The sequence below is a fragment of the Virgisporangium aliadipatigenens genome, from assembly GCF_016863615.1.
GTDB lineage: Bacteria > Actinomycetota > Actinomycetes > Mycobacteriales > Micromonosporaceae > Virgisporangium > Virgisporangium aliadipatigenens.
Map to the genome: position 1 here is coordinate 226,815 of NZ_BOPF01000009.1, position 103,017 is coordinate 329,831.

The window sequence follows — 103,017 nt, forward strand, 5'->3', positions numbered from 1 at the left end:
TCGACGCGGCCGCGACCCTGCACCGCAAGGCGATCGTCCTGCACCACGAGTCGGGTTCGCCCTACGGCCACGCCACCGCGCTGGACAATCTCGCCGCGGTGTTCCTGGACGGCGGCCGGCCGGACGAGGCGATGGAACACTTCCGGGCCGCGCTCGCGCTGCACCGCCGCGCCGGCGACCGCGGCCGCGTCGCCGCCTGCCTACGCGGCATCGCCGAGGCGCACTGCCGGGCCGGCCGTGCGCGTTCGGCGGTGCGGCCGGCACGGGAGGCGCTCGCCCTCACGACGGTCATCGGCGACCGGCGGGCCCAGGCTCAGTCGCTCGTCACCCTCGCCACGGTCGAACAGGAGCTCGGGCTGCGCGCCACGGCGGCGGACCGGTTCCTCGACGCGCTGCGGCTGGCCGGCGACACCGACTGCCGCCACGTGCAGGCCCGCGCCCTCATCGGGGTGTCCCGCGCGCGGGTCGACCTCGGGCGCCCCGCCGACGCCGACGGCCCGCTGCGCGAGGCGCTGCGCCTGGTCCGGGCGAACGGCTACCGCGTGCTGGAGGCGGAGGCGCTGGCCGTCCGCGCCCGGATCAACGCCGCCCGGACCTGACAGGGCTCCTGCGGATCGTCACACGGCCAGGTGGTACCTGAACCACCCCGGGCCCATCGCCATACCCGTGCCGAACCCACCGCTGCCGTTGCCGGCCCAGGAGTACAGCACCCATCCGGTGGTCTGCTTGTTCGCGCCCACGAGGTCGCCGTTGCCGTCGCCGGTGAAGTCACCCATCCCGGAGATGCTGCGTGGGTTGTGATAGGCGTCCCAGCCGGTACCGATCCCGATCCGGGAAGAGAAGGCGCCGTTGCCGAAGCCGAACCAGATACTCAGCTGTCTGCTGGACTCACCGATCGCGACGAGGTCCGCGTTTCCGTCGCTGTTGAGATCGCCCGCGCCGGTGAGGGTCATCTTGTACGGCCCCCATCCCTCGCCCACGCGAACGCCGTTGTTGAAACCGCCGCCGCCGTTGCCGTACCAGAGCCACAGGGCATCGTTGTCGTTCTTGTTGACGCCCACGAGGTCGCCGTTGCCGTCGTTGTTGAGGTCGCCGGCGGCGTAGATGGCGCCGTGGTCAAAGCCGACCAGGTCCCGGTAGGTGAACGGCTCCCATCCGCAGCCCAGCTGGGTCTTGAGGCCGAAGCCGCCCGCCCCGTTGCCAAACCAGCGGAAGAGACAGTAGCCGTTGCTGCCCACGCCGATGGCCACGAGGTCGCCGTTGCCGTCGCGGTTGAGATCCCCGACCGCGCTCAGCGAGGTCCAGTGGTCCTGCCAACCGCAGCCGACCCGCACACCGCCGCCGAGTCCACCGCTGCCGTTGCCGTACCAGCGATAGAGGCAGTAATCCTCATCGTTGATGGCGACCAGGTCGCTGATGCCGTCCCGGTTGTAGTCGTTGCGTTTGTCGCTGAGCGCCGCTTGGGCGGGTGCCGCCACGGTGGCGGTCAGGCCGGCCGCGAGTAGTGCCACGACAGACTCCACGGCGTTTCCCGCGCGCGAGCGGCTGGAGGCCTGGCGGAGCGCCGTCGACGCGTCCCTGATTCCGACCGAGGTGGGCAGCCCGCGCCCGGCGGCGTTCAACGCCCGGCTGAGCGCCATGCCGTTGGGCGCGCTGCAGATCGCGTCCCTGGCATACTCGTCGCTGGTCTCGCGCCGGTCGCCGAGGATGATCCGGCGGTGCGACCCCGAGTACTACCAGGTCGGCCTCATCCGCTCCGGCCGACACGGCATCGATCAGGATCACGCGAGCGCGGTACTCCGACCGGGCAACCTCGTCGTCTACGACAGTTCCCGGCCCTTCGAAGCGGTCAGCACCGGCAACGTCTCGCCGTCCGAGAGCGTCGTGCTGCACCTCCCCCAGCGTCTCCTACCGCTGCCCGCCCGGCAGGTCCACCGCTGCTGCGCCCGGCCGATCCCGGCAGCCGGCGGCATCGGCCAACTGCTCGCACAGTTCCTGGGCACCGTCGCCGACAACCACGACCGCTACACCGCGCGGGACGCCATACGCCTCGGGAACATCGCCGTCGACCTGATCACCGCCGTCCTCGCCCACCATCTCGAGATCGACCGCCCGCCGCTGCACTCGCCGACCCACACCTACTACCTGCGCATCGTCTCCTACATCGAACGACATCTGCTCCGGCCGGACCTCAACCCGGCCGTCATCGCCGCGGCGCACGGGATCTCGCTGCGCTATCTGCATCGGATCTTTCAGCAGCATCACCACACGAGTGTCGGAGCCGACATCCGCACGCGGCGTCTGGAGCGGGCCCGGCGCGAGCTGATCGATCCGTGCCTCGGCCACCTCTCCGTCGCGGCCATCGCCGCGCGCTCGGGGTTCGACCGTCCGGCCGACTTCACCCGCGCGTTCCGCAGACACGTCGGCATGTCGCCGCGGGACTACCGCACCCGGGCGTGAGCTCTCTCAAGAGCCGGCCGTGCCGGGCTCAGGTAGCGGTTCGGTGTTGCGGCTGCTGAGGCCGTCGAGGGAGATGCGCAGCAGGCGGCGCCACCGACCCGGGTGGCTGTCGGCGGTGGTCAGGACGGCCTGGCTCAGCGAGCCACTGAGCAGGAACAGGTCCTCGGTGGTGACACCGGGGCGCAGAACGCCGGCGTCCACGCAGCGGGTGCGTACCTGGTCGATGAGGGAGTAGCAGCGCTGGACGCAGTACTCGCTGGGGCCGCCGGTGGTGGCGTAGCTCTCGACGACGGCGCGGTTGTCGGCCTGGTTGTCGAGCAGCTGCTCGAAGAAGCCGGTAAGTGCCTGCCAGGGGTCCTCGGTCGCCACGGCCTGTTGGTGGGCGTCGGTCAGCCAGGCGTTGAACTGCTGTTCGAGCACGGTGGTGAGCAGCTCGTCCTTGGTGGGGAAGTGGCGGTAGAGGGTGCCCATGCCGACGCCGCTGCGACGGGCGATCTCCCGCACGTCCACGCTACCGCCGCACTCGGCGAAGACCTGACCGGCCGCCTCGATGATCGCGGCCCGGTTGCGCTCGGCATCGGCCCAGCGGCCGCGCCTGGGTGCGGGAGCGGCGTGGTCGGCGAGCGTCACGACGTCCAGCGTACGGCGTGACCCAGATTCGGAGCAGGCGCTCCGCTGTGACCCGGAAAACAGGAGCAGGCGCTCCGCTTAATGCTAGCTTCAACCGGAGCATCTGTTCCGGTTTTCTCGGGCCGGAGGCCTCGGTCCCACCCCGACTCGACTTCGGCACCACCGGCGGACGACTGCGTCCGCGAGATGAGGAGAACCTTCCATGGCAACACTCGGCATCATCGGCGCCGGCACCATCGGCACCAGAATCGCCAAGCAGGCAATCGCCGCGGGGCTCGACGTCATCCTGGCCAACTCCCGCGGTCCGGAAACGCTTACCGAAAAAGTGGCGCAACTCGGCGCCCGGGCCCGTGCCGCGACCCCCGAGCAAGCCGCCCGAGCCGGTGACTGGGTGGTGGTGAGCATTCTCCCGCTCGCCGCATACCAGCAGCTCCCCGCGACTGAACTGGCGGGCAAGGTGGTGCTCGACACCGGCAACTACTACGCGACACGCGACGGCCACATCCCCGCCCTCGACGCCGGTGAGATCACCACCAGCGAATTCGTCCAACAGCAGCTGGCCGGCGCCCATCTCGTCAAGGCCTTCAACAACGTCAGCGAACACCACATCTCCGCGTTGGCGCGTCCCGCCGGTGCGGCTGACCGCACCGCCCTACCCGTCGCCGCCAACGACCCGCAGGCCAAGGCCGGCGCCGCCGAGCTGATCAGCCGGCTCGGATTCGACGCCGTCGACGCGGGCTCCCTGGCCGACAGCTGGCGCTTCGAACCCGAGACCGACCCCTACGTCCTGCCGTACTGCGCAGACCCCGACGCGATGTGGGCCGCATGGGTACAGCTCGTAGCAGCCCTGCGCTCCGGCACCGCCCCGCAGCCGCCCGCCGCCGACCCGGGTGCCGTCCCACTACCCGCGGACCGGCTGCGCACCCTGCTCGCAGGCACGTCCCGCAAGCTCACCGACGACCGCTTGATCGCCTGACCGAACGGCCGTTGCGGCCGGCCGCACTGGCGGGATCCTTGCGGGTAATGGCATCGTCGCCACATGAGTCATCGGGTCGTGGTCCTGGTCCTGGACGGCGCGAAGCCGCTCGACGTCGGCATCCCGGCGCAGGTGTTCGCCAGCCGGCCGACGATGCCGTACCGGGTGCGGGTCTGTGGCGCCGCCGCCGGCCTCGTCACCGGCGGCGACGGGTTGTCGTACCACGTCGCCGAGGGCCTGGCGGCGTTCGAGGACGCCGACACCATCTTCATCCCCGGCTACCGCGAACCGGTCACCACCGCGCCGCCGGCCGCCGTCGTCGCCGCGCTGCGGGCCGCGCACCGGCGGGGCACCCGGCTCGCCGCCATCTCCACCGGCGCGTTCGCGCTCGCCGCGACGGGGCTGCTCGACGGGCGGCGGGCCACCACCCACTGGCACTACACGCGTGCGCTCGCCGAGCGGCACCCGAGCGTCGACGTCGACGAGAACGTGCTCTTCGTCGACGAGGGAAGCGTGCTCACCTCGGCCGGGGCGGCGTCCGGTATCGACCTGTGCCTGCACCTGGTGCGCCGCGACCACGGGGTGGGCCTGTCGAACATCGTGGCGCGGCGCCTGGTCGCCGCGCCGTACCGCAGCGGCGGCCAGGCCCAGTACGTTCCGCGCAGCATCCCGGAGCCGCTCGGCGACCTGTTCGCCGACACGCGGGAGTGGGCCCTGGCGCGCCTCGGCGAACCGCTCACCCTCGAGGCGCTCGCCCGCAACGCCCGGGTGTCGGCGCGCACGTTCTCCCGGCGGTTCGTCGAGGACACCGGGTACACGCCGATGCAGTGGGTCCTGCGCGCCCGCGTCGACCTGGCCAGGGAGCTGCTCGAGCGCACCGAGCTGGGGGTCGAGCAGATCGCCGACCGGGTCGGGCTGGGCACCGCCGCCAACCTGCGCCTGCACTTCCAGCGCATCCTCGGAACGTCGCCGACGGAGTACCGCCACACGTTCTCCTCATGACGTTCCCACAAATGATCTTGTTGGCGAGAACCTTGCGCACGATGGCGGTCGCGCCACTGTCCGGGCGGTGACCGGCCACGGACGATGGCGGCATGACCCGCATCGCCGTCAACGGTTTCGGACGCATCGGACGCAACACCCTGCGAGCCCTGCTGCATCGCGACAGCAAGCTCGACGTGGTGGCGATCAACGACCTCGCGGCCCCGGAAGCCCTGGCACACCTGCTGAAGTACGACAGCGCGCTCGGCCGCCTCGGCCGCCCGGTCGCGGTCGACGGTGCCGACCTCGTGGTCGACGGCCGCCGCATCCGGATCCTGACCGAACGCGACCCGGCCGACCTGCCGTGGGCCGACCTCGGCGTCGACGTCGTGCTGGAGGCCACCGGCCGCTTCACCGCCGCCAAGGCCGCCCGCGCCCACCTGGACGCCGGCGCCCGCCGCGTGCTGGTCAGCGCGCCCTCCGACGGCGCCGACGTGACGCTCGCCTTCGGGGTCAACACCGACGCCTACGACCCGAACCGCCACCGGATCGTCTCCAGCGCCTCCTGCACCACGAACGCCCTGGCCCCGCTGGCATCGGTCCTCGACGACCTGACCGTGATCGAACACGGCTTCATGACCACGATCCACGCGTACACCCAGGAACAGAACCTGCACGACGGCCCGCACCGCGACCTGCGCCGGGCCCGCGCCGCCGCGGTGAACATCGCACCCACCACCACCGGCGCCGCCAAGGCGATCGGCAAGGTCCTCCCCCGCCTCGACGGCAGGCTCTCCGGCGACTCGATCCGGGTGCCGGTGCCGGTCGGCTCGCTGGTCGAACTCAACACCACCGTGACCCGCCCGGTGACCCGCGACGAGGTGCTCGCCGCCTACCGCGCCGCGGCCGACGGCGCGTTGCACGGCATCCTGGAGTACGCCGACGAACCGCTCGTCTCCGGCGACATCACCGGCAACCCGGCCTCGGCCGTCTTCGACTCCCTGCTCACCCGCGTCGACGGCCGGCACGTGAAGGTGGTCGCCTGGTACGACAACGAGTGGGGCTTCGCCAACCGCGTCATCGACACCCTCGAACACCTCGCCGTGTGACGCCCGGCGTCACTCCGCGGCCGGTCCCCGCGTGACGGCCTCGAAGGATCTGCGGCTCACATGCGGGCCCGGAGCACGTCGACCTCGCAGCCCGGCGCGAACGGGTCGAAGCCGCTTTCGACCAGCCAGCGGATCGCCGACAGGCTGCGCAACGACCACCAGCCGCGGATCACGTCGAGGTCGACGTCGCCTCCGTAGCCGGCGGCGACGTCGTCGAGGCGTTCCTCGTGTCCGAGGGTCAGGATGGCGAGGTCGAACATCGCGTCGCCGCGCGCCGCCTCGGACCAGTCGATCACGCCGGTGATCTCGTCATCATCGACGAACACGTGGGTGAGCTGCAGATCGCCGTGCACGAACACCGGCCGCCACGGCCGTAGCGCGGCCTCGGCGATCTCGCGGTTGCGCCGGACCAGGTCGGCCGGGAGAACGTCGTTGGCGAGCAGCCACTCGCATTCGGCGTCCAGCCGCGCGGCGTGCTCGTCGAGGCTGCGGCCGGGCCACGGCGGCAGCGGCGCGTCGTGCAGCTTCCGGACGGCGGAGCCCGCCGCGGTCCACGCCGCCGACGAGGCCGTCGAGGGCTCGCCGAGGCGGCCGAGTGCCGTGCCCGGGACGGCGGCGATCGCGAGCACGGGCGGCTTGCGCCACAGCACCGCCGGCGTCGGAACGGGCACCATGCCCATCGCCGCGACCTCGACGTCGATGCGCGCCTGATCGGTGTCGACCTTCAGGAACACGTCGCCGACGCGCAGGGTCGCCCGCTCGGAATGGGCGACGACGACCTCGATCCCCGACACGCCGGCCATCATCGGTCGGTGATCACCGACCCCGCAACGGGTTATCACGAAGGGGCCGCCGCCGGCGGTGCGGGCACGGTGAACGCCCTGGATCGCCGGGTGCGACGAAGCGGGCGGCGAAGACGGCGAACAGCGTGAGGGTGGCCCGGTCGTAGGCGGTCCGGTAGGCGACGAACGAGGCGACCGCGACGCCGATCAGTCCGGAGATCGCCGGCATGACCGGCTCCCGGCGGATCAGGCGAAGCGCGCACAGCGCCACGGCGACGCCGACGGCGCACCAGATCGCACCCCACAGGCCGAACAGCCCGTTCGCCAGGGCGAAGACGACGATCGGCAGGTAGGTGTGGGGCCAGGCCGGTCGGCCCGCCCATCCGTTCCAGCAGCGACGTCGCCGCCCGCTGCGGCCGGGTGGGATCAAGGTTCTCGGTCTGCACGGGAAATCCTTCTTGTCGGGGAACTCAGGCGCGGTAGGGGGCGGGATCGCAGAACGGCTCGTGGCTGCTGGCGCGGACGGCCGGGCAGAGGGCGGCGACGACGTCGTCGACCCCGAACCGGCGCGCCTCGGCGAGAACGGCGACGCTGATCTGCTCGGTGACCACGCGCACCGCCGCGGTGGCGGCCGCCGCCGTCATGCGCACCGTCACCTCGGTCGTCGGCCGGTTCACCCGCCGGGCGATGATCGGCGCGAAGGCGTCCTCGGCCGTCGCGCACACCATCAGCCAGGTCGCGCGCAGCGCCGGTTCGTCCTCGGTCATGCGGATGATCCGCATCGCCTGCAGGTCGTCGGCGACCGCTTGCGCGGCGGCCGGGTGGGTGGTCAGTTCGCCGGTCAGGAAGTCCTCGAGTGAGGCTTCGAGCGGCCACCGTCGCAGCAGCGTCATGAAGCGCAGGGCGCAGGAGGCGAGCAGCGGCTCGACGGCGCCCTCCTTCGAGCGGAAGTAGCGCCAGATCGTCCGGGTGGACAGCCCCGCCGCGGCGGCGAGGTCGTCCCCGCTGGTGGCCGCCATCCCCCGCTGACAGAACAGGGCGGCGGCGTGGCGGGAGACCGCGAGCCGCCTGTCGTGGTCCACCACCGTCACCCTCCTGTCACTTGATGCCATCGCAAAGAGTCCCACCGGGCGCCCGACACGACAAGCCCGCGCCGGAAGTTGCCGAATATCCCCAGCAAATCGCGTTGGACGGATTGTTGACCGATGATCGTCGTTGACAGTGCTGTCACTTAGTGACACGGTCGTGATGACTACGGATGACACGACAGGTTGGAGAACCACCATGAACCGGCCCCTCCCCCAGCGGATGTACCTGCTCGGCTGCGCCGTCGACGGCGACCGACCCGTCATCGCCGCGGCCCGCTTCCGCGGCGAACTGATGCGCGCGGCCGCCCTGGCCGAACTGTCCCTGCGCGGCCTCGTCACCTACCGGCGCGGCAAGGCGGCCGGCGTCCCGGGCACGTCCGTCGACGACCCGTTCCTCGCGTCGGTGCTGCGGTACGCCCCCGCCGACAGGCCGCGGCGCTGGGTGAGCCTCATCTCGCACGACGCGCACACGGCGGAGGCGTTCGTGCGCGGTCAACTCGCCGAAGCCGGTGCCGTCTCGGTGGACCCGCGCAATCCGCTCCAGGGCGCGGAGGTGCTCGTGCGCGATCGCGAGGCGGTGCGCGGACTCAGGAACGAGGTGCGCGACGCCGTCATCGGCGGGCGGGACGTCGCCGAGCTTCCCGTCGACCGGCTGCTGACGGCCGTCCTGGCCGCCGAGGCCGAGGTCGACACCGTTCTGACGCTGTCCGAACGCTGGACGCACCGCAAGCGGCTGAAAAGCCTTGCCGCGCACGTCGAGCCCGTCGCCCCGGGACTGACCATCGCGCTGCGCACCGCCAACGCCACCGCCCGCTCCTACAACGGCGGCTGGTCGTAACGGCCGGCTCAGGCCAGGAACGCCCGCCGCGGCCGCGGATCGCAGATGGGCTCGGCGGTACTGGCCCGGATGGCCTTGCCGAGCAGGCGCACCACGTCCTCGACCGTGTACGTCCGCACACCGGTGACCGCCGTGACGGCGACCTCCTCGTGCACCACCCGGGCGGCGGCCATGGCGGTCGCGGCGCTCAGGGAGACCCGAAACTCGTCGACGGGCAGGTCCAGGCGCCGCGCGACGACCGGGACGAACGCCTGCTCGGCCTGGCCGCACACCATCAACCACGACGCCCGCAGCGCCGGCTCGTCGCGCACCAGCGAGATGAGGCCCATCGACAGGGCGTCGTCGGCGAGGTCCTGCGGCGTCGGCGGGACCTCGGCGAAGTCCTCGAGCAGGAAGTCCTCGAACGTCGCGTGCAGCGGCCACCGGCGCAGCGGGGCGATGAACCGGTACGCCGACGCGGCAAGCATCGGCTCGACACAGCTTTCCTTGGACCGGAAGTAGCGCCACACGGTCCGGGTGGAGACGCCGGCCGCCGCGGCGATGTCGTCGCCGCTGGTGGCCGACACCCCGCGAGCGAGGAAGAGCGTCACGGCGTGCCGCGAGACCGCCATCCGCGCGTCGGCCAACCGGTCACCGGCACCGTCGAGCGGACGGCTCCGCGCCTTCTTGGCGCCCGCACCGTCCCCGGAAGACTTCACCATCGAAAAGCGTAGTCACTTAGTGACACCACGGCAAATCGACCCTGAGCGTTCTGAGGGTCGACCCCCGAGCGCGACCGGGGGTGCGGTCCGATCTTGAGAAGGAGGCCATCCGCTTCCCACGATGTGACGCTGTTCTACACAAGCGCATCGTTGTCATCACACGTGGGGTGTCGGAATGGGGCTGAGTCGCCGGAAGTTCCTGACCGGAGCGGCGTTCACCGCCGCCGGCGCGGTCGGTGGCGCGCTCGGTGTCCCCCTGGCGCGCAAGGCGCTCGCGTTGGACAAGCCGGCGCTGGGCGGCGGGTACGCCTCGGCCGCCGACGTCCTGACCGCCGCGCGCAGCCCCAGCACCACCATCACGTACTTCGTGAAGACGCAGGAGCCGGTGGTGGCGTTCACGTTCGACGACGGTCCCGGCCCACGCTGGACGCCGATGGTGCTCGACGCGCTCGACGAGTGGCAGGTGCCGGCGACGTTCTTCATGGTCGGGCGGAACCTGGCCACCCACGCCCGCCTGGTGCGCGGACGGCTGGACCGCCACGAGGTCGGCAACCACACGTGGTCGCACGCCGATCTCGCCACCCTCGATCGCAAGCGGGTGACCGAGGAACTCGAGCGCGGGCACGACACCATCGAGCGGATCACCGGCCGCGCCCCCACGCTGCTGCGCCCGCCGTACGGGCACCTCGGCGGTTCGACCGTCCTCGCGGCCGACTCGATGAACTACCACATCGTGCTCTGGTCGCATCAGATGCGCGAACGCAACTTCCGCCGCGACCCGCAGGCCCAGGCGCGCGACATCATCGACAGCGTGACCCCCGGTTCGATCGTGCTGGCGCACGACATCGGAGCCGCCCGCCGGCTGGTGGCGCTGCGCCAACTCGGGAACATGTTCGCCGGCCTGAAAGCGCGCGGATTCCGCTTCGCGACGGTGTCCGAACTGATGACGCTCGGCGGCGCCGGCAGCACAACCCCGTGAGTGCGCCTACCCGGCAACCTCGCCGTCGCGCACCAGTGCCCGCAGGGACACCTTGGAGAACTTGCCCGTCGCCGTCTTCGGAATCTCGTCCAGGATCAGGATCTTCTCCGGGATCCACCAGGACGCGACCCGTCCGGCGAGGTGCGCCCGCAGGTCGTTCTCGTCCAGCGGCCGATCGGCGACCGGCACCACGAAGGCGAGGGGCCGTTCGCCCCAGCGCTCGTCGTCGATCGCGATGACGGCGGCCTCGTGCACCGCGGGGTGCGCCATGATCTCGTTCTCCAGCAGGACGGAGGAGATCCATTCGCCGCCGGACTTCACCATGTCCTTCGTGCGGTCGATGATCTCCAGGTAGCGGTGCCGGTCGAGCGCACCCACGTCGCCGGTGCGCAGCCAGCCGTCGGCGGTGAACGACGACGGCGACGGGTCGGCACCGAAGTAGGCCGCGGCGATGGTCGGGCCGTACGCCTGGAGTTCGCCCGGGGTGCCGTCCGGCTCGACCGGCGCGCCCGCCTCGTCGACGATCCTGATCTCGGTGAGCGGCAGCGGCGGCCCGGGCTTGCGCAGCACCTCCCGTCGCGCGTCGGCGTCGAGGCCCTCGTGCGCGCTCGACAGCCGGGCGCAGGTGACGACCGGGCTCGTCTCGGTCATGCCCCAGGCGTTCGTCAACGGGATGCCGGTGCCGTCCTGCCACGCCTTGGACAGCGAGTCGGGCAGCGCGCCGCCGCCGGAGACCACCATCCGCAGGCTGCTCAGATCCACCGTTCCCAGCAGGGGCAGCAGGCTGCGCCAGACGGTGGCCACCGCCCCGGAGAACGTGACCCGGTGCCGGGACAGCTGAGCGGCCAGCGCCTCCGGGGACATCGCCGGGCCGGGCAGCACCAGATCGGCGCCGGCCAGCATGGCGGCGTACGGCAGCCCCCAGGCGTTGACGTGGAACATCGGCACGATCGGCAGCACCACGTCGCGTTCGCTGATGGCGAAGTTGTCGACCCCGAGCAGCATCAACGCGTGCAGCACGATCGAACGGTGGCTGTAGAGCACGCCCTTCGGCCGGCCCGTCGTGCCGGAGGTGTAGCAGAGGCTGGCCGCGTCGCTCTCGTCCACCGCGGTCGGGGACGCCGGTGCGCGCACGCCCGCGAGCAGTTCCTCGTAGTCGGCGATGCGCGGGTCGGCCGGCAGTTCCGCCGCGCCGCCGTCGTCCATCACCACGACCCGCCGCACGGTGGGCAGCCGGTCGACGAGCGGCCACACCCGCGGCATCAGCGAACGGTCCACGAACAGCACGTCGTCCGCGGCGTCGGCGACGATGTAGGTGAGCTCGTCGTCGAAGAGCCGGTGGTTGAGGGTGTGCAGGATCCGGCCGCCGCTCGGCACGGCGAGGTACAGCTCCACGTGGCGTTGGGAGTTCCAGCCGAAGGTGCCGACCCGGGCCTGGTGCGGCACGTGGAGCGCGTCGAGCACCGCCGCGAGCCGGCGCGCGCGGGTCACCACGTCGGCCCACGTCGCGACGTTCTCCCCGGTGGCCGTGGCGGTGATGACGCGCTTGTGCGCGAAGAGCTGTTCCACCCGCCGCATGAGGGTCGCCACGTCCAGCGGAGCGTGTTGCATCAGGCCGCGCATTCTTCTCCTCGATGTGCCGCCGGACCCGGTTCGGCCCTTCCCATGGGCGCGCTTCGATGAACTGTAGGGTTCGGCACTTGCCCGAAAGAGGGAGGTTCTTCATGACGTTCGGGCCGTCGAAGTGTGCGAAACATCCACCACGGGGCCGACGGAACGCTGATCCGAGTCGTGGCGCCGTTCCGAAGCGGGTGGTCGACGCCATCCCGCTGGCGTGGCCGGACGACCGGCGAGGCGCGAGCGGTCGATCGCGTCTCGCCGGTTCCGCCGCGGCCGGGGTTCGTATGGTGGGGTCATGGATCATGTGGAGGCCGGCGGGTTGTCCGTCGCCTATCTTCAGGACGGGCCGTCGAACGGCTGGCCGGTCGTCCTGTCGCACGGCTTCCCCTACGACGTCCACGCCTACGACGAGGTCGTGCCGGCGCTGACGGCGCACGGCGCCCGGGTGATCCGGCCGTACCTGCGGGGCTTCGGCCCCACGCGTTTCCGTTCCGCGGACACCGTGCGCAGCGGGCAGCAGGCCGCGCTCGGATCGGATCTCATCGCACTGGTCGACGCCCTGCGGCTCGACCGGCCGATCGTGGCCGGCTACGACTGGGGCGGCCTGGCGTCCTGCGTAGCGGCCGCACTGTGGCCGCAGCGGGTCTCCGGCCTGGTGTCGCTGGCCGGTTACGACATCATCGACATCGAGCGGCAACGGCACGCGTTCGACCCGCTCGTCGAGCACACCGTGTGGTACCAGCACCTCTTCCAGACCGAACGCGGCCGCGAAGGCCTTGCCGCGCACCGCCGGGACCTGTGCCGGATGCTGTGGCGGCAATGGTCCCCACGCTGGGCCTTCGACGAGGCGACCTTCGCCCGGACCGCCGTTTCGTTCGACAACCCAGACTTCGTCGACGTCGTCGTCCACGCCTACCGGCACGCGCTCGGCCAGGTCGCCGGCGATCCGGCCTACGAGGAACTCGAAACCCGCCTCGCCGCCCGCCCGAGAATCACCGTGCCGGCCGTGACGTTGGACGGCGCCACCGACACGCTGAAGCCGGGTGGCACCGCCGATCACGCGCCCATGTTCGTCGCCGGGCATGAGTACCGGCTGGTCGACGCCGGCCACAACCTCCCGCAGGAGGCACCCGCGGCGTTCGCCGACGCCGTGCTGACCGTGCGGGAACGGCGTGCGGGCTGAGAACCCCGCTCCGGGCTGCGCCGGTGCGGTGTGGTTCGCTCGCCGGGTGGAGCTTCTGTTGACGTCGAGCGGCCTGGGCAACGACGCCCTGCGGGATGCGCTGCGGGAGATGGTGGGCAAGCCGTTCGGGTCGGCGAACGTCGTGTACGTGCCGACGGCCTCCCTCGCCGAGCCCGGCGACCACGGCTGGTTCCTCGCCGACCTGAACCGGGTGCACGGCCTCGGCTGGCGGGAGTTCGACGTCCTGGAGCTGAACGGCCTGCCGCAGCGGCTGGTGCTCGACCGGCTGCGCCACGCCGACGTCATCTACGTCGGGGGCGGCAGCCACTATCACCTCGCGCGCAGCATCACCGGCAACGATCTGGCCGCCGGCTTCCTGGACGCGTTGCGGGGCCGGGTCTATGTCGGGTTCAGCGCCGGGTCGATGATGTTCAGCCGCAACCTCACGGAACGCTCCGCCGATGTCATCGGCGACACCGCGGATCTGCGTGTGCTCGGCGCGACGACCGTGCAGCCGCCGTTCGGCCTCTTCGACTGGTATCTGAAGCCGCACCTGTACTCGCCGGATTTCCCGGAGCGCGATGACGCCTGGGCCGATCGCATCGTCGAACGGGCCGACTTCCCGATCTACTTCATCGACGACGAGACGGCCGTGCGCGTCCGGGGCGACGAGGTGGACGTCGTCTCCGAGGGCCGGTGGCGGTTCCACCCGTGACGCGCGGGCCGGCGTTTGCGTTCGACGGCCACGTCGTGTGGCTCACGCCGGAGCAGGGCGGACGATCCTCGGGACCGCCGGCGACACCGGCCGGCGAGCGGTACGCGGCTACCGCGTTCGTCCCGCCGTGGACGGCCGAGACCGGGCTCGCCTCGTTCGTAATGCGGGTGTCCGATCCGTCGGGCTGGACGTCCGCGGCCGAGGGCGCCTGGTTGGTGCGGCGCGACGAGAATTTCTCGCCGTGGTGGCGGGCAGGCTGACCGAGGGGCCGAGAGTGGTCGCCTACTTGGGAATCTTCGTCGGCGTCTCCGGACCTGCCGTACGACACCGATCGGCCAGGAACTGGGCACGATTCCCCAGCGCGGTGCGACCGCCAGGCCGATGTCGCCCGGCCGGTGTTCTCGGGCGCCACCGACCGCCGGCTCGTCCGGGCCGCTCGCACGGCCCGGACGGATCCCGGTCACGTCAGGTCGAACCGGTCGAGTCCCATCACCTTGGCCCAGGCCGCGACGAAGTCGTCGACGAACTTCTCCCCGGCGTCGTCGGCGGCGTACACCTCGGCGATGGCGCGCAGTTCCGAGTTGGAACCGAAGACGAGGTCGGCCCGGCTGCCGACCCAGCGGAGAGCACCGGTGGCCGCATCGCGCCCCTCGAACAGGTTGGCGTCCGGCGTCGTCGGCGCCCACACCGTGTTCAGGTCGAGCAGATTGACGAAGAAGTCGTTGGTAAGCGTGCCCGGCTCCGCCGTGAACACACCCACCGTGGACTGCCCCTGGTTGGCTCCCAGCACCCGCAGGCCACCCACCAGGACGGTCATCTCCGGCGCGCTGAGCGTGAGCAGATTGGCGCGGTCGACCAGCATGAACTCGGCAGGCAGCCGCTGGCCCTTGCCCACATAGTTGCGAAAACCGTCGACGGACGGCTCAAGCGCGGCGAAGGACTCCACGTCGGTCTGCTCCGCCGTGGCGTCGACCCGGCCGGGCGTGAACGGCACCTGCACGGCGTGCCCGGCCGCCTTCGCCGCCGCCTCGACTGCGGCGGCACCGCCCAGGACGATCAGGTCGGCGAGCGAGACCTGCGTGCCGCCAGCGGCGGAGGTGTTGAAACGCTCCCGGATCCCGTCCAGCGTGTGCAGCACCCGAGCCAGCTGATCGGGATCGTTGATCTCCCAGCCGTTCTGCGGTTCGAGCCGGATACGTGCGCCGTTCGCGCCACCACGCTTGTCACTGCCGCGGAACGTCGAAGCCGCCGCCCAAGCTGTGGAGACCAACTCGGACACCGTCAGGCCCGACTCCAGCACCTGCGCCTTGAGCGCGGCGACGTCGTCGTGGTCGACCGGATTGTGGGTGGCCTCGGGCAGCGGGTCCTGCCACAGCAGCACCTCGGAGGGCACTTCGGGGCCGTGGTACCGGGCGATCGGGCCCATGTCGCGGTGGGTCAGCTTGAACCAGGCCCGGGCGAACGCGTCGGCGAACCCGGCCGGGTCTGCGTGGAAGCGCCGCGCGATCGGTTCGTAGACCGGGTCGAACCGCAGTGCCAGATCGGTGGTGAGCATCGTCGGCGCATGTGTCTTGGTCGCGTCGTGCGCGTCCGGGACGGTACCGGCGCCCGCGCCGCCCACCGGCTTCCACTGCTGCGCACCGGCAGGGCTGCGCGACAGTTCCCACTCGTAGCCGAACAGGATGTCGAAGAAGCTGCCGTCCCACCGGGTCGGCGTGTGGGTCCAGGCGCCTTCCAGCCCGCTGGTGATCGTGTCAACGCCTTTGCCGGTGCCGAAGCCGTTGCGCCAGCCCAGCCCCTGCTCCTGCAGCGGCGCACCCTCCGGCTCGGGCCCGACGTGGTCGGAGGCACCCGCTCCGTGGGTCTTGCCGAATGTGTGCCCGCCCGCGATCAACGCGACTGTTTCCTCGTCGTTCATCGCCATGCGGCGGAACGTCTCGCGAATGTCGCGGGCCGCCGCGATCGGGTCCGGATTGCCGTTCGGCCCCTCCGGGTTGACGTAGATGAGCCCCATCTGTACGGCTGCCAGCGGGTTCTCCAGTTCACGCTGACCGCTGTACCGCTCGTCGCCGAGCCAGGTCGTCTCCGGACCCCAATAGACGTCCTCGTCGGGCTCCCACACGTCCTCACGTCCACCGGCGAACCCGAAGGTCGTGAAGCCCATCGACTCCAGTGCGACGTTGCCGGCGAGCACCATCAGGTCGGCCCACGACAGTGCCCGGCCGTATTTCTTCTTCACCGGCCACAGCAGGCGGCGGGCCTTGTCCAGGTTCGCGTTGTCCGGCCAGCTGTTCAGCGGAGCGAAGCGCTGCTGGCCGGAACCTGCGCCGCCGCGACCGTCGCTGATCCGGTAGGTACCCGCACTGTGCCACGCCATCCGGATCATGAACGGACCGTAGTGGCCGTAGTCGGCCGGCCACAGGTCCCGCGACGTGGTCAACACCTCGGCGATGTCCCGCTTGACCGCGGTCAGGTCCAGGGTGTCGAACGCGGCGGCATAGTCGAACGAGGCGCCCAGCGGGTTGCCCACCGCAGGATTCTTCGCCAGGATTTTCAAGTTGAGGCGGTTGGGCCACCAGCCCCTATTGCCGCCGCCCTGAGTCGGATGCGGAGCCCGGCCGTGCGCGACCGGACATTTCGATGCACTGCCCTCCTGCGAGTCGTGCACGATCGCATCGTGATTCTCGGCCATCGAGGTCACCCCATTGTCGTTCATCGATTTCCTTACGAGTCGGGCCGAAGCTCAGGACTACGCGGTCGCCGAGTCGGCGAGGCTCACGCGTGACGGTTCGACGTCGGATATCCCGCCGGCCACCGCGGACGGGGAACGTTCGGCCGGGTTCAGCGCGAGAAAGACGGCACCCGCCAGGGCGCCCGCGAGAATCTCGGCGAGCAGGTGCACCCAGATGACCGACCATGAGATCAGGCCCATGGCGGCGGCGCCGATCGCGACGGCCGGGTTGAACGCCCCTCCCGAGATGCCGCCCACGGTTACCGCACCCGCCAGGACGGTTCCGCCGATCGCGAGACCGTAGAAGGAATTGTCGGGATGGCTACGACTGGTGGCGACGTTGAGCACGACATAGGCCAACGCGAAGGTGAACAGCGCCTCCGCGGCGAACGCGACGGCGAACTCGCGGCCGGTGAAGGTGAGCGCTTCAGGTTTCGCCCCCCTCAGGACCAGCCGAGCGGTGCCGGCGGCCACCACCCCACCGAGTACCTGCACGACCACGTACCCGGCCGCAGTGCCGGGGCTGACCGCGCCGCGCACGAGGGCCGCCACGGTCACCGCCGGGTTGAAGTGCGCACCGGAAACGTGCCCACCCGCGTACACCATCGCCATCAGAACGACACCGATGGCGATCGGTGCCAATGCATTGGCACTGGTCACCGTGATCCCGATGGTGAAGATCAGAAAGAACGTACCGACGAACTCGGCTGCATATCTGCGCATCTTTTCCTCCCGGTCCAGCGGCCAGCCGCATTTGACGCGGCACGGCCTTTACACGACGAGCAATGGCGCCGGCGCGGAGAACGTTACAGAAATCGACTCGCATAGTTCTTACGAACCGATAATGGAAGTCTTACGTCGATCGCGACAGCGACAGTCCCGGGTCGACAGACCGGCATCCACCAGGCACCCTTATCCATTCCTTGCGACCTCGGCCTCGTAGCCCACCAGATACACAGCGGTGGACTCGCACTGCTGTACAGCCTTGCGGCCAAGCAGCCCGCGGCCGAGCATCTGGTCGATCAGACGCCCGCACTGCCCGCCGGCCGCGAGCCGCCCGGTTCCGCCTGTCCGCCGCTCGGAAGCTACCTCGGACGTAAGGCGAAGAAGCAGATCGCTCGGACCACCGGCCTCGCCGGATCCGGCTGAGACCGATCGGCAATCGGGCCGGGACCCCGGCTCGGCGGGATCCGCCACGATCGCCGTTCGCGACCGGTCTACCGTGGGTGGCATGCGTGCCCGTGACGTGGCGATGCCGTTGGTGTGCCACCGGGTGAGCGCGGCGTGCAACAGACCGTCGGCGACCTCAGGCATCTGCAGGTCGGCGTCGGCCGCCCGGGCACCGAGCCGGGCCGCCCGGGCGAGGCGACGTTCCCCCGGGGAAGATGCCAGACGTCGGCGGAGGCGGCGGCGAGCCAGGACCGGTCAGACACCGACGTCGCGGCGGTCGAACAGCACCACGCCGGCGGCGGTCGTGACCTGATCGCATTCGCCATGTAGGTGGCGATCAGCGCCGCGCGATCGTGCGGGCCGCCAGCGTGCCCGCGCACTCAGCTCCGCAGCGCCCTGGAACTGGCTGTCGAAGCCGGCGTAGGTCGAGGTGAACACGGCGACGCCGGCCGCCCAGCGGAGCACCGAACGGCGGTCGTCCCGCCACGTCTTACGCACCAGCGCGGGCACCATCGCCGGCTCCTTCCGAGTGGTAGTAGAACGACAGGAACGTGTCCTCCAGGTCCGGCTCGCTCGCCAGCAGGTCCACCGCGTCGTGGCGGGCCGCCGCCTTCACCAACGGATCCAGGCGGCCGTTCACGGTGCAGGTCAGCACCGGCCCCGACACCAGCACGTCACTCACACCGGGCAGCGCCGCGAACTCGGCGGCCTCGACCGGGTCACCGAAGTGGATCTCGACGGTGCGGATCGCGCGCTTGCCGAGCGACTCGACCCGCTCGACCGCGACCAGCCGCCCGTCGCGCACGATCGCCACCCGGTCGGCGACGTGCTGCCCCTCCGCCAGCACGTGCGAGGACATGAACACCGTCTGCCCGGCCGCCCGCGCGTCCCGCACCAGCCCCAGGAACTCCTGCTGCATCAACGGATCCAGCCCACTCGTCGGTTCGTCCAGCACCAGCAGATCCGGCTCGTGCATGAACGCCTGCACCAGCCCAACCTTCTGCTTGTTGCCCTTGCTCATCGAGCATCGGCGAAGAACCGCAACAGGTCCGCAGCCCTGTCCCGGCCCGGAAACGCCAACTCACCCGGCAGATAGCCGACCCGCCGGTGCAGGACCGCCTTGTCCCGCCGGGGATCCAGGCCGAAGACCGTGGCCCGGCCACGCGTCGGGCGCAGGAAATCCGACAGCAGCCGGATCGTGGTGGTCTTGCCCGACCGAATGGGGCATCTTCGGCCTCGCCCGCATCCTGCTCGTCGTCCGCAGACGCACCCCGCTGCGCCTGATCGGCTTCCTCGCGGAGGCTCACCAGCGCGGCGTCCTGTGTCAGGCCGGCGGCTTCTAGCGGTTCCGCCACAACCGACTCCAGGACCAACTCGCGCGGCCGGCGGCCGACGCACGCCAAGACGGCGTCGCACGATGATCCTGCTGGTTCACCGGCCACCTGCGTGACGGTGCCATCCGGCAGCTGACCGGCTGGTCTGTTTCGAGAACGTGGGCGAGCTTCCAATCGCCGGGCCAGAACTGCAACGGGTAGGCCGGCCAAGCGGTCAACACCCCAGGCATAGCGGCACCGCACCTACCGTTGACCTGGCCGGCCAGGGTAGCCGCCCAGTCGTACCCGTCCTCACCGGGCGACCGAGCGCACCATCGGCGGCAGATGAGGGCGCGAAGATTTCATGCATCCCGCTCGCGGCGCGCGGATGGACCAACATAGACACTTCGGTACCGTCCGGAACGAGCCGAGTAACGCCCGTTTGCGATCATGGTTGCGCTCTACCATTCCGACCGACGGGAGACCCCAGTGGAAGATGTGAGTTCGCCGGTCGATCCGATCGAGAATCGCCCAGCCGCTCACGATGTCGCCGGCTGCATTCCCTGTGACGCACTGGCGGGCCGGGCACCGCTGCCCGGCGGCCGGATCCACCAGACGCCGCACTGGACGATCATGCACGTCTTCGGCTCCTTCGGCCTCGGAGCGCTGGCGGTCGTTCCCCTGCGGCACGTCGTTCATGTCGCCGACCTCAGCCAGGAAGAGGTCTCTGAACTCGGTGCCGTACTGCGAGAGACCGCCGACGTCGTCACGGAGTTGACGGATCCGGTGCAGGTCTACACGTGCCAGTGGTCGCACCACGGTGGCCGGGCCGCGCACATCCATTTCATCCTTCAGCCCATCCGCCAAAGCGATATGAACGCACATCCCGGCAAGCTCGGGCCGATGCTGCAGACGGCGCTGGCGGAAGCGGGGAACAAGCCCGACCACGACGCGGTCGAGGCATTCGCCGAACGTGCACGCACGCTATACGCCGCCCGCCGCGTGTAGCGCAGAGCCGCCGGCCGCGCGGTCCAGGGCTGCGATGGTGACATATCGGCTGCGTCTACCGGCATACCGCCGACTCGCCGGCCGCCGCTGGTGTCGGCTGGAGCCAGCCGAAATTCGGTCATGCGCCCCGCATCGCGCTCTACTGCTCCTAGCCTGCACTTATTTCCTTGGCTGCAGACATTGAGTGGCTGGACGGGTGGATGACACGGATCACCCCGGGGCGTTGTCGATGCTTCGCGCTCCGGCCACCGATGCTGAGCAGCCTTCGACGCAGATCGTCGCTCGCCCGCACGAACATCACCCTAGCCGCAGTACTGCGGCGGGATCGTCAGGTCGAACCGGCGGCACAGGGCCAGCACGTCGGCGCGGTCACCGGCATCGCCCGCGTAGGCATCGCGAAATCTGACGGCCCACTCCGCGTCGACGCAGTCCACGATCCGGTCCCCGATCGTGCCTCGTCCGGTCAGCGAGGCCGCCGGATAGGCGTTGCCGGCTTCCGGCGGTCCGAGCACGCCGTTGCCGTTCCTGTCGAGGACGATGACGTGCAGGTCCACCACGGGGCCCGCCGGTCGCCGCATCAGGAAGTTCCACGCGGTGGCGCTCTGCTCCCGCACCGCCACGAAGCCGTGCTCCGACAGGGCGGCCAGGAAGGGTTCCAGATGCCGGGCCTCGATCGCGATGTCGAGGTCGCCGTGCTCGCGGGTCTGCGTGCCGAGGAGCGCGTCGACTCCCCAGCCTCCGTCGATCCACAGCCGCGCACCGGCCCGATCCGCCAGGCGCAGCACGGAGAGCACGTCGTCCAGTGTGGTGCGCGCTCCGGGCGGGGTGCTGCTGGGCATCCGGAAAGTATGCGCCACCGGAGGCCCGCCTACGGCCGGAAGTACTCCGACATCAGGCGGCTCACCCAGGCCGGCTGTCGGACGTTCCGCGGCAGGAACTCCGCCATCACCGGCTTGCGGTCGACGACCGGGGTACCCGACACCGCGTCGAGGCCACGCACCGTCAGTTCGCGGCCACGGACGGATTCGATGGCGCAGCAGGTCACCGCGATCCGGTTCGGCCGGCGGGGGCCACGGCCGGCGAAGACGCCGACGGGAGGAAGGTCGGGTCGGCCGCGGGAGGGGCGGGGCACGCGGAAGTCGTCGCCCTCGGCGAACCGGTCGAGCACGAACAGGACCTCCACGTGGGAGAAGTCCGCCAAGCCCTGGAGGCACGCGGCGCCGAAGCGTTCGGCGACGGTGACGGTGCTGCGCACGGATCCCCAGTTGTCCGTGTGCTGCACGTCGGTCCGGTCGTTGTGGACGGTGCCGATCGGCGTGATCCCGAAGCTGAGCATGGTGCGTTTCCCCGTTCGAACGAGTGATGGTCAGCCGACGAAAAGCAGGACGGCGACCGCGAGCATGGCCGCGGCGGTGGCCCCGTGGATGCCGAAGACGGCCCGCTTGGGGCCGTTGCTGCGCCACACGACCAGCGCGTCGCCGACCGGAATGCCGGCAGCCGCCACGACGAACCAGCCGATCAGGTGCGGTGTCCCGCCGGCGAGCACGACGAACGTGAAGACTCCGGCGGCGATGTCGCGCACGGCCTTGACGCTCAGCCAGGCCCGGAACGTGGGGTCGCCGGTCGGCGTGTCGGGAATGCCGAAGCCGGCGGCGGCGCGGGGGGTCCGGAAGGCGTTGAGGCCGAGGAAGACGCCGAATGCGCCGATGATCCCGGTGAGCACGTAGGCGACGTCGATGAGCATGGGGTCCCTCCCCTGGTCCGACAGAAATCTAGCAGCGCTAGAACTTATAGCGACGTTAGAGTAGCGACGAAAGAATGTCTAGCACTGCTAGGATCGGCTCATGTCCGCCACCAGGGAGCGCCGCGAACGCGAACGCGCCCAGCGCCATCAGATGATCATCACGGCCGCCCGCGAACTCGCCGAGGCCGAAGGCTGGGAGGCGGTGACGACCCGCCGGCTGGCCGAACGGGTCGAGTACAGCCAGCCCGTGCTGTACAGCCACTTCAACGGCAAGGACGCCATCGTCGGCGCCGTCGCCCTGGACGGGTTCGTGGAGATGGCCGGCGATCTGGGTCGCGCCCGGCGCTCGGCCCCCGAACCGGCCCGGGCCCTGCGCGCTGTCTGCGCCGCCTACCTGCGCTTCGCCACCGAGCGTCCCGCGCTCTACCAGGCCATGTTCATCCTGCCGACCAACCTGAAGTTCGCGAGCGTCGATACGCCGGCGCCGCTGCGCGCCTGCTTCGACGAGTTCGTCAACTGTCTGCGGCCGGACAACGAACGGCGCGAACTGTTCGCCGAGGTCATCTGGAGCGCACTGCACGGCATCGCCGTCCTGTCGGAGAGCGGCCGCATCCCGCCGGCCGGGCAGGAGGAGCGGATCGACCTCCTCGTCGCCGGGGTCGCCGCCGGCGGGTAGCTATCGCGAGCCGGCGGCGTCGAGCCGCGCCGCGACGGGTGTGAGGTCGGCGATCAGTCGCGCGCGGTCGTTGGGGCCGAGGCTCGCGTACGGCGCCGCGGCGAGATCGTCGGTGATCGACTCGATCCGCGCCTTGGTCCGCCGGCCCGCGGCGCTGAGCCCGCCGGAGCCGTCGACGAGCCCCCGGCCGCGCATCCCGGCCACCACCGCGGCCAGCCGGTCCGCGGGCAGATGGTGGATCCGGCCGAACGTCTCCGGCGGCACACCCTCCCACAATGCGTGCAGCACGTGCGACTCCGTCCCGCCGATGCCGGCGGCGACCAGTGCGGCGACATGGCCGTCCCCGCGGTGTTCGCGCAGCAGGGTGGCCGCGTGCCAGAGCCGGGCGACGGGCTCCCGCGGAACGGGCAGCGCGCGCAGCGCGGCGTACAGCGGCCGGCCCCGCGTCGAGGCGCTGGTCGCCGCCTCGGTCGCCAGGTCGGCGGCACGGGCGAGGGCGGGGGCGTCGACGAGTTCGCCGAGAATACGCCGCAGGGCCGCGACACTGCCCCGCTCGCGGGCGGCGAGCGCCTCCGCCGGGGTGGTCAGGTCCCAGACGCGGGGGATGTGGCGGGCCACCTCGCCGGCGGCGAAGTTGTAGAAGATCGCGTCGACCGTCCCGGCCGGGACGCGGCCCAGCGGCGCGGCCCGGCCGGCGAAGTAGGCGTCCCACGTGTTGCGCAGGCCGAGCGCCCGCAGCGCGTCCTCCGGCTCGTCGGCGAAGTAGGTAACCAGGTGGATCGGCTCCACGAGACGGTGCAGGCGGCGGGCGGTGTCGCCGGTGACGGCGGGGTCGCGGACCAGGGATCGCATCCGAATCATCTCCTGTGATCGCGGGACGGCTCACCCGCTCCACGAACGGCTCAGCCGCGATCCGACAACGTCCGCCGAAAATCTTCGCCGATGGAGATCGTGGTGTCGCCGCCGAGGGCCCTGCCCAGCGCGGTCAGCCGGGGGTCGGCGACGGCCGGGTTGGCCACCAGGCAGCGGGTCACGAGGTCCGTCCAGAGCCGGCGGGTGGACGCCGCGTCCGAGCGGCGGGCGAACAGCGGCGAGCGGGGGCGCTTGTGCCACGGCAGGTCCGGGTCGGTGAGCACGGCGTTCAGCTCGTCGAGCAGGACGGCGGCCAACGCGGTGGCGGCCGGGGTCTCCGCCCGCAGCAGCAGGATCGCCAGGGTCAGGAACATCGGCGCGGACGGCTCGTCGCGCCAGTCGCCCGGCAGGTTCAGCCGGCACCAGGCCAGGAACGGCACGGCGGCGGCGCGGGCCGGCTCCCCCAGTTCCCACGCGGAATCCACCAGCGGCCCGAGGGAGTCGACCGGATCGTCCCCGGCGGTCACCGCTCTGACCAGGAACACGCAGGCGAACAGCCGGCCCAGGTGGCCGCGCCGATCGGTCGGCCTCCCCCATCGGGTGAGGGCCAGCACCTCGCCGGGGTGCCACGCGAGCCGGTCGGGCAGCCAGGGGCTGTGCACCAGATCGTCCAGGGCCCGGCGGTGCTCGGGCACATCGACGCCGTAGTCGGCCGCGGCGATCTCCTCCAGCGCGGCGGGGTCCAGTCGCGGGGCCACCCAGCGGTGCAGCGCGCGTTCGTCCGGTGCCAGGGATGCGAACAGGTCACGCGCGGAACCGGCCATCGCCCGATGATGCGACATCGCCGGAGTCCCGGCCCAGCGGATTTGCGCCGGGTCATCGACCCGTTGCATGCGGTGCGATGCGCCCGACGCCGTTGGCGCGCCGCCGCACGCCTCCCGGGCTAGGGTGACCGCAGACCCCCGCCGCCGACGACGAGGACTGCGATGACCGGCACCGACGACGACGTCACTCTCGACGCGGCGCTGGATCCGCTGGTCGTCGCGCTGGACATCGGTTCGACCGCGAGCCGCGGCGGTGTCCACGACGCGTCCGGGCGGCCGGTGCACGGCCTGCACCACAAGGTGCCGCACGCGTTCACGGTCGCGCCCGACGGCACCTCGACCATCGACCCCGAGCGGGTGACCACGGAGGTTGAGGAGATCCTCGACGCGGTGGCCGGCGACCCGCGCCTGGGGACCCGGATCGGCGGCGTCGCGATGGACACCTTCGCCGCGTCGCTGATCGCCGTCGACCCGGCCGGGCGCGCGCTCACGCCGTGCCTCACCTACGCCGACTCCCGCAGCGCCGCCGCCGTCACCGAGCTGCGGGAGGCGCTCGACGAACGCGCGCTGCAGCAACGCACCGGCACCCGCCTGCACACCAGCTACCACGCCCCGCGCCTGCACTGGCTCGCGACCGCGCAGCCGCGCGTCGTCTCCGCGGCCGCGGCCTGGTGGTCCCTGGGCGAGTTCATCCTGGACCGGCTGATCGGACAGCCGCTCGCCGGCACCTCCACCGCCGCGTGGACGGGCCTGCTGAACCGGCGCACCGGCGGGTACGACGCCGAGCTGCTCGCCGCCGCCGGCATCGCCGCCGAGCAGCTCTCCCCGCCGCGTGACCCGACCGAGCCGGTGCACGCCGCGGCCCCGACACGATGGCCGGCCCTGGCGCGCGCCGCGTGGTTCCCGGTCATCACCGACGGCTTCGCCAGCAACCTCGGTTCCGGGGCGAACGACGCCACCGTCCTCACCGCGGCCACCGCCACCAGCGGCGCGCTGCGGGTGTTGCTCGACGGCCCGGCCGATCCGTTGCCGTTCGGCCTGTGGAACTACCGCGTCGACGCGCGCCGCACCCTGCTCGGCGGGGCGATCAACGATGTCGGCCGCGCCGTCAGCTGGGCGGAGAACACGCTGCGCCTGAGCCCGACGCTCGCGGAGGTCCTCGCCGCGCCGCCGAGCGACGCCGCCCCGCTCGTCCTTCCTTACTTCACCGGGGAACGCGCACCGGGCTGGGTCGGCGGCGCACGCGCCACGCTCGGCGGCGTGTCGGCCGCCACCGATGCCGACACGATGTTCCGCGGGATCGTCGAGGGCGTCGCCATGACCTACGCCCGCGTCGCCGACGAACTGCACCCCGCCGCCCCGCAGGTCGTCGAGGTCGCGGCGGCCGGCCGGGTCAGCAACGACCACCCGGAGTGGCTGGGCGTCCTCGCCGACGTGCTCGGCCGGCCCGTCACGCACGTGACCCGACGGCGCGCGACCCAACGCGGCACGGCCCTGCTCGCGCTGGACGTGCTGGCCCCGGACGTCCCGCGCGCGGCCCGTTCCACCGGGCGGACGTACGAGCCCCGCGACGCGCACGTCGCGCACTACGCGGGGCGGCGCGCCCGGTTCGCCGAGGTGTACGACGCGCTCGTGCGCCGCTGAGGCGGAAGGCTGAGACACGGATCCGACGGGCGTCGGAGGACCCGCTCGTGGGCCGGGCCGCGTAGCGGGACGACGAGCCGGCCCCACCTCGGCTTCCGGCGGCGGCCTCGGCTCTTGGCGGCGGCCCCGGCTTTGGCGGCGGCCTCAGCGGAAGGCGGCGATGTGGCGGGCGACCCAGTCGGCGAACGGGCGCGCGTCGCGGCCGAGGACCCGGCGGACGTCCGGCCTGACCCGCACCTCCTCCGGGGTCGGCGAGCCGAGGATGTCCAGGGTGTCGTCGGCGAGTTCCGCCGGCATGGCCCGGGTCATACCGGCCCTCGCCTCCTCCCGTGTGAGTTCCTGGAACCGGACGGGCTCGCCCAGCGCGTCGGCGATCGCCCGGGTCTGCCCGCGGGGCGTGATCACCTCCGGGCCGGTCAGTTCGTACACGCCGGCGGTGTGCCGGTCCTCCAGCAGGCAGGCCGCCGCGACGTCGGCGATGTCGGCCGGATCCACGATCGGCACCCCCACGTCGCCGAACGGCGCGGCCACGACCCGTTGCGCGCGAACGGATCCGGCCCACCAGAGGGCGTTGGAGGCGAAGCCACCCGGCCGCAGGATCGCCCACTCCAGACCTGATTCGCGCAACGCGTCCTCGACCGCGCGTACCACCACGCGAGTCGTGCCGTGCGGCCTGGTCACCACGCCCAGCGTCGACAGCAGGACGACGCGCCGGACCCCGCTGGACGCGGCCTGCGCGATGAGGTCGCCCGGGCGCGCTCCGGCGGCGTGCAGGTCCCCGGAGAGCAGCAGGAACAACGCCTTCGCTCCGGTCAGCACGGGTGCGAGTCCGGCCGGTTCGGTCAGGTCGGCCGCCACGTGCCGAACGCCGTCCGGCACCGCCGCGGCGTGCCGCGACACCGCCGTCACCCGTTCGCCGGCACCGGCCAGTGCCCGCGTCAGCGGCCGGCCCACGTTGCCGGTCGCCCCGGTTACCACGATCATGTTCAGCTCCTCGCTCGATGTGCGCTGTGGCCACGACGCTAGGAGCGGTACTTACTTTTGGTAAGTACATACCTTTCGGTAAGCTCATGACGTGACCGAAGGCGCGCAGTTCACGAACGCTCCGGACAGCCGGCGGCATGAGGTGTTTCACACCGACTGCGTGGCCCGCGACGTGGTCGACCACGTGACGAGCAAGTGGGGCGTCTGGGTCCTGATCGCCTTGCGCCGCAACGACCTGCGCTTCTACGAACTGCGCGAGAGCATCCAGGGCGTCAGCGAGAAGATGCTCGCCCAGACCCTGCGCGCACTGGTCGAGGACGGACTGCTCCGGCGCGAGGTCGAGCCGACGACACCGCCGCAGGTGACGTATTCGCTGACCGAGTTCGGTCAGGACGTCGCGGAGCCGCTGACCGACCTGTTCGACCGGATAACCCGGCGGCTGTCGACGGCCGGGACGCGATAGCGGGCCGTTGTCGCCTCCGCCTACGATCTACGGATGTCGACGTCCGAGCCGGTGACCCGGTCCTCGCTGCGCAACGTCAAGCCGATCGTGGCGCCGATCCCGATGCTCGCGTTGCCGGAACGGGTGTTCTCCGACGACGAGTGGCGGCGGATCCGGCGCGGCTACGCGTCCCGGGACATGGACGAGCGGTGGGACGTCTTCGTCGAGGAACAGACGGTCTTCGTGCACCGCAGCTGGACCGGCTTCGAGATATTCGCCGCCACGATGGTGCCCGCGCAACCGCACGGTTGGCGGATCGGCACCGCGGTCGTCGAGTCCGAACTGGAACGCCACCGGCGCACCTCGCACGAATACGACCGGGTCGTGCTCGAACTCGTCCTCGTCATGATCGTGCTCGGACAGCCCGCGCCCGCACTGCTGAACGAACTCGACGAACTGTCCAGGAGGGCCTCGGGACGGGACCTTCCGCCCGAGCTCGTCCGGCACAGCGTCGTCGGACTGCGCACCGCGACCGACTGAACGTCAGTGCTCGAGTGCGGTCGAGCCGGTCCAACTGGCGAGCAGGTCGAGTGCCCGGCGTTCGGGTGAGTCGGGCTCGGGCGAGTAGACGCCGATCCGGAGCCCGGGGTCAGCGGGCAGATCGAGGGCCTCGAAGGGCAGGGCCAGGTCCCCGACGAGCGGGTGACGGAGTCGCTTCACGTCGGAGCGGTGGAACTTCACGTCGTGCCTGGCCCACCGCCGGGCGAACTCGTCGCTCCTCGTGGAGAGCTCGCCGATCAGGTCCGTCAGGCTCTTGTCCTGCGGCGAGCGGCCGGTCTCGGTGCGGAGAAAGGCGACCGAGTCGTTCGCGGCCTTCTCCCACTCGGGCCAGAAATCGGCGGAACCCGGATCGAGGAACAGGAACCGCGCGGTGTTGACCGGACTACGCTGCGCGAACAGCGGGGAATCGTAGACCGGGGCGTACAGCGCCCGGCCGAGCGCGTTGGCGGCGAGGATGTCGAACCGCCCGTTGCGGATGTAGGCCGGCAGGCCGGTCATCGCGTCGAGCATCCGCCGAACCACCGGTCGGATCCGCCCGGTCGCGGCGGATGGCCGACGCTCGGACGCGGTGGCCGCGCGGGCCAGGTCGTAGAGGTAGGCCCGCTCGGCGTCGTCGAGCCGAAGCGCGTGGGACAGGGAGTCCAGCACCGAATCCGAGGCGCCACGCAGGTTTCCGCGCTCGAGGCGGATGTAGTAGTCGACGCTCATCCCGGCCAGCAGCGCCACCTCCTCCCGGCGCAACCCGGCCACCCGCCGATTGACCCCGAAGACCGGCAGCCCCGCCTGCTGGGGCGTCATACGGGCGCGACGGGTACTGAGGAACTCCCGCACCTCGTTCGCCCGCTCATGCCTCCGGCTGCCGGTCACGTCACCACCGTAGGTCGCGCGGCGGTGCGCCGGGAGGTACTGCCGTTACCCGGAAGAGCGGCAACTCCCAGCCCCGCGCGACGCGGGATTCCATGGCAGGGACACGGCCCGCACGACCGACGAGAAAGGCGGCAAGTGATGGTCAACCCATTCACCACGCACGCGGAACTGTTCGATCTGAGCGGAAAGCGCGCGCTCGTCACCGGTGGCACCAGGGGCATCGGGATGATGATCACGCGTGGCCTTCTCCAGGCGGGCGTGCGCGTGGTCATCAGTTCCCGCGACGCGGAGGCATGCGCTCGGGCACAGGAACAGCTGTCGACGTTCGGTGAGGTGCGGGCCGTCCCCGCCGACCTGTCCCGCCACGACGAGTGTCGACGACTGTCCGGCCTCGTCACCGCCGACTCCGAGCGCCTCGACATTCTGGTCAACAACGCGGGCGCCGTATGGGACGAGCCGCTGGAGACGTTCCCGGACGCGGCCTGGGACACGGTCGTCGACCTGAACCTGAAGTCGCCGTTCTGGCTGGTCCAGGAGCTGCTGCCGGCACTTCGCAGGGCCGGCACCGCCGACGATCCCGCGCGGGTCATCAACATCGGCAGCATCGCCGCAATCCACATCCCGCAGCGGCCGAACTACTCGTACTCCAGCAGCAAGGCCGCACTGCATCAGCTCACCAGGGTCCTCGCCAAGGAACTGGGCCCGCAGCACGTCACCGTCAACGCCGTGGCGCCCGGACCGTTCCGGTCGACGATGACGGCGGAGATCCTCGATCGGGTCGGCGAGAAGGTCGCAGCGTCGGCCCCATTGCGCCGGATCGGCCGCGACGACGACATGGCGGGTGTCGTCGTGTTCCTCGCCAGCCGGGCGGGCGCATACCTGACGGGGGCCGTGATCCCTGTCGACGGCGGCATCGCCACCACCGCGTAGGCCGCGTCGGGTTCTACAGCTGGGGCACCACCCGCAGGACCGCGCCGGTCGTGGGGTCGAGGAGCACGAGCAGGCCGCCGCCGCGGGCGTAGGCCGGGTCGGAGAGCAGGACCTCGACTCCCGCGGCGGAGCGGGTGATCCGCGCGTCGGCGAGCGTGCCCTTGCCGCGTGCGGCGGCGGTGGTGCGCGCGATGGCGATCAGCTCTTCGTCCGTCATGCGCTTCGGTCTACCCCGTCCGCTGCAGCGTCGCCGCGCTGATGGCGGTGTTGGCTCCGCCGAAGTCGTCGGTGATCGCGATCGTGACCGTCAGGCTCTGCCCGGGCTTCGATGCGCGATAGTCGAACGTGTACATCCAGTGGTACGACGATGCCCGCGGTGAGGTGTCGACGTAGGGCGTGCCCTGGTCGTCGCTGAGCGCCGCCGTGGTTCTGATCGCGCCGTTCCAATTTCCTATGTACAACCGCAGCCGGCGCCCGGTCTGGTCCGCCGGCACCTGAATTCGAAAGCCGTTGCCGGCGCCCGCGTTGTAGAGCACGGTCCGGGCACCCTCGACGGCCCGGGGGTTCGTGCCGTCGGTCCACGCGAAGGTGCTCCACGCATCTCGCACGTACAGCCGGAACGGCAGCTTCGACTGGTCGAACGATCCGGTCGGCGTGAGTGCACCGATCAGCGCCGTACCGCCCTGCCGGCGGATGACACAGCGACCGTCGCGCGGGCAGTCCTGGCGAGCCGGATGTCCGATGAATTCCGCGCCGCCGCCGTCACTGGCCAGGTAGCCCCAGTGGACCCAGTCCTCGGTGCCGTCGGCCGTGAGGTTCACGGTCCTGGGGGCGATCTCCACCTTGCCGGCCAGATTGCCGGGACTCGAGGGCCCCTGCCCCGGCACGACACTCGCGGATCCGCGGCCGCTGCCGGAGGGCACCGCCGCACCGGAACGCGGCGAGCGGTCGGAGTCGTCCGAACCGTGCGAACTTTGCGTAAAGACCGTAACGGCAACGACGACCCCGACGACGACCACGACCGAGGAAATCAACGGATGCGCGTTGACGAAACTCGGGAAGAATCCCAACCCCAGGTATTTCCTCTTGTCCTCCGGGGAGTTGATTCGATTGCGATCACCGGTGACGCTGTATGCGTCTCGGCCGCCCACGGCCACCGTCGAGTCCGGCGCCGCATTCACATTGTGTTGCAGATTCCGGTCACCGACCTGCACTCCGGTGCCGTCCTCGAACGTTATCGCGTACTTGCCGGCCTGCGTTCCCGCCGGATCCGTCAACGCCAGGAGTCGTCGCGCGGCGAACAGGATCCCTTCGTCCCGGTCGGCGCCGCACTCCGCGAGACCCGCGGCGAGGCGATCCGCCCACACCCAAGGCTCATCGGCCGACCGCGCGTCCAGCTGCGCCTGTACCGGACCACCCGGCAACCGTTCGTGCAGGAGGTTCTTGAATTCCGTGCGCAATCCGTCGACGGCCGCCCTTGCCGCCTGCGACGACTCGGGCATCACCCGCGCCGTCAACGCCGCAATGATCACTTCATCGCCGGTCATCACGCACCTCGCACAGATCCACGATCACCAACGGCGAACGCTCGCCATTCTTGCAATTCCGTACGACTCCGCGGCCCCGAAAAAGGCATCCGATCATCCTTAATCCGGTCACCCGATCGGCCATCCATTTCCATTCATGCGCGGCGCGACGGATGCCGGCCCGAGAAATGTGTACGGGTACACACGGCGGCAGCTTTGATAGGGGTAGGGACTGCCTTACCCCCGCGGGGGGCGCCAGCCGGGTTCTGGTGCGGTGCACGATCTTCGATCCTGATGCGGTCCGTCCGATCGCAGAAGGAGCGTCATGTCCCGCAGATCCAGGCTGATCTCCGCCACCGTCGTGGCCGGTGTCGCCGGCGCGCTGTTGGCGGTGACCGGCACCTCGTACGCGGATACCGCACCGACCCCCGGTGCGGCCGGTCTCGGCGACCGGTTGTACCCGTCGCTCGGCAACGGCGGGTACGACGTGCGCGACTACGACCTGAGGCTGGTGCACCGCACGAAGGATCCGAAGCAGACCGTCGCCGGCGACGTCACCATCGTGGCCGAGGCGACGCAGAACCTGTCCCGGTTCAACCTCGACTTCGCCGGGGGCGACGTCGGTGCGGTCTCGGTGAACGGCCGTCCGGCGCGGTTCACGCGGGAGGGCAGTGAACTCATCGTCACGCCGTGGCGCTTCCTGCCGGCCGGGCGCCGGTTCACCGTGACGGTCAGCGGCTTCACCGCCACACCGGCCCCGCCGGCCGACGACTCGATGATGGGCTTCCTCGCCACCCCGGACGGCACGGTGCTGGCCGGGCAGCCCGCGGCGTCGCAGCTGCTGTTCCCGAACAACAATCATCCGCGGGACAAGGCGACGTACACCGTCACGTTGACCGTGCCGCAGGGGTGGACGGGTACGGCCAGCGGTGTCCCGCGCGGTACGCGGACCGCGAACGGGTTCGTCAGTGCGACGTATCGGCAGGCGCAGCCGATGGCGAGCGAACTCCTGCAGGTCGCCGTCGGCGACTTCGTGGTGCACAGCCGGCCGCCGGTCGGGCGCACCGCCGTCCGGGACGTGGTGCCGCGCCGGCTCGCCGCCGAACTGCTGCCCCGCCTCGAGCAGGAACGCGCGCAGCTGGTGTGGATGGAGGGCAAGGTGGGCGCGTACCCGTTCGACAACTACGGCTCTCTGGTCGTGGAGGCCGAACTCGGCGGCGCGTTGGAGACGCAGACCCTCTCGCTCTACGACACCGGGCTCTTCGCGTTGCCCGACGCCTACGGAGCCGCCGCGATCATGACGCACGAGCTGGCGCACCACTGGTTCGGCGACAGCGTCTCGCCCTGGGCGTGGACCGACATCTGGCTGAACGAGGGCCACGCGCACTTCTACGAACTGATGCACGAGGAGGAGGCCGGCACGTTCGACAAGTACGGCGGCATGCCCGACCGGCAGGCCTACTTCAAGGCGGTCTACACGATGGGCAACCGCTTCCGCGCCGAGCACGGCCCGGTCGGCGCGCCGAAGGACTCGACGTCGTTCTTCCACGTCTTCAACCCGAACGTCTACCAGGGTGGCGCACTGGTCCTCTACGCCCTGCAGGAGAAGATCGGCGCCGCGACGTTCGAGCGGTTGGAACGGAGCTGGCTGTCGGCGTTCCGCGGGAAGTCGGCCTCGTCGCAGGACTTCATCGCCCTCGCGTCGCGGGTGGCCGGCGAGGACCTGGGGCCGTTCCTGACCGGGTGGCTGTACGGCACGACGATCCCGCCGATGCCGGGTCACCCCGACTGGACGGCCACCTGACCGCGCACGCCGGTGACGGCGACCGTTCCGGAGGCGGTCGCCTCGAGGTCGATGTCCGTCGGCACCTCGATGTCGTAGGCCACTTCGCACTTCACCGATATGTGGAACCCGCGGGGCGGCGCACACTCGGCGTTCAGCGTCAGGACCGAGCCGTCGAGGCGTTCGTCGAGCCACGGCTTCGTCAGCGCCCAGGCGAGGCGGTGGTGCGCGACGACCTCCGCACCGCCGCCGCGCACCGTCACCGGCCCGGCGGGGTTGTGCACGATCACGCGGCGCACGCCGGGATGTCTGGTGGTGCCGCTGCTGTCCTGTCCGGTCATCGCCGTCGCGGCCGTGACGGCGCCGATCAGCAGCACCAGCACCGTGAAGAGGGAGCCGCCGACCCGCCACCTCACGCGCGTCCGCCGTTCTCCAGGTAGTGCAGGACGGCGAGCACGCGGCGGTGGTCGGTGTCGGCCGGCACCAGGCCGAGCTTCGCGAAGATGCTGTTGACGTGCTTCTCCACCGAGTGGGCGCCGATGGCCAGGGCCGACGCGATCGCCGAGTTCGAACGCCCCTCCGCCATGGCGGCCAGCACCTCGGTCTCCCGCGGGGTCAGCCGGCGCATCGGACTCGTGCGGCGGCGGGCCAGCAGCTGGGCCACCACCTCCGGGTCCAGCGCCGTCCCGCCGGCGGCCACCCGACGCACCGCCTCGACGAACTCGTCGACGTCGGCCACCCGGTCCTTCAGCAGATAGCCGAGGCCGCCGGTGTACGCGACGAGCAGGTCGGCGGCGTACCGTTCCTCCACGTACTGGGACAGCAGCAGCACAGCGGTCTCCGGCCGGCGCCGCTTGAGCAGCCCGGCCGCCCGCACGCCCTCGTCGGTGAACGTCGGCGGCATCCGCACGTCCACCAGGGCGAGGTCGGGCTGAAGTCGTTCGACCGCATGCAGTAAGGCGTCGGGGTCGGCGACCGCGGCGACCACCTCGATACCGCGGCTGGCGAGCACCTGGGTCAGTCCGGCCCGCAGCAGCACCGAGTCCTCGGCGATCACGACCCGCACGGCAACTCCACCTCCACCAGCGTCGGTCCGCCCGTCGGGCTCTCGATCCGCAACGCGCCGTCGACCGAACCGACCCGTTGCGCCAGCCCGCGCAGGCCGCCGCCGGGCCGGTCGGCCGCTCCCCCGACGCCGTCGTCGATGACGGTCAGGCGCAGCCGGTCCGCGTCCCGGACGACGGCCACCTCGACCCGCTCGGCGCGGGCGTGGCGGGCGACGTTGGTCAGCGCCTCGGAGACCACGAAGTACGCGATCGCCTCGATCACCGGCGGGCAGCGCCGCGCCACGTCGACGCGCAGCTGCACCGGTTGCGGCGCACCGGCGACCAGACCGGACAGGGCGGCGTCCAGGCCCCGGTCGTTCAGCACGGCCGGGTGCAGGCCGCGGACGAAGTCGCGCAGTTCCGCCAGGGTCGCCTTGGCCTGCCGGTGGGCCTGTTCGACCAGGTCGCGGGCCGGCCCGTCGGGCACCTCGGTGCGCAGCAGGCCGAGCGTCATCGCCAGCGAGACGAGCCGCTGCTGGGTGCCGTCGTGCAGGTCGCGTTCGATGCGGCGGCGTTCCCCGTCGGCGGCGGCGACGGCCTCCGTGCGGGCCCGGGTCAGTTCGCGCAGGCGCGCGTTCAGGGCCTCGGTGGCGTTCGGGCCGAGCAGGCGCCGGGCCAGCAGCGCGTCCAGGCGCACCAGCCACCGCACCGCGACGGCCGCCACCACCAGCAGCCCCACCCCGGAGACCGCGAACACCGGCCGCTGCCCCGCGGCGAACAGCAGCCCCAGCCCGGTCGACGCGCTGCCCACCACGACGGCGAACGCGGCCGCCCCGAACGGCACCGCCAGCAGGTGGAACGCCGCCTGCCGGCGCAGCGCCGCGGCACCGCCGACCTCGGGGATGGCGACGTTCAGCAGCGCGGCGAAGCGTTGACGCTGCGCGGCGGTGCGCCTGGCGAGCACCCCGCGCAGCGGCCCGGCCGACACCGGAACGACCACCAGCGGCGGCAGCAGCAGCGCCACGCCGAGCAGCGCCACGGGCAGCCCGGTCACCACGTGAACGGTGGCCGTCCAGAGGCCGCGCCGGCGAGCGGGCTCGTCCTCGATCATGGGTCCCCACGGTAGCCACTGGCAACTACGTGCCAGCGAACCCTGTCGACGGCTTCCCGCCTGTCCAATTGCCGTGCACCGACCCCGGTGTACGCCAATGGAGGAGGCAGGCGATGAACGCCGCGAAAACCGAGTTTCTCGACGATCTCGAAAACGAGTTCGGCGGGGCCGACGAGCCGACCGCGTCGCAGACCCCCCGCCCGGGTCGGCGACGCAAGCGCCTGGTGGTGACCGGCCTGGCAGCCGCGCTGATCGGCGGGCTGTTCGCGCTGAACCCGACGCCCGCCACCGCGGCCGACGCCTGCGTGAAGCCGAACTTCGTCCGGTCGACCCACTACAAGTTCTGCTCGCTGTACGCGTCGACCAAGCACGAGTACCGCCGCACGGAGACGAAGTCCAGCGGCGGGCACGTCATGACCTGCCACCACTTCTGGTCCAGCTACCGCAGCCCGTGCTCCTCCGGCGACTTCGCGACGAAGGCGTGCCGAGCGGCTTGAGATCTCGCGGCGCCCCGGTCCACCCGGGCCGGGGCCCCGCCTACGGCTGGAGGATCCGTGTCATCGCCGTTCCTGCGCAACGTCTACGAACCCATACCCGCGGCCGGCTCCCTGGACCTAGCGCCGCTGCCGGCCCCGTGGCCGGTGACGGTCGCCGTCGTGGCCCGCGACGAGGAGCGCGCCATCGGCCGCTGTCTCGACAGTGTGCTGGCCGCGCCGGTCGACGCCGTGCTGGTGCTGGACACCGGTTCGACCGACCGGACGCTTGCCGTCGTCGCCGAGCGGAGCGACCCGCGGCTCGAGGTGGTGAGCCGCCGGTGGGAGAACTCGTTCGCGGCGGCCCGCAACGCGGCCATGAAACGCGCCCGGACCGGCTGGATCATGTTCGTCGACGCCGACGAGTGGCTCGCCCCGGGCACCGCCGAACTGCTGCGCCCCTGCCTCAGCGGCTTCGAGACGGACCCCGACATCGGGCTGGCCGCATTGGCGCCGAACATCATCGACGCCGACAGCGGCGTGCAGTACCGCGACATCGCCCGCATCATGCCGACCTGGTCGCTGCGCTGGCACGGCGCGGTGCACGAGTATCCCCACGTGCCGGGGCTGGACGTCGTTCCCGGCCTGCTGGGCGTCGAACTGGGGCTGCTGCACGACGGCTACCGGCCGCAGATCGCCAAGGCGAAGGGCAAACGCGAACGCAACACGGTGTTGGCCGCCCGCGCCCGGCACGACGAGCCGGAGAACCCGCGCTGGATCTTCTTCGCCCTGCGGGACGGTATGTGGGACATGGACAGCGCCGCCATCGTCGAACTGTGCACCGCGCTCACCGGCGCCGACCGGCGCGGCCGCGGCGACCGGCACTCGCCCGAGTCGTACCACCGCCGGGCGCTCGCCCACGCCTGCACCCGGCTGGCCCAGCTCGGCGACTGGATCCAGGTGTTCGAGTACTGCCGGCGGCTCGACCGGATGAGCCCGCCGGCGAGCCCCGACACCGTCTACTTCCGGGGCCTGCACGAACTGTTCCACGGCGCCGGCGCCACCCCGGCCGCGCTGCTGGCCGCCACCCGGGCGCGCAAGGACGCGGACACGGTCGCCCGCAGCGGCCTCGACCCGCAGGGCCGCCACCTCGACGCGCTGATCGGCGCGTACCTGCACGAACTGAAGGGACGCGACGCGGCGAACGCCTACCTGAGCATGTGCCACGAGTGGACCGACCCGTTCTTCGACGGCTCGCGGCGGCGTGGACGGTCGGCCCGGGACCGTCGGGTGAGCGCCTGACGCGGCGGTCCCGGGCGAAGTGATGGCCTCAGCGAGGAGGACCGGGCGGCTGCTCGGCGAGGAGTTCGAGGAGGCCCTCGGGCGGGTTGTCGCCGAAGAGGCTCTCCATCAGCTCCTCGTCCCGCGGCACCTCGGCCGTGCGCGGGAACATCGCCCGTTCGTAATCGGCGAGCGCGGACTCGACGTCGCCGGGCCGGGCGGCGATGGCCCGGGCCAGTTCGGCGCCGTCGAGCATGGCCAGGTTGGCGCCCTCGCCGTTCGGGGGGACCAGGTGTGCGGCGTCGCCGACCAGGGTCACGCCCGGCACCCGTTCCCAGCGGTGGCCGAGCGGCAGCCCGTAGTGCGGGCGCAGCGTCGTTCCGCTGTCGGTGTCGGTGATCAGCGCGGTCAGTTCCGGCGCCCAGCCGTCGAACTCCCGCGCGATCCGGGAAGCGGCGGCCGGATCGGTGAAGTCGACGGCGTCGAACCATTCCAGCGGGCGGGTCAGGGAGATGTACGCGTGCAGGGTGTCGCCGCGTTCGCGGTGGGCGAAGATGCCCTTGCCGTCGCCGGGCGCCATCATCGAGCCGTCGCCGACCGCCCGCGCCGCCGCCCGGTGGCGGGTGTCGGCGTCGTACAGGTACGTCTCGACGTATGCCTCGCCGGCGTACTCGGGGACGGCGTCGGACAGCAGCGGGCGCACCCGCGACCAGGCCCCGTCCGCGCCGACCAGCAGGTTCGTCTCCACCGTGCCGCCGTCGGCGAAGCGCACCTCGTGCCGTCCGCCGCCGAGGCCGCGCACGCCGGCGACCCGGCGCCCCCACCGGACGGTGCCCGCCGGGAGCGCGTCGAGCAGGAGCCCGCGCAGGTCGGCGCGTTGCACCTCGGGACGCCCGCCGGTGCCGTCGTCGCGCTTGTCGAAGACGACCGTGCCGTCCGGGGTGAGAAACCGCATGGCCTGCCGGCCCTGCAGGACGATTCGGTCGAACGCCGTCAGCAGGCCGGCCGCCTCGAGCGCGAGCTGCCCGTTGTAGTCGTGGATGTCGAGCAGGCCGCCCTGGGCGCGCGCCGTCGGTGACGCGTCGGCCTCGTAGACGGCGGCGGTGATGCCGTGCAGGTGCAGCACCCGGGCGAGAACCAGCCCGCCGAGGCCGGCACCGATGATCGTGACCGCGGGTTCCATGATGTTCTCCCTCACGCCCGGGACTTCCGGATGGCCGCGCCCACGAGGATGAACCCGATCAGGAACGGATAGATGATGCCGCGTTCGCACAGCCCGATGAGGACGCCGGCGCCGGAGGCGAGCACCGTCCCGAAGGCCACCAGCGAGAGCAGCCCGGCGATCCCGAACGCCACCAGGACCCGGCCCAACCCCGGCGAGATGCCGAGCTGCCGGTGCGCCCGGCCGAGCAGCATCGACAGCACGTTGCCCGCGACGAACCCGGCCATGGCGCCCAGCCCGTGATAGTCGGCCGTGCCGTCGTCCCCCGATCCCGGGAACGCCGCCACCAGAGCCATGCCGACCGCCAGCACCGACCCGGCCGCGATCAGCGCCGCGCGGCGCCGACCCGGCAGGCCGCGCAGCAGGGCGACGCCGACCAGCGCGGCGAACCCCGACAGGAAGAAGCCGCTGTTCATCACCCACGCGAGCGGCGAGTACATGTACTGCCCGAACGCGGTGAGCGGGCCGTGCACCCCGAGATTGCTGATGAAGTGGTGCGTGTAGCTGTAGGGCGGATCGCTCCACGCCGCCGCGGCGATGAACTCCGCGGTGAAGTAGACGCCGCCGCTGGCGATGAGCGCCGCCGCGGCCGCGCGTCGCTGTCGAATGTCGTTCATGGTTCCCTCCTGGTGGTCCGGCCCGCGAAGACTGGCCCGGGGCGCTCCCACGGCACTCCCACGGCGCTGTCACCGGCCGGCCGTCGATTTGGGCCGCGCGGCGGCGACGCGCGAAGATCGGGCGATGCGGGGGAACGATCGGCTGCGCGTCACGCTGCTCGACGCGTTCCGGGTGACCCGCGGCGAGGTCGTGCTGACCGTTCCCGGGGCGCGGCTGCGGGGGCTGCTGGTGCGCCTGGCGCTCGCCGGTGGCCACGCCGTCGAGCCGGCCGTGCTGATCGGCGCGATCTGGGCGGAGGAGCCGCCGTCCGCTCCCGCCGCCGCGCTGCAGAACCTGGTCTCCCGGCTGCGGCGGGCCCTCGACCCGGCCGGCGCCGCCCGGGACACCGTCGCGCAGGACGCGGCCGGGTACCGGTTGGCCGTGCAGCCGTCGGATGTCGACGCGGTGCGCTTCGAGCGGTGCGCGGCCGCCGGGCGGGAGCGGCTACGGGCGGGTGATCCGGAGGCGGCCCGTGCGGCGCTTGCCGAGGCCGTGGCCCTGTGGGGCGAACATCCGGGCGCCGAACCCGCGCTCGTCGCCGCCGTGGCGCCGGCGGTCGCCACCCGGTTGGCGCGGGTGTCGTTCGAGACGGTCGCCGACCTGGCCGACGCGGAGCTGGCGCTGGGGCTGGCCGAGGCGGCCGCCGGCCGGCTGGGTGTCCTGCTGGGCGCCGAACCGGGCCACGAGCGGGCGGCCGCGCTGCTGATGGACGCGTTCGCGGCGCAGGGGCGCCAGGCCGAGGCGCTGGCCGTCTACGAACGGGTCCGCGAGCGGCTGGCCGACACCCTGGGCGCCGACCCGGGCACCGCGCTGCGGGAACGGCACCTGCGCCTGCTGCGCGGCGCCGCGACGGCGGCTCCGGTCGGCGAGCATCGGCCGCGCTCCGCCGGTTCCCCCGAAAATCTGCCGGCACCGGTGACCAGCTTCGTCGGCCGCGACGACGACCTCGACCGGGTCGGGGTCCTGCTCGCCTCCGGACGCCTGGTCACCGTGCTCGGCCCGGGCGGCGCCGGGAAGACCCGGCTCGCGTTGGAGGCGGCGCGCCGCTACGGCCGCGACTATCCCGACGGCGCCCGGCTGATCGACCTCGCGGCGGTGGCCGAACCGACGAAGATCGCCGCGGCGGTGCACGCCGGCATCGGGCCCCGGGCCGGCCGGCTGCTCGACGCCCGCCCGCACGGCCCCGACGACGAACTGGACGGCCTCGCCGGCGAGCTGCGCGGCCGGGAGATCCTGCTGCTGCTCGACAACTGCGAGCACCTGATCCACGGCGTCGCGCACCTGGCTTCGGCGCTGCTGTCCCGCTGCCCCCGCCTGCGGGTCATCGCCACCAGCCGGGAACCCCTCGCGGTCGACGGCGAGGCGCTGGTGCCGCTGGCCCCGCTCGCGCTGCCCGATCCGGACGACACCGTCGAGCGGGCCCGCGCGGCGGCGGCGGTGCGGCTGTTCACCGAACGGGCGACGGCCGTGCGGCCCGGGTTCGCCGTCGACGGGAGCACGCTCGCCGACGTCGTGCGGGTGGTGCGCGGCCTCGACGGGCTGCCGCTCGCCCTCGAACTGGCCGCCGCCCGGCTGCGCACGCTGGCCCTGCCGGATCTGGCCGACGGGCTCTCCGACCGGTTCCGGCTGCTGAACGCCGGCAACCGCACCGCACCGCCCCGGCACCGGACGCTGCGCGCGGTGATCGCCTGGAGCTGGGAGCTGCTCGACGCGCACGAGCGCACCGTCGCCGAACGGATCTCCGTCCTGCCGGGCGGCGTCACGCGCGCCTCGGCCGCCGCCGTGTGCGCCGGCACCGGCGTGCCCGCCGAGGAGATCCCGAACCTGCTCGCCGCGCTGGTCGACCGTTCGCTGCTGCAGCTGGGCCCGGGCGCCGGCCGCTACCGCATGCTGGAGACCATCCGCGAGTACGGCACCGAACGGCTGCGCGCCGCCGGCGACCTCGACCCGGTCCGCGACCTGGCTGCGGCGTACTTCGCCGGGCTCGTGGCCGAACACGACCCGCTGCTGCGCGGGCCCGGTCAGCGCGCCGCCGTGCGGGTCGTCGCCGCCGAGTACGACAACACGCTCGCCGCCCTGCGGCACCGCTGCGCCACCCACGACGCGACCGGCGCGATCGCGCTCACCCTGGCCCTCACCTGGTACTGGCAGATGTCGGGCCGGCACGCCGACGCCGTGCACTGGCTGGGCGAGGCGCTGGCGGTGCCCGGCGGCGGGCCGACGCCCGAACGCGACTGCGCCCGCGCCGCCCTCCTGCTGCACCGGGCCGACGTCCTGTCCGGGATCACCGCCGGCGAGGCCGAGCGGGACCGCGCGCAGATGCGCGAACTCGCCGACCGGCTCATCGCCCACCCGGACCTGCCCGGTCACCATCGCGTGATCGGCCCGATCCTGCTCTTCCTGCGCGACGAGCAGGACCCGCTCGAGAACTTCCGACGCCTGGCCGACGGCGACGACGGCTGGACGGCCGGGCTGGCCCACCTGTTCCTGGCCGAGATCGCCGAGAACACGGGTGCGCTCGACCGGATGCTCGGGCACGTGGAGACCGCCCTGGAACGCTTCGGGCGGTCCGGCGACGATTGGGCCCGCGCCGCCGTGCTGTCGATGCGGGCGCGGGTGCGCCGCTACGACGATCTCGACGGGGCGCTCGCCGACCTCGACGAGGCCCGCGCCCTGGCCGGGGAGTTCGGGGCGCTCAGCCTCGGCGACGAGTTCCACGGCGATCTGCTCCGGCTCGACCTGCGGCTGCGGCGCGGCGACCTGGACCGGGCGACCGAGGTCCTCGCCACCGCCCGGGAGCGCGCGCGGCGGGCGTCCTCGACGGAGATGCGGGTGCTGGTCGCGGCGTGGGAGGCAACGCTGCGGCTGCGGCTCGGCGAACCGGACCGGGCGCGCGCCCTGCTCGACGACGCCGAACGGGACGCGCTGCGCACCGACCACGCCCGGGCCGTGGTCGACAGCGCGCGGGTCGCGCTCCGCCTGGCCCTGGGCGATCCGCCCGGTGCGCAGCGGGCGCTGCGCGCGGCGTACGGGTCCGCGGCGGCGACCCGCGAACTGCCGATCCTGGCGCCGGTCGCGGTGCACGCCGCCGCACTCGCCGACACCCTGGGGCGGCCCGACGAGTCGGCCGCGCTGCTCGGGGTCGCCGCGCGGCTGCGGGGTGCGCACGACCGCACCGACCCGCAGGTCCGCGAACTCACCCGGCGGGGCCGGGCCGCGCTGGGCGAGGAGGGGTTCGCCGCGTCCTACGCGCGGGGCCGGGAGGCGGACGGGGAAACGGCGCGCGCCCGGCTGCGTGCCGTACTGTTCGCCCCGTGAGCCTGACGTTCGCCGTTCGCGGGTCGGACTCGCCGTGGGTCGACTGCGTGTGGACCTGCACGAGCGAGCGCGTCACCGAGATGACCTCCGTCGCCACGGCCAGCTGGGGGCTGGTGTTCTGGACGCGTGCCGGCGAGGCGTTCGCGGCCGTCTCCGGCCCCGAGACCGCGACCGGTACCGCGCCGGTGCCGGAGGGCGCCACGTTCGTCGGCATCGAGTTCGCCGTCGGCACCTCCCTGCGCAACCTCCCGGCGTCGGCGCTCGTCGACGCCGGGGCCGCGCTGTCGGACACCACCCGCCGCGGCTTCCGCCTCGACGGTTCGCGCTGGGAGACCCCCGGTGCCGACGACGCCGAGGCCCTGGTCGGCCGCCTGGTCCGCGCCGGGACGGTCGGGCGTGACCCGCTGGTCACCGAGGTGCTGCGCGGTCACCGTCCGCCGGTGTCGGATCGGACGGTCGAACGGCGGTTCCGGGCGGCGACGGGCCTGACCCACGGCGCCGTGCGGCAGATCGAGCGCGCCCGCACGGCCGCCACCCGCCTCGCGCTCGGCGACCCGGTGGCCGACGCCGTCGCCGCGTTCGGCTACTTCGACGAGCCGCACCTGGCCCGGGCGCTGCGCCGCTACGTGGGACGGACCGCGGGCCAGCTCCGCGACGGCAGCGGCGGCGCGCTAGCCCTCTCCCTCGATCAGCGCACCACCTCGTAGATCACCTTCAGCACGCCGTTCTTGTACGCCTCGGACTCCCGCAGGCGCAGCCGCTGCCCGTCCCGATCGGCCGTGCTGAACAGCCTCTTGCCCGCACCGAGCAGCACCGGGAACACGAGCAGGTGGTACCGGTCGATGAGGCCGGCGTCGGAGAGCCGGCGGGCCGTCTCCGCGCTGCCGTGGATGAAGATCGCCCCGCCCGCGGTCTCCTTGAGCGCGGCGACCTCCGCGCTCGAACGCAGGATCGTGGTCGGCCCCCACCCGTCGACCAGCGCGTCGTCGGGCAGCGTGCTCGACAGCACGTACTTCGGCAGTTCCTTGTAGGCGGCGTGATCCTCGGAGTCCCGCCACACCGGCGCGAACGCCTCGTAGCTGCGACGCCCGAACAGCAACGCCGTCGTGTCGGCCAGTTCCTCGCCCTTGAGCGCGAACGCCTCGGGCAGGAAGTCGTGCGCCACCCAACCGCCGCTGCGGTGCTCCTCCCCCGGCCCACCGCCCGGCGAGTCCACCACGCCGTCCACCGACATGAACCCGGTGTAGACCAGTTCGCGCATCGTCCCGTCTCTCCTCACGATCGAACGCCTCAGGCAACGCCCGTCAGGTTAGGGACCGCCGGCGGCCGCTGTCTTGGACAGAACCGACGCTCAGCCCTCTGCGTCACCGGGTCCCGAGGGCCTCGAGGGCTTCGCGCTGGCCGCGCGCGGCGAGCCGGTCGGCGCGTTCGTTCTCCACGTGGCCGGCGTGGCCCTTGACCCAGTGCCAGACCACCTCGTCGTGCCGGGCGACGGCGGCTTCGAGTTCGCGCCACAGGTCGGCGTTCTTGACCGGCTGGCCGTCCTTGGTGCGCCAGCCGTTGCGCTTCCAGTTCGCCATCCAGGACATGATGCCGTTGCGCACGTACGTGCTGTCGGTGTGCAGGTCGACGACGGAGGGGCGGGTCAGTGCGCCCAGTGCCCGGATCGGCGCGGTGAGTTCCATCCGGTTGTTGGTCGTCGGCGTCGCCTCGCCGCCGCACAGCTCCCGCTCGGCGGCGCCGTAGCGCAGCAGCGCACCCCAGCCGCCCGGCCCCGGGTTGCCGCGGCACGCGCCGTCGGTCCAGATCTGTACCCGCACCGTGCCCGTCATCGGGACAACCTACCGTGATCACCCGTTCGGGGTCCCGGGCCGGTCGAGGGCCCCCAGGTGTACGCGGATGGCGGCGATGGTGGTCTCCTCGTCGTCGGTGCGGTGCAGGCCGAGGCCGGTGAGCACGTCCAGCGCGACGCGCCAGTGTTCACGGGCGCGCACCGGCTGGTCGAGGGAGTGATAGGCGTGCGCGAGCCCGTCGTGGGCACGGGCCTGATCGGCGGGCTGGCCGAGCTCGCCGGCCAGGGCGAGGGCGCGGCGGTGGTGGGCGATCGCCCCATCGGAGTCGCCGGCGGCGTGGCGCAGCCGGCCCAGGCCCTGGCGCGCCTCGAACTCGAAGTTGCGGTCGTCGTTGCGGCGGGCCAGCGCGAGCAGCTGCCGGTAGTGCGCGGCGGCCTGCTCCTGCCGGCCCTGACGGCCGTAGATGTGACCGAGGCCGGTCAGCGCGGTCAGCTCGCCGACCTGGTTGCCGGTGACGCGGGCGGCCGGCAGCGCCTGCTGGAAGTAGGTGGCTGCCTCGGCGTGCCGGCCCTGCACCCGGTGGATCTGGCCGAGGCCGTTGAGCGCGTCCAGCTCGCCGGGGCGGTTGCCGGTCGCGCGGGCGATCCGCAACGCCCGGCCGAAGTGGTCGGCGGCCTCCGCGTAGCGGCCCTGCACCCAGTGCACCCGGGCGAGGCCGTTCAGCGCGTCCAGCTCGCCGGGCCGATCGCCGATCGCGCGGGCGATCTCCAGGGCCTGCCGGCAGTGGTCGCCGGCCTCGTCGTAGCGGCCCTGCCGCCGGTAGATCTGGCCGAGGCCGTTCAGCGCGGCCAGTTCCGCGGCGCGGTGTCCGGTCTCCCGGCCGGTCCGCAACGCCCGGCCGAAGTGGTCGGCGGCCTCCGCGTAGCGGCCCTGCTGACGGTAAATGTGGCCGAGGCCGTTCAGCGCGGCCAGTTCGTCGGCGGGCCGGCCGGTGCCGCGGGCCGCGGTCAGGGCCTGGTGGTGCAGGGTCTCGGCGTCCCGGTACCGGCCCCGGGTGCGCAGGTGCCGGTGCAGGATCGCCGACAGGTGCAGGACGTGCTCCGGCCGGTCGTGCGCGTGGGCGTACGTGGCGGCCGCGAGCAGGTTGGGCAGTTCGGCGTCGAGCCACTCCCACGCCGCCGCCGGCGTGGTCAGCCGCGAACCGGGCGGGTCGGCGGGAGGCAGCCGCGGGCGGTACTCCCGTTCGGACGGGTAGGCGACGTCCATCGCCAGCAGCGCCGTGTGCCGGTAGTGGTCAAGCAGCCGGGTCAACGCGGCGTCCGCCGCCGGTGGGGCCGGCCCGTCGGCCGCGGTGTGCGCGGCGTGCGCGCGGGTCAGGTCGTGGAACCGGTATCGGCCGGGAACGGGCTCCTGGAGCAGGTGCGCCTCCAGGAGGCGGTCGAGCGTGCGCCCCGCGTCGGCCACGGTGGACCCGAGCAGCGCGGCGACGGCGTGCGGGTCGATGTCGACGCCGGGGTGCAGGCCCAGCAGGCGGTAGGCGTGCCGCTGCGGCGGGGCCAGGTGCCGGTAGGAGAGGTCGAGCGCGGCGGTGACGCTGCGCTGCCCGGCCTCCAGTTCGCCGAGCCGGTGCTGCCGGTCGCGCAGCCGGGCCACCAGGTGGGAGACGTCCCAGGTGCGGTGCGAACGCAGCCGGGCCGCGGCGATGCGGATCGCCAACGGCAGCCGGCCGCACAGCTCCACCAGTTCGGCCAGCAGCTCGGAGGGCTCGTCGGCGAGCCGGTCCGTGCCGACGCTCCGGGTGAACAGCGCGACCCCGTCTGACGTGGGCAGGGTGTCCAGGGAGAGCGTGCCGGTCCGGTCGAGGCCGGCCAGCCGGTGCCGGCTGGTGATCAGGACCAGGCAGCCGGGCGCGCCGGGCAGCAGCGGCGCCACCTGCGCCTCGGTGGCGGCGTTGTCCAGCAGCACGAGCATCCGCCGATCCGCGAGCCGGGTGCGGTATAGCCCGGCGCGTTCCGCCACGCCGGACGGGATCTGTGTCCCGGGAACGCCCAACGCGCGCAGCAGCTGGTCGAGCGCCTCGCCCGGCTCGCGCGGCGCGGTCCCCGGCGTGTGGCCGTGCAGGTCGATGAAGAGCTGGCCGTCCGGATACCGGCCGGCGAGGCGGTGTCCCGCGTGCACGGCGAGCGCCGACTTGCCCACGCCGGCCATCCCGTCGATGGCGCTGATCACCACCGTGGACGCGTCGTGCAGCCGCTCCAGCTCGGCGAGTTCGCGGGTACGGCCGGTGAACATCTGCGGCGGCGCCGGCAGCTGTCTCGGCACCCGCCCGTCGGGCCGCCGCGCGGTGTCCGGCCCGGCCTCCGGTCGGCTGTCGCCGCGCAGGATCGCCTGGTGCGCCCGTTGCAGCTCGGGGCCGGGGTCGGTGCCCAGCTGGTCGACCAGCCGCTGGCGGACGGCCGCGTAGTGCTCCAGCGCCTCGGCTCCCCGGCCGGCGGCGTGCAGTGCCCGCATCGTCGCCGCCGCCAGCGGTTCGACCAAGGGATGATCGACCGCCACGTCGCGCAACCGGCCGACGACGGCCTCGTGGTTACCCAGCCGCGTCTCCGCCCTTGCCCACGCGATCACGGCGTCCACCCGGTGCTGACGCCAGGTCTCTCGCAACCGGGCGAACCACGGGCCGGGAAGGTCCGCCACGGGCGCGCCCCGCCACAGCTCCAGCGCCTCGCGCAGCAGCTCCGCGCGGCGGCCGTCGTCGTGGCCGCGATCGCGGGCCCGCTCCACCAGGCGATGGAAGCGGTGCAGGTCCACCCGGTCGCGGTCGATGTCGAACACGTACCCGCCGGGACGCCGGTCCAGCCGCAGCGCGACGCCGTCGGCCTCGGCGACGCGGGCCAGCAGCCGCCGGATCCGCATGATGTGCGCATAGAGGGCGTTGCGCGCCTCGGCCGGCGGCGGGTCGTCCCAGACGCGTGCCACCAGCGTGTCGACCGCCACCGGGCGACCGGCGTCCACCACCAATGCGGCGAACACCGCCCGTTGCTTGGGCGGACCGAGGTCCAGCGGCCCGTCCTTCGACCGCAGCTGCACCGCCCCGAGTAGCCGAACCTCCGCCATGCCTCCCCCGTGACCGCAGTGGCGTCGATATCAATCGGTATCGGTGGATCGTACGCAGGCGCGGCGATAAGACGGTCGTAAGGTCGCCAACCAGACGGCGCCTCCAGAGTCGAGCACAGCTTTTCCACCACTCCAGGAGGTACCGGTGAAGTTCACAGCAGCAGCGGGTAGGGCCCGACGGGTCGCGGCCGGCCTCGGGCTCGCCGTAGCGCTCGTGTCGGCGATGCTGGTCGGCGTTCCGGCCGCACACGCCGCGCCGAGCGAGCCCACCCGCGCGACGGACAGCGGCGCCGCCGCCGACCGCGCGGCGCGGGTCCAGAAGGCCTACCGCATCCAGCCGGACGGCTCGGCCCAGGAGGTCTCGCCCACGACCGATTTCAGCGCGGCCGCCACGCCGTACGCGCTGATCCTCTACCCGGCCTACGAGTCGGACTGCTTCGCACGGGAGATGTGTATTTGGACCGGTGACTACTACTCCGGCTACGGCGTGTTCATGGGCGGCGACTACGCCTGGTGCCAGGGCTGGCGGTTCGAGAACACCGTGTTCCAGGACCACACCTGGTCGATCTGGAACCGGGTGACCGGAGGACCCTCCTCCATCTGGAACAGGTTCTCCGACGGCTCGTACCGCTACACGAAGTACGGGCTGCTGCAGAGCGGCTACAAGCACGCCACACGGTTCAGCCTCATCATGGACGCCTGGGCGTTCGATCCCGCCAACAACTGCACGAGTCTCAACCTGGCGCACATCTGATCCACGGCACACCGTGTGCGGTCGCCCCACCGGGCGGCCGCACACGCGCTACCGTCGTCGCACCCACCGCCGGCTACAGGAGACCACGATGCGACCCGACGGCTACGACGCCTTCGCCGAGGAGTACTCGAACGAGAACGAGTCGAGCCTCCTCAACGCCCACTACGAGCGGCCGGCGATGATCGATCTCGCCGGGGACGTCAACGGGCGCCGGATCCTGGACGCCGGCTGCGGCTCCGGTCCCCTGTTCGCGGCGCTGCGCGCCAAGGGCGCCGTCATGGCCGGCTTCGACGCCAGCCCCGCGATGGTCGAACTGGCCCGGCGACGGCTCGGCGCGGACGCGGACCTGCGGGTGGCGGACCTCAGCGGGCCGCTGCCCTACGCCGACGACACGTTCGACGACGCCGTCGCCTCCCTCGTGCTGCACTACCTGCGCGACTGGACCGCACCCCTGGCCGAACTGCGTCGCGTCCTCAAGCCGGGCGGCCGCCTCATCCTGTCGGTGAACCACCCGACGGTCTACAAGGTGTTCAACCCGGACGCGGACTACTTCGCCGTCGCGCAACACTCGGACGAGCTCACGTTGAACGGCCGGAACATCGTGTTGACGTACTGGCACCGGCCGTTGCACGCCATGACCGACGCGTTCGCCGAGGCGGGTTTCCGCATCGCCGTCGTCAGCGAGCCGCCGTTCTCCCCGGACACTCCCCGCGACCTGCTGCCGGAACACCTGCACGGCCGGACGGCGTTCCTGTCGTTCCTGTTCTTCGTCCTCACCGCCGACCTGTAGCGGCGGTCGGGCCGCCGGGCGATGTCGTGCCCGGCGGCCCCGACCGTTGCGTCAGATCGCCACCAGGCCGGCATCGACCTCCATCACCGTGCCCGTGACGTTGCGCGCATCATCCGAAGCCAGGTAGATCACCGCCGCGGAGGTGTCGTCGCGCATGATGAGGGGGTTCGGCAACGCCGTGGCGAAGGCCGAGCGCTCCTTCTCGCTGAGTCCCTGGAACAGCGGCTGGAGGTGGGTCGCGATGCCGGTGTTGGCGACCGCGCCGGGGCTGACCGTGTTGACCCGGATCCGGTGAACGCCCCATTCGATGGCCAACGCCCGGGTGAGCCCGACGACCGCGTGCTTGGACGCGATGTACGCCGAGAGCAGCGATCCGCCGACCAGGCCCGAGACCGAACTGATCGTCACGACGGAGCCGCCCCCGGCCGCCACCAGGTGCGGCATTGCCGCGAGGAGGGTGTTACGCACACCGACGACGTTGACCCCCAGGTTTGCCTCCCACTCCTGGATGCTGTGCTCCTCGAACCGGCTGGCGGTGATCACCCCCGCGTTCGCCACCACCACGTCGAGCCGGCCGAACGCGGTGACACCCTCCTGCACGGCCGAGGTCAGGGCGTTGAGGTCGCGGACGTCCACCTTCGACGTGATGATGCTCCGGCCCCGGTCGCGGACCATCTTCTCGGTGAGCGCGAGGTCCTCCTCCGACGCCATCGGGTATTCGATCCCGGCGACCGGGCCGCAGATGTCGACCGCGATGATGTCGGCGCCCTCCTCGGCCATCCGAATGGCGTGATTACGCCCCTGGCCGCGGCCGGCCCCGGTGACCAGGACGACCTTGCGCGCCAGCCGGCCGCCACCCTTTTCGGCACTGGTGATTTCCTGAGCGGTGGTCATGCCGTTCTCCTGTCTCAACGTCTGATCTGAATACGTCGAACCGCTTTCCACGATCGCAACTATTTGTCGTGCGAGGTGGCACGCAGACAAACGTAACGACCCTTTGCAACGCCAAAAGGGGCGACAGGATGTACTCCCCACGCCCTGACACGGCATTTATCGAGGAAACGACGACTGCCCATTATTTCGCACACTAGGAGAACCGCGAGTAATTCCCGCCGACCATTGTTACGGTGACCACAGTGGTGCTCCAATAGGGTCCATGGGCCGTCCGCTGAACCAGCTCGTCACCTTCTCCGTCAAGCCCGAAAGACGGGCCGATTTCCTCGCGGCGCTGGCCGACGTGTTGGCGCACGCCCGCCGGGAGCCCGCCAATACCTACCTGCACACCACCGAGTCCGCCGAGGAACCCGGCCGATTCGTGTTCTTCGAGAAGTGGCGGGATCGCGACGAATTCGTGAACGTCATCCAGCAGCGGCCCTACTTCCGCCGCTATGTGGCGACCACGCAATCGATGCTCGTCGGCCGGCCGGTCACCACCGTCCTGCACCGGGTCCCGGAGCCGGGACTTCCCTGGTCCGGGCACCCGAATCCGTGCGTACTCGGCTGTTGAGGCGTACCCGCCATCGGGCATAATCGACCCGACATGCGCGCGGTCATTTACGAGTCGGCACGGCTCGACATCTGCTACGACAGCCTGCACGGCCTGTCGGTCGGCGACGCATTGGGCGCGCAGTTCTTCATGGTCGGACGTTCGGTGCCGGAGCTGGTCGCCGGCCGCCCGCCGGTGGGCCCGTGGGAGTGGACCGACGACACGCACATGGCGTGCACGGTCGTGACCGAGCTGCGCGATCATCGCGAGATCGGGCGGGACCGGTTGGCGGCGCTGTTCGCGCGGCGGTACGAGCCGAGCCGCGGCTACGGAGCCGGCGCGGCGGCGATCCTGCACGAGATCCGCGCCGGTGTGCCGTGGCGGCAGGCGGCCGCTGCGGCGTTCGCGGGGCAGGGATCGTGCGGCAACGGCGCCGCGATGCGGGTCGCCCCGCTGGGCGCCTACCACGCCGGCCGACCGGCACAGGCCGCGCGACAGGCGATCGCGTCGGCCGAGGTGACCCACTCCCACCCGGAGGGCATCGCCGGCGCGGTCCTGGTCGCCGTCCTCGCCGCGCACGCCGCGGCGGCCCGGCTCGACGGTTCGCGGCCGACACCGGAGGAGCTGTTCGCACGGCTCGATCCCTACCCGGCCGGCGAACAGTTGCAGCGCGGCATGCGGCGGGCGCGTCGGCTCCTGGCCGCGCGGACCACCGCGGCGGAGGCCGCTTACGAGTTGGGCAACGGCTCCCGGGTCACCGCGCAGGACACCGTGCCGTTCGCCCTCTGGGTGGCGGCCCGCCACCTGGCGGACTACCCGGCCGCGATCACCGCCTGCGTCGAGGCCGGCGGCGACATCGACACCACCGCCGCCATCGCCGGCGGCGTCGTCGCCGCGTACACCGCGATCGGCGAGCGCCCCGGTGTCACCGGCGTGCCGCGCGCCTGGCTCGACTCCCGCGAACCGCTGCCGTCCTGGTCGGCCCGCATACCCTGACCTTTACAGAACGGAAATACGCGGTACGGTCGCTGCCGTGTTAGAGGGTCTCGACGCGATCGACTGGACCACGCTGCACGGCGCGTACGGCCCGGCGGGCGAGGTTCCCGAACTGATCCGCGCGCTCGCCGACCGGGACGCCGAGACCGCCGCGAAGGCGCGTGGGCGGCTGGAAGGCTGGATCATCCACCAGGGCACCACCTACTCGGCGAGTGCGCCGGCGGTGCCGTTCGTGGCGGCGCTGCTGTGCGACGGCGCGACGCACCACCGGGGCGGTCTCGCCCGGATGCTCGGCGAACTGGCCGCGTTCAACAACCAGCGCACGAAGCACGTCGCCGCCGTGCGGGCCGCCGTCGAGGCCGAGGTCGACCGGTTGACGCCGCTGCTGGAGGAGGCCGACGCGGAGGTGCGCGACGGGGTGGCGTTCGCGCTGTCGCAGTGCCCGAAGAGCAAGCGCCGGACGCTGCCGCGCCTGCGCGCCCGGTTCGCCGTCGAGCCGGAGCCGCAGCTGCGGGCGCGCCTGCTGGCCGCCGTGCAGTGGCTGGACAGGAAGACGCCGCTGGTCGCCGAGTCGCTCGGGGCGGACCGGCACCCGGCCGTTCGCGCGGCGGCGGCGCTGATCCTGGCGCGTTCTGACCAGCCGTGGAACGAGCCGGCGACGTTGGCCGTCCGGGAGGCCTGGGACGGCGGCGAACCGCTTTCGAGCTGCTGGTGGTGGGGTTGGCGGTCGAGCCCGTTGCAGGAGCTCATCGCCGGGCTTGGCGACAAGGGCGCCGACGGTGCGGCCGTTCTCGGCATGCTGCTGGCCTCCTCGGCCGACCCCGTGCGCGAACAGGCCGCCGCCGCGACGGTTCTCCTCGTCCGGGCCGAACGGCGGGCGCGCGAACCGCTCGTGCCGATGCTGACGCGGGCGCTCGCCGACGGTTCGGCGCAGGTTCGCCGCGACGCGGCGCGCGCACTGTCCGAGGCCGGCGCGGCCGCCCGTCCGGCCGCCGACGCGCTCGCTCAGGAGGCCGTGCTGGCCCCGGCGGGGCTCGGTGCACTGGTGCGGTTCGACGATCCGCGCTGGCCGGCCCTTGCCGCGGCCCGCCTCAGGACCGGCGCCGACGTCGAACGCACTCTGGAGGCGCTGTACGAGGCGCACATCCCGTTCGACCGCGAAGTCATGGACGCGATCACCGCGACCGATCCGCAAACCTGGCACCGGTGGGGCATCTATCTCCTCGCCTCCTGGGGCGCGGACGCGGCGCCGGCCGTCCCGCAGCTGCGGGACCTGCTGGACACCAACCTGGGCGCCTGGGCGCTCGACGCGCTCACGGCGATCGGCCCGGCGGCGTCGGAGATCCTGCCGCGGTTGCGTGCCGCGCTCGACGGGCCACCGGTCGTCAAGGAGTACGGCAACCGGCGCGTCCCGCACGTCGCCGAACGGATCGCCGTCCTGCGCATCGGCGGCGATCCCGCACCGGCGCTCGACGCGGCGCGGGCCGCGCTCGCCGTGCTGCGCGGCCGCCCGACCGGCGGCTTCTACGACCTGCCGCACGACGGCGCCGTCGCGCTCCTCGACGCGCTCGGCGAGCACGGTCGGGAGCTGCTGCCCGAGGTGCGCGGGCTGGTCGCCCTGCGCGCCGACCTGATCGGCCCGGCCCGCGCCCTGTGGCGGTGGACGGCGGATCCGGAGGAGGTGCTGCCGACCGTGCGGACCGTCCTGGATCTCGCGGGAACGCAGTTCCGCCAGCGCACCCCGCAGTACCCGGGACTGCCGGCCATCGCTCTCGCGGTCGAACTGGGCGACGCGTCGCTCGCGCCGCTGCTGCGCCCGTTCCTGGCCGATCCGACGTCCCGCACGCGGGTGCCCGCCGCGCGCGGCATCTGGCGGCTGACCGGCGACGTCGACGGGCTGGTCGCGCCGCTGCTCAGGGAGGTCACCGGCCGGCCGCCCGGGCCACGCTGGCGCGAGGCGCTCGACCTGCTGGCCGAGATCGGTCCGCCGGCCGCCGCCGCGCGGGACGAACTGCACGCCGCGGCCGCCCATCCGCGGTGCCCGTTCGTGGACGAGTTCGACTATCGGGACGACCGCTGGCTCGGGCATCGCGACGACACCTACCTGGCCGGCGTGCGCGCCGCGATCGCGGCCCTGGGGTGAGCCGGCGCGGGAGCCTGGACACGAACGCAGACCGTACCCGTCGGGTAGCTTGCGAAAGGACCCGAGGAGGAGACGCGTGGGCGCTGGTGGCTTTTCGCCGAAACGGCTGGTCCGGCTGCGGGAGTTCCTCCAGCGGCAGGTCGACTCCGGCTTCGTCCCGGGCGTGACGGCCGTTCTCGCCCGCCACGGCGACACGTATGCGGAGACCATCGGCACGCTCGCGTTCGAGGGCGCGGGAGCGCAGCGGCACATGGCGGGCGACACGATCTGCCGCATGGGTTCGATGAGCAAGCCCATCGTCGCCGCCTGCGCGATGACGCTGATCGAGGACTGCACGCTGCGCCTGGACGAGCCGGTCGACGCCCTTCTTCCGGAGCTGGCGGACATGAGCGTGCTCGTCGACCCCGACGGGCCGCTGGACCGGACCGTTCCCGCGAATCGCCCGATCACCGTCCGGGACCTCCTGGACGGCACGCTCGGCACCGGCATGGTCCCGGCCGAGCCGGGCACGGTCCCGATCGCCGACGCGCTGGCCACCGTGCGCCGCACGACGCCGGACGAGTGGCTGCGCCGGCTCGGCGCCCTCCCCCTCGTCCACCAGCCGGGCGAACGCTGGATGTACGACACCGCCGCCGACCTCACGGGCGTGCTCATCGCCCGGGCCACCGGGACGTCCGTCGAGGTCGCCCTGCGCGAGCGGATCTGCGCGCCGCTCGGCATGCGGGACACCACCTTCAGCGTGAACGCCGAGAGCCTCGGCCGGCTCGCGACGGCCTACGACCGCGACACCACCGCCACGGGCGAACCGGTCGTGGAGGACGCCCCCGACGGGCGGTACAGCGGGCCGCCGGCGTTCGAGTCGGGCGGCGGCGGGCTCGTCTCCACCGCCGAGGACTACCTCACCTTCGCCCAGGCGTTGCTCGCCGGCGGCACCTACCGCGGCGAACGGGTGCTCTCCCGGCCGGCGGTGGCGCTGATGACCAGCGACCAGCTGACCGCCGAGCAGCGGGCGGTCTCCGGGTTCTGGCCCGGCTACTTCGACGCCCTGGGCTGGGGCTACGGCATGTCGGTGCGCACCCGCCGCACGCACCTCGGCCCCTCGGTCGGCAGCTACGGATGGAACGGCTTCTACGGCACCATCTGGTGGAACGATCCCGTCGAGGACCTGACGGCGCTGCTCGTCATGCAGCGGGCGCACGCCAGCGACCCGAGGCTGCCGCTGACGCAGGACTTCTGGACCCTGGTCTACCAGTCGATCGCCGACTGATCGCCGGTTCGCCGGATGCGTTCCAGCGCGTCGGCGGCGGGACCGTCACCGGCGCGGTAGGCGATGATCACCTGCCCGTGGGTGCCGGCCACCTGCAACACGTGCCGCCGCAACGCGAACACCCCGGCCACCGGATGCCGGAACAGCTTCGTCTCGTCGCGGGTCGGCCGCACGTCGTGCCGCGCCCACAGTTCCCGGAACGTCGGGCTCTCCCGCACCAGCGCCTCGACCAGTTCGCGCAGCGACGGTTCGTCGAGGGCGGCGGCCCGCAGCGCGCCGACCGTGTGCGCCGCCACCGCCGGCCAGTCCACGTACCACTCGCGGGCCCGCGGGTCGAGGAAGACGTCGCGGACCAGGTTGCGGCCGGGGGCATGTGCCGGCACGAGTCTGCGCGCCAGTTCATTGCTCGCGAGAACGTCGAAGTGCCGCCCGCGCGCGTACGCCGGCACGTCCCAGGCGTCGAGCAGTTCCTGGAGCCCGTCGGCCGGCACCTCGGGCGTCCCCGGGGCCGGCTGCGGATCGGCGAGGCGGCGCAGGTGCGCGGCCCCGTCGTCGTCCAGCCGCAACGCCCGGGCCAACGCGCCCAGCACCTGCGGCGACGGGTGGCGGTCGCGGCCCTGTTCCAGGCGCACGAGGTACTGCTCGCTGACGCCGGCCAGCGCGGCGAGTTCCGCCCGGCGCAGGCCGCTGACCCGGCGGCGCGCCGTGCCGGGCAGCCCGACCGCCTCGGGAGTGACCCGGGCGCGGCGCGCCTTCAGGTACTCGCCCAGCCGGTTGTCCTCGCGCACGTCGGGTCTCCCTGTTCCGCCGATGGTGACCGTGCGAGGGTACTGGCTACGGTGCCGCGGCCGGCCGACGATCGACGCCGTGAAGATCTGGTTCATCACGGGAACATCGCGCGGGCTCGGCCGCGTCTGGGCCGAATCCGCGCTGGCACGCGGTGACCGCGTCGTGGCCACCGCACGCACCGCGCCACGGGACCTCGTCGAGACCTACGGGGACGCCGTGCTGCCGCTGGCGCTCGACGTCACCGACCGCGCGGCGGTCCGATCCGCGGTGGCCCGCGCGCACGCCCACTTCGGCCGCCTCGACGTCGTGCTCAACAACGCGGGCTACGGACTGTTCGGCGCCGTCGAGGAGATCGGCGAGCACGAGGCCCGCGCCCAACTGGATACCAACCTGCTCGGTCCGCTATGGGTCACGCAGGCCGCACTCCCGTTCCTCCGCGACCAGGGGAACGGGCACCTCGTGCAGGTGTCGAGCGTCGGCGGACTCGTCGGGCTGCCGCTGCTCGGGCTGTACAACGCGAGCAAGTGGGGCCTGGAGGGGTTCTCCGAGGCGCTGTCGAAGGAGGTGGCGCCGCACGGCATCCGGGTGACGCTGGTCGAGCCCGGCCCGTTCGGCACCGACTGGAGCGGCTCCTCCGCCGTCACCGCGGCGCCGCTGCCGGCCTACGACGGGTTCCGCGCGGCGCGGCGGGCCGCATCGACCGCACGCCGCCCGGTCGACCCCGCGCACACCGCCGCGGCGATGCTCACACTGGTCGACGCCGCAGAACCGCCGCTGCGGATGTTCCTCGGGACATACCCGTATCCGCTGGCCGAGCAGGCGTACGCCGAACGCCTCGACACCTGGCGGCGGTGGCGCACCGTCGCGGCCACCGCCGACCCGTGAGGCGGAACGGACCCATCAGTCGCCGCCTCCGCCACCACCTCCACCGTCTCCGCCGCCGTCGCTGCCACCGTCGTTCGACGAGGCCGCGTCGAGGGCGTCCGCGATCGCGGACCAGATGCTGCGGGAACGCTTGGTACGCCGGCGCCTACGGAAGATACCCATGCGGCGATGGTGAGCGGACCCGCCCGCGACGCGCTCGTGCGGCCCGCCGTTCTTGAGGTTTTCTGTAGGCGACGGCCGTCTCCCGGCGTTCTGTCGCACCGGTGGTCTAGCCTGCGGTGCGTAATCGAGGGATCTGGGGAGATTGATGCCGAAGTTCGTGCTGCCCGACGAGGAGTCCTGGGTCGTTCCGGAGCCGTGGCGCAAGGGGATCCATCCGCGCCGGGGTGGTCATCCGGTGCCCTGGGAGGCCGCGCCCGACCCGGCCGCCGTCGTGCGGGACTGGCTCAGCTCCGACAGGATCCACCGGCGGACGGCGAAGACGACGCAGGAGCGCGCCGTCACCTACGACGCGCGGCTGCTGGCCGAGGGCGAGCGCTATCTCGACGCGCTGCGCGCCGATGCGCCGCTGCCGGAGGACATCACCCCGGTGGCGGCGGCGGTGGGCTGCACGCTCGCGCCGATGTCGTACTACCACGGCGACGACGTGGCGGCCCGGTCCACTGTGGACGTCTGGATCGCGCGGTTCGGGATCGAGTTCGCGGTCCGGGTGATCGGCGAGGCCGCCGGACTGGTCGGCACGCCGGAGTTCTGGGTGGACGACCCGAGCAAGGGCAAGACCTACGGGGACATGTGGCGCGGCAACGACGCCGAACGGGTCGCCGCGGTCGCCCGCGCCCTGCGCGCCCGATTGTCCACAGTGGACGACGACAGCTATGCGCGCGCGTGCGCGGTTCTCGGCGGGTATCGCGGCACGGAGCGGCAGCGGCTCGTCGCCTCCTATCTGGTGCCGACGCAGTCGGCGTGGGTCGACGAGGACTGTGCGGCGGTGGTCGGATGGCTCGCGCAGCGGCCGGGCCGCAGCGTCGAAGGGGCATTCGCCCCGCTGCTGCTGTGCTCCGCGAGCAGCGTCACGCACCTGGAGCAGCTGCGCGGCGTGTCGGCCGGGCAGCACGGCGGCGACACGCTCGGCACCGTCCTCGACGGGGTGGGGCCGGCGGCGGTGCCGGTCCTGATGGACAGGTCGTACCTGGAGACGTTCCGGGCGTGCACGGACTCCGTCACGTACCGGGATCCGGTGGAGATCGGCGACCCGCTGGTGAAGCTGTTCGGGCAGACGCCGACGGACGAGGCGTTCCGGCTGCTGTGCCGGTACACGCTCGGGGTGGAGCGGACCCGGGTCGGCGTCCTGCTGAAATCCGGTGCCGTGCAGCGGTATCCGGTGCGGGCGCTGCGGCTGCTGGCCGGGCTGGCGCAGGAGCCGCCGACGGAGTACGTGCGGTGGAAGGACCTGCCGCCCCGGGTGGCCAACGAGAACGAGCCGGCGATCTACGCGGACCTGTTCGGGGCGCTGCTGCTGAGCGAGCCGCGGCTGCTCCCGGCCGTCGCGGCGGCGCTGCCCGACGACGTGCGCGCCCGCGCCGAGGCGGTCGTCGCCTCCGGCGGTGCGGGCGTCGGAGCCGGCTGGGCCGCGCTGCTGGACCGGCACGAACGCGCGCGCTACAACCGCTCCCTCGACGCCGCCGACGACGAGAAGCGGGCGATCGGGGCGCTGGCGGCGATACCGACCGACGAGGCGTTCGGGATGCTGGTGGACCGGGTCGACGTGAAGTACGTCCGGCCGGTGCTGTTGACGGTCGCGAAGAAGAATCCGCTGCGGGCGCTGCGGGTGTTGGCCGGGCGCGCGACCGATCCGGCCGGGACGGCGGCGGAGCTGCTGCGCAACCACGTGCTCGCGCACCCGGCGGTGGCGGCGCAGGCGCTGCCCGAGCTCGACGCCGAGGCGCGCGGGCGGGTCGCGGCGATCCTCGGCGTGCAGGCCCTCACCGACGGCACACCGGGCAGCGACAGCACGACAGCCGGTGTGCCGAGCGCCGGCGATGCGGTGGACGGGGTGCAGCGGGTCACGCCGGCCGTGCTGGACGGGCCGCTGCGCGGGGCCGCCGGCCGGGCGGTGCGCGTTCCCGAGCTGCCGGAGTGGGCCGTCGTGCTGTCGCTGCCTCCGGTGCGGCTGCGCGACGGCAGCGGCGTGCTCTCCCGCGCCGCCGCCGAACGGCTCTGCGCCCTGCTCACCCTGTCGAAGATCGGTGAACCGCACCCGTCGGTCGCCGACGTGCGCGCGTCGTGCGAGCCGGCCGATCTGGCGGCGTTCGGGTGGGGGCTGTTGGAGCAGTGGCGGGTGGCCGGGTACCCGTCGCGCAGCGGCCTGGCGTTGCAGGCCGTCGCGGCGCTCGGCGACGACGGTTCGGCGAGCGATCTGGCCGCGCTCTTCCCGTCGTGGGCCAAGGGGAGCAGCATGCGGGTGCGCACCGGCATGACGGCGCTCGCCGCGATCGGCACCGACGTCGCGCTGACCCAGCTCAACCGGCTGGGGCGTGCGGCGCGGACGGCGGGCTTCCGGCGCATGGCGCGCGAGTGCCTGGCGCGGGTGGCCGAGGCGCGCGGGCTGTCGCCGGTGCGGCTCGCCGATCGGATCGTGCCCGGCCTCGGGCTGGACGCGCGCGGCCGGATCGGGTTCGACTACGGGCCGCGGGCGTTCACCGTCGAGCTGGACGAGCATCTCGCGCCGATCGTCGTCGACGGCAAGGGCAAGCGCCTGGCCCGCATGCCGAGGCCCGCGGCGGCCGACGACCCGGCCCTCGCGCCGGCCGCGTACGAGCGGTTCGCCGAGCTGAAGAAGGAGCTCAAAACCGTTGCGGCCGAACGCATCCGCGCGCTGGAGGAGGCGATGGTCGACGGCCGGCGGTGGGACGTCGCGGAGTTCCGGCGGCTGCTGGTGGAGCATCCGCTCATGTGGCAGCTGACCCGACGGCTGCTGTGGGGCACGTTCGACGGCGACACCCTCACCGCGGCGTTCCGGGTCGCCGAGGACCGCAGCCTCGCGGACGTGGACGACAAGGCGTTCGCCCTGGCGGACGACGCGCGGGTCGGGGTGGTGCACCCGTGGCAGCTCGGCGACGCTCGCGCGCAGTGGTCGACCGTGTTCGAGGACTACGAGGTGATCCAGCCGTTCGCCCAGCTGGGAAGGGAGCTGCACGGACCCGCCGCCGACACGACCGAGCTGGCGGAGTACGTCGACGCGCGGGTCCAGATCGGGCGCGTCTACGCGCTGGCCGCCAAGGGGTGGGACCTGGACGAGGAGCACGACACCCTGCTGCGCGAGTGGACGGCCGACGGGCGGACGGTCGAGGTGCGACTGGCCGGCGGATACCACCCGTTCTCCGGCGAGCGGACCACCCGGCTGCGGGGGGTGCGGGTCGTGGTCGCGCGCTCGACCACGCCGGCGTCGTTCCGCGACCTGCACCCGATCGCCTACTCGGAGACGATGCGCGACATCGAGTCACTTCGCGGCTAGCGCGTGCGGGCCGCGCGGATGCGGGTCACCCGGCCGGTGGCCCTTCTTCGCGGCCTGCACCAGCTCGTACACGTGCGCTCGTCGGGCAGGTCGACGCGCACGTCCTCCAGCACGACGGTCGGCCGGGCGGAGACGGCAGCTCGGTGTACCTGATGGCCGAGGGTCGCCGCCGGCCCGGGTCACGACGCGGTTGACGCTCGTGGTGTTGATGTTCTCGAGCGTGTTGGCCGCGACCTTCTTGCCGGCGAGGTCGGCGGCGTTCTTGATCGGGCTGTCCGCAGGCCCCGATGCGCAGGGCCGCAAACGCCAGCGTGATTGTCGACAATTGTGAAGCCAATCTTGACCACGATTCTTCGGGGCGTAGACAGTGGGGACACAGCAGTACGCAGTGAGGAGACTCGATGACCCACTACGTGGTGCGCAGCGTCGACCGTGCCGCACCCGAGACCGTCGCCGCGCTCCGCGACGCGGGCGTCGCCACGGCGCACGAGGCCGCCGGCCGCACCGGACTGCTCGGGCCGGGGATCCAGGCCCGCCAGACGGGCGTCGCCGTCGCGGGTTCGGCGATCACCGTGTCGTGCCATCCCGGCGACAACCTGATGATCCACGCGGCCGTCGAGGTGTGCGCACCCGGCGACGTCCTCGTCGTGACGACCACGTCCCCGTCGACCGACGGGATGTTCGGGGAGCTGCTGGCCACCTCGCTCGTCGCGCGCGGGGTCGTCGGGACCGTCATCGACGCGGGCGTGCGCGACCTCGCCGGCCTGCGCGCCATGGGCTTCCCGGTGTGGTCGCGGGCCGTGCACGCGCAGGGCACCGTCAAGGCCAGTCCCGGTTCGGTCAACGTGCCGGTGGTCGCCGCCGGGCAGCTGGTCAACCCCGGGGACATCGTGATCGCCGACGACGACGGCGTCATCGCACTGCCGGCCGCTTCCGGGCCCGCCGTGGCCGCCGCCTGCGCCGAGCGCCTCGCCAACGAGGCCGGCAAGCGAGCCCGCCTGGCGAGCGGCGAGCTCGGCGTGGACATGTACGGGCTGCGGCCGTTGCTGGACAAGCTCGGCGTCGTGTACGTGGACCGCCTGCCATGCCCATGATCGACACTGCCGGGATCCGCTGCATGCAGCTGCGCGGCGGCAGCTCCAAGGGCGCGTACTTCCTCGCCGCCGACCTGCCCGCCGATCCGGCCGAGCGCGACGACCTGCTGCTGCGCGTGCTCGGTTCGCCGGACCCGCGGCAGATCGACGGGATCGGCGGCGGGCACCCGCTCACCAGCAAGGTCGCCGTCGTCTCGCCCTCGCCGGACGGGCAGGCCGACGTCGACTACCTCTTCCTGCAGGTGGTGCCCGACCGGGCCGTCGTCACCGACGCGCAGACCTGTGGGAACCTGCTCGCCGGGGTGGGGCCGTTCGCCGTCGAGCGGGGGCTGGTGAGCGCCACCGACGGCACGACCGCCGTGCGCATCCGTCTGGTGAACCCCTCCGTGAGCTACGCGACGGCCGACGTTCCCACGCCCGGCGGCCGGGTGCGGTACGACGGCGACACGCTCATGGCCGGCACGCCGTTTCCCGCGGCGGCCATCCCGATCGCGTTTTTCGGCAACGGTTCCCCGCTCTTCCCGACCGGCCGACTGGTCGACGCGTTCGCCGGGGCGCGGGTGTCCTGTGTGGACGGTGGCCTGCCGGTGGTGCTGGTGCGCGCCGCCGACCTCGGGATCGCCGGCGACGAGGAGCCCACCGCCCTGGAGGCGAACGACGCCGTGCGCATCAGCGTCGAGGCGATCCGGCGGGCGGCCGGAGCCGCGATGGGGCTGGGCGACGTCGCCGGCAAGACCGTGCCGAAGGTGTCCATCGTCTCCGCACCCCGTCGGGACGGCACGGTCACCACGAGGACCTTCATCCCGCATCGGGTACACACGGCGATCGGCGTCCTGGGTGCGGTGTCGGTCGCCGCCGGCATTTCCGTGCCGGGCACCGTCGCCGCGCTTGTCGACGTTCCACCGGGGACCGTCCACATCGAACATCCCACCGGGACCCTCGCCGTCGACATCGACCTCGACGGTACCGGGGTCGACACCCGGCTGAGCCGCTCCGCCGTGGTCCGCACCGCCCGCAAGCTCTTCGACGGCCTCGTCTGGCCGCGCACCGGAAAGGCCACCGAGTGACCCTCACCCAGGACCCCGAACGCCGCCGGGACATCGCCCACGTCGGCCGCACCTATCTGCGAGCGGCGGGCCCGGAGGCGTTGCGGCGCCTGGTCGAGGCGACCGGGGCGTCCACTGTGGACGAAGAGGCGCACCTGTGCACCGACCCGGACGGCCACGAACTGGGCCGCTACCGGGACGTCGAGCGGTACGTGGCCGACGACCACGTCAACTACCTGACGGCGGACGTGCCGCGCACCTCGGACTACCTGCGCGACACGCTCGCGGGAGGAGATCCTGCGCGCCGCCGACGTCTGCCTCGACGCCGGTGTGCACATCGAGACGGGGCCGCACAAGCACGCGATCAGCTGGACCCGCGAGGAACGCGCCAAGGGACAGGCGTGGGGGCTCAGGACGATCGAGTCCTTCCACACCCAAGGAACCCGGTGGTGGAGTAAATGATCATCGACTGCCACGGCCACTACACGACCGCGCCGCCCGCCCACACCGAGTGGCGCACGGATCAGACGCGGCCCTACCCGACGATCCCCGACGACGCGTTGCGCGAGTCGATCGAGCCGAACCAGCTGCGCATCATGGACGAGCGCGGCATCGACGCGACGATCTTCTCGCCCCGCGCCTCCGCGATGGGCCACCACGTCGGCGACGAGCGCACCGGCCTCGCCTGGACCCGCGCGTCGAACGACCTCGTCGCCCGCGTCGTCGGGCTGTACCCGACGCGGTTCGCGGCCGTGTGCGCGCTGCCCCAGTCGCCGGGCGTCCCGATCGGGAACTCCGTCCCCGAGCTGCGCCGCTGCGTCGAGGAACTCGGCTTCGTCGGCCTCAACCTCAACCCGGACCCGAGCGGCGGCCACTGGACGTCTCCTCCGCTGACCGACCCCGCCTGGTATCCGCTCTACGAGGCGATGGTCGACCTCGACGTGCCGGCCATGGTGCACGTCTCCGCCGTCACCAACCCGAACTTCCACGCCACCGGTTCGCACTACCTGAACGCGGACACGACGGCGTTCATGCAGTTCGTGCAGTCCGACCTGTTCACCCGCTTCCCGTCGCTGCGCTTCGTCATCCCGCACGGCGGCGGGGCGGTGCCGTACCACTGGGGGCGCTTCCGCGGACTGGCCGACATGCTCGGCCGGCCGCCGCTGGAGGCCCTGCTGGGCAACGTCTTCCTCGACACCTGCGTGTACCACCAGCCCGGGATCGACCTGCTGTTCCACGTCGTCCCCGTGGCGAACATCCTCTTCGGGTCGGAGACGCTGGGCGCGGTGCGCGGCGTCGACCCGCGGACGGGTCACCACTTCGACGACACCCGCCGCTACGTCGAGGCCCTCTCCCTGACGGACGCGCAACGCGCACTGGTCTTCGAGGGCAACGCCCGCCGGGTCTACCCGAGGTTGGCGGACCGTCCACTGTGTACAGGCCCGCCGCCCTCGTCCTGACGCTCGCCCGCACCGGCGTCGGCGCGGCCGCCCGTTCGGGGTGGCGCACCGCGGCGGCGGTGTCGGGGTTACGACGTTCGACGTGCTGACGCCGCTGACGGCGTGGGCCGCACGTGCGCGGGGGTGCCAGCATCGTTCGCATGGGCTGGGTCATCGCACTGTTCGTCCTGACGGCCGCCGGACTGGCCGCCGTCGCCGAGTCGCAGCGGCGCCTGTACCGCCGCGTGGATCGGCTGCAACACACCCTCGACGCGGTCATCGAGGTTCAGGACCGGCTGCGGGAATGGACCGAGGACCGCGTCGACGCCGTCGACGAGCGCGCCGCCGAGGAGCACTCCGCGCTGGCGCAGCTCGTCGCGGAGAGCCGCCGGGTGGCCTCGGTCGTCGACCGGCAGCACCGGCGGATCGTCGGGCTGCACCGCGCGGTCGGCGCGCTCCGCCCGGTCACCGCCGTGCGCACGCAGGAGTTCTACTCGTGAACGCCTACACGGACACGGCGTTCACCGTGCGGGTGGATCTCGTCTGGCTGCCGCACGCCACGGCCGGCCCGGAGGCGGGATGGCTGCTGCTGCGGCGGGTCGTCACGCCGAGCCGTTCGGGCGACGGGAGTGCGGTGCTGGCCGACGCGCGGGCCTGCACGGAGTTCTGGATCTCCGAACTGATCGACGAGGAGGTGCTCGCCGACCCTCCCCCGCTCGCCCCGGTGTCGTCCTGGCCGGCGCTGCTGCGCGGCGAGTACGTCGACTTCGTGGAGAGCCCGGTACCGCTGTACCTGATGCGCCGCGCCGAACTCGACCTGGCGTCGACGCCGCGGCCGCTCCTGGAGGCCGGGCTGGCCGTGCGCGTCACCGACGGGCAGGCGCGGGTCGTGGCGGCCCGGGTCGGGCTGGTCGCCGGCGATCCGCTGACGCACCACGTGCGGGAGACGTTCTGCGAACGGCTCGGGCTCGCGCGGCGGGACACGGCCGACGCGCCGCCGCCGCTCGACGAGTCGCGCTGGGCCGCCGACCTGGCCGGGCAACTGCGGCTCGTCGGCACCCGCGGCGTGCAGATCGGCGACCACAACGTGCAGGTCAACCGCTTCGTCGCCGACGCGCCGAACGTGCACCTCGACTTCACCCGGGTACTCGAGCGCCACGACGTCCGGGACGCGCTGCGGCAGCTGCAGGCCGCGCCCGGCGACTACACCCGCCGCCGCGAACTCGTCCGCGCGCTGGCCGGGCACGGGTGGTTCTTCCGGGCCGAGCCGGTGACGCTGCGGATCGGGCCGGACGGGTCGTTCCTGCGGCTGCTGGCCGATCTTCTCCTGTTCGACGTGCGCGGGCTGCGGGTGGGCAGCCACGGCCGGCAGGTCAACCGGTTCGTCTCGGTGGTCACCGACACGCCCGGGGCGGCCGAGCTTCTCCGGGGGAACGACCGGCTCGCGCGGCTGCTCACCGAGTGCGTCTGCCCGTCACCGGGTTCGCACCTCAACGTGGCGGACCTGAGTTCGGAGGCGCTGCGGGCGTTCCACGGACTGACGCCCGAGTGGCGCGACGGCCGCACCCGCAACCTGAACGAACGCCCCGGCACGACCCGGGTCTTCCGCTTCGTCGACGGGTTGATGGTCGGCGAGCACAACCGCCAGGAGGTCAGCCACGAGGTGCGGGCACACGCGCTGTCGGTCTTCGCCCCGCGCACCCCACCGCCGCCCGCCCACCAGAAGCGCCGCACCGAACGCCAGGTCGAACGCGAACCCGAGGCGCAGCACGTCGTGCAACAGGAGCGCCTGCACTACTGACCGCCGGCCCGACAGCGGCGCCGCAGGCCCTACGGCGTCGGCCGCATTCCGGCGAGCAGGGCGTCGAGGACGCGCTCGACGTACTCGTGCGACAGTGGCTCCTGCGTGATGAGGAACCTGAAGTACAGCGGGCCGGACAGGATGTCCATCGCGACGTCGAGGTCGAGGTCGGCCGACAGCTGCCCCTGCTGCTGGGCCCTTCTGAGCCGGGCGACGGTCTTGTCCGCCTGGGGGCGGATGAAGCGTTCGTTGAGCGCGGCGGCGACCGCCGGATTGTGCTGGGCCTCGCCCACCAGCGCCCGGTAGAGCGGTCCCAGCGGCGGCCTGCCCAGGAGGTCGACGGCCGCACAGATCTGGCGGCGCAGGTCGGCCACGATGTCGCCGGTGTCGGGGTAGTCCAGTCCGGGCTCGCTCGGCGTGAGCACCGCGTCGAGGAACAGGGCGCCCTTGGACGGCCATCGACGGTAGATCGTGTGCTTGCCGACGCCGGTCCGCGCCGCGACACCCTCGATGCTGAGCTTGGCGTATCCGACTTCCTGCGCCAGTTCCACGGTGGTCCGCAAGATCGCCTGGGTCCGGTCGGCGGCTCTGGAGGGTGAGGCGTCGTCGCTCATGCCGCCACTCTAACGGCACGGCACGTGCCGTTGACAACATCCCGCCACCCTGACCACACTGGGCGCCTCCAGAACGGCACGGCACGTGCCGTTCCGGTTCGCCGATCGAGAGGAAGCACCATGTCCGAACCGCTGAGCCGCTTCGACGTCCGGCGCTGGCAGCAGCGCTTCGATGAACTGCGCGCCGAACACCACGTCCCCGGTGCGAGCCTGGCCGTGGCGCTCGACTCGCAGATTTACGAGTTGGCCAGCGGAGTGCTGCACCGGGGCACCGGCGTGGCGGTGACACCCGACTCGGTGTTCCTGTCCGGCTCGATCGCCAAGGTCTACACGGCCACGCTCGTCATGCGGCTGGCCGACGAGGGGAAGCTGGACCTGAACGCGCCGGTCGTGAGCGTGTTGCCGGAGTTCGCCACCCCGGACCCCGAGGCCACCGGGACGATCACCATCCGCCAACTGCTGTCCCACACCGGCGGCGTGACGAACGACTTCAACTACGACGGCGGCCGGGGCGACGACTGCCTCGCCCGGTACGTCGAGGCCGCCCGGCGGGTGGCACTGGACTGCCCGCCCGGCACGGCCATCTCGTACGGCGGCCTCGGCTACGTCGTACTGGGCCGCGTCATCGAACGGATCACCGGCCTGACCTGGGATCAGGCACTGAAGCAGCTGCTGTTCGAGCCGCTCGGCCTGGAACGTTCGATGACGCTGCCGGAGGAGGCCCTGCGCTTCCGCGTCGCGATGAGCCATCTCGGCGAGCCCGGCAGCTATCCGGACCCGGCCCCCTCCTGGGACCCGATGCCGCGCGCCGTCGGCCCGGCCGGCCGGATCATCACCTCGGCCGGCGACATGGCCCGCTTCGCCCGCCTGCACCTCGACGGTGGCCTCGCGCCCGACGGCACCCGTCTCCTTTCCGCCGGCGCCGTCGCCGCCATGGGGCACCGCGAGGTCGACGTGCCCGACAAGTGGACGGTCAGCGCCGACGGGTGGGGGCTGGGTTGGACGCTCTACGACTGGGACGGCCACCCGGGCTACGGCCACGACGGCGCCGCCATCGGCCAGTACGCCTACCTGCGCGTCGTCCCGCACGCCGACGCCGCCCTGGTCCTGATGACCAACGGCGGCGCGGCCCGCCTGCTGTACGCCGACCTGTTTCGCGAACTGCTCGCCGAACTCGCCGGCGTCACGATGCCCGCACCGTTCGCCCCCGCGCCCGTGCCGCCCGCGATCGACCTCACGCCGCTGCTCGGCACGTACCGGCGCGAGGGCGTCGTCATCACCGTCTCCCGCAACGACGACGGCTCGCCGCACATGCGATACGAGTTCGTCGATGACATGAGCGAGCTGTCGCCGCCCCTGGAGCTGGACCTGGAACCGGTGACCGGGACGGCGTTCGCCGCCTCCGGCGCGGGTCCGTCGTTCAGCGAGGACTACATGCCGGTGGTCTTCTCGACCCTCGCCGACGGCAGACGGGTCTGCTACGTGGGGATGCGCGCCACCCCCAAGATCTCCTGACGGCGTTCCCCGGGAAAGACGCCCGCCACCACGCGAGGGACGCACGTGGTGGCGGGCGGGTCCGGGAAGACTAGAAGGCCGCGGTGATCCGGGTGAACTCCAGATCCCCCTGGGAGATGCCGCTGCAGTTGGAGGCGACCCCGCCACCCGGGCACGGACGGTCCCGGTTGACCGACCAGAACGCCAGGCGGGCGAGCCCGCGCGCCTTCGCCCAGTCCTTGATGGCCGTCCAGGTCTGCGGCGTGGTCAGCTCCTGCTGGTCGGAGAGACCGTTCATGCCGGAGATGCCCATGTGCCCGTAGGCCGTCGCGTCGGACCAGCCGAACGCCGACTTGAGCGCGTTCTTCAGGCCCTCGGAGGCGTTGACGGTGTCGTTGTAGATGTTCGAGCCGCCGAAGTCGAACGGCATGATGGTGAACACGTCGATGTTGGCCTGGAGCGCGGCCGCCCGCTGGATGAGCCGGTTGCCGTAGTAGTTCGGGCCCGTGGTGCTGGTGCCGAAGGTGACGATCGTCTGGATGCCCGGGTTGTTCTGCTTGACGATCTTGAGCGCGTTGAGGATGCGGTCCTGCACGACCTCGTTCTCGAACTCGTCGGAGTTCTCGATGTCGATGTCGATCGCCTTGAGCCCGTAGGCGTTGATCACCTTCTGGTAGGCACCGGCGAGGGCGTTGGCGTCGGCGCAGTTCGGGCCGAGCTTGTTGCCCGACCAGCCGCCGAACGACGGCACGATGTCACCGCCGGCCGCGCGGACCTGCTGGATGGCCGTCTGGTCGACGCCACCGGTCAGCGGGCGGGCACCGTCCCACGCCGGGTTGCAACCGCCGCTGGAGAGCACGAACGCCATCGTGAACCACTTGACACCGGTGGACGCCATGACGCTCGCCGGATTCTGCGGATCGCCCCAGCCCAGATACAGGTACGGCGCGCCGCGCCCGCCGGTCGGCTGCGGGCAGCCGAGCGTGGTGCCGGTGGCGGTGGTGCTGCGCGGGGACTCGCCGCTGCCGTTGTACGCGGCCACCGTGTAGGTGTGCGTCTGGCAGGTGCCCAGGCCGGAGATGGTGGCGCTGGTGCCGGTGACCGTGGCGCGCACCTGGTTGTCCTCGTAGACGCGGTAGCCGGTGACGGTGCCGCTGCTGGCGCCCCAGGTCAGCGTGATCGCCGAACTGGTGGTGCCGCTGACCGAGGGGTTGCCCGGCGTGCCGGGCGCGCCCGGGTTGGTGGAGCCGCCGGTGCACGGATTGTTGTTGAGCGTGCAGTTCGACGGACTGCCGGAGCCCGCGCCGATGAACCCGAACGAGGCGCTGGCGCCCGGTGCGAGCGCGCCCTGCCAGGACGGCGCGGTGAACGTGTACCGGTTGCCGGACTGCGTGCGCACCGCGTCCCAGTGGCTGCTGATCGTGGTGCCGGCCGGCAGGTCGAACGAGACCGACCAGGTCAGCGCCGTCGAGCCGCCGTTGGTGACGGTGGCGCGGGCCTCGAACCCGGTGCTCCACTCGGAGGTCTTGACGATCGTGGCGGTGGGCGAGGCGGCGAGCGCGGGCGTGTCCGTCACGAGCACACCGGCGAGGCCGAGGAGAGATGCGGCGGCGACGGCGATGAACCGGCGCCGGAGAGCAGGAGGAGCCATGACGTTCTCCCATGGGCAGGGCAGCCGTCATCCGCTCCCGGGCGGCGTGGGAGGGCGTCGCGCGGGGCAGGGACGACGGATGGGGACCGCGCGGTCCGGCCGGACCGCGCGATTCACCATATTCGATGAAGGTCGTGCGGTCTAGACCGGTCTATCCGCGCCTTGTCCCCGGCACCGTTCGCGCCTTCGTCGCAAGTGGTGGGGACATCCGCAGGCTATGACGCGCGAATAAGCTGCGGATGTCCCCGATACTTCAGCGGCGGCAGGCGTCTCCCAGTTCGACCGACTGGCCTCGGGAGACCACGACCTGGCGCGCCGCGACCACGGCGCCGCCGCGATCACGGCAGGTCATCGTCCAGCTCTCGGTGACCCCCGGCGTCGACGGCGTCGGCCCGCCGAACGTCACCCCGCCGCGCCAGTCGTCGAACGGCGCGCCCGCCACCCGCGCCCGGTTGGCGATCACCGCCCGGTAGGTGCCCGGCGCCGGGTGGATCATCGTGATCACGCCGACCCGCGTGCCGTCCGCGATCGCCACGTTGACGATCTCGCCGTTCGGGTCGAAGAGGTACAGGTTCCACTCGGTCCTGGTGTCGCCCCACTCGATGCGGATCTCGGCCCGGTCGTTGTCCGCCTCGGGAAGGCCCTGCACCGTGAAGGAGAACTCCTCGTGCGGCCCCTCGATCGGATGCCCGTCGTTGAGTCCCGGATCCCCGGGCGGGTTGGCGAACGGGATCGCCGTCTGCGCGGGAGCCGTCGCGGGGCGGCCGTAGCGGCCGGCCACCACCGGTCGGGTGGACGGGTTCAGGGCCCAGCTGAAGCGGCCGTTCGGCGCCAGTGTGCTGGTCAGCGTCTCCGGGAACGTCCGCACCGCCCCGTTCGTGCCGTCCGGCTGCAGCACCGGCGACGTCGACGTCTGGAACGACTTGCGCACCTGCAGCGTGTGCCCGGGCGGCGCCGAACCGGTGAGCGTGGCGTGGTGCGCGCTGTCGGCGGTCGATTCCAGCATGGCGAAGTACGCCTCGCGGTTGCCGCCCTTGCCCGCACCGGCCGCCGGCGCGCGACCGAGGTACTCGGCCACCACACCGTCCACAAAGGACGGATGGAACTCCGTTCCGCCGATCTCGAACGTGTACCCGAGCCCGCCGGTCACCCAGTACGACCAGTCCTCGGTGGTGCCCGTCGTGTCGTACAGCTCCCAGCCGTAGATGCTGTCGTAGCCGTTGTGCGCGGAAAGCTTGCCGCCCAACGATTTCAGCAGCGGTTCGTCGACGGGCATGCCGTTGCCGTGCACGCCCGGCGGGCGCAGGATCTGGTTGCCGTAGGTGTGGTTGGTCAGCAGATTGGTGACGGCGCGGCCGGCGATCAGTTCGCGCACGGCCTGCGACTCCGGCTCCGAGAAGGGCGCCGGACCCCGGTACGCCTCGCGCAGCGGGTCGAGGTCGGCGCCGGAGCCGCCCCAGAAGGAGCCGTAGTTGCGGTTGAGGTCGACGCCGCGGTCGGGCCCGTCGGGGTTGAGCGCGCACGGGCCGGCGCCGCCGTTCGGGGCGCAGTTCTTGCGCTTCATCTCGTTCGCCGCGCGCAGCGGGTCGCCGGCGGGCGGCTCCGGCTTCTCCTTGTCGGTGGGGTGCACCGGCGGCACGAAACCGTTGTCGCTGCCCGCTTCCCGCGAGACCGCGAAGCCGTCGGGGTTGACGACCGGCACGACGATGCTGCGGGTGGCGCCGAGCAGGCGGGTGGTGCGCGGGTCGCGCCCGTAGCCGCCGAGCAGGTCGTGGGCCCACTCCATGACGTGTTCGCCGGCCGGCCACTCGCGCGCGTGGTGCAGGCCGAGGTTCAGGAAGATCGGTTTGCCGTCGCGGACGTTCCCCGGGTCCGTGGTGATCTCCAGGCCGCCGATGTCCCTTCCTTCGACGGAACGTCTACTGAGCGTGAAAGTCCGCGCCAATGTGGGATACCGGCGCGCCAGTTCCTTGAGTTCGTAGTCGTAGTCGGCGAGGCGCCGGTACGAGGTGCGCCCGCTCGGCAGGTCCGAACGCGGGTTGTCGGCCGCGTAGCGCGCGTCGGCGGCGCGCACCTCCCGCACCCGCGCACCGACGTCCGGGATCTTCACGGTGTGCGTGAAGCCCGCGGCCTTCAGCCTCTCCGCGTCGGCCTTTCCGTGCAGGACGACGTCCACGGTGGAGCCCGTGGCCGCCTCGGTCAGGTCCAGGTCGAGCGCGCCGAGCCGGCCCTTCGCCGCCCGGTCCGGCGTGTCCACGGCGACCAGTTGGCTCGGCTCCTCGCGACCGTCCTCAGTGGACACGGGCACGAACGACACCGCGACGCTGACCGTCTCCGCCGCCCCGCCGTACCGGCAGCCCTGCACCCACAACTTCTGGCCGGCGGTGACGTAGCCGTCGGCGAGTTCGTTGCTGCGCAGGCCGGCCGAGGCGGCCACGGCGCGCCCACCCGAACGGTCGAAGACCGCCAGGTCCCAGTCGGCGTCCCGGCCACCCACCGGGTTCAGCCGTACCCGCACCAGCCCCGCGCCCGGCGCGGTCACCTCGAAGCCGGCCGCTCCGGGCTTGCCGTTCAGCGCCGCCTCGTGACACTTGCGCGGTGCGGCCGTCGCCGCCCGGATGCTGCGCGTCTCGTCCGCCGACGCCGCCGGCAGGTGGAACGCCAGAGCGGCGGCCACCGTCGCCGCCGCCCCGCCGGCGAACAGAGTTCGTCGAAATCTCATGATCGGCGAAGCTAGGCACAGGATGTTAGAAAACGGTGAGGACGCCCCGAAAACCGGTGATACCAAACCCAGAACGTGCGCACGTCAATGCGGCTGTCGACGCTCTTCCCATTCCGCGAGCACCGCGTGGATGTCCACTGTGGACGAGGACGTCGGCGGGGCGGCCGGCGTGCGCGAGAAACGCGGTGCCGCGGACGGCTGGGTGATCCCGTCGACCTCGGCGAAAACGTTACGCGCCACCAGATGCGGATGCCGCGGCGCCTCGGCGAGACTCAACACCGGCGCGACACACGCGTCCGTGTCCGCGAAATGAGCGGCCCACTCGTCCCGGGTCCGGGTGGCGAACGCGGCGGCGATGGCGGCACGATGCGCCGGCCAGACCGCGGCGTCGTACTGGCCGCCCTCCAATCGAAGGCCCAGCCCGTGCAGGAGGGCGGCGTAGAACTGCGGTTCCAGGGCCCCGACCGCCACATGCTTCCCGTCGGCGCAGCGGTACGTGTCGTAGAACGGCGCACCGCCGTCGAGCACGTTGCCCTGCCGCCGATCCCGCCACATCCCGTTGCCGAACATCCCGTAGAACATCGTCGCCAGCGACGCGGCCCCGTCGACCATCGCGGCGTCGACGATCTGTCCCCGGCCGCTGCGCTGGCGTTCGACGAGCGCGGAGAGGATGCCGAACAGCAGGTACATCGCGCCGCCACCGAAGTCGGCGACCAGGTTGACCGCCTGCATCGGCTTGTCCGCCGTGCCGCTCAGGTGCAGCGCACCGGTGATGGCCGCGTACGTGATGTCGTGGCCGGCGGTGTGCGCCAGCGGCCCCTCCTGGCCCCAGCCTGTCATCCGCGCGTAGACGAGGCGCGGATTGCGTTCGCAGCACACGTCGGGACCGATGCCGAGGCGTTCGGTGACGCCGGGACGCATTCCCTCGACGAGCACGTCGGCCCGCTCGACCAGGCGCAGCAACGTCTCCCGGTCGCCCGGGTCCTTCAGGTCGAGGGTGGCGCACGGCCGGCCGCGGTGCAGCGACCCGGTGACGTCGGCGCCCCCGCCGGGCCGGTCGATCCGCACGACGTCCGCACCGAGCTCCGCCAACAGCATCCCGGCGAACGGCACGGGCCCGATCGCGCTCAACTCCACGACCCGGACACCGGCGAGGGGCCCACCGGTCATGCCGTGTATTCCTTGAGTTGTGCGACGGTGCGCACGTTGCTCTCGTGGGAGGCGTGCAGCGGCACGGCGTTGAGCGTGGTGACGCCGGCCGCCTCGTACGCGGCGAGGCGTTCCTTGATGTGGCCGGGGGCCCCGATCAGCGTCACGCCGTGCACCAACTCCTCCGGAACGGCCGCCGCCGCCTCGGCCTTCCTGCCGCTCAGGTACAGATCCTGGACGGTGCGCGCGGCGTCGGCGAAGCCGTAGCGCACGGCGAGGTCGTTGTAGAAGTTCCGCCCGCGGGCGCCCATCCCGCCGACGTACAACGCGATGTGCCCGCGCGCCGTCTGCAGCGCGGCCTCCCGCTCGGCGGCGTCCTCGGTGATACACACGAACGTGTCGGCCATGACCTGCAACGGTCCCAGCTCGGCGGAGCGCTTCGCCTTCCCGGCGGCCAGCGCCTCGCCGAACGCCGCACCGGCCTGCTCGGGCCAGAAGAACACCGGCTCCCAGCCGTCGAACAGCTCGGCGGCCAACGCCACGTTCTTCGGCCCCAGCGCGGCGAGCACCACCGGGATGTCGGCCCGCACCGGATGGTTGATCATGCGCAGCGGCTTGCCGAGGCCCGTGCCGCCGTGCTCCGCCGACAGCGGCAGGTGAAAATGCTTGCCCGCAAAAGTAAGCGGCTCCCGCCGCCACACCTTGCGCACGATCTCGACGACCTCGCGGCTGCGGCCCACCGGCGCCTCGTACGGCACCCCGTGGAACCCCTCGATCACCTGCGGCCCGGAGGCGCCCAGCCCGAGCACGAACCGCCCCTCGGAGACGAAGTCGAGCCCGGCCGCGGTCATCGCCAGCAGCGCCGGTGTGCGCGAGTAGACGTTCAGGATGCCGGAGGCGATCTGGACCCGGGAGGTCTTCGCGGCGAGGTATCCGAGCTGGCTCACCGCGTCGAACGTGTACGCCTCCGCCACCAGCACCAGGTCCAGGCCGGCGGCCTCGTACTCCTTGAGGTGTTCGACCGTCTCGACGAACCCGCTGCTGTAGCTGAGCGGCATTCCCAGCCTCATCGCGCGGCCATCCGGATGGCGCCGTCGAGCCGGATGGTCTCGCCGTTGAGCATCGGGTTGGCGACGATCTGGGTCGCCAGCAGCGCGTACTCCTCGGGCGTACCGAGCCGCGCCGGATGCGGCACCTGTGCCCCGAGCGACGCCTTCGCCTCCTCGGGCAGCGCCTCCAGCATCGGCGTGGCGAACAGCCCCGGCGCGATGGTCACCACGCGGATGCGGTGCGCGGCGAGTTCGCGGGCCACGGGCAGGGTCAGCCCGACGACGCCACCCTTGGAGGCCGAGTACGCCGCCTGCCCGATCTGCCCCTCGTAGGCGGCGACGGAGGCGGTGTTGACGATGACGCCGCGTTCCTCGCCGTCGAGCGGCGTCGCCTCGATCATCCGCGCCGCGGCGAGGCGGATCACGTTGAACGTCCCGATGAGGTTGACCTCGACGACCTTCTTGAACAGCGCGAACGGGAACGGCGTGCCGTCCTTCTTCACGACCCGCGCGGCGTTGCCGATGCCGGCGCAGTTGACGACCACGCTCAGTGGCCCCCGCTGCGACGCGGTGTCGACGGCGGCCTGCACCTGCTCCTCGTCGGTCACGTCGGTCGGGACGAACGTCGCCCGGTCGCCCAGTTCGGCGACGACGTCCTTGCCCTGCGACGACGGCAGGTCCACGACGACCACGGACGCGCCACCGGCCAGGAAGCGGCGGGCGGTCGCCAGTCCCAGGCCGGACGCACCGCCGGTGACGAGGGCGACCTTGTCGGTGATGTCCACGCGTTCTCCAGTCCTCTTTGACGGCTCTCCCGGAAACCCTACCGCCGAGTAATCTTCTCCGGTGACCGTCCCACCCGCGCGCCTCGTGGCCGGGGTCGGCCGGACCGAGTCCGGTCGCCGCTGGCTCGCCGACCTGCCCGCCCTGGTCGCACGGGTCGGCCTCGAGCTGGGGACGCCGTTCGAGGCGGGGGCGTGCAGCTATGCGGCACCGGCCGTGCTCGCCGACGGGACGCCGGTGGTCGTCAAGATCACGTGGCCGCACCGGGAGATGGTCGGGGAGGCGGCCGCGCTGCGGCACTGGGCCGGGCGCGGGGCCGTCCGGCTCATCGCGCACGACCCGGTCGACCATGTGCTGATCCTGGAGCGGTGCGACCCGGGCATTCCGGTCACCGACCTGCGCACCGGGTGCGCCGTGCTGCGCCGGCTGCGGGAGACGCCGCCGCCGAGCGCGGGCTTCGAGGATCTTCGCACCGTCGCGTCCGAGTGGGCGGACCTTCTCGTCGAACGTCACGAGCGCCTGCGCCCCGACTACGACCCGGGCGTCGTCGCCGAGGGAGCGCGGCTGTTGCGTGCGTTGAGCAGTTCGACCGAGCGGGTGTTGCTGCACGGCGACCTGAACCCGGGCAACATCCTGGCGCACGACGGCGGCTGGGTGGCGATCGACCCGAAGCCGATGCTCGGCGACCCCGCCTACGACCCGTGGCCGCTGATCGACCAGCTCCCGACGCCCGCGCTGCCGGAACGCCTGCGCATCGCGGCCGACGCGCTCGACCTCGACGCCGCGCGGATCGCCCGCTGGGGCGCGGCCCGCGCGGTCGAGGAGGCGCTCTGGCACGCCGCCCACGGCACCCCGGAGGACGGCGCGACCCTCATCGCGGCCGCCCGCCGCCTACTGAACTTCGCCGCCTGACCCCCGCTCGTTGGCGGAATGCTACGCGTGCCACGTAACCACGGCCGGAATTACGTGGCACGCGTAGCATTCCCGGCCAGCCGGGTGAGGAGCGCCGCGCGGATCAGTGGGCGGGAGGCGAAGACGAGCAGGAACATCGCCTCGCGCGCGAGGCGGGAGGCCACGCTGTCGGCCAGGGCGGCGCGGCTCCCCGCGTGGACCATCAGGGCGGCCGCGGCGCGCAGGGCCAGTTCGGAGGCGGCGGCGCGGGCCGCGGGCACGCCCGGCCCGTCGGCCGACAACAGGTCCGCCGCCACGCTCTCCACCTCGCGGTCGAACGTCTCAGCGCCCATCAGCCGCCCGCACCGATCGGCGACGCCCAGGGCGAGGAAGCCGTTCAGCGCGGAGCCGGTGGCCTCCTCGCGCGCCCAGTCCACATAGGACACCGTGCCGGTGAGCCGCTCCGCCGGCACCCGCACCCCGTCGAACACCACCTCGACCGTGTTGCTCGCCGGCACGGCCAGCAGATCCAGGGGCGTGACCGGCAGGCCGTCGGTGTCGACGAGCAGGAAGTGCACCGTCCCGTCGTCGGCGAGCGCACCCACGTACAGCACGTCGACGAACCCCCACCCGGTCACCCACGGCACCCGCCCGTCGAGCGCGAATCCCGCCGGGACGGCCCGCACCCGCAACGGCGCCACGCCCGGCCGCAGCCCGGCGAGCGCGATGCCGGCACGGCGTTCGCCGCGGGTGAGCGGCCCGTACCAGCGCTCCCGCAGCACGGGGTCATCGGCGACGGCGCGCACCGCGCTGTGATGCTGGAGCCACACGAACGCCGTCGTCAGGCACCCGCCCGCCAGCGCCCGCAGGACGGCCGCCAGGCCCGGCAGGTCGAGCACACCGGCCGCGCCGTAGAAGCCTTCGCGCGCCAGCAGGTCGAAGTGCTCCGGCGCGGGTCCGGCCGGAAACAGCACGTCGTCGGCGATGGCGGCGGCCCGCGACAGGAGATCCACCGGGTAAGGCTATTCCGGCCCCCGCACCGAACGCAGCAGCACGTCGGAGACGTCGGTGACGCGCACATGCTCGGCGGCCCGGCCCTCCTGCTTGCGCGTGGCCACCCCGTCGGTGAGCATCACGATGCAGTACGGGCAGGCGGCGGTGACGAGTTCGGCGCCGGTGCCGAGCGCCTCGTCGGTGCGGGTCTCGTTGATGCGGGTGCCGATCGTCTCCTCCATCCACATGCGCGCCCCGCCGGCCCCGCAGCAGAACGACGTCTTCCGGTTGCGCGGCATCTCGGTGAACGTCAGTCCCGGCACCGCGCCCAGCAACTCCCGCGGCGGGGCGAAGACGCGATTGTGCCGGCCGAGATAGCACGGGTCGTGGTACGTCACGGCGGTGTCGACGGGATGCGTGGGCGTCAGCCGCCCCTGACCGACCAGTGTGGACAGCAGCTGCGTGTGGTGCAGCACCTCGTAGACGCCGCCGAGTTGCGGGTACTCGTTGGACAGCGCGTTGAAGCAGTGCGCGCAGGTCACCACGACGCGCTTCGCGCCGACGCCGTTGAGCGTCTCGACGTTCTGCTTGGCGAGCTCCTGGAAGAGGAACTCCTGACCGAGCCGGCGGGCGGCGTCACCCGTGCACGTCTCCGCCCCGCCGAGCACCATGAACTCCACGCCTGCGGTGTGCAGGAGTTCGGCGACGGCACGGGTGGTGCGCTTGGCGTTGTCGTCCAGCGAACCGGCGCACCCGACCCACAGCAGATACTCCACGTCCTCGGGAAGCGTGTCGCCGTCGAGCACGCGCACCTCGAACGGCAGGCCCTTCATCCACTCCAGCCGCGCGCCCGCGCCACGGCCCCACGGGTCGCCGGCGCGTTCGAGGTTGCGCAGCAGCGTGTGCGCCTCGCTCGGGAACGCCGACTCGATGAGCACCTGGTACCGGCGCATGTCCACGATGTGGTCGACGTGTTCGATGTCGACCGGGCACTGCTCGACGCAGGCGCCGCAGGTGACGCAGGACCACAGCACGTCCGGGTCGATGACGCCACCGTCCGCTGTGGACCCCACGAGCGGCCGTTCGGCCTCGGCCTTGGCGGCCGCGGGGGCGTTGTCGGGGTCGAGCAGGTAAGGCGACTTGGCGAGCGCGTGGTCGCGCAGTTGCATGACGAGAAGCTTGGGGCTCAACGGTTTCTGCGTGTTCCAGGCGGGGCACTGCGACTGGCAGCGGCCGCACTCCGTGCAGGTGGCGAAGTCGAGCATCCCCTTCCAGGTGAAGTCCTCGATCGCGCCGCGCCCGATCTTGTCGTCCTCCCCCGGGTCCTCGAAGTCCACCGCCTTCCCGCCGCTGTGGACCGGCAGGAGCGCCCCGAGTCCCCGCGGCCTTCGCGACAGCCCCACGTTGAACGGCGCCAGGAAGATGTGCAGGTGCTTGGAGTGCACCACGATGACGAGAAAACCCAACACCACGCCCAGCGAGGCGAGAATGCCCACCGTCTCCAGGACGTCGTTGGCGGTGCGCCCCAACGGTTCCAGCGCACGGGCGACGAGTTCCGAGGCGAAGGCGCCGCGCTCGAAGGGGAAGACGCCGGTGTTGATCTGGGCGCCGCGGTAGAGCAGCAGCGTCCACATCACGTTGAAGATCATGAACAGGACGAGCCAGGCGGCGCCGGTGTGCGAACCGAAGAAGCGCGACCGCCGCCCCTCCCGTCCGGGGTCGTGCCGCAGCCGGATCAGGCCGAACGTGATCAGTCCACAGAGGACGGCCACGATGAACAGGTCCTCCAGGAAGCCGAGCCACGCCGAGCGGCCGATCAGCGGGATCGCGAAGTCACGGGCGAAGAGTGCCCCGTAGCCCTCGACGATGGTGGCCCCGAGGATCAGGAACCCCCAGAAGACCGCGAAGTGCGCGATCCCCGGCACGCTCCACTTGAGCAGCTTCGCCTGCCCGAGAACCTCCGTGGCGAGCGCGGCGGCCCGCCTCGGCAGGTTTTCGGTGCGGCCCGGTTCGACCGGCTGGCCGGCCCGCCCGATCCGGTACAGCGCCCACACCCGCCGGCCGGCGAGCGCGAACGCCACCGCCGTCATCGCCAGCCCGAGCACCAGTCGCAGGATCACCTAAACCTCCGTATGCGGTCTCGACTTGCGCCGTCTCACCTCGGCGAGGAGTTCCGGTACGACGTCGCGCAGGTCGCCCACCACGCCCAGGTCGGCGATGGTGAAGATGGGCGCCGCGGGATCGCGGTCCACGGCGACGATGGCCCCCGCGTCGGGCACCGCCGCGCGGTGGCGCACCGAGCCGGAGATGCCGAGCGCGAGGTACAGGTCGGGATGGATGACGCAGCCGGTCTGGTCGATCTGCGCGTGGCGCGGGCACCAGCCCAGTTCGGTGGCGGTGTGCGAACCGCCGAGCGCCCCGCCCAGTTCGTCGGCCAGCTCCCCGACGAGGTCGAACAGGTCCTGCGAGCCCACGCCGCGCCCGCCGGCCACGACGACGGCCGCGGTGGCGAGGTCCGGCCGTTGACCCGGCGCCACGGCGGTGCGCTCGACCAGCCGCACCGCGCGGGCGTGCGGCGGCAGGTCGAGCGCGAACGGCCGCGCCCGCGCCGTCACCGGGGCCGGCACCAGCGGCACGGCCTCCGTCCGCACCGTGCACACCGGCACCCCCCGAACGACCGTCGACTCCACCCGGTGCGTTCCCCCGGGCGGAGACTGCGTGGCGACGAGGCCGGAATCGTCCGGGCGCACGTCGATCGCGTCGCTGATCAGTCCGGCGTCGAGCCGGATGGCGACGCGCGCGGCGATCTCGTGCCCGGCGTGGTCGGCGGGCAGCAGGATCGCGGCCGGCGGGGTCCGCACGGCGAGCGCGACGAGCGCCTCCACGCACGCGGCCGTCGGATGCTCCTCGACGCCCGGCCCCCACAGGGTGCGCACGATCGGCGCCCCGTACCGCCCCAGCACCGACAGGGTGTCGTCGCCGGCCGGCCCGCACAGCACCACCTCCGGCGTCCCGAACCGCCGCGCCAGCGTCAGCAGCGCCCGCGTCGACCGGCTCACGACGCCGTCGGTCAGCTCGGCGAGCACCAGCACCGGATCCAGCTCCCGCATCAGCTGCCCCCTACAGAAATTGGCGTTCGGCCAGGAAATCGGCGAGGCGCGCGGCGACGTCCGACGGCTCGCCCGCGAGCACCCGGCGCGGGCGGGGCTGGACGGTCACCGCCCGCACCCGGGTCGCGGCGCCGGCGAGGCCGACCCGGGCGCCGTTCATGCCGATGTCGGCGAGGCTCCAGGTGCGCACCGGCTTCTCCCGCGCCGACACGGTGGCGCCGAACCGCGGATAGCGCGGCGCGCCGCAGCACTCGCGCACCGACACGACGGCCGGCAGGTCGGCGGCGAGGGTCTCGCGCACGGCGCCGTCGCCGCGCCGCACCTCGAGGCGGTGCTCGTGCAGCGTCACGGTGTCGGCGTGGCAGAGGGCGGGCACGTCGAGGAGTTCGGCGACCATGGCGGGCACGGCGGACATGCCGGAGTCGCTCGTCCCGGCCCCGCACAGCACGAGGTCGAACTCGACGCGGCGCAGCACGGCGGCCAGGACGCGGGCCGTGGACAGGGCGTCGCTGCCGGACAGCCGCGCGTCGCAGACGTGGATGCCGTTGTCGGCCCCGAGGACCATTGCCCGCCGCAGCGCCTCCTCGGCCGCCGGTGGACCCATCGTGACGGCGGTGATCTCCATATCGCGACGCCACGGCGCTATTCGCAGCGCCTGATCGACGGCGCATTCATCGGCGCCATTGAGACGGAAGCGCTTTCCGGTCCGTTCAAGATTCGATTCCGGCGTGAACGAGATATCGCACGCCGCGCGCGGAACCTGCTTGACCAGCACAACGATCTTCACACGCGTCGGCCTCCCGGTCCGGAATGAACCTTGCGGTGCCCGCGAGTGTAAGCACGAGAAATGCAGATCGAATAGAGCCGATCGGGGTTGAGAATGCGATCTCAGAGCCAGCCTTGTTCGCGCGCCGTGCCGATCGCGGCGGAACGATCATTTACCGCCAGCTTCGCCATGATCGAAGTGAGGTGATTGCGAACCGTTCCGGGCGACAATCGCACCCGCCGCGCGATCGCGTGCACCGGCGTGTCCGGGTCGGCGGCGCGCAGCACGTCGAGTTCGCGGGCGGTCAGCGGGCACTCCGGCAGGCTCAACGCGTCCGCCGCCAACGCCGGGTCGACGTAACGCCCACCGGCGTGCACCCGGCGGATCACGTCGGCGAGCGCACCACCCGGCGACCCCTTGGGCAGGAACCCCTTCGCGCCGGCGGCCAGGGCGCGGGGCAGTTGCGCCGGACGGCCGTGCCCGGTCAGGATCACCACGGCGCAGGAGGGCAGGGCGCGGCTCAGTTCGGCGGTGACGGCGAGCCCGTCGAGCGTGGACATCTGCAGATCCACCACGGCCACGTCGGGCCGGTGCGCCAGGGCGGCCCGCACGGCGTCCCGGCCGTCGGCCGCCTGCGCCACCACCTCGAGGTCGGGCTCCAGGCCCAGCAGTGCCGCGAGCGCCACCCGGATCAGTTCCTCGTCGTCGGCGAGCAGGACCCGGATCACGGGTCGAGGGTATGCCAGCCGCGAACTGTCGCAGCCCACCGGTACGGTGCGCGCATGGGTCTGTACGACACCCGTTGCGCGGTCACCGGGATCAGCCTGTTCACCGCCGACGCCGTGATGGTGGGGCTGGCGCGCGCCGGTGCCGGGTACCGCCCGATCACGCTCGGGGTCGCCGGCGCTTACAACGGCTACGGCGTGCTCGAGGAGATCACCGAGGACCGCAACACCGCGCTCCTCATGGCCTACTTCGACGCGCGGGCGGCCGACGGGCGGCTGGTGTGCGACCGCGACTACGGCCGGCGGTTCGGTGTCCCGCCGCGCGACATCGAGAGCCTGTTCGGCTACTTCGAGCGAAACTTCTGCGACGCGCCCGACGATCGGCCGGCGTTGGCTTTGGACGGGCGTTCCGTCGTCTACTGCATGATCTCCAAGCTGGTCTGGGACGGGGTGGCCGCGGCGCACGCGCCCGAGCGGGGCACGGTGGAGAGCCGGTTCGCGGAGCTGTTCGGCGACTCACCGATCGCCGCGGAGATCTACCGGCCGGCGCTGCACGAGGTCGCCGACGGGGTGCGCGACCTGTACGCGATGGACGCGTTCCTGCGCGCGCACGGGATCGCGTGGTCGACGCCGGACCCGGAGGTGCACGGGATGGTCTACCCGGACGAGGAGACGCGGGAGTTCGTGCGGGAGGCCAGATCCCGCTTCGCCGGGGAGCCGGCGGTCCTCGACGCGCTCGACCGCTACGACGCCCAGCAGGCCGCGCTCCACGAGGACGACTAATAACGCTCAGCGCCCCGCGCTCACCTGCCAGCAGGCGGCGGTGTAGCGGACCTCCGCCCCGTGCACGTACGGGGCGAACGCGTCGCGCAGCACCTCGACCACCCGCGCCCGGGTCGGCTCGTCCACCTCCCGCAGGGCCGCGCCGACCGGCCCCATCCGGCTGACGTAGCCCTCCAGTTCGCTCACCGGCATCGTGCAGGGCACGTCGACCGGCCGCACGTCGGCCTCGGTCCAGCCGCTCTCCGCCAGGATGCGGCGCACCCGGTCCGGGTCGGCGAGGCCGAACTGCCCCGGCGCGTCCGGCCGGCGCTCGGGCAGGCCGGGCAGCAGCGGCGCGGCGGCCCGCTCGGCCGTCGTCATGAACGGGTTCTCGTCGATCCCGCGCCACGCGACGAAGCGGAGCGCGGCGCCGTCCCCGGCCGCCCGGCGCAGGTTGGCGAAGGCGCGCACCGGGTCGTCGAAGAACATGACGCCGAAGCGGGAGACGATCACGTCGAAGCCGCCCGCCTCGAACGGGTGCCGCTGCGCGTCGGCGACGACGAAGCTCGCCGGCACACCCGCGCGTTCGGCCCGGCTGCGGGCGGCGGCGACCATCTGCTCGGCGACGTCGACGCCGAGGGCGTGCCCCGACGCGTCGAGCCGGCGCGCGATCGCCACCGTCGTGGCGCCGGTGCCGCAGCCCACGTCCAGCACACGGCTCCCGGACCCGCTGGGGACCGCATCCAGGATCAGCTCGTCGAACGGCGCGAGCAGGCCGTCCAGCAGCTCCTGCGCGTCGACCCAGGCGGTGCCGGCGTGGCCGTTCCACCGTGTCGCCTGCGTGCCGTCCATCGTCGCCTCCCGGGCTTGCCGTTGCCGTGCCGAGCTGACACCGTTTCACTTCAAGCCGACTTGAGGTCAACGATATGACGGATCTGGACATCGCCGAGGTGGCCCGGCGCACCGGCGTTCCGCCCTCGACGCTGCGCTACTACGAGGAGCGCGGGCTGATCGCCTCGACCGGCCGGCGCGGGCTGCGTCGGCAGTTCGATCCGGGGGTGCTGGAGCGGTTGGGCCTGATCGCGTTGGGCCGCTCGGCCGGGTTCTCGATCGCGGAGATGACGCGGATGTTCACGCCGCTGGGGCGGCCGGAGATCGACCGGCGGGTGCTCGCCGCCAGGGCGGACGAGATCGACCGGACGATCCGTGAACTGACCGCCGTCCGGGACTCGCTCCGGCACGCCGCCGAGTGTCCCGCGCCGAGCCACCTGGAGTGCCCCACGTTCCGGCGGCTGGTCCGCACAGCCGCGGCCGGCGCGTCACGCGCGGCGCCCCGGCCGGCCCTCCCGCGCCGTCGGCGTGCGGCGGAGGCCGGATGAGGGTGCCACGATCGGTCCCGCCGTGCGGTCGGTGAGCAGCCGGCTGCTGGGCCTGCTCGACGCGTTCTCCGACGGGCACCGGCGGCTGTCGCTGACCGAGATCAGCCGGCGGACCGGGACGCCGATGGGCACCGCGCACCGCCTCGTCGGCGAACTGGTCGCCTGGGGCGCGCTCGAACGCGACGACAGCGGCCGCTACCAGATCGGCCTGCGGCTGTGGGAGGTCGCCGCGCTCGCCCCGCGCGGATTGGGCCTGCGCGAGGCGGCGATGCCGTTCATGGAGGACCTGTACGAGGCCACCCACCAGCACGTGCAGCTCGCCGTCCTGGACGGGCTCGAGGTCGTCTACATCGAACGGATCTCCGGCCGGGACGCCGTGGCGGTGCACAGCCGGGTCGGTGGCCGCTGGCCGGCGCACGCCACCGGCGTCGGCCTCGTGCTGCTGGCGCACGCCGCACCGGAGGCGCAGGAGCGGTACCTCGCGGGCCCGCTCGCGACGTTCACCCGGATGACCATCGCCGACGCGGGCCGGCTGCGCCGCGTCCTCGCCGAGGTCCGGCGGACCGGCGTGGCGATCAGCGACCGGCAGGTGACGATGGACGCCCTCTCCGTCGCCGCGCCGGTCCGCGACCGGGCGGGCGCGGTGGTCGCGGCGCTCTCCGTCGTGGTCGGGGTCGACGGACCCGCCGCGGCCGCCCTGGTCCCCGCGGTGGTGACCGCGGCGCGCGGCATCTCCCGGTCGATCTTCCGTCATCCGGAACGCCCGTAGCGCGGCCGACCCGCGCTCGCGCACCGTCTGCGCATGATGAGCACCGGCTTCATCCGGGACCAGTGGTACGTCGCCGCACACGCGCACGAGGTCGGCGAGGACCTGCTCGCGCGGACCGTGCTCGGCGAACCGATCGTCCTCTACCGCACCGCCGACGGCACTCCCGTGGGGCTCGCCGACCGGTGCGTGCACCGCCGCTTCCCGCTGTCGCTGAGTCAGCGGGTCGACGACCGGATCGTCTGCGGCTACCACGGCTTCACCTACGACCGCACCGGCGCGTGCGTCGCGGTGCCCGGCCAGCGGCGGATCCCGCGCACCGCGCGGGTCCCCGCCTACCCCGTGGTGGAACGGGACTCGCTGGTCTGGGTGTGGATCGGCGAACCCGACCGGGCCGACCCGGCGGCGATCCCCCGCGCCCCCTGGCTGGACGCACCCGGCTGGACGACCGTGCGCGGGCTGGAACCGTTGGCCGCCCGCTACGGCCTGCTGGTCGACAACCTGCTGGACCTGTCCCACGAGACGTACCTGCACGCCGGCTACATCGGCACGCCGGAGGTCGCCGAGACGCCGATCACCACCGAGGTCGACGACGACGCGCGGGTCGTGCACGTGCGGCGGCGGATGAAGGACGTGGCGTGCCCGCCGTTCTACGCCCGTTCGACCGGCATCACCGGCCGGATCGACCGCTGGCAGGACATCGAGTTCCACCCGCCGTGCCTGTATCTGCTGCACGCGCGGATCGCCCCGACCGGCGTCGAACCGGCACCGGACGGCACCGATCCGCACGCGTTCCACGCCGAGATCGTCTACGCCATCACGCCGGAGACGCAGACGAGCACGCACGACTTCTGGCTGGTGGCCCGCGACTTCGCCACCGACGACGCCGAGGTGTCGCGGTTCCTGGCCGAGAGCAACCGCACGGTGGTGCTCCAGGACGTCGCGGCCCTGAACGCGCTGGAGCGGGTGATCGCCGCCGAGCCACCGGGCTTCCAGGAGCTGAGCATCAACATCGACACCGGCGGTCTCGCGGCGCGGCGGCTGCTCAACGCGATGGCCTCGGAGGCCTCGGGCGCCGGGCCTTTGCCTGACGGCCGGTCCGGATGACCGGCACCGCCGCGCGCCCCCGGGCGGAGCACACGGTGTACCGGGTCTCCTGGACGCCGGGCTCGGACCGGCTCGCCGGCCGCTGCCACTGCGGGGCCGAGTGCACCGGCGAGGACCCCGTCGCCGTCTGGGAATGGCTGCTGGCCCACCCGGACCACCCGGACGGGGCCGACCCGCGATGAACGTGCCGGAGTTCGACGCCGTCGTCGTCGCGCGGCGGCCGGCCGCCGAAGGCGTGGTGGCGCTGGATCTCGCCCGCCCCGACGGCGGTCCGCTGCCGCCGTGGGAGCCCGGTGCCCACGTCGACCTGGTGCTGCGGCCGGAACTCGTGCGCCAGTACTCGCTCTGCGGGGATCCGGCCGACGCGCGCACGTGGCGGATCGCGGTGCTGCGGGAGCCGGCCGGGCGGGGCGGCTCCGCACACGTCCACGACGCCCTGCCCGAGAACGCCCGCGTGCGGCTGCGCGGGCCGCGCAACCGGTTCCCGCTGGTGGCGGCGGAGCGGTACCTGTTCGTCGCCGGTGGCATCGGCATCACGCCGATCCTGCCGATGCTCGCCGCGGCCGACGCGTCCGGGGCCGACTGGCGGCTGGTCTACGGCGGCCGCACGCGCCGGAGCATGGCGTTCCTGGACGGGCTGGCGCACTACGGCGAACGCGTCCACGTGCGGCCGCAGGACGAGTACGGGCTGCTCGACCTCGACGGCCTGTTCGACCGGCTGCCGCCGCGGACGCGGGTGTACTGCTGCGGGCCGGAGCCGTTGCTGGCGGCGGTCGAGCAGCGGGTGCCGCCGCAGGCGCTGCACGTCGAGCGGTTCAGCGGCGGGAGCACCGATGCCGCCGACGCGGCGTTCGAGGTGGTGCTGGGCGCCGCCGGCCGAACGGTCACCGTGCCGCCGGGCACCTCGATCCTGCGGGCGATCGAGGACGCCGGCGTGAGTGTGCTCTCCTCCTGCCGCGAGGGGACGTGCGGCACCTGCGAGACCGGTGTGCTGGAGGGCGTTCCGGAGCATCGGGACAGCGTTCTCACCGCGGCCGAGCGCGCCGCGAACGACGTCATGATGATCTGCGTGTCCCGGTGCCGCGGCAGCCGGCTCGTCCTGGAGCTGTGACGGCGGCCGGCAAGAAATTCCGGCCGCGTGTCGATTACGGCGGCTCCGGTTCGACCTCTGGGTGAAGGCCGGCACGGAGCCGGCCCCCACACCAGCCGGAGGGCATCATGACCACCACCCTGCACCAGCCCCGCATCGCCGCCACCGGCACCGCCGCGCTCGCGCTGACCGGGGTCGCCGCGGCGGCCGTCGCCAGCGTCGCCACCATGGCCGTCGCCGCCGCCGGACACGCCGCGGGGGTCAGTCTCGACGTCGGCGGCGCACCCATCCCGGTCTCCGGGTTCGGTGTGCTGACGAGCGTCTTCTCCCTGGTCGGCCTCGTCCTCGCGGTCGTGCTGCGGCGTACCGCCGGTGACCCGCGGCGGGCCTTCGTGCGCACGACGGTGGCGCTGACGGTGCTGTCGCTGGTGCCGGACGTGATCGTCGACGCCACGCCGGACACCAAGGGCCTGCTGATGCTGACCCACGTGGTGGCCGCCGCCGTCGTGATCCCCGCGGTGGCCCGCCGCCTGCACCGCTGACCTTCGACGCGGATCAGTCCTCCGTGCAGCACGAGCGCCGCGCCGCCGCGACGTAGTCGGGGTCGTGCCACCAGTACCGGTCCTCGCTCTCATGCCGGGGAACGGGCGGCAGCACGGCGTTCGTGGTGGCGGCGGCCTCGGCCGGTCGGGCGAACGGGCTCAGCAGTTCCTCGACGGTGTGCGCGACGCCGTTCACCATGACCCGCTGGACGTTCGCCGCCTGCGCGATGTCGGCCAGCGGGTCGCCGCCGAGGAACGTCAGGTCGGCGCGGTAGCCGCGGGCGATCCGTCCGATCGGCTCGCCGAGCACCTCACCGGGGGTCCGGGTGGCGGTGGTCAGCGCCTCCAGCGGCGTGATGCCGTTCGCCGCCATGCCCCGCAGGTTGAGATGCGTGGCGATCGCGGTGGGCACGATCGGCGCGTCGGTGCCGGTGACGACCCGGCCGCCGCCCCGGATGAGGCGCGCCAGGTGGGCGACCTGCTGGGCCAGCGATCGCCGGTTGGCGGTCTGGTCGGTGGAGCGGAACTGCGCCACCGTCGCCTGGAGCGCGGCGAACTCCCACGCCGGGTAGAGCGTGCGCACGCGGGGGTCGACGGCGAGGCTGTCGTCCGTGGCGAGCAACGTCAACGACACGAACAGCGTCGGCGTCAGGGCCGCACCGCTGGCGAGGAAGACCTCCGCGACGTCCGGGTGCACGTCGCCCAGCGCGGTGACGGTGCGGGAGTACCCGAACCGGCTGGTCGCACCGACGTGTTCCTGACCGTCGCCGCCGAAGGCCAGCGCCGGATAGTGGTAGTGCGACGTGGCCGGAACGCCGTGCCGGTGCGCCCACGCGATCACCTGCCGCTGCCGGTCGGCGGGCAGCCGCACGTACGACTTCATCAGGTCGTAGTCGAGCGCGCCGGCCCGTTCCAGTTCCAGGCGCAGCTGCGCGTCGTCGTACGTCGGGCGCATGAAGTTGTAGTAGACCCGCGGGCCGTCGATCGCCTCACCGGTGCCGTAGTAGCGCGGCCCGACGCGGACCCCGGCCCGGATCGATTCCCGCTCCTCCACCATGTGGTACGCCGGGCTGCCCGGTGAACGCGTCGTGGTGATGCCGAACGCCAGCCAGAGCCTTCCCTGACGGGATCCGTAGGCGTAGCCCTGCATCTCGCGGTGGTGGTGCATGTCCACGAGGCCGGGGATGACGACCGCCCCGGTCGCGTCGACGCGCGTGCCGTCCCGGCCGGGGCGGTGCGGCTCGACGGCCGTGATGCGGTCGCCGTCCACGACGATGTCGACGTTCTCGACGACGCGCGACGCGCTGCCGTCCCACATCCGGCCGGCGTGGATCACCTGACGCCCACGGGGTTCGGCACGCGTCCAGGTAAGCCCCATCGGCACCGTTCTCGGCGCACCGCCGGCGGCGGGGACCAGCCGGAGCCGGCCGTTGTTGAGGTACAGCAGCGTCGTGGAGTCCCCGCTCCAGCTGGGCGCGTCGGTGACCTCGTCGGTGACCCGCCGCGGTTCGCCGGTGAACGTTCCGGACGGGTCGACGTCGGCCACCCAGAGCACGCTCGCGACGACGAACGCCAGCTTCGTGCCGTCCGGGGACCAGACCGGGCCGTCGTCCCCGCGCGTCTGGAGCGAGCGGTCGGGCAGCGGGTCGATGTAGCGGGCCGCGCCGGTGCGCCGGTCGACCAGCAGGATCTTGCTCAACCCCTCGCGGAACCGCGCCGAGTACGGCCGGATCGCGGCGAGCGCGATGGTGTTGCCGTCCGGCGACCAGGTGGGCCGGCCCGGTTCGAACGTGGCCGGGTGGACCTGCTGGACCGCGCCGGAGGCCACCTCGACCGTGTACAGCGCGCCCGTCTGGTCGAGGAACGCCAGGTGCGTGCCGTCGGGTGACCAGCTGCCGGAGACGGCGGCCCGGTCGGGCAGGTCGGTGAGCTGTCGATCGGTGCCGGTGGCGAGGTCCCGCAGCCAGATGTCGAGCGTGCCGCCCCGGTCGGTCGAGTACGACAGATACCGGCCGTCCGGCGACCAGGCCGGGTCGCACTTCCACCAGGGATCGCGGGTGAGCGGCACCGGCGGGCGGCCGATCGTCATCGTCCAGATGTCGTTGAGCGCGCGGAACGCCACCTGCCGGCCGTCCGGCGACAGCACCGGGCTGCCGATGCCCTTGACCGGCCGCGCACCGGCGACGGCCCGGTCCCGCGCGGTGCGGGTGTAGCGCGGCGTGGCGAGGGCCAGCGCGGCGGTGAACCCGATCTCCCCCGTGCGGCCGCCGCCGATGGTGCCGCGCCGGATCCGGCCGTCGGCGGTGTAGACGAACGATCCGTCCGTTCCCCAGGAAACCCGGAACGGGAAGACCTCCTCGCCGGCGATCTCGACCACCTCGACCCCGGCGGCGTCGATCCGGCACAGCTCGCTGCGCGGAGCCGCGACGCGGGTGTAGAGCAGGCCGGCGCCGTCCGGGGTCCACGCGGGCGAGCGCACGGTCCGGCCGGCGACGGCGGGGACCACCGTCCGGCGTGCGCCGGAGGCCACCGACACCACGTCGATGCGGCTGTTGCCGACGACGAAGGCGATCTCGGCGCCGTCGGGCGACCATGCCGGCTCGAACGACTCCTCCGCGGTGGCGACGAGGGTGGTGACCGCACCGGAGGCAAGGTCCAGCACGTCGATGCCGTAGTGCCCGGTTCGGTCGGTCGAGTAGGCGATCCGGCCGCCGTCCGGAGAGAAGCGCGGCTCCCGCTGGTCGAACGGGCCCTCGGTGAGCTTGCGCGCTCCCGTGCCGTCGGTCCGGATCAGCCACACGTTGAACACCGCGTCGCGGTAGGACTGGAACACGAGCGTGCGCCCGTCCGGTGCCCAGTCCGGCTGGGCGACGTCGAACAGGTCGTCGGTCAGCCGGCGCGCCTCGCCGCCGGCCGCCGGCACCACCCAGAGCACCCCGACCAGATCCATCGCGACGGCGGTGCCGTCCGGCGAGAGCCGGGCCGCGAGATTGACCCCGGTGTGAACGTGGATCCGGCGCTGCGACGGGGCGGCCGGCGCTGCGGCCTCGGCGGCGTCGCCGGTGCTCAGCACCCCCGCCACCGTCGTCCCGGCCGCGCCGGAGATGAACGTTCTTCTGCTGATGCCGGTCATCGGCCCCCGTCTCTCCCCATTTGGGTGTGTTTATATTTATAGTCCTCACTCGCTGGTGATGGGAACGCGGCACGGCGGCGCTACGCACTCCGACCATGAGGACGTCCCGCCCGAGGGGGCCGGTGGATCCGGCCGGGCACGTCGCGCAGGCGCCCGCCGCTGCCGCCGTACCGGCTCGCGACGATCTCGGCGACGATGCTGACCGCCGTCTCCTCCGGGGTGCGCGCGCCGAGATCCAGCCCGATCGGCGAGGCGAGGCGCTCCAGTTCGGCCCCGGTCAGGCCGTGCTCGCGCAGCCGGGCCAGCCGATCGTCGTGGGTGTGTCGGGAACCCATCGCGCCGACGTACGCCAGCGGCATCCGTAACGCCTCCGCCAGCACCGGCACGTCGAACCTCGGATCGTGTGTCAGCACGCACACGACGGTGCGCCCGTCCAGCCGCCCGGCCCCGGCCTCGGCACGCAGGTACCGGTGCGGCCAGTCGACCACCACGTCGTGGGCCTGCGGGAAGCGGCGTGCGGTGGCGAAGACCGGCCGCGCGTCGCACACCGTGACGCGGTAGCCGAGGACGGCACCGACCCGGGCCAGCGCGGCGGCGAAGTCGACCGCCCCGAACACGATCATCCGGGGCGGTGGCGCGTACGCGGCGACGAAGGCGCCGGTTTGCGCGATCCCGCTGTCGCCGGTGCGCAGGCGTTCCCGGGCGTCGGCCGCGGCGGCGGCGTCGAGCCGGCCCGAACCCAGGGTGCCGGCGGTGCGGTCGGCCCACACGACGAGCCGTCGCCCCGGCGGGTCCCCGTCGAGTGCGGTGGCCACCGCCACCGGCGTCCCCGCGCGGATGTCCCGGGCGACGTCACCCAGCTCCGGGAACGTCGTGCGGTCCACCCGTTCGACGAAGACGTCCAGGGATCCGCCGCAGGTGAGCAGGTCGTCGAAGTCCTCGAGGCCCTGCCGCACCGGTACGCCGGTCGCCTGTACACGGGTGGCCAGTTCGTACACGGTCGCCTCGACGCATCCGGCGGAGACGCTGCCGGTCGCCGAACCGTCCGGGCCGACCAGCATCGTGGCGCCGGCCGGCCGGGGAGCCGAACGCCACGTGCGCACCACCGTCGCCATGCCGACCGGTTCACCGGCCTCCCACCAGCGGACCAACTCGTCGAGCACGTCACGCACGGCCGGCCCGTTCCAGCACCTCCAGCACGGTGCCGACGAGCAGCGGCACCTTGTACCCGGTCATCGGCAACGGCCGCGCGCCGTCGGCGGCCCGCCGCGCAGCCGCCTCGAACAGGGCACCGGTGGGCGGGTTGCCGAGCAGCGCCGCCTCCACCGCCGGCAGCCGCAACGGGATCGGGGCCACTCCGCCGACGGCCACTCCGGCCGCTGCCACCGTTCCGTCGAGAACGACAAGGCGCGCGACGGCCTCGACCAGCGGCCACTCGGCGTAGGTGCGGCTGATCGCCCGGTGGTAGGCGGCCCGCTCGCCCGCAACGGCCGGGGGAAGCCGCACGGCGGTGAGCAGTTCGCCGTCGGCGAGCCGATGGTCGCGGGAGCCGTCGGAGCCGTCGCCGAACACCTCCGCGACCGGCAGGACGCGCCGGTCGGTGACGACCTCGGCGGCGTAGGCGAGCAGGGCCGCCCCGAGCGTCGAGGGATGCGGCGCCACGCACGGACCCAGGTCGAACGCGACGTGGAAGCGATGGTTGCCGGCACGGGCCGGGCAGGTGTCCCCGCCGCTCTTCAGGCACGGCGTGTGCGGGTTGCGGTAGTACCAGCACCGGTTGTGCTGCAACAGGTTGCCGCCGATCGTGCCGATCCGGCGGATCTGCGGCGTGGCGAGCGCACCCGCCGACAGGGCCAGCCCGGGATAGCCGGACCGGATCGCCTCGTCGGCCGCCAGCACCGCCATCGGCGTCGCCGCGCCGATCTCCCACCCGCCGTCGGCGGTGGCCGTGATCCGTCGAAGCTCGGGACGGGCGCCGACGTCGCGCACCGGCCCGCGGCTGATCCCGCTGCGCCGGCGCTCGCTCAGATCGGTGCCCCCGGCACGAAACTCGCTCATCGAATATCTCCGCGGGCGACGGCCTCGACGATCGCGTCGGGCCGGATGGGCAACCGGTACGGGCGCTGCCCGGTCGCGTGGTGCACGGCGTTGGCGATCGCGGCGGCCACCGGCATGGTGGCGATCTCACCGAGCCCCACCCCGCCGCCGGGCACGTGTTCGAACCCGTCCTCGTCGAAGTGCAGCGTGATCCGCGGCGTGTCCGCGATCCCCGGGATCCGGTAGTCCTCCAGCCCGGCGGTCAGCACCCGCCCGGTGTGCGGGTCGAGTTCGCGCTGCTCGTACAGCGCGTAGCCGATGCCCTGGATCACCGCGCCGTGCGCCTGCGCGGCCGCCAGTTCGGGCGCGGCGAGCCGCCCGACCGCGATGCCGCAGTACATCGCCGGCACCCGCACGTGCCCGAGCCGGGTGTCCACCTCGACCTCGGCCAGGTACACCGATCCGGTGTAGCCCCGCCCGGTGCGCAGCCGGGACGTGGCCCGCAGGAAGACCGACATGCCCGCGCCCAGTGCGCCGGCGCCGTCGAACGGCCGGCGGGCCGAGCGGCCGAGCGCCGCGTCGTCGTCGGGTCGGCGCGCGGTCACCGTCGTCTCCTGCGCCGCGCGCAGCGCGTCCGGCCACGCCAGGACGCCGCCGGCGTGGCGGACCCCGGCGTCGTCGGGTCGCGCGCCGGGTAGTCGCGTCGCCTCGGCGATCGCCGCCTTCAGCCGCCGCGCGGCCCGCAGCGTCGCCGGCACGAGCGTCGCCGTGGTGCGACTTCCGCCGGAGATCGGGCCGCGGGGCAGTGCCGAGTCGCCGATCCGGACCTCTACCGCATCCGGGGGAACGTCGAACGCGCCCGCAACGGTGCGGGCGAGCACCGTTCGGCTGCCGGTGCCCATGTCCTGCACCGCGCTGGCGACCCGCAGCCGGCCGCCGGGGAGCACGGCAAGCTCCACCTCGCAGTCGGTCTGGTGCCAGTAGAACCAGTTGGCGGCCGCGACGCCGACGCCCCGCCGGTACCGGCCGGTGCGGGTGTGCGCGCCGCGTTCCCGCCAGGCCGGCAGCTCCGCCGCCCAGGTGTACAGCCGCTGCCGCAACGGGTCCGGGTCCCACCGGCGGCGCAGTGCGATCGGGTCGGTGTCCAGGCGCAGCGCGGCCTCGTCGACGGCCTGTTCCAGGGCGAAGCAGGTCAGCGGGCCGCCCGGGCCGCGGAACGGGGTGCCCGGCGGCGTGTTGGTGACGACGTCGTAGTCGGCGAGATCCTTCGCCGGCGCCGGATAGATGAGCCGGGCCAACGACGCGACGGTCGAACCGACCGCGACCCCGGAGTCCGCGACCGCCGTCATCGACAGCGCCGCGAGGCTGCCGTCCGCGGCGGCCAGCAGCCCCACGGTCAGTTCGGCGGCGGGCCGGTGGCCGGCGACGCTCAGCTCCTCCAGCCGGTCCAGGGCGACCCGCACCGGCGCACCGGCGGCGCGGGACAGCTCGACCGCGGCGACGATCTCGTGCGACAGCGCCAGCTTCGCGCCGAACCCGCCGCCCACGTGCTCGGCGAGCACCCGCACGGCCTCGGGGCGCAGCCTGTAGCGGCGGGCCAGTTCGTGCGCGACGTGGGCGACCGCCTGCGTGGACGCGTGCACCGTCAGCCCGTCCGCGGTCCAGTCGGCGACCGCGACGTGCGGCTCGAACGCCGTGTGCACCTGCGCGGCCGTGTGGAACGTCCCCTCGACCAGCAGCGGGTCCCCGGCCTCGCGGGCAGCGGCGAGGAGCCGCCGGGCGGTCTTCGCCGACTCGGAGAACTGCCCCACGGGACCGCGCAGGTTGGGCGCCTTCCACGGGGTCGGCACCAGCACGCCCTCGGCCGCGTTGGGAGTGCGCCGCTTGCCGGTGTACACCGGGGCCGGGTCGGGCCGCAGCGCCGCCGACGCGCTGACGCTGGCCGGCAGCGGCTCGTACCGCACGACGACGGCGGCGGCACCGGCCTCCGCGGCGTGCCGGTCCACCGCCGCGATCGCGACGAGCGGCTCCCCCACGTAGCGGACCTCCGGGTCGCGCGCGTCCAGCAGGCGCACCACGGCGCGCACGCCCGGGGTCCGTTCGGCCGCGGCGGTGTCGATGTCGCCGACCCGCGCGTGGGCGTGCGCGGAGCGCAGAACGACACCCTCCAGCTGCCCGGGCAGCCGGACGTCGAGCGTGTAGCGGGCCCGTCCGGTCACCTTCTCGGCGGCCTCCACCCGGGGCGGTGCGGCGGCGTGCGCGTTGTCGTGCTCGCCGGCGCAGGCGGCCGCGACGGCGTCGAAGATCTCGACGTAGGCGCCGCACCGGCACAGGTGGCCGGCGAGCGCGGCGGCGATCTCCTCGCGTTCCGGCCGGGCGGTGCCGTGGCGGGCGCGCCAGTCGTCGTGGAAGGCGGCCGCCTCGACCACGAAGCCCGGCGTGCAGAACCCGCACTGCAACGCGCCGTGCGCGACGAAGGCCCGGGCGACCGGATGTTCGGGGTCGATGCCCTCGACCGTGGTGACGGTGTGCCCGTCGAGGGCGTCGGTCGGCAGCAGGCAGCTCACCACGGGTTGCCCGTCGAGCAGCACCGTGCAGGCGCCGCAGACCCCGGCGCCGCAGACGAGCTTGGTGCCGGTCAATCCGAGGCGTTCGCGGAGGGTGTCCACCGAGGTGTCGGGCAGGGGGCCGGGGAGGGCGTGCTGGGTTCCGTTGATCTCGACCTTGACCATTGAGCCTTCTCACTCTCGGTCCGGCAGGATGCGAATGAATGTTCATTCACACCGGGGCGCGTGTCAAGGGCGCTCGCCCGACAATGGCCTTACGGGCAGCGCAGCAGGTCCCAGACCGCGTTCTCGGACAGGGCCAGCCGCTCCTCGTCGAGGCCGGATCCCCGCATCGACGCGCACATGCCGATGAACGCCCCGTACGCCAGCGACATCAGCACCGTCGGATCCCCGGGCCGGATCTCCCCCCGGGCCTGACCGGCGCTGATCAACTCCCCGGCCGCCGCGTAGATCCGCTCGGTGAGCGCGGCGTTCTCCGCGTCGAGGTAGCTCTGGTGCTGCTGCAGTTCGAGGAACGCGAACGCGTCCGGATGTTCGACCGCGAAGGCCACCATCCCGCGCCACATCCGCCCGAACCGCGCCCGGATCGGCTCGTCCGCGACGTCGGCCGCCACCGAATCGATCACATGGGCGCCGAGCCTGGTCTTCCACCGCCGGTACACGGCGTTGCCCAGCGCCTCCTTGCTGGGAAAGTGGCGGTAGATGGAGCCCACCGCCACCCCGGCCCGCTCCGCCAGGGGAGCCATCGCCGTGCCGCCGTAGGTGTACTCGGTGAACACCACGAGCGCGGCGGACATGATCGCCTCGCGCACCTCCCGCGGCTGGGTCACCCGCCACCTCCCGGTTCCATGGCCCGAACGTTACCGGGCGCCGCCGGTACGACCGCTTCGACGGTGAACACCCCGCCGGCGCGCGCGTACGAGAACCTGCCGCCCGCGTCGGCCAGGCGGTCGGCGAGCCCGCGCAGCCCCGAACTCAGCGGATCCGGCCGCGGGTCGGACGCCCCGTCGTTGCCGACCGTCAGGCGCACCTCCGTCGGCGACGCGCGCACCTCGATCGCGCAGCGGGTCGCGCGGCTGTGCCGGAGCAGGTTCGTGGTCGCCTCGCGCAGCACCGCCGCCAGCAGCGGCCCCGCCTGCTCCGGAACGTCCGCGCCGCCGGTCACCTCGCAGCGCACGCCGCTGGACTCCAGCACCTGCCGGATCGCGGCCAACTGCGCGGCAAGGTCCACCCGCCGGTAGCCGCGCACCACGTCGCGCAGGTCGGCGAGCGCGTCGGCCGCGAGGGCCCGCACCTCGCCGGCCTCCGTCCGGGCCCGCTGCGGGTCCAGGGGCGCGAGGCGTTCGGCCAGCTCGGCCTTGAGCGCGATCACCGACAGGCGGTGCCCCAGATGGTCGTGAACGTCCCGCGCCAGGCGCAGCCGTTCCTCGGCGGCCGCCAGCCGGGACTGCGCCGCCCGCCCCTCCTCCGCCTGCACCAGCAGGTCCCAGAACCACACCTGCAGCCCGTTCACGGCGGCGACGCCCAGCCCGAAGCCGCCCGTGATGACCACCGTGTGCCACCAGACGTCCGGCGCGACCGGCACCGCCACCGCGACGACGCCGGCCACCAGGGCCCACCCCCACCACCGCGGAACGAGCACCGGGATCACGCCGACCAGGCACGCCGCCAGCCACGACCAGCTCGGCCACGCGCCGCCGAGCGGAGCGACCAGCGGGAGCGACGCGACCGATGCCACGGCGAGCGCGAGCACCGGCCGGCGTCGCCGCGCCCAGGGCGTGACGAGCGCGTGCAGGACGTACCCCTGCGCCACGCAGAACATCGCGATGCCGAGCGCGCCCAGGATCCGCCGCGCGCCGTCCGGTTCCCGGGCGAGGCCGATCGCCGGCATCAGCAGCGCGGCCGTGCCGTTGACGGCGAGCACGCCGAACGTCACGAGCCGGACCCGGCGCAGGCGAGGTTGCATGCGCCGAGCGTAGGTGCGACGGCGTCACGGCCGACCCGGGAAAAGTTCACGGGTGCGCGGGTGTGCCGCGCCCGCAGGCTGGCCGGCATGTGGAAGAAGCTGCGGCACCGCTGGCCGAGCGCGCTGGCGTTGGTGCTGACCGTCGACAATCTCGTGGCACCCCGGCCGCTGGCGCCGTGGACGTTGCTGGTGCTGGCGTTCGCGTACCTGAGCATCGGGGTGGTCCGGGGCACGCTGCGCCCGGGCAGGGTGCTCGCCGCCCAGCTCGGCGGCGCGGGTGTCTACTTGGGACTGATCGCCCTCGCGTCGGCCCTTTCGGGGACGGCGTCCGCGTTCGTGGTCGGGGCGGGCTGGTTCGCGCACGCCGGCTGGGACCTGTGGCACCACCGGCGCAACCTGGTGGTGTGGCGGGAGTTCGCCGAGTGGTGCGCCGTCGTCGACGCCGTCATCGGCGTCTCGGTGCTGATGTGGGCCGTCGCGGCGCTGTGACGGAGTGGCCGTCATGCGCATTCGTCGTGCCGACGTCGCCGACTCGGCCGGGATCGCCGCGGTGCACGTCGCCTCGTCGCCGGCCGCCTATGCGGCGCACGGCTGGCTGCCGGACGGGGGTCAGGCGGGACACGACGCGCGACGTCCCGCGGACCGTCGTGCGGTACCGGCCGACGCTCGCACCTCAGTGACCCCGGAACGCCTCCTCCAGCCACCACGAGCCGCGCCGCGCGTCGACCTTCGCGTCCACCACGAACACGCCCCGCGGCGCGGCGAGCCACTCCCGCACGGCGTCGAGGTCGCCGGCGGAGCGCACCGTCGCGCCGCGGCAGCCGTGGCCCCGCGCGATCTCCGCGAGATCCGCGTCCGGCAGCGTCACGGTGTCGAGCGGGTGCCCGCCCGGCCCGAAGTGGTGCACCTCGGCGCCGTACGCGGCGTCGTCGTAGACGACCACGAGCAGCGGCCCGCCGAGCCGCGCGGCCGTCGCCAGTTCGGCCGAGGACATCAGGAAACCGCCGTCGCCGAGCGCCGCCACCGTCAGGCGGTCGGGACGCGCCAGCGCCGCGCCGAGTGCGCTCGACAGACCCAGACCGATCGATTGGAACGCCTGCGTGAAGCAGAAACCCGCCGCGTCCGGCACGTCGAGGAACATCGCCGGGTAGCCCATGAAGTTGCCGGAGTCCACGACGACGGTGCGTTCGGCGGGCAGCAGGTCGTCGAGGAGCACGCTGAGCGTGCGCGGGTCGATCCGGCCGGGCGGCGGATCGTCCACATAGGACACCGTGCGCCACCTGCCGCCGGCGGCGATCCGCTCGCGCAGCGCGCCCGTGCGCCATCCCGGCCGCACGTCGGGACCGAGCCCCACCGCGCACGCGTCGGCCACCGCCACCACGTCGCCGGTGACGGGCACGTCGACCGGCCGGTTGACGACGAGCGCACCGGGTTCCAGGTCGACCTGGGCCACGATCGCCGCCGGGCCGATCAGGGCGCCGTGGCGGGTGGTCCACATGTTCAGGGTGCTGCCCCAGGCGACGACGAGGTCGGAGCCGGCGATCAGTTCGGCGGCCAGCGGGGTGGCGAAGCCGCCGGAGACGTCGAGATACCAGGGGTCGCCGGCGAACAGGCCCTTCGCGGCGGCCGACACGGCGAGCAGCGCACCGGTGCGGGATGCCAGTCGGGTCAATGCCTCCCGCGCCTCGATCGGCCTGCGGGCCGCGCCCCGCCCGGCGATGAACACCGGCCTGCGCGCCGCCCGCAGCGCCGCCACGAGAGCCGCCACGTCGGGCGCCGGCTCCGGGTCGGCCGGCACCGGCGCCACGGGAGAGAACGCCACCTCCCGCGCCTGAACGTCCAGCGGCAGCCCCAGCACGACGGTCCGGCCGGCACCGCGCGTGGCGGTGTCCCACACGCCCGCGACGCACTCGGCGACGTTCTCCGGATGGATCCGATGGAAGACCGCGCCGACGGCGGCCGCGAGGGCCGGGAGGTCGATGTGGAAGTTGGACCGGGGGTTGGGCGCCTCGGCCGCGAGCACGACGAGCGGCGAACGGCTCTTTGCGGCCTCGGCGATGCCGGTCAGCGCGTTGGTCACGCCCGGCCCCTGGTGCAGCGACAGCACCGCCGGACGGCCCGACACCCGCGCGAACGCGTCCGCCATGACGGCCGCGCCGCCCTCGTGCACCGCCGGCACGAACCGCGCACCGGCGGCCACGAGGGCGTTGGTCACGTGGAAGTTGCCGCTGCCGACCAGCCCGAACACGTGATCGGCACCGCAGTCGACCAGGGTCCGCGCGACAGCCTCCGAGACGCGCATCTAAGGAAGCAACCTATCGTTCGACGAGGGCCAGCACCCGGCACGGGCTGCCGGAGCCGCGCACGATCGGCAGCGGCCCGGCGACGACGACCGCGCCGGTGGCCGGCAGCGCGCCGACGTTCTGCAACTGGGTCAGCCCGTACTTGTCGTTGCCGAGCAGGAACGAGTGGCACGGGAACGGCGGGTCGAACGAGTGCGCCGCGCCGGCGTCGGTGCCCACGGTCTCCACGCCCACCCCGAGGATCGGCGTCTCCTCCGCCAGCCATTTGGCGCACTCGACGGAGATGCCCGGCGTGCGGCCGGCGTTGGCGTACTCCGCGGCGTCGTGGCCACGAGCGTCCCAACCCGTCCGGTACAGCAGCCACCCGCCCTCCGGCAGCGGCCCGTGCGCGTCCTGCCAGGCCCGCACGTGGGAGACCTCCAGCAGGAAGTCCGGATCGGCGGCGGCCTCGGCGGAGAGGTCGAGCACGGCGGCCGGCCCGATCAGGCGCGCCGGCGGCACCCGCGCCACGTCGTGCCCGTCCCGGCCGGTGACCCAGTGCACGGGCGCGTCGAAGTGCGTGCCGGTGTGCTCGCCGGTGCGGATGTTGTTCCAGTACCACGCCGGCCCGCGCTCGTCGTAGCGGCTGATCTCCTCCAGCCCGAACGTCCACGTCTGCCCGAACGGCTCCGGCAGCGTGAGGATCGGCGTGTCCGCCGAGAGCGGGGCGGTCAGGTCGACCACCTCGACCGCCCCCGAACGCAACGCGCCCACCAACTCCGACAGCACACCCATGCCGACCTCCCGTCGCACCTCGGATGAGGCGCAGGCTACGCCTCCGGCCGCCCGGTGGTGTCCCGAAGCGCCGAGAGCACCGCCGTCAGCTGGGCGATGATCCCCGAAAGGCTGGTCTGGTCGACCCCGCCCAGGTTGACGGTGCGCACCTCGGTCGGCTTCGGCAGGTGCCGCACCAGTTCCGGTAGCTTCTCGACGAACTGCGCCTGCACGTTCGCGTCCGACTGGGTGTTGTCGATCTCGACGCGCAGCCGGGCCCGTTCCAACTGGAGGACTTGCTGCTCGTGCTCGGCCGCCGTCTCGGCCCGCGCGTGGGCGAGGTCGGCCTGCTGGCGCAGTGCGCGCAACGCCTCCGCGGCCTCCAGGCGCAGGCGTTCGACCTCGTGCTCCTGGGCCTGCCGGGTGCGGCGCAGGGCCAGCTCGTGCAACGCCGTCTCGGTGGACAGGTCGGCGAGCGTGCGCGTGTCCTCCTGGTCCCGGGCCGCGCGCCGCACCTTCTCGGCCGTGTCCCGGTCGAAACCGGCGGCGTCGTTGCGGTGGCGCAGCTCGCCGAGTTCGCGTTCGTCGGCCATGCGGCGGGTCTCGCGGGCGCGCGCCGCCACCATCTCGCGTTCGGAGATGGCGTCGCCCGCCGCCAGTTCGGCCAGGCGGGCGACGCGCTCCTGCTCGGCGCGGTAGGGCTTCTGCAGGTTCTCCCACAGGCGCGACGAACTGACCACGGCCTCCTTGATCTGCACCGTCACGATGCGCAGGCCCAGCCCGTTGTCCCGGTCGCCCTCGCCCTCGGCGACGGCGCGCAGCCGGGCGGTCAGCTCCTCGATGATGGGCTGCTTGTCGCTGAGCACCTCGTGCACGCTCATCGTGGCGACCTTGTCCTTGATGGCCGCCTCGGCCTGCTCCTTCAGTTGGAGGTTCACCAGGCGCATCGGGTCGTCCGGGTCGCCGAAGTCGAGGCGCCGGTAGGCGGTCGCGAAGTCCTCGATGCGCCACTGCACGTAGGCCTGCACGACGACGCCCTGCAGTTCGCGGCAGATCGAGAACGCGCTGATCAGAATGGTCTGCATCGCGCCCGGCACCACGAGGAACGCGTCCGTCTGCGGCCGGTAGCGGAACGAGGTGCCGAGTCCCACGTGCAGCGGCTCGGCCTTGCCGCGACGGGTGTGCACGACGAACGCGTTCGGCGGGACCAGCACGGTCTTCCAGCACCAGAAGCCGGTGACGCGTACCTCGACGCCGTTCTGCTTGGCGGGTGCGGCCTCCGCGGCGGCCACCGCTGCCCGGCCGCGCGGTGCCTGCGGGGCGGGGGCGGGCGCCGCGCGCTTGGTGCGCAGGTTCTGCTCGAGCACCTGCTGCTCGGCGACGACGCGGTCGAGATAGTCGTTACGGCTCTGGTTGGACGCCATCGGCACACCCCTGGGATCGGCCACAGTGGACAGTGGGTTCACCGTCCACTGTGGCGATCACGTCAAGCGGGTTGCGTCCAGACCGCGATCGGGCTCCAGGAGGCGCCGGCGTCGCCGGTGCGCACGAGGTCGTGCGTGACGACGCAGTCGCGCTTGTCCGCCTTGCAGCTGCCGCGCGCGGTGAGCGCCCAGCCGTGGCGGCCGCCGCCGGCGAAGGTCGCGGCGCGCACCCCCTCGGGCAGGCCGCGCGGCCACACGTCGGCCGCGCCGCGGTACGCGTGCCCGCCGGCGGTGTCGAAGACCATCGGGCCGGTGTCGGTGCGCGCGACCGGCACGGTGACCCCGGGGCCGGTGCGGGCGTTCAGCGGGATGCGGGTCGGGGTGTCCCAGGTGCGGCCGTCGTCGGCGGTCGTGAGCAGCTGCACCTCCGAGCGGGTGCCGTCGGTGACGGTCACCGGCAGCGTGCCGTCGACCGGCGGGCTCACGGCGACGCTCTTCGCGTTGTCCACCTTCAGGTCGGATCCGAGCCAGGTGCGTCCGCCGTCGGTGCTGGCGTGCAGCGCCGTCCCGGCCACCCAGATCCGTCCGTCCGGCTCCACCGAGACCCGGCCGGACTCGGGGGCGGGCAGGGCCGTCCAGTCGTCCGGGCCCGCCGTCGTCCAGAGCGTTCCCACACGGAACGCCTGACTGGTGGCGACCCGGGCCAGAATGACGGTCCGGTCCCCGGCGGACGCCATCCGCAGCGACGAGTAGCCGGCGGGGCTCGCCTTCTCGTCCCGCAGCTCGCGGGTCTGCCACGACTTTCCGCCGTCGGTGGTCCGCGCGACGTAGATCGCGGTGTCCTCGGCGGCGGCGACGGTGCCGTGCTCCGCGTCGGTGAACAGCGCGGCGCGCACGGGCGTCTCCGGCAGCGGGACCGTGGTGGTCTCGAAGGTGGCGCCGCCGTCGCCGGTGGTCAGCAGGGCGTCGGCCGTGAGCACCCAGCCGAACGTCTCGGTGACCCGGGCGGCGTCCAGCGGCGGTGCCCCGGTCCGTCGCAACCCGGCGTCCTCGGTCCCGCCGCACGCGGTGAGGGCGAGGCACAGCACGGTGGCCGCGAGAATTCTGCGCATCACAGGCACCCCTGCTCGTTGCCGAGCTCGTCGGGCGCCGGATACACCGGCCCGTTGGAGCAGTCGCTGTCGATGTTGAGCGTGACGCCGTTCCACGTCTCGGTGTGGTCACCGGCGTACTGCTTGTGGCGGCGGCTGCCGGACCAGTTGCCCGACGGGATGCAGCGGATCGTGCCGGTGCTCGGGTTGCCCGACCAGTCGGCCGCGTCGATGAAGTCCGGCACGTTGGCCAGCGACGCGAACGTGTTGAGCCCCGACGCGCAGGCCGACCCGTACACGCCCGCCTTCTGCGCGGTCGGCACGTGCATCTGGTACACCCACCCCGAGATGAACTGCTGCGTCGCGGCCAGGCAGCCCGCGTCGGCGGTGTTGAACGCCTCCAGGTCGTAGATGATCGGCGCGTCCCGGGTGTCCCACCCGTAGGAGACGATCACCTGGTAGGCGGCCCGCGCCTCGTCCCGCCCCTGCGCGTACGCGGTCGCCGGATCGGCGCTGAACCGCGACGCGAACGAGGTGCACGGCGCCTGCGGCCCCACCCACAGCGGCAGGAACTTCCAGCCCTGCCCGCGCAGCGTGGCGACGTCGGCCGGCGTCCAGCGGGTGCAGCCCTTCCCGTACTGGGAGCCGCCGATGTACAGCCCCATGTTCCAGAACGGCGTGTTGGACCAGAACGCCTGCGCGTTGGCCGTGGAGCCGATGCCGCACGCGTCCCAGCCCTTGTGCTGACTGATGCCGAACGACGCGTGCGCCGGCGCGGTCGTCCATGGCGTGACCAGCGCCGGAACCAGCCCGGCGAGCAGCACGGCCACGAACGCGAGTCCGAAGCGGGAACGAGTCACCCATCGGAATATAGCGATCGACCAACGGAACGGAAGGTCGGAAATGCGCCAGTCCGGTCCTGCACACCCGCCACTGTGGATCGCGGGACCGTCCCCTCGGGAAATCCCCAGATCGGCCGGTTCGGTACAAGACGCAACGGATCGGTCGCATAGG

Annotated in this window: 98 protein-coding genes and 1 pseudogene (1 of these 99 cut by a window edge); 45 read left to right on the plus strand and 54 right to left on the minus strand. The window is 72.8% G+C overall.

Annotated elements, in window-relative coordinates:
* A protein-coding gene (locus Val02_RS15300) for an ATP-binding protein (RefSeq protein ID WP_203899710.1) crosses the window boundary here: on the plus strand, positions 1-599 show its end. The gene continues 1,987 nt to the left of window position 1, outside the view; only the last 599 of its 2,586 coding nucleotides appear in the window; the start codon falls outside the window, past its left edge; its stop codon occupies positions 597-599.
* Positions 600-617: 18 nt separating this feature from the next.
* Here the strand turns inward: Val02_RS15300 and Val02_RS15305 are convergent, their stop codons facing one another.
* Positions 618-1,511, minus strand: a complete 894-nt coding sequence (locus Val02_RS15305; protein WP_203899711.1) for an FG-GAP repeat domain-containing protein — start codon at positions 1,509-1,511, stop codon at positions 618-620.
* Here Val02_RS15305 and Val02_RS15310 point away from each other — a divergent pair.
* Positions 1,480-2,460, plus strand: coding sequence for an AraC-like ligand-binding domain-containing protein (locus tag Val02_RS15310; protein WP_203899712.1), 981 nt, complete (start codon positions 1,480-1,482; stop codon positions 2,458-2,460). The two genes, Val02_RS15305 and Val02_RS15310, sit on opposite strands and share 32 nt — an antisense overlap.
* Before the next feature lie 6 nt (positions 2,461-2,466).
* Here the strand turns inward: Val02_RS15310 and Val02_RS15315 are convergent, their stop codons facing one another.
* On the minus strand, positions 2,467-3,090 hold the full coding sequence (locus tag Val02_RS15315; protein ID WP_203899713.1) for a TetR/AcrR family transcriptional regulator: 624 nt from the start codon (positions 3,088-3,090) through the stop codon (positions 2,467-2,469).
* A 202-nt stretch (positions 3,091-3,292) separates the two neighbouring features.
* On the opposite strand from Val02_RS15315, the gene Val02_RS15320 reads away from it, so the two are divergent.
* From Val02_RS15320 to gap, 3 genes are all read left to right on the plus strand, one after another.
* On the plus strand, positions 3,293-4,066 hold the full coding sequence (locus Val02_RS15320; protein ID WP_203899714.1) for an NADPH-dependent F420 reductase: 774 nt from the start codon (positions 3,293-3,295) through the stop codon (positions 4,064-4,066).
* A 63-nt stretch (positions 4,067-4,129) separates the two neighbouring features.
* Positions 4,130-5,068 carry a GlxA family transcriptional regulator gene (locus Val02_RS15325; RefSeq protein WP_203899715.1) on the plus strand — a complete coding sequence of 313 codons (939 nt, stop codon included), beginning with the start codon at positions 4,130-4,132 and terminating at the stop codon, positions 5,066-5,068.
* A gap of 92 nt (positions 5,069-5,160) precedes the next feature.
* Positions 5,161-6,156 carry a type I glyceraldehyde-3-phosphate dehydrogenase gene (gap, locus tag Val02_RS15330; RefSeq protein ID WP_203899716.1) on the plus strand — a complete coding sequence of 332 codons (996 nt, stop codon included), beginning with the start codon at positions 5,161-5,163 and terminating at the stop codon, positions 6,154-6,156.
* A 56-nt stretch (positions 6,157-6,212) separates the two neighbouring features.
* On the opposite strand, the gene Val02_RS15335 is transcribed toward gap, so the two are convergent.
* The 3 genes from Val02_RS15335 to Val02_RS15345 are packed head-to-tail and all read right to left on the minus strand — an operon-like array spanning position 6,213 to position 8,020.
* Positions 6,213-6,959 carry a phosphotransferase family protein gene (locus Val02_RS15335; protein ID WP_203899821.1) on the minus strand — a complete coding sequence of 249 codons (747 nt, stop codon included), beginning with the start codon at positions 6,957-6,959 and terminating at the stop codon, positions 6,213-6,215.
* 13 nt (positions 6,960-6,972) lie between these two features.
* Complete coding sequence (locus tag Val02_RS15340; protein ID WP_203899717.1) at positions 6,973-7,368, minus strand: DUF3159 domain-containing protein; 396 nt, start codon at positions 7,366-7,368, stop codon at positions 6,973-6,975.
* A gap of 40 nt (positions 7,369-7,408) precedes the next feature.
* On the minus strand, positions 7,409-8,020 hold the full coding sequence (locus Val02_RS15345) for a TetR/AcrR family transcriptional regulator (protein WP_203899718.1): 612 nt from the start codon (positions 8,018-8,020) through the stop codon (positions 7,409-7,411).
* 202 nt (positions 8,021-8,222) lie between these two features.
* Between Val02_RS15345 and Val02_RS15350 the strand changes: the two genes are divergently transcribed.
* The gene (locus tag Val02_RS15350) at positions 8,223-8,864 is read left to right on the plus strand and encodes a GOLPH3/VPS74 family protein (protein ID WP_203899719.1); all 642 of its coding nucleotides are present in this window, start codon (positions 8,223-8,225) and stop codon (positions 8,862-8,864) included.
* A gap of 8 nt (positions 8,865-8,872) precedes the next feature.
* On the opposite strand, the gene Val02_RS15355 is transcribed toward Val02_RS15350, so the two are convergent.
* A complete protein-coding gene (locus Val02_RS15355) occupies positions 8,873-9,565 on the minus strand; it encodes a TetR/AcrR family transcriptional regulator (RefSeq protein WP_203899720.1) in 693 nt (230 codons plus the stop codon).
* Positions 9,566-9,740: 175 nt separating this feature from the next.
* Between Val02_RS15355 and Val02_RS15360 the strand changes: the two genes are divergently transcribed.
* Positions 9,741-10,544: a polysaccharide deacetylase family protein gene (locus Val02_RS15360; RefSeq protein ID WP_239152942.1), complete on the plus strand. Its 804-nt coding sequence runs from the start codon at positions 9,741-9,743 to the stop codon at positions 10,542-10,544.
* 6 nt (positions 10,545-10,550) lie between these two features.
* On the opposite strand, the gene Val02_RS15365 is transcribed toward Val02_RS15360, so the two are convergent.
* The gene (locus Val02_RS15365) at positions 10,551-12,155 is read right to left on the minus strand and encodes a long-chain fatty acid--CoA ligase (RefSeq protein ID WP_239152944.1); all 1,605 of its coding nucleotides are present in this window, start codon (positions 12,153-12,155) and stop codon (positions 10,551-10,553) included.
* 304 nt (positions 12,156-12,459) lie between these two features.
* Here Val02_RS15365 and Val02_RS15370 point away from each other — a divergent pair, with 304 nt between their 5' ends.
* From Val02_RS15370 to Val02_RS15380, 3 genes are read left to right on the plus strand one after another with little or no spacing between them, the layout of a single operon-like run.
* Positions 12,460-13,347: an alpha/beta fold hydrolase gene (locus Val02_RS15370; RefSeq protein ID WP_203899722.1), complete on the plus strand. Its 888-nt coding sequence runs from the start codon at positions 12,460-12,462 to the stop codon at positions 13,345-13,347.
* Between the two features lie 46 nt (positions 13,348-13,393).
* Entirely contained in the window at positions 13,394-14,062 is a 669-nt protein-coding gene (locus Val02_RS15375; RefSeq protein ID WP_203899723.1) for a Type 1 glutamine amidotransferase-like domain-containing protein, read from the plus strand.
* Entirely contained in the window at positions 14,059-14,322 is a 264-nt protein-coding gene (locus tag Val02_RS15380) for a hypothetical protein (RefSeq protein ID WP_203899724.1), read from the plus strand. Before Val02_RS15375 ends, Val02_RS15380 begins: the two co-directional genes overlap by 4 nt.
* Positions 14,323-14,522: 200 nt before the next feature.
* On the opposite strand, the gene katG is transcribed toward Val02_RS15380, so the two are convergent.
* From katG to Val02_RS15400, 4 genes and pseudogenes are all read right to left on the minus strand, one after another.
* Positions 14,523-16,754 carry a catalase/peroxidase HPI gene (gene katG / locus Val02_RS15385; protein ID WP_203899725.1) on the minus strand — a complete coding sequence of 744 codons (2,232 nt, stop codon included), beginning with the start codon at positions 16,752-16,754 and terminating at the stop codon, positions 14,523-14,525.
* Between the two features lie 129 nt (positions 16,755-16,883).
* Positions 16,884-17,516 (minus strand): annotated as a pseudogene (locus Val02_RS15390) (aquaporin); the annotation flags it as partial.
* 702 nt (positions 17,517-18,218) lie between these two features.
* Positions 18,219-18,476 (minus strand): hypothetical protein, encoded by a 258-nt coding sequence (locus Val02_RS47360; protein WP_239152946.1) that lies wholly within the window; start codon positions 18,474-18,476, stop codon positions 18,219-18,221.
* Entirely contained in the window at positions 18,454-18,984 is a 531-nt protein-coding gene (locus Val02_RS15400; RefSeq protein ID WP_239152947.1) for an AAA family ATPase, read from the minus strand. Before Val02_RS15400 ends, Val02_RS47360 begins: the two co-directional genes overlap by 23 nt.
* A gap of 781 nt (positions 18,985-19,765) precedes the next feature.
* Here Val02_RS15400 and Val02_RS15405 point away from each other — a divergent pair.
* Entirely contained in the window at positions 19,766-20,284 is a 519-nt protein-coding gene (locus tag Val02_RS15405) for an HIT family protein (protein WP_203899727.1), read from the plus strand.
* A gap of 302 nt (positions 20,285-20,586) precedes the next feature.
* Here the strand turns inward: Val02_RS15405 and Val02_RS15410 are convergent, their stop codons facing one another.
* The 3 genes from Val02_RS15410 to Val02_RS15420 are packed head-to-tail and all read right to left on the minus strand — an operon-like array spanning position 20,587 to position 22,028.
* Positions 20,587-21,123, minus strand: coding sequence for a nucleotidyltransferase domain-containing protein (locus Val02_RS15410; RefSeq protein WP_203899728.1), 537 nt, complete (start codon positions 21,121-21,123; stop codon positions 20,587-20,589).
* A 29-nt stretch (positions 21,124-21,152) separates the two neighbouring features.
* Positions 21,153-21,620, minus strand: a complete 468-nt coding sequence (locus Val02_RS15415; protein ID WP_203899729.1) for an SAM-dependent methyltransferase — start codon at positions 21,618-21,620, stop codon at positions 21,153-21,155.
* A 30-nt stretch (positions 21,621-21,650) separates the two neighbouring features.
* Positions 21,651-22,028: a DUF4267 domain-containing protein gene (locus Val02_RS15420; RefSeq protein ID WP_203899730.1), complete on the minus strand. Its 378-nt coding sequence runs from the start codon at positions 22,026-22,028 to the stop codon at positions 21,651-21,653.
* Positions 22,029-22,128: 100 nt separating this feature from the next.
* Between Val02_RS15420 and Val02_RS15425 the strand changes: the two genes are divergently transcribed.
* Entirely contained in the window at positions 22,129-22,704 is a 576-nt protein-coding gene (locus Val02_RS15425) for a TetR/AcrR family transcriptional regulator (RefSeq protein ID WP_203899731.1), read from the plus strand.
* Here Val02_RS15425 and Val02_RS15430 read toward each other — a convergent pair whose 3' ends face one another.
* Together Val02_RS15430 and Val02_RS15435 are read right to left on the minus strand one after the other, a co-directional pair.
* On the minus strand, positions 22,705-23,556 hold the full coding sequence (locus Val02_RS15430; RefSeq protein WP_203899732.1) for an SCO6745 family protein: 852 nt from the start codon (positions 23,554-23,556) through the stop codon (positions 22,705-22,707).
* 50 nt (positions 23,557-23,606) lie between these two features.
* On the minus strand, positions 23,607-24,380 hold the full coding sequence (locus Val02_RS15435) for a hypothetical protein (protein ID WP_203899733.1): 774 nt from the start codon (positions 24,378-24,380) through the stop codon (positions 23,607-23,609).
* Between the two features lie 162 nt (positions 24,381-24,542).
* Between Val02_RS15435 and Val02_RS15440 the strand changes: the two genes are divergently transcribed.
* A complete protein-coding gene (locus tag Val02_RS15440) occupies positions 24,543-26,024 on the plus strand; it encodes a gluconokinase (protein WP_203899734.1) in 1,482 nt (493 codons plus the stop codon).
* Positions 26,025-26,168: 144 nt separating this feature from the next.
* Here Val02_RS15440 and Val02_RS15445 read toward each other — a convergent pair whose 3' ends face one another.
* Entirely contained in the window at positions 26,169-27,008 is an 840-nt protein-coding gene (locus tag Val02_RS15445; protein ID WP_203899735.1) for an SDR family oxidoreductase, read from the minus strand.
* A gap of 91 nt (positions 27,009-27,099) precedes the next feature.
* Between Val02_RS15445 and Val02_RS15450 the strand changes: the two genes are divergently transcribed.
* On the plus strand, positions 27,100-27,471 hold the full coding sequence (locus Val02_RS15450; RefSeq protein WP_203899736.1) for a winged helix-turn-helix transcriptional regulator: 372 nt from the start codon (positions 27,100-27,102) through the stop codon (positions 27,469-27,471).
* A gap of 33 nt (positions 27,472-27,504) precedes the next feature.
* Positions 27,505-27,990, plus strand: a complete 486-nt coding sequence (locus tag Val02_RS15455; protein WP_203899737.1) for a hypothetical protein — start codon at positions 27,505-27,507, stop codon at positions 27,988-27,990.
* Between the two features lie 3 nt (positions 27,991-27,993).
* Here the strand turns inward: Val02_RS15455 and Val02_RS15460 are convergent, their stop codons facing one another.
* Positions 27,994-28,878 (minus strand): helix-turn-helix domain-containing protein, encoded by an 885-nt coding sequence (locus Val02_RS15460; RefSeq protein ID WP_275415577.1) that lies wholly within the window; start codon positions 28,876-28,878, stop codon positions 27,994-27,996.
* A 138-nt stretch (positions 28,879-29,016) separates the two neighbouring features.
* On the opposite strand from Val02_RS15460, the gene Val02_RS15465 reads away from it, so the two are divergent.
* Positions 29,017-29,808 carry an SDR family oxidoreductase gene (locus Val02_RS15465; RefSeq protein ID WP_203899738.1) on the plus strand — a complete coding sequence of 264 codons (792 nt, stop codon included), beginning with the start codon at positions 29,017-29,019 and terminating at the stop codon, positions 29,806-29,808.
* A gap of 13 nt (positions 29,809-29,821) precedes the next feature.
* Here Val02_RS15465 and Val02_RS15470 read toward each other — a convergent pair whose 3' ends face one another.
* Both Val02_RS15470 and Val02_RS15475 read right to left on the minus strand, forming a co-directional pair.
* Positions 29,822-30,025, minus strand: a complete 204-nt coding sequence (locus Val02_RS15470; RefSeq protein WP_203899739.1) for a hypothetical protein — start codon at positions 30,023-30,025, stop codon at positions 29,822-29,824.
* A gap of 10 nt (positions 30,026-30,035) precedes the next feature.
* Positions 30,036-31,355 carry a hypothetical protein gene (locus Val02_RS15475; RefSeq protein ID WP_203899740.1) on the minus strand — a complete coding sequence of 440 codons (1,320 nt, stop codon included), beginning with the start codon at positions 31,353-31,355 and terminating at the stop codon, positions 30,036-30,038.
* A gap of 304 nt (positions 31,356-31,659) precedes the next feature.
* Here Val02_RS15475 and Val02_RS15480 point away from each other — a divergent pair, with 304 nt between their 5' ends.
* Complete coding sequence (locus Val02_RS15480) at positions 31,660-33,138, plus strand: M1 family metallopeptidase (RefSeq protein ID WP_203899741.1); 1,479 nt, start codon at positions 31,660-31,662, stop codon at positions 33,136-33,138.
* On the opposite strand, the gene Val02_RS15485 is transcribed toward Val02_RS15480, so the two are convergent.
* From Val02_RS15485 to Val02_RS15495, 3 genes are read right to left on the minus strand one after another with little or no spacing between them, the layout of a single operon-like run.
* The gene (locus Val02_RS15485; RefSeq protein WP_203899742.1) at positions 33,114-33,533 is read right to left on the minus strand and encodes a hypothetical protein; all 420 of its coding nucleotides are present in this window, start codon (positions 33,531-33,533) and stop codon (positions 33,114-33,116) included. The two genes, Val02_RS15480 and Val02_RS15485, sit on opposite strands and share 25 nt — an antisense overlap.
* Entirely contained in the window at positions 33,530-34,183 is a 654-nt protein-coding gene (locus Val02_RS15490) for a response regulator transcription factor (RefSeq protein WP_203899743.1), read from the minus strand. Before Val02_RS15490 ends, Val02_RS15485 begins: the two co-directional genes overlap by 4 nt.
* A complete protein-coding gene (locus Val02_RS15495) occupies positions 34,171-35,274 on the minus strand; it encodes a sensor histidine kinase (protein ID WP_203899744.1) in 1,104 nt (367 codons plus the stop codon). Before Val02_RS15495 ends, Val02_RS15490 begins: the two co-directional genes overlap by 13 nt.
* Before the next feature lie 113 nt (positions 35,275-35,387).
* Between Val02_RS15495 and Val02_RS15500 the strand changes: the two genes are divergently transcribed.
* Together Val02_RS15500 and Val02_RS15505 are read left to right on the plus strand one after the other, a co-directional pair.
* The gene (locus tag Val02_RS15500) at positions 35,388-35,771 is read left to right on the plus strand and encodes a hypothetical protein (RefSeq protein ID WP_203899745.1); all 384 of its coding nucleotides are present in this window, start codon (positions 35,388-35,390) and stop codon (positions 35,769-35,771) included.
* Positions 35,772-35,828: 57 nt separating this feature from the next.
* Positions 35,829-37,049 (plus strand): glycosyltransferase, encoded by a 1,221-nt coding sequence (locus tag Val02_RS15505; RefSeq protein ID WP_203899746.1) that lies wholly within the window; start codon positions 35,829-35,831, stop codon positions 37,047-37,049.
* A 28-nt stretch (positions 37,050-37,077) separates the two neighbouring features.
* Here the strand turns inward: Val02_RS15505 and Val02_RS15510 are convergent, their stop codons facing one another.
* Entirely contained in the window at positions 37,078-38,211 is a 1,134-nt protein-coding gene (locus Val02_RS15510) for an FAD-dependent oxidoreductase (protein ID WP_203899747.1), read from the minus strand.
* 11 nt (positions 38,212-38,222) lie between these two features.
* Entirely contained in the window at positions 38,223-38,867 is a 645-nt protein-coding gene (locus Val02_RS15515; protein WP_203899748.1) for a DUF998 domain-containing protein, read from the minus strand.
* Between the two features lie 124 nt (positions 38,868-38,991).
* On the opposite strand from Val02_RS15515, the gene Val02_RS15520 reads away from it, so the two are divergent.
* Together Val02_RS15520 and Val02_RS15525 are read left to right on the plus strand one after the other, a co-directional pair.
* Positions 38,992-42,225: an ATP-binding protein gene (locus Val02_RS15520; protein WP_203899749.1), complete on the plus strand. Its 3,234-nt coding sequence runs from the start codon at positions 38,992-38,994 to the stop codon at positions 42,223-42,225.
* The gene (locus tag Val02_RS15525; RefSeq protein ID WP_373317897.1) at positions 42,222-42,932 is read left to right on the plus strand and encodes a helix-turn-helix domain-containing protein; all 711 of its coding nucleotides are present in this window, start codon (positions 42,222-42,224) and stop codon (positions 42,930-42,932) included. The genes Val02_RS15520 and Val02_RS15525 overlap by 4 nt, the downstream gene beginning before the upstream one ends.
* Here the strand turns inward: Val02_RS15525 and Val02_RS15530 are convergent.
* From Val02_RS15530 to Val02_RS15540, 3 genes are all read right to left on the minus strand, one after another.
* Positions 42,914-43,486, minus strand: coding sequence for a dihydrofolate reductase family protein (locus Val02_RS15530; protein WP_203899824.1), 573 nt, complete (start codon positions 43,484-43,486; stop codon positions 42,914-42,916). The genes Val02_RS15525 and Val02_RS15530 overlap by 19 nt on opposite strands.
* A gap of 103 nt (positions 43,487-43,589) precedes the next feature.
* The gene (gene rnhA / locus Val02_RS15535; protein ID WP_203899750.1) at positions 43,590-44,057 is read right to left on the minus strand and encodes a ribonuclease HI; all 468 of its coding nucleotides are present in this window, start codon (positions 44,055-44,057) and stop codon (positions 43,590-43,592) included.
* An 18-nt stretch (positions 44,058-44,075) separates the two neighbouring features.
* Complete coding sequence (locus Val02_RS15540; protein WP_203899751.1) at positions 44,076-47,132, minus strand: AfsR/SARP family transcriptional regulator; 3,057 nt, start codon at positions 47,130-47,132, stop codon at positions 44,076-44,078.
* Between the two features lie 145 nt (positions 47,133-47,277).
* Here Val02_RS15540 and Val02_RS15545 point away from each other — a divergent pair, with 145 nt between their 5' ends.
* Together Val02_RS15545 and Val02_RS15550 are read left to right on the plus strand one after the other, a co-directional pair.
* Positions 47,278-47,886: a hypothetical protein gene (locus Val02_RS15545; RefSeq protein ID WP_203899752.1), complete on the plus strand. Its 609-nt coding sequence runs from the start codon at positions 47,278-47,280 to the stop codon at positions 47,884-47,886.
* Between the two features lie 88 nt (positions 47,887-47,974).
* On the plus strand, positions 47,975-48,676 hold the full coding sequence (locus Val02_RS15550; RefSeq protein ID WP_203899753.1) for a class I SAM-dependent methyltransferase: 702 nt from the start codon (positions 47,975-47,977) through the stop codon (positions 48,674-48,676).
* A 51-nt stretch (positions 48,677-48,727) separates the two neighbouring features.
* Here the strand turns inward: Val02_RS15550 and Val02_RS15555 are convergent, their stop codons facing one another.
* Entirely contained in the window at positions 48,728-49,570 is an 843-nt protein-coding gene (locus tag Val02_RS15555) for a mycofactocin-coupled SDR family oxidoreductase (RefSeq protein ID WP_203899754.1), read from the minus strand.
* A 262-nt stretch (positions 49,571-49,832) separates the two neighbouring features.
* Between Val02_RS15555 and Val02_RS15560 the strand changes: the two genes are divergently transcribed.
* The 4 genes from Val02_RS15560 (at position 49,833) to Val02_RS15575 (ending at position 54,568) form a co-directional block, all read left to right on the plus strand.
* Positions 49,833-50,183: a putative quinol monooxygenase gene (locus Val02_RS15560; protein ID WP_203899755.1), complete on the plus strand. Its 351-nt coding sequence runs from the start codon at positions 49,833-49,835 to the stop codon at positions 50,181-50,183.
* 33 nt (positions 50,184-50,216) lie between these two features.
* The gene (locus tag Val02_RS15565; protein WP_203899756.1) at positions 50,217-51,158 is read left to right on the plus strand and encodes an ADP-ribosylglycohydrolase family protein; all 942 of its coding nucleotides are present in this window, start codon (positions 50,217-50,219) and stop codon (positions 51,156-51,158) included.
* A 37-nt stretch (positions 51,159-51,195) separates the two neighbouring features.
* Positions 51,196-53,301: a hypothetical protein gene (locus Val02_RS15570; protein WP_203899757.1), complete on the plus strand. Its 2,106-nt coding sequence runs from the start codon at positions 51,196-51,198 to the stop codon at positions 53,299-53,301.
* A 76-nt stretch (positions 53,302-53,377) separates the two neighbouring features.
* Positions 53,378-54,568, plus strand: coding sequence for a serine hydrolase domain-containing protein (locus Val02_RS15575; protein ID WP_203899758.1), 1,191 nt, complete (start codon positions 53,378-53,380; stop codon positions 54,566-54,568).
* Here the strand turns inward: Val02_RS15575 and Val02_RS15580 are convergent.
* Entirely contained in the window at positions 54,547-55,356 is an 810-nt protein-coding gene (locus tag Val02_RS15580; protein ID WP_203899759.1) for a helix-turn-helix domain-containing protein, read from the minus strand. The genes Val02_RS15575 and Val02_RS15580 overlap by 22 nt on opposite strands.
* 79 nt (positions 55,357-55,435) lie before the next feature.
* Here Val02_RS15580 and Val02_RS15585 point away from each other — a divergent pair, with 79 nt between their 5' ends.
* The gene (locus Val02_RS15585; protein WP_239152950.1) at positions 55,436-56,242 is read left to right on the plus strand and encodes an SDR family NAD(P)-dependent oxidoreductase; all 807 of its coding nucleotides are present in this window, start codon (positions 55,436-55,438) and stop codon (positions 56,240-56,242) included.
* A gap of 15 nt (positions 56,243-56,257) precedes the next feature.
* Here Val02_RS15585 and Val02_RS15590 read toward each other — a convergent pair whose 3' ends face one another.
* Positions 56,258-56,404 carry a hypothetical protein gene (locus Val02_RS15590; protein WP_203899761.1) on the minus strand — a complete coding sequence of 49 codons (147 nt, stop codon included), beginning with the start codon at positions 56,402-56,404 and terminating at the stop codon, positions 56,258-56,260.
* A gap of 145 nt (positions 56,405-56,549) precedes the next feature.
* On the opposite strand from Val02_RS15590, the gene Val02_RS15595 reads away from it, so the two are divergent.
* The 7 genes from Val02_RS15595 to Val02_RS15625 all read left to right on the plus strand — a co-directional run bounded on the left by Val02_RS15595 (position 56,550) and on the right by Val02_RS15625 (position 65,136).
* Entirely contained in the window at positions 56,550-59,756 is a 3,207-nt protein-coding gene (locus Val02_RS15595) for a DUF4132 domain-containing protein (protein WP_203899762.1), read from the plus strand.
* A 401-nt stretch (positions 59,757-60,157) separates the two neighbouring features.
* Positions 60,158-60,850 (plus strand): 4-carboxy-4-hydroxy-2-oxoadipate aldolase/oxaloacetate decarboxylase, encoded by a 693-nt coding sequence (locus Val02_RS15600; RefSeq protein ID WP_203899763.1) that lies wholly within the window; start codon positions 60,158-60,160, stop codon positions 60,848-60,850.
* Positions 60,847-61,917: a PrpF domain-containing protein gene (locus Val02_RS15605; RefSeq protein ID WP_239152951.1), complete on the plus strand. Its 1,071-nt coding sequence runs from the start codon at positions 60,847-60,849 to the stop codon at positions 61,915-61,917. The genes Val02_RS15600 and Val02_RS15605 overlap by 4 nt, the downstream gene beginning before the upstream one ends.
* A complete protein-coding gene (locus Val02_RS15610) occupies positions 61,914-62,354 on the plus strand; it encodes a hypothetical protein (RefSeq protein WP_203899764.1) in 441 nt (146 codons plus the stop codon). Before Val02_RS15605 ends, Val02_RS15610 begins: the two co-directional genes overlap by 4 nt.
* Positions 62,355-63,356 carry an amidohydrolase family protein gene (locus Val02_RS15615; protein ID WP_203899765.1) on the plus strand — a complete coding sequence of 334 codons (1,002 nt, stop codon included), beginning with the start codon at positions 62,355-62,357 and terminating at the stop codon, positions 63,354-63,356.
* Positions 63,357-63,496: 140 nt separating this feature from the next.
* The gene (locus Val02_RS15620) at positions 63,497-63,835 is read left to right on the plus strand and encodes a hypothetical protein (protein WP_203899766.1); all 339 of its coding nucleotides are present in this window, start codon (positions 63,497-63,499) and stop codon (positions 63,833-63,835) included.
* Complete coding sequence (locus Val02_RS15625; protein WP_203899767.1) at positions 63,832-65,136, plus strand: hypothetical protein; 1,305 nt, start codon at positions 63,832-63,834, stop codon at positions 65,134-65,136. Before Val02_RS15620 ends, Val02_RS15625 begins: the two co-directional genes overlap by 4 nt.
* Positions 65,137-65,165: 29 nt before the next feature.
* Here the strand turns inward: Val02_RS15625 and Val02_RS15630 are convergent, their stop codons facing one another.
* Positions 65,166-65,750, minus strand: a complete 585-nt coding sequence (locus tag Val02_RS15630) for a TetR/AcrR family transcriptional regulator (protein WP_203899768.1) — start codon at positions 65,748-65,750, stop codon at positions 65,166-65,168.
* A gap of 120 nt (positions 65,751-65,870) precedes the next feature.
* Between Val02_RS15630 and Val02_RS15635 the strand changes: the two genes are divergently transcribed.
* On the plus strand, positions 65,871-67,265 hold the full coding sequence (locus Val02_RS15635; protein WP_203899769.1) for a serine hydrolase domain-containing protein: 1,395 nt from the start codon (positions 65,871-65,873) through the stop codon (positions 67,263-67,265).
* 70 nt (positions 67,266-67,335) lie between these two features.
* On the opposite strand, the gene Val02_RS15640 is transcribed toward Val02_RS15635, so the two are convergent.
* The 5 genes from Val02_RS15640 to Val02_RS15660 form a co-directional block, all read right to left on the minus strand.
* Positions 67,336-68,895, minus strand: coding sequence for a cellulose binding domain-containing protein (locus Val02_RS15640; protein ID WP_203899770.1), 1,560 nt, complete (start codon positions 68,893-68,895; stop codon positions 67,336-67,338).
* A gap of 253 nt (positions 68,896-69,148) precedes the next feature.
* Positions 69,149-71,617: a M14 family zinc carboxypeptidase gene (locus Val02_RS15645; protein WP_203899771.1), complete on the minus strand. Its 2,469-nt coding sequence runs from the start codon at positions 71,615-71,617 to the stop codon at positions 69,149-69,151.
* A gap of 84 nt (positions 71,618-71,701) precedes the next feature.
* On the minus strand, positions 71,702-72,787 hold the full coding sequence (locus Val02_RS15650; protein ID WP_203899772.1) for a CaiB/BaiF CoA transferase family protein: 1,086 nt from the start codon (positions 72,785-72,787) through the stop codon (positions 71,702-71,704).
* Positions 72,784-73,836, minus strand: a complete 1,053-nt coding sequence (locus Val02_RS15655) for an LLM class F420-dependent oxidoreductase (RefSeq protein WP_203899773.1) — start codon at positions 73,834-73,836, stop codon at positions 72,784-72,786. Before Val02_RS15655 ends, Val02_RS15650 begins: the two co-directional genes overlap by 4 nt.
* The gene (locus tag Val02_RS15660; RefSeq protein WP_203899774.1) at positions 73,833-74,600 is read right to left on the minus strand and encodes a 3-hydroxyacyl-CoA dehydrogenase; all 768 of its coding nucleotides are present in this window, start codon (positions 74,598-74,600) and stop codon (positions 73,833-73,835) included. The genes Val02_RS15655 and Val02_RS15660 overlap by 4 nt, the downstream gene beginning before the upstream one ends.
* 61 nt (positions 74,601-74,661) lie before the next feature.
* Between Val02_RS15660 and Val02_RS15665 the strand changes: the two genes are divergently transcribed.
* Positions 74,662-75,510 carry an aminoglycoside phosphotransferase family protein gene (locus Val02_RS15665; protein WP_203899775.1) on the plus strand — a complete coding sequence of 283 codons (849 nt, stop codon included), beginning with the start codon at positions 74,662-74,664 and terminating at the stop codon, positions 75,508-75,510.
* 50 nt (positions 75,511-75,560) lie between these two features.
* Here the strand turns inward: Val02_RS15665 and Val02_RS15670 are convergent, their stop codons facing one another.
* The 5 genes from Val02_RS15670 to Val02_RS15690 all read right to left on the minus strand — a co-directional run bounded on the left by Val02_RS15670 (position 75,561) and on the right by Val02_RS15690 (position 81,086).
* Positions 75,561-76,502 (minus strand): acyl-CoA dehydrogenase family protein, encoded by a 942-nt coding sequence (locus Val02_RS15670; RefSeq protein WP_203899776.1) that lies wholly within the window; start codon positions 76,500-76,502, stop codon positions 75,561-75,563.
* A gap of 9 nt (positions 76,503-76,511) precedes the next feature.
* Positions 76,512-78,572 (minus strand): (Fe-S)-binding protein, encoded by a 2,061-nt coding sequence (locus Val02_RS15675; protein WP_203899827.1) that lies wholly within the window; start codon positions 78,570-78,572, stop codon positions 76,512-76,514.
* Positions 78,573-78,602: 30 nt separating this feature from the next.
* Positions 78,603-79,592 (minus strand): electron transfer flavoprotein subunit alpha/FixB family protein, encoded by a 990-nt coding sequence (locus Val02_RS15680; RefSeq protein ID WP_203899777.1) that lies wholly within the window; start codon positions 79,590-79,592, stop codon positions 78,603-78,605.
* Between the two features lie 10 nt (positions 79,593-79,602).
* Entirely contained in the window at positions 79,603-80,379 is a 777-nt protein-coding gene (locus Val02_RS15685) for an electron transfer flavoprotein subunit beta/FixA family protein (protein ID WP_203899778.1), read from the minus strand.
* Positions 80,380-80,480: 101 nt separating this feature from the next.
* Positions 80,481-81,086, minus strand: a complete 606-nt coding sequence (locus tag Val02_RS15690) for a response regulator transcription factor (protein ID WP_203899779.1) — start codon at positions 81,084-81,086, stop codon at positions 80,481-80,483.
* Positions 81,087-81,140: 54 nt separating this feature from the next.
* Here Val02_RS15690 and Val02_RS15695 point away from each other — a divergent pair, with 54 nt between their 5' ends.
* Complete coding sequence (locus Val02_RS15695) at positions 81,141-81,866, plus strand: hypothetical protein (protein WP_203899780.1); 726 nt, start codon at positions 81,141-81,143, stop codon at positions 81,864-81,866.
* Between the two features lie 6 nt (positions 81,867-81,872).
* On the opposite strand, the gene Val02_RS15700 is transcribed toward Val02_RS15695, so the two are convergent.
* Entirely contained in the window at positions 81,873-82,697 is an 825-nt protein-coding gene (locus tag Val02_RS15700) for a class I SAM-dependent methyltransferase (RefSeq protein WP_203899781.1), read from the minus strand.
* A 74-nt stretch (positions 82,698-82,771) separates the two neighbouring features.
* On the opposite strand from Val02_RS15700, the gene Val02_RS15705 reads away from it, so the two are divergent.
* The 6 genes from Val02_RS15705 to Val02_RS15730 all read left to right on the plus strand — a co-directional run bounded on the left by Val02_RS15705 (position 82,772) and on the right by Val02_RS15730 (position 86,729).
* Complete coding sequence (locus tag Val02_RS15705; RefSeq protein WP_203899782.1) at positions 82,772-83,224, plus strand: helix-turn-helix domain-containing protein; 453 nt, start codon at positions 82,772-82,774, stop codon at positions 83,222-83,224.
* Between the two features lie 31 nt (positions 83,225-83,255).
* Positions 83,256-83,993: an IclR family transcriptional regulator gene (locus tag Val02_RS15710; RefSeq protein ID WP_239152953.1), complete on the plus strand. Its 738-nt coding sequence runs from the start codon at positions 83,256-83,258 to the stop codon at positions 83,991-83,993.
* A gap of 33 nt (positions 83,994-84,026) precedes the next feature.
* Positions 84,027-85,097: an aromatic ring-hydroxylating dioxygenase subunit alpha gene (locus tag Val02_RS15715; protein ID WP_239152955.1), complete on the plus strand. Its 1,071-nt coding sequence runs from the start codon at positions 84,027-84,029 to the stop codon at positions 85,095-85,097.
* Positions 85,094-85,279, plus strand: a complete 186-nt coding sequence (locus tag Val02_RS15720) for a hypothetical protein (RefSeq protein ID WP_203899783.1) — start codon at positions 85,094-85,096, stop codon at positions 85,277-85,279. Before Val02_RS15715 ends, Val02_RS15720 begins: the two co-directional genes overlap by 4 nt.
* Positions 85,276-86,208: a PDR/VanB family oxidoreductase gene (locus Val02_RS15725; protein ID WP_203899784.1), complete on the plus strand. Its 933-nt coding sequence runs from the start codon at positions 85,276-85,278 to the stop codon at positions 86,206-86,208. Before Val02_RS15720 ends, Val02_RS15725 begins: the two co-directional genes overlap by 4 nt.
* A gap of 107 nt (positions 86,209-86,315) precedes the next feature.
* A complete protein-coding gene (locus tag Val02_RS15730; RefSeq protein ID WP_203899785.1) occupies positions 86,316-86,729 on the plus strand; it encodes a DUF6069 family protein in 414 nt (137 codons plus the stop codon).
* Between the two features lie 13 nt (positions 86,730-86,742).
* Here the strand turns inward: Val02_RS15730 and Val02_RS15735 are convergent, their stop codons facing one another.
* From Val02_RS15735 to Val02_RS15760, 6 genes are all read right to left on the minus strand, one after another.
* The gene (locus tag Val02_RS15735) at positions 86,743-89,862 is read right to left on the minus strand and encodes an amidohydrolase family protein (RefSeq protein ID WP_239152957.1); all 3,120 of its coding nucleotides are present in this window, start codon (positions 89,860-89,862) and stop codon (positions 86,743-86,745) included.
* Between the two features lie 80 nt (positions 89,863-89,942).
* Positions 89,943-91,034, minus strand: a complete 1,092-nt coding sequence (locus Val02_RS15740; protein WP_203899786.1) for an XdhC family protein — start codon at positions 91,032-91,034, stop codon at positions 89,943-89,945.
* Complete coding sequence (locus tag Val02_RS15745; RefSeq protein ID WP_203899787.1) at positions 91,027-91,920, minus strand: FAD binding domain-containing protein; 894 nt, start codon at positions 91,918-91,920, stop codon at positions 91,027-91,029. The genes Val02_RS15740 and Val02_RS15745 overlap by 8 nt, the downstream gene beginning before the upstream one ends.
* Positions 91,917-94,631 carry a molybdopterin-dependent oxidoreductase gene (locus tag Val02_RS15750; protein WP_203899788.1) on the minus strand — a complete coding sequence of 905 codons (2,715 nt, stop codon included), beginning with the start codon at positions 94,629-94,631 and terminating at the stop codon, positions 91,917-91,919. Before Val02_RS15750 ends, Val02_RS15745 begins: the two co-directional genes overlap by 4 nt.
* An 89-nt stretch (positions 94,632-94,720) precedes the next feature.
* Complete coding sequence (locus Val02_RS15755; protein WP_203899789.1) at positions 94,721-95,296, minus strand: TetR/AcrR family transcriptional regulator; 576 nt, start codon at positions 95,294-95,296, stop codon at positions 94,721-94,723.
* The gene (locus Val02_RS15760) at positions 95,293-96,432 is read right to left on the minus strand and encodes a sensor histidine kinase (protein ID WP_203899790.1); all 1,140 of its coding nucleotides are present in this window, start codon (positions 96,430-96,432) and stop codon (positions 95,293-95,295) included. The genes Val02_RS15755 and Val02_RS15760 overlap by 4 nt, the downstream gene beginning before the upstream one ends.
* Before the next feature lie 87 nt (positions 96,433-96,519).
* Between Val02_RS15760 and Val02_RS15765 the strand changes: the two genes are divergently transcribed.
* Positions 96,520-96,921 carry a hypothetical protein gene (locus tag Val02_RS15765; RefSeq protein WP_203899791.1) on the plus strand — a complete coding sequence of 134 codons (402 nt, stop codon included), beginning with the start codon at positions 96,520-96,522 and terminating at the stop codon, positions 96,919-96,921.
* A gap of 184 nt (positions 96,922-97,105) precedes the next feature.
* Here the strand turns inward: Val02_RS15765 and Val02_RS15770 are convergent, their stop codons facing one another.
* The 5 genes from Val02_RS15770 to Val02_RS15790 all read right to left on the minus strand — a co-directional run bounded on the left by Val02_RS15770 (position 97,106) and on the right by Val02_RS15790 (position 102,863).
* Positions 97,106-98,734: a thiamine pyrophosphate-binding protein gene (locus Val02_RS15770; RefSeq protein WP_203899792.1), complete on the minus strand. Its 1,629-nt coding sequence runs from the start codon at positions 98,732-98,734 to the stop codon at positions 97,106-97,108.
* Positions 98,735-98,747: 13 nt separating this feature from the next.
* The gene (locus Val02_RS15775; protein WP_203899793.1) at positions 98,748-99,509 is read right to left on the minus strand and encodes a cyclase family protein; all 762 of its coding nucleotides are present in this window, start codon (positions 99,507-99,509) and stop codon (positions 98,748-98,750) included.
* A gap of 35 nt (positions 99,510-99,544) precedes the next feature.
* Positions 99,545-100,912, minus strand: coding sequence for an SPFH domain-containing protein (locus tag Val02_RS15780; RefSeq protein ID WP_203899794.1), 1,368 nt, complete (start codon positions 100,910-100,912; stop codon positions 99,545-99,547).
* Positions 100,913-100,974: 62 nt separating this feature from the next.
* Complete coding sequence (locus tag Val02_RS15785) at positions 100,975-102,024, minus strand: beta propeller repeat protein (protein ID WP_203899795.1); 1,050 nt, start codon at positions 102,022-102,024, stop codon at positions 100,975-100,977.
* Positions 102,024-102,863 (minus strand): glycoside hydrolase domain-containing protein, encoded by an 840-nt coding sequence (locus tag Val02_RS15790; protein ID WP_203899796.1) that lies wholly within the window; start codon positions 102,861-102,863, stop codon positions 102,024-102,026. The genes Val02_RS15785 and Val02_RS15790 overlap by 1 nt, the downstream gene beginning before the upstream one ends.
* Positions 102,864-103,017 lie beyond the last annotated feature (154 nt).

Bases quoted from the DNA above. Each gene is read 5' to 3' on its own strand.
- Val02_RS15320 (WP_203899714.1), top strand. From the start codon at position 3,293: ATGGCAACACTCGGCATCATCGGCGCCGGCACCATCGGCACCAGAATC.
- Val02_RS15325 (WP_203899715.1), top strand. From the start codon at position 4,130: ATGAGTCATCGGGTCGTGGTCCTGGTCCTGGACGGCGCGAAGCCGCTC.
- gap (WP_203899716.1), top strand. From the start codon at position 5,161: ATGACCCGCATCGCCGTCAACGGTTTCGGACGCATCGGACGCAACACC.
- Val02_RS15335 (WP_203899821.1), bottom strand. From the start codon at position 6,959: ATGGCCGGCGTGTCGGGGATCGAGGTCGTCGTCGCCCATTCCGAGCGG.
- Val02_RS15350 (WP_203899719.1), top strand. From the start codon at position 8,223: ATGAACCGGCCCCTCCCCCAGCGGATGTACCTGCTCGGCTGCGCCGTC.
- Val02_RS15355 (WP_203899720.1), bottom strand. From the start codon at position 9,565: ATGGTGAAGTCTTCCGGGGACGGTGCGGGCGCCAAGAAGGCGCGGAGC.
- Val02_RS15360 (WP_239152942.1), top strand. From the start codon at position 9,741: ATGGGGCTGAGTCGCCGGAAGTTCCTGACCGGAGCGGCGTTCACCGCC.
- Val02_RS15365 (WP_239152944.1), bottom strand. From the start codon at position 12,155: ATGCAACACGCTCCGCTGGACGTGGCGACCCTCATGCGGCGGGTGGAA.
- Val02_RS15370 (WP_203899722.1), top strand. From the start codon at position 12,460: ATGGATCATGTGGAGGCCGGCGGGTTGTCCGTCGCCTATCTTCAGGAC.
- katG (WP_203899725.1), bottom strand. From the start codon at position 16,754: ATGGCCGAGAATCACGATGCGATCGTGCACGACTCGCAGGAGGGCAGT.
- Val02_RS47360 (WP_239152946.1), bottom strand. From the start codon at position 18,476: ATGGTGCCCGCGCTGGTGCGTAAGACGTGGCGGGACGACCGCCGTTCG.
- Val02_RS15400 (WP_239152947.1), bottom strand. From the start codon at position 18,984: ATGAGCAAGGGCAACAAGCAGAAGGTTGGGCTGGTGCAGGCGTTCATG.
- Val02_RS15410 (WP_203899728.1), bottom strand. From the start codon at position 21,123: ATGCCCAGCAGCACCCCGCCCGGAGCGCGCACCACACTGGACGACGTG.
- Val02_RS15415 (WP_203899729.1), bottom strand. From the start codon at position 21,620: ATGCTCAGCTTCGGGATCACGCCGATCGGCACCGTCCACAACGACCGG.
- Val02_RS15420 (WP_203899730.1), bottom strand. From the start codon at position 22,028: ATGCTCATCGACGTCGCCTACGTGCTCACCGGGATCATCGGCGCATTC.
- Val02_RS15425 (WP_203899731.1), top strand. From the start codon at position 22,129: ATGTCCGCCACCAGGGAGCGCCGCGAACGCGAACGCGCCCAGCGCCAT.
- Val02_RS15430 (WP_203899732.1), bottom strand. From the start codon at position 23,556: ATGCGATCCCTGGTCCGCGACCCCGCCGTCACCGGCGACACCGCCCGC.
- Val02_RS15435 (WP_203899733.1), bottom strand. From the start codon at position 24,380: ATGGCCGGTTCCGCGCGTGACCTGTTCGCATCCCTGGCACCGGACGAA.
- Val02_RS15440 (WP_203899734.1), top strand. From the start codon at position 24,543: ATGACCGGCACCGACGACGACGTCACTCTCGACGCGGCGCTGGATCCG.
- Val02_RS15445 (WP_203899735.1), bottom strand. From the start codon at position 27,008: ATGATCGTGGTAACCGGGGCGACCGGCAACGTGGGCCGGCCGCTGACG.
- Val02_RS15455 (WP_203899737.1), top strand. From the start codon at position 27,505: ATGTCGACGTCCGAGCCGGTGACCCGGTCCTCGCTGCGCAACGTCAAG.
- Val02_RS15465 (WP_203899738.1), top strand. From the start codon at position 29,017: ATGGTCAACCCATTCACCACGCACGCGGAACTGTTCGATCTGAGCGGA.
- Val02_RS15470 (WP_203899739.1), bottom strand. From the start codon at position 30,025: ATGACGGACGAAGAGCTGATCGCCATCGCGCGCACCACCGCCGCCGCA.
- Val02_RS15475 (WP_203899740.1), bottom strand. From the start codon at position 31,355: ATGACCGGCGATGAAGTGATCATTGCGGCGTTGACGGCGCGGGTGATG.
- Val02_RS15480 (WP_203899741.1), top strand. From the start codon at position 31,660: ATGTCCCGCAGATCCAGGCTGATCTCCGCCACCGTCGTGGCCGGTGTC.
- Val02_RS15495 (WP_203899744.1), bottom strand. From the start codon at position 35,274: ATGATCGAGGACGAGCCCGCTCGCCGGCGCGGCCTCTGGACGGCCACC.
- Val02_RS15500 (WP_203899745.1), top strand. From the start codon at position 35,388: ATGAACGCCGCGAAAACCGAGTTTCTCGACGATCTCGAAAACGAGTTC.
- Val02_RS15510 (WP_203899747.1), bottom strand. From the start codon at position 38,211: ATGGAACCCGCGGTCACGATCATCGGTGCCGGCCTCGGCGGGCTGGTT.
- Val02_RS15515 (WP_203899748.1), bottom strand. From the start codon at position 38,867: ATGAACGACATTCGACAGCGACGCGCGGCCGCGGCGGCGCTCATCGCC.
- Val02_RS15520 (WP_203899749.1), top strand. From the start codon at position 38,992: ATGCGGGGGAACGATCGGCTGCGCGTCACGCTGCTCGACGCGTTCCGG.
- Val02_RS15530 (WP_203899824.1), bottom strand. From the start codon at position 43,486: ATGCGCGAACTGGTCTACACCGGGTTCATGTCGGTGGACGGCGTGGTG.
- rnhA (WP_203899750.1), bottom strand. From the start codon at position 44,057: ATGACGGGCACGGTGCGGGTACAGATCTGGACCGACGGCGCGTGCCGC.
- Val02_RS15540 (WP_203899751.1), bottom strand. From the start codon at position 47,132: ATGGCGGAGGTTCGGCTACTCGGGGCGGTGCAGCTGCGGTCGAAGGAC.
- Val02_RS15550 (WP_203899753.1), top strand. From the start codon at position 47,975: ATGCGACCCGACGGCTACGACGCCTTCGCCGAGGAGTACTCGAACGAG.
- Val02_RS15555 (WP_203899754.1), bottom strand. From the start codon at position 49,570: ATGACCACCGCTCAGGAAATCACCAGTGCCGAAAAGGGTGGCGGCCGG.
- Val02_RS15560 (WP_203899755.1), top strand. From the start codon at position 49,833: ATGGGCCGTCCGCTGAACCAGCTCGTCACCTTCTCCGTCAAGCCCGAA.
- Val02_RS15565 (WP_203899756.1), top strand. From the start codon at position 50,217: ATGCGCGCGGTCATTTACGAGTCGGCACGGCTCGACATCTGCTACGAC.
- Val02_RS15590 (WP_203899761.1), bottom strand. From the start codon at position 56,404: ATGGGTATCTTCCGTAGGCGCCGGCGTACCAAGCGTTCCCGCAGCATC.
- Val02_RS15595 (WP_203899762.1), top strand. From the start codon at position 56,550: ATGCCGAAGTTCGTGCTGCCCGACGAGGAGTCCTGGGTCGTTCCGGAG.
- Val02_RS15600 (WP_203899763.1), top strand. From the start codon at position 60,158: ATGACCCACTACGTGGTGCGCAGCGTCGACCGTGCCGCACCCGAGACC.
- Val02_RS15605 (WP_239152951.1), top strand. From the start codon at position 60,847: ATGATCGACACTGCCGGGATCCGCTGCATGCAGCTGCGCGGCGGCAGC.
- Val02_RS15615 (WP_203899765.1), top strand. From the start codon at position 62,355: ATGATCATCGACTGCCACGGCCACTACACGACCGCGCCGCCCGCCCAC.
- Val02_RS15620 (WP_203899766.1), top strand. From the start codon at position 63,497: ATGGGCTGGGTCATCGCACTGTTCGTCCTGACGGCCGCCGGACTGGCC.
- Val02_RS15630 (WP_203899768.1), bottom strand. From the start codon at position 65,750: ATGAGCGACGACGCCTCACCCTCCAGAGCCGCCGACCGGACCCAGGCG.
- Val02_RS15635 (WP_203899769.1), top strand. From the start codon at position 65,871: ATGTCCGAACCGCTGAGCCGCTTCGACGTCCGGCGCTGGCAGCAGCGC.
- Val02_RS15640 (WP_203899770.1), bottom strand. From the start codon at position 68,895: ATGGCTCCTCCTGCTCTCCGGCGCCGGTTCATCGCCGTCGCCGCCGCA.
- Val02_RS15645 (WP_203899771.1), bottom strand. From the start codon at position 71,617: ATGAGATTTCGACGAACTCTGTTCGCCGGCGGGGCGGCGGCGACGGTG.
- Val02_RS15650 (WP_203899772.1), bottom strand. From the start codon at position 72,787: ATGACCGGTGGGCCCCTCGCCGGTGTCCGGGTCGTGGAGTTGAGCGCG.
- Val02_RS15655 (WP_203899773.1), bottom strand. From the start codon at position 73,836: ATGAGGCTGGGAATGCCGCTCAGCTACAGCAGCGGGTTCGTCGAGACG.
- Val02_RS15675 (WP_203899827.1), bottom strand. From the start codon at position 78,572: ATGACGGCGGTGGCGTTCGCGCTCGCCGGCCGGCGGGTGTGGGCGCTG.
- Val02_RS15680 (WP_203899777.1), bottom strand. From the start codon at position 79,592: ATGCGGGAGCTGGATCCGGTGCTGGTGCTCGCCGAGCTGACCGACGGC.
- Val02_RS15695 (WP_203899780.1), top strand. From the start codon at position 81,141: ATGGGTCTGTACGACACCCGTTGCGCGGTCACCGGGATCAGCCTGTTC.
- Val02_RS15700 (WP_203899781.1), bottom strand. From the start codon at position 82,697: ATGGACGGCACGCAGGCGACACGGTGGAACGGCCACGCCGGCACCGCC.
- Val02_RS15705 (WP_203899782.1), top strand. From the start codon at position 82,772: ATGACGGATCTGGACATCGCCGAGGTGGCCCGGCGCACCGGCGTTCCG.
- Val02_RS15715 (WP_239152955.1), top strand. From the start codon at position 84,027: ATGATGAGCACCGGCTTCATCCGGGACCAGTGGTACGTCGCCGCACAC.
- Val02_RS15720 (WP_203899783.1), top strand. From the start codon at position 85,094: ATGACCGGCACCGCCGCGCGCCCCCGGGCGGAGCACACGGTGTACCGG.
- Val02_RS15725 (WP_203899784.1), top strand. From the start codon at position 85,276: ATGAACGTGCCGGAGTTCGACGCCGTCGTCGTCGCGCGGCGGCCGGCC.
- Val02_RS15730 (WP_203899785.1), top strand. From the start codon at position 86,316: ATGACCACCACCCTGCACCAGCCCCGCATCGCCGCCACCGGCACCGCC.
- Val02_RS15735 (WP_239152957.1), bottom strand. From the start codon at position 89,862: ATGACCGGCATCAGCAGAAGAACGTTCATCTCCGGCGCGGCCGGGACG.
- Val02_RS15745 (WP_203899787.1), bottom strand. From the start codon at position 91,920: ATGAGCGAGTTTCGTGCCGGGGGCACCGATCTGAGCGAGCGCCGGCGC.
- Val02_RS15750 (WP_203899788.1), bottom strand. From the start codon at position 94,631: ATGGTCAAGGTCGAGATCAACGGAACCCAGCACGCCCTCCCCGGCCCC.
- Val02_RS15760 (WP_203899790.1), bottom strand. From the start codon at position 96,432: ATGCAACCTCGCCTGCGCCGGGTCCGGCTCGTGACGTTCGGCGTGCTC.
- Val02_RS15765 (WP_203899791.1), top strand. From the start codon at position 96,520: ATGTGGAAGAAGCTGCGGCACCGCTGGCCGAGCGCGCTGGCGTTGGTG.
- Val02_RS15770 (WP_203899792.1), bottom strand. From the start codon at position 98,734: ATGCGCGTCTCGGAGGCTGTCGCGCGGACCCTGGTCGACTGCGGTGCC.
- Val02_RS15775 (WP_203899793.1), bottom strand. From the start codon at position 99,509: ATGGGTGTGCTGTCGGAGTTGGTGGGCGCGTTGCGTTCGGGGGCGGTC.
- Val02_RS15780 (WP_203899794.1), bottom strand. From the start codon at position 100,912: ATGGCGTCCAACCAGAGCCGTAACGACTATCTCGACCGCGTCGTCGCC.
- Val02_RS15785 (WP_203899795.1), bottom strand. From the start codon at position 102,024: ATGCGCAGAATTCTCGCGGCCACCGTGCTGTGCCTCGCCCTCACCGCG.